At 72.3% G+C, this 113,150-nt stretch carries 107 protein-coding genes, 1 tRNA gene and 1 riboswitch (1 of these 109 running past the window's edge); of the genes, 64 read left to right on the plus strand and 44 right to left on the minus strand.

Annotated elements, in window-relative coordinates; genetic code table 11:
• Positions 1–279: 279 nt before the first annotated feature.
• Positions 280–1,191, minus strand: coding sequence for an A/G-specific adenine glycosylase (locus ABZ794_RS14870; protein ID WP_357515898.1), 912 nt, complete (start codon positions 1,189–1,191; stop codon positions 280–282).
• Between the two features lie 96 nt (positions 1,192–1,287).
• Here ABZ794_RS14870 and ABZ794_RS14875 point away from each other — a divergent pair, with 96 nt between their 5' ends.
• The 3 genes from ABZ794_RS14875 (at position 1,288) to ABZ794_RS14885 (ending at position 3,192) form a co-directional block, all read left to right on the plus strand.
• Entirely contained in the window at positions 1,288–1,800 is a 513-nt protein-coding gene (locus tag ABZ794_RS14875; RefSeq protein WP_210780831.1) for an ACT domain-containing protein, read from the plus strand.
• Positions 1,797–2,369 carry a peptide deformylase gene (locus tag ABZ794_RS14880; RefSeq protein WP_357515900.1) on the plus strand — a complete coding sequence of 191 codons (573 nt, stop codon included), beginning with the start codon at positions 1,797–1,799 and terminating at the stop codon, positions 2,367–2,369. Before ABZ794_RS14875 ends, ABZ794_RS14880 begins: the two co-directional genes overlap by 4 nt.
• A gap of 106 nt (positions 2,370–2,475) precedes the next feature.
• On the plus strand, positions 2,476–3,192 hold the full coding sequence (locus ABZ794_RS14885) for a hypothetical protein (RefSeq protein ID WP_357515902.1): 717 nt from the start codon (positions 2,476–2,478) through the stop codon (positions 3,190–3,192).
• Between the two features lie 6 nt (positions 3,193–3,198).
• Here ABZ794_RS14885 and disA read toward each other — a convergent pair whose 3' ends face one another.
• The 4 genes from disA to ABZ794_RS14905 form a co-directional block, all read right to left on the minus strand.
• Entirely contained in the window at positions 3,199–4,383 is a 1,185-nt protein-coding gene (disA, locus tag ABZ794_RS14890; RefSeq protein WP_030327921.1) for a DNA integrity scanning diadenylate cyclase DisA, read from the minus strand.
• 131 nt (positions 4,384–4,514) lie between these two features.
• A complete protein-coding gene (radA, locus tag ABZ794_RS14895) occupies positions 4,515–5,972 on the minus strand; it encodes a DNA repair protein RadA (protein ID WP_210780834.1) in 1,458 nt (485 codons plus the stop codon).
• An 85-nt stretch (positions 5,973–6,057) separates the two neighbouring features.
• A complete protein-coding gene (locus ABZ794_RS14900) occupies positions 6,058–6,837 on the minus strand; it encodes a hypothetical protein (protein WP_210780835.1) in 780 nt (259 codons plus the stop codon).
• Between the two features lie 139 nt (positions 6,838–6,976).
• Positions 6,977–7,864 carry a UbiA family prenyltransferase gene (locus ABZ794_RS14905; protein WP_357515904.1) on the minus strand — a complete coding sequence of 296 codons (888 nt, stop codon included), beginning with the start codon at positions 7,862–7,864 and terminating at the stop codon, positions 6,977–6,979.
• Here ABZ794_RS14905 and ABZ794_RS14910 point away from each other — a divergent pair.
• From ABZ794_RS14910 to ABZ794_RS14925, 4 genes are all read left to right on the plus strand, one after another.
• A complete protein-coding gene (locus tag ABZ794_RS14910) occupies positions 7,863–8,636 on the plus strand; it encodes a methyltransferase domain-containing protein (RefSeq protein ID WP_210780837.1) in 774 nt (257 codons plus the stop codon). The two genes, ABZ794_RS14905 and ABZ794_RS14910, sit on opposite strands and share 2 nt — an antisense overlap.
• Positions 8,637–8,676: 40 nt before the next feature.
• Positions 8,677–9,843 (plus strand): acyl-CoA dehydrogenase family protein, encoded by a 1,167-nt coding sequence (locus ABZ794_RS14915; protein ID WP_210780838.1) that lies wholly within the window; start codon positions 8,677–8,679, stop codon positions 9,841–9,843.
• 94 nt (positions 9,844–9,937) lie between these two features.
• Positions 9,938–10,987: a type III polyketide synthase gene (locus ABZ794_RS14920; protein ID WP_210780839.1), complete on the plus strand. Its 1,050-nt coding sequence runs from the start codon at positions 9,938–9,940 to the stop codon at positions 10,985–10,987.
• Positions 10,988–11,011: 24 nt separating this feature from the next.
• Positions 11,012–11,662, plus strand: coding sequence for a hypothetical protein (locus ABZ794_RS14925; RefSeq protein ID WP_210780840.1), 651 nt, complete (start codon positions 11,012–11,014; stop codon positions 11,660–11,662).
• A gap of 9 nt (positions 11,663–11,671) precedes the next feature.
• On the opposite strand, the gene ABZ794_RS14930 is transcribed toward ABZ794_RS14925, so the two are convergent.
• The gene (locus ABZ794_RS14930; protein ID WP_210780841.1) at positions 11,672–12,364 is read right to left on the minus strand and encodes a hypothetical protein; all 693 of its coding nucleotides are present in this window, start codon (positions 12,362–12,364) and stop codon (positions 11,672–11,674) included.
• 328 nt (positions 12,365–12,692) lie between these two features.
• On the opposite strand from ABZ794_RS14930, the gene ABZ794_RS14935 reads away from it, so the two are divergent.
• From ABZ794_RS14935 to ABZ794_RS14950, 4 genes are read left to right on the plus strand one after another with little or no spacing between them, the layout of a single operon-like run.
• A complete protein-coding gene (locus ABZ794_RS14935) occupies positions 12,693–13,178 on the plus strand; it encodes a CarD family transcriptional regulator (RefSeq protein ID WP_007073334.1) in 486 nt (161 codons plus the stop codon).
• A 56-nt stretch (positions 13,179–13,234) separates the two neighbouring features.
• Positions 13,235–13,930, plus strand: coding sequence for a 2-C-methyl-D-erythritol 4-phosphate cytidylyltransferase (ispD, locus tag ABZ794_RS14940; protein ID WP_210780842.1), 696 nt, complete (start codon positions 13,235–13,237; stop codon positions 13,928–13,930).
• 13 nt (positions 13,931–13,943) lie between these two features.
• On the plus strand, positions 13,944–14,429 hold the full coding sequence (gene ispF, locus ABZ794_RS14945; protein WP_210780926.1) for a 2-C-methyl-D-erythritol 2,4-cyclodiphosphate synthase: 486 nt from the start codon (positions 13,944–13,946) through the stop codon (positions 14,427–14,429).
• A gap of 10 nt (positions 14,430–14,439) precedes the next feature.
• Positions 14,440–15,468 (plus strand): tetratricopeptide repeat protein, encoded by a 1,029-nt coding sequence (locus ABZ794_RS14950; RefSeq protein WP_210780843.1) that lies wholly within the window; start codon positions 14,440–14,442, stop codon positions 15,466–15,468.
• Here ABZ794_RS14950 and ABZ794_RS14955 read toward each other — a convergent pair.
• Positions 15,465–16,631, minus strand: coding sequence for a cupin domain-containing protein (locus tag ABZ794_RS14955; protein ID WP_210780844.1), 1,167 nt, complete (start codon positions 16,629–16,631; stop codon positions 15,465–15,467). The genes ABZ794_RS14950 and ABZ794_RS14955 overlap by 4 nt on opposite strands.
• 94 nt (positions 16,632–16,725) lie before the next feature.
• Here ABZ794_RS14955 and ABZ794_RS14960 point away from each other — a divergent pair, with 94 nt between their 5' ends.
• The 6 genes from ABZ794_RS14960 (at position 16,726) to ABZ794_RS14985 (ending at position 21,596) form a co-directional block, all read left to right on the plus strand.
• The gene (locus ABZ794_RS14960; RefSeq protein ID WP_357515910.1) at positions 16,726–17,595 is read left to right on the plus strand and encodes a hypothetical protein; all 870 of its coding nucleotides are present in this window, start codon (positions 16,726–16,728) and stop codon (positions 17,593–17,595) included.
• The gene (fahA, locus tag ABZ794_RS14965) at positions 17,592–18,788 is read left to right on the plus strand and encodes a fumarylacetoacetase (RefSeq protein WP_238690445.1); all 1,197 of its coding nucleotides are present in this window, start codon (positions 17,592–17,594) and stop codon (positions 18,786–18,788) included. Before ABZ794_RS14960 ends, fahA begins: the two co-directional genes overlap by 4 nt.
• Positions 18,789–18,963: 175 nt before the next feature.
• Positions 18,964–19,173 (plus strand): DUF397 domain-containing protein, encoded by a 210-nt coding sequence (locus tag ABZ794_RS14970; RefSeq protein WP_030327888.1) that lies wholly within the window; start codon positions 18,964–18,966, stop codon positions 19,171–19,173.
• A 144-nt stretch (positions 19,174–19,317) separates the two neighbouring features.
• Positions 19,318–19,800 (plus strand): SRPBCC family protein, encoded by a 483-nt coding sequence (locus ABZ794_RS14975; RefSeq protein WP_210780847.1) that lies wholly within the window; start codon positions 19,318–19,320, stop codon positions 19,798–19,800.
• An 81-nt stretch (positions 19,801–19,881) separates the two neighbouring features.
• Positions 19,882–21,138: a PQQ-binding-like beta-propeller repeat protein gene (locus ABZ794_RS14980; RefSeq protein WP_357515912.1), complete on the plus strand. Its 1,257-nt coding sequence runs from the start codon at positions 19,882–19,884 to the stop codon at positions 21,136–21,138.
• A gap of 101 nt (positions 21,139–21,239) precedes the next feature.
• Positions 21,240–21,596, plus strand: a complete 357-nt coding sequence (locus ABZ794_RS14985) for an LPXTG cell wall anchor domain-containing protein (RefSeq protein WP_357515914.1) — start codon at positions 21,240–21,242, stop codon at positions 21,594–21,596.
• Between the two features lie 68 nt (positions 21,597–21,664).
• Here ABZ794_RS14985 and ABZ794_RS14990 read toward each other — a convergent pair whose 3' ends face one another.
• The 6 genes from ABZ794_RS14990 to hppD form a co-directional block, all read right to left on the minus strand.
• Entirely contained in the window at positions 21,665–22,588 is a 924-nt protein-coding gene (locus tag ABZ794_RS14990; protein WP_357515916.1) for a hypothetical protein, read from the minus strand.
• A 127-nt stretch (positions 22,589–22,715) separates the two neighbouring features.
• Positions 22,716–23,270 carry a hypothetical protein gene (locus tag ABZ794_RS14995; protein ID WP_238690449.1) on the minus strand — a complete coding sequence of 185 codons (555 nt, stop codon included), beginning with the start codon at positions 23,268–23,270 and terminating at the stop codon, positions 22,716–22,718.
• A 138-nt stretch (positions 23,271–23,408) separates the two neighbouring features.
• Positions 23,409–24,512 carry a histidinol-phosphate transaminase gene (gene hisC / locus ABZ794_RS15000; RefSeq protein WP_357515918.1) on the minus strand — a complete coding sequence of 368 codons (1,104 nt, stop codon included), beginning with the start codon at positions 24,510–24,512 and terminating at the stop codon, positions 23,409–23,411.
• Positions 24,509–25,501: an RDD family protein gene (locus ABZ794_RS15005; RefSeq protein WP_210780852.1), complete on the minus strand. Its 993-nt coding sequence runs from the start codon at positions 25,499–25,501 to the stop codon at positions 24,509–24,511. Before ABZ794_RS15005 ends, hisC begins: the two co-directional genes overlap by 4 nt.
• A complete protein-coding gene (locus ABZ794_RS15010) occupies positions 25,498–26,205 on the minus strand; it encodes an RDD family protein (protein WP_357515920.1) in 708 nt (235 codons plus the stop codon). The genes ABZ794_RS15005 and ABZ794_RS15010 overlap by 4 nt, the downstream gene beginning before the upstream one ends.
• An 11-nt stretch (positions 26,206–26,216) precedes the next feature.
• On the minus strand, positions 26,217–27,422 hold the full coding sequence (gene hppD, locus ABZ794_RS15015) for a 4-hydroxyphenylpyruvate dioxygenase (protein ID WP_357515922.1): 1,206 nt from the start codon (positions 27,420–27,422) through the stop codon (positions 26,217–26,219).
• 139 nt (positions 27,423–27,561) lie between these two features.
• Between hppD and ABZ794_RS15020 the strand changes: the two genes are divergently transcribed.
• From ABZ794_RS15020 to ABZ794_RS15040, 5 genes are all read left to right on the plus strand, one after another.
• Positions 27,562–28,065, plus strand: a complete 504-nt coding sequence (locus ABZ794_RS15020) for an Lrp/AsnC family transcriptional regulator (protein ID WP_091403110.1) — start codon at positions 27,562–27,564, stop codon at positions 28,063–28,065.
• Positions 28,066–28,170: 105 nt separating this feature from the next.
• Entirely contained in the window at positions 28,171–29,580 is a 1,410-nt protein-coding gene (locus ABZ794_RS15025) for a PQQ-binding-like beta-propeller repeat protein (RefSeq protein ID WP_210780928.1), read from the plus strand.
• Positions 29,581–29,705: 125 nt separating this feature from the next.
• Positions 29,706–31,373, plus strand: a complete 1,668-nt coding sequence (locus tag ABZ794_RS15030; RefSeq protein ID WP_091403108.1) for a fumarate hydratase — start codon at positions 29,706–29,708, stop codon at positions 31,371–31,373.
• 258 nt (positions 31,374–31,631) lie between these two features.
• Positions 31,632–34,610: an AfsR/SARP family transcriptional regulator gene (locus ABZ794_RS15035; protein WP_210780857.1), complete on the plus strand. Its 2,979-nt coding sequence runs from the start codon at positions 31,632–31,634 to the stop codon at positions 34,608–34,610.
• Between the two features lie 35 nt (positions 34,611–34,645).
• Positions 34,646–36,055, plus strand: coding sequence for a class II fumarate hydratase (locus ABZ794_RS15040; RefSeq protein ID WP_357515926.1), 1,410 nt, complete (start codon positions 34,646–34,648; stop codon positions 36,053–36,055).
• A gap of 60 nt (positions 36,056–36,115) precedes the next feature.
• On the opposite strand, the gene ABZ794_RS15045 is transcribed toward ABZ794_RS15040, so the two are convergent.
• The gene (locus ABZ794_RS15045; protein ID WP_357516016.1) at positions 36,116–36,370 is read right to left on the minus strand and encodes a hypothetical protein; all 255 of its coding nucleotides are present in this window, start codon (positions 36,368–36,370) and stop codon (positions 36,116–36,118) included.
• A gap of 591 nt (positions 36,371–36,961) precedes the next feature.
• Here ABZ794_RS15045 and ABZ794_RS15050 point away from each other — a divergent pair.
• From ABZ794_RS15050 to ABZ794_RS15060, 3 genes are all read left to right on the plus strand, one after another.
• On the plus strand, positions 36,962–37,774 hold the full coding sequence (locus ABZ794_RS15050) for a helix-turn-helix transcriptional regulator (protein WP_357516018.1): 813 nt from the start codon (positions 36,962–36,964) through the stop codon (positions 37,772–37,774).
• Complete coding sequence (locus ABZ794_RS15055) at positions 37,765–37,947, plus strand: DUF397 domain-containing protein (RefSeq protein ID WP_210780859.1); 183 nt, start codon at positions 37,765–37,767, stop codon at positions 37,945–37,947. Before ABZ794_RS15050 ends, ABZ794_RS15055 begins: the two co-directional genes overlap by 10 nt.
• 98 nt (positions 37,948–38,045) lie before the next feature.
• A complete protein-coding gene (locus ABZ794_RS15060; RefSeq protein WP_357515928.1) occupies positions 38,046–38,645 on the plus strand; it encodes a GNAT family N-acetyltransferase in 600 nt (199 codons plus the stop codon).
• Here the strand turns inward: ABZ794_RS15060 and ABZ794_RS15065 are convergent.
• Complete coding sequence (locus ABZ794_RS15065) at positions 38,612–39,157, minus strand: CGNR zinc finger domain-containing protein (protein WP_357515930.1); 546 nt, start codon at positions 39,155–39,157, stop codon at positions 38,612–38,614. The genes ABZ794_RS15060 and ABZ794_RS15065 overlap by 34 nt on opposite strands.
• A gap of 86 nt (positions 39,158–39,243) precedes the next feature.
• On the opposite strand from ABZ794_RS15065, the gene ABZ794_RS15070 reads away from it, so the two are divergent.
• Complete coding sequence (locus tag ABZ794_RS15070; protein WP_210780862.1) at positions 39,244–40,209, plus strand: DMT family transporter; 966 nt, start codon at positions 39,244–39,246, stop codon at positions 40,207–40,209.
• A gap of 175 nt (positions 40,210–40,384) precedes the next feature.
• Positions 40,385–42,079, plus strand: coding sequence for a S8 family serine peptidase (locus ABZ794_RS15075; protein WP_238690467.1), 1,695 nt, complete (start codon positions 40,385–40,387; stop codon positions 42,077–42,079).
• 199 nt (positions 42,080–42,278) lie between these two features.
• Here ABZ794_RS15075 and ABZ794_RS15080 read toward each other — a convergent pair whose 3' ends face one another.
• Positions 42,279–42,632 (minus strand): hypothetical protein, encoded by a 354-nt coding sequence (locus tag ABZ794_RS15080; RefSeq protein ID WP_357515933.1) that lies wholly within the window; start codon positions 42,630–42,632, stop codon positions 42,279–42,281.
• A 420-nt stretch (positions 42,633–43,052) separates the two neighbouring features.
• Here ABZ794_RS15080 and ABZ794_RS15085 point away from each other — a divergent pair, with 420 nt between their 5' ends.
• A complete protein-coding gene (locus ABZ794_RS15085) occupies positions 43,053–43,244 on the plus strand; it encodes a hypothetical protein (RefSeq protein ID WP_357515935.1) in 192 nt (63 codons plus the stop codon).
• Positions 43,245–43,526: 282 nt separating this feature from the next.
• On the opposite strand, the gene ABZ794_RS15090 is transcribed toward ABZ794_RS15085, so the two are convergent.
• Positions 43,527–44,135 carry a helix-turn-helix domain-containing protein gene (locus ABZ794_RS15090; RefSeq protein ID WP_238690468.1) on the minus strand — a complete coding sequence of 203 codons (609 nt, stop codon included), beginning with the start codon at positions 44,133–44,135 and terminating at the stop codon, positions 43,527–43,529.
• A gap of 141 nt (positions 44,136–44,276) precedes the next feature.
• Between ABZ794_RS15090 and cysS the strand changes: the two genes are divergently transcribed.
• Both cysS and rlmB read left to right on the plus strand, forming a co-directional pair.
• Positions 44,277–45,692: a cysteine--tRNA ligase gene (gene cysS, locus ABZ794_RS15095; RefSeq protein WP_238690459.1), complete on the plus strand. Its 1,416-nt coding sequence runs from the start codon at positions 44,277–44,279 to the stop codon at positions 45,690–45,692.
• Positions 45,692–46,825, plus strand: a complete 1,134-nt coding sequence (rlmB, locus tag ABZ794_RS15100; protein ID WP_196920053.1) for a 23S rRNA (guanosine(2251)-2'-O)-methyltransferase RlmB — start codon at positions 45,692–45,694, stop codon at positions 46,823–46,825. Before cysS ends, rlmB begins: the two co-directional genes overlap by 1 nt.
• A gap of 143 nt (positions 46,826–46,968) precedes the next feature.
• Here rlmB and ugpC read toward each other — a convergent pair whose 3' ends face one another.
• Positions 46,969–48,060 (minus strand): sn-glycerol-3-phosphate ABC transporter ATP-binding protein UgpC, encoded by a 1,092-nt coding sequence (ugpC, locus tag ABZ794_RS15105; protein WP_210780867.1) that lies wholly within the window; start codon positions 48,058–48,060, stop codon positions 46,969–46,971.
• A gap of 340 nt (positions 48,061–48,400) precedes the next feature.
• Here ugpC and ABZ794_RS15110 point away from each other — a divergent pair.
• The 5 genes from ABZ794_RS15110 (at position 48,401) to ABZ794_RS15130 (ending at position 50,916) form a co-directional block, all read left to right on the plus strand.
• Positions 48,401–48,477: transfer RNA gene (locus tag ABZ794_RS15110), tRNA-Thr, on the plus strand.
• 190 nt (positions 48,478–48,667) lie between these two features.
• Positions 48,668–49,069 (plus strand): AraC family transcriptional regulator, encoded by a 402-nt coding sequence (locus tag ABZ794_RS15115; RefSeq protein WP_357515938.1) that lies wholly within the window; start codon positions 48,668–48,670, stop codon positions 49,067–49,069.
• 35 nt (positions 49,070–49,104) lie between these two features.
• Positions 49,105–49,524 carry a VOC family protein gene (locus ABZ794_RS15120; protein WP_210780869.1) on the plus strand — a complete coding sequence of 140 codons (420 nt, stop codon included), beginning with the start codon at positions 49,105–49,107 and terminating at the stop codon, positions 49,522–49,524.
• 10 nt (positions 49,525–49,534) lie between these two features.
• The gene (locus tag ABZ794_RS15125; protein ID WP_210780870.1) at positions 49,535–50,206 is read left to right on the plus strand and encodes a DUF998 domain-containing protein; all 672 of its coding nucleotides are present in this window, start codon (positions 49,535–49,537) and stop codon (positions 50,204–50,206) included.
• A 65-nt stretch (positions 50,207–50,271) separates the two neighbouring features.
• A complete protein-coding gene (locus ABZ794_RS15130; RefSeq protein WP_357515941.1) occupies positions 50,272–50,916 on the plus strand; it encodes a histidine phosphatase family protein in 645 nt (214 codons plus the stop codon).
• On the opposite strand, the gene ABZ794_RS15135 is transcribed toward ABZ794_RS15130, so the two are convergent.
• Positions 50,904–51,446 carry a hypothetical protein gene (locus ABZ794_RS15135; protein WP_357515943.1) on the minus strand — a complete coding sequence of 181 codons (543 nt, stop codon included), beginning with the start codon at positions 51,444–51,446 and terminating at the stop codon, positions 50,904–50,906. The genes ABZ794_RS15130 and ABZ794_RS15135 overlap by 13 nt on opposite strands.
• A 233-nt stretch (positions 51,447–51,679) precedes the next feature.
• On the opposite strand from ABZ794_RS15135, the gene ABZ794_RS15140 reads away from it, so the two are divergent.
• Positions 51,680–52,447 carry an enoyl-CoA hydratase/isomerase family protein gene (locus ABZ794_RS15140; RefSeq protein WP_357515945.1) on the plus strand — a complete coding sequence of 256 codons (768 nt, stop codon included), beginning with the start codon at positions 51,680–51,682 and terminating at the stop codon, positions 52,445–52,447.
• Positions 52,448–52,632: 185 nt separating this feature from the next.
• Positions 52,633–54,162, plus strand: a complete 1,530-nt coding sequence (locus ABZ794_RS15145) for a serine/threonine-protein kinase (protein ID WP_307850427.1) — start codon at positions 52,633–52,635, stop codon at positions 54,160–54,162.
• 70 nt (positions 54,163–54,232) lie between these two features.
• On the opposite strand, the gene ABZ794_RS15150 is transcribed toward ABZ794_RS15145, so the two are convergent.
• From ABZ794_RS15150 to ABZ794_RS15165, 4 genes are all read right to left on the minus strand, one after another.
• Positions 54,233–54,676, minus strand: coding sequence for an HNH endonuclease (locus tag ABZ794_RS15150; RefSeq protein WP_238689002.1), 444 nt, complete (start codon positions 54,674–54,676; stop codon positions 54,233–54,235).
• A gap of 211 nt (positions 54,677–54,887) precedes the next feature.
• Positions 54,888–56,096: a hypothetical protein gene (locus ABZ794_RS15155; RefSeq protein WP_210780875.1), complete on the minus strand. Its 1,209-nt coding sequence runs from the start codon at positions 56,094–56,096 to the stop codon at positions 54,888–54,890.
• A 67-nt stretch (positions 56,097–56,163) separates the two neighbouring features.
• Positions 56,164–57,717, minus strand: a complete 1,554-nt coding sequence (locus ABZ794_RS15160) for an FAD-dependent oxidoreductase (protein WP_210780876.1) — start codon at positions 57,715–57,717, stop codon at positions 56,164–56,166.
• Between the two features lie 25 nt (positions 57,718–57,742).
• Positions 57,743–58,231: an MSMEG_6728 family protein gene (locus ABZ794_RS15165; RefSeq protein WP_210780877.1), complete on the minus strand. Its 489-nt coding sequence runs from the start codon at positions 58,229–58,231 to the stop codon at positions 57,743–57,745.
• A 95-nt stretch (positions 58,232–58,326) separates the two neighbouring features.
• Between ABZ794_RS15165 and ABZ794_RS15170 the strand changes: the two genes are divergently transcribed.
• Genes ABZ794_RS15170 through ABZ794_RS15185 form a run of 4 tightly spaced genes read left to right on the plus strand, consistent with a single transcriptional unit; the run spans position 58,327 to position 65,017 of the window.
• Positions 58,327–60,312 carry an NAD-binding protein gene (locus ABZ794_RS15170; protein ID WP_282102771.1) on the plus strand — a complete coding sequence of 662 codons (1,986 nt, stop codon included), beginning with the start codon at positions 58,327–58,329 and terminating at the stop codon, positions 60,310–60,312.
• 50 nt (positions 60,313–60,362) lie between these two features.
• Positions 60,363–63,215: a BTAD domain-containing putative transcriptional regulator gene (locus tag ABZ794_RS15175; protein ID WP_357515949.1), complete on the plus strand. Its 2,853-nt coding sequence runs from the start codon at positions 60,363–60,365 to the stop codon at positions 63,213–63,215.
• A 30-nt stretch (positions 63,216–63,245) separates the two neighbouring features.
• Positions 63,246–64,235, plus strand: a complete 990-nt coding sequence (locus ABZ794_RS15180) for an ATP-binding cassette domain-containing protein (RefSeq protein ID WP_357515951.1) — start codon at positions 63,246–63,248, stop codon at positions 64,233–64,235.
• Positions 64,232–65,017, plus strand: a complete 786-nt coding sequence (locus ABZ794_RS15185) for an ABC transporter permease (protein WP_238689007.1) — start codon at positions 64,232–64,234, stop codon at positions 65,015–65,017. The genes ABZ794_RS15180 and ABZ794_RS15185 overlap by 4 nt, the downstream gene beginning before the upstream one ends.
• A gap of 19 nt (positions 65,018–65,036) precedes the next feature.
• On the opposite strand, the gene ABZ794_RS15190 is transcribed toward ABZ794_RS15185, so the two are convergent.
• Positions 65,037–66,272 (minus strand): APC family permease, encoded by a 1,236-nt coding sequence (locus ABZ794_RS15190; protein ID WP_357515953.1) that lies wholly within the window; start codon positions 66,270–66,272, stop codon positions 65,037–65,039.
• 10 nt (positions 66,273–66,282) lie between these two features.
• Entirely contained in the window at positions 66,283–67,020 is a 738-nt protein-coding gene (locus tag ABZ794_RS15195) for a phosphatase PAP2 family protein (protein WP_210780932.1), read from the minus strand.
• Between the two features lie 120 nt (positions 67,021–67,140).
• Between ABZ794_RS15195 and ABZ794_RS15200 the strand changes: the two genes are divergently transcribed.
• Complete coding sequence (locus ABZ794_RS15200; RefSeq protein ID WP_210780882.1) at positions 67,141–68,364, plus strand: DUF4032 domain-containing protein; 1,224 nt, start codon at positions 67,141–67,143, stop codon at positions 68,362–68,364.
• A 44-nt stretch (positions 68,365–68,408) separates the two neighbouring features.
• Here ABZ794_RS15200 and nagA read toward each other — a convergent pair whose 3' ends face one another.
• From nagA to ABZ794_RS15215, 3 genes are read right to left on the minus strand one after another with little or no spacing between them, the layout of a single operon-like run.
• A complete protein-coding gene (gene nagA / locus ABZ794_RS15205; RefSeq protein WP_210780883.1) occupies positions 68,409–69,518 on the minus strand; it encodes an N-acetylglucosamine-6-phosphate deacetylase in 1,110 nt (369 codons plus the stop codon).
• Positions 69,515–70,465 (minus strand): ROK family protein, encoded by a 951-nt coding sequence (locus ABZ794_RS15210; protein WP_357515956.1) that lies wholly within the window; start codon positions 70,463–70,465, stop codon positions 69,515–69,517. The genes nagA and ABZ794_RS15210 overlap by 4 nt, the downstream gene beginning before the upstream one ends.
• Positions 70,462–71,391, minus strand: a complete 930-nt coding sequence (locus tag ABZ794_RS15215; RefSeq protein ID WP_210780885.1) for an SIS domain-containing protein — start codon at positions 71,389–71,391, stop codon at positions 70,462–70,464. Before ABZ794_RS15215 ends, ABZ794_RS15210 begins: the two co-directional genes overlap by 4 nt.
• Before the next feature lie 200 nt (positions 71,392–71,591).
• Between ABZ794_RS15215 and ABZ794_RS15220 the strand changes: the two genes are divergently transcribed.
• From ABZ794_RS15220 to ABZ794_RS15260, 9 genes are all read left to right on the plus strand, one after another.
• Complete coding sequence (locus ABZ794_RS15220) at positions 71,592–72,377, plus strand: DeoR/GlpR family DNA-binding transcription regulator (protein WP_210780886.1); 786 nt, start codon at positions 71,592–71,594, stop codon at positions 72,375–72,377.
• Between the two features lie 121 nt (positions 72,378–72,498).
• A complete protein-coding gene (locus ABZ794_RS15225) occupies positions 72,499–73,509 on the plus strand; it encodes an ATP-binding cassette domain-containing protein (RefSeq protein ID WP_091403013.1) in 1,011 nt (336 codons plus the stop codon).
• Positions 73,506–74,522 carry an ABC transporter permease subunit gene (locus tag ABZ794_RS15230; protein ID WP_357515959.1) on the plus strand — a complete coding sequence of 339 codons (1,017 nt, stop codon included), beginning with the start codon at positions 73,506–73,508 and terminating at the stop codon, positions 74,520–74,522. Before ABZ794_RS15225 ends, ABZ794_RS15230 begins: the two co-directional genes overlap by 4 nt.
• Before the next feature lie 110 nt (positions 74,523–74,632).
• Entirely contained in the window at positions 74,633–75,046 is a 414-nt protein-coding gene (locus tag ABZ794_RS15235) for a DUF3263 domain-containing protein (RefSeq protein WP_357515961.1), read from the plus strand.
• Positions 75,047–75,240: 194 nt separating this feature from the next.
• Positions 75,241–75,879 (plus strand): hypothetical protein, encoded by a 639-nt coding sequence (locus ABZ794_RS15240; RefSeq protein WP_357515963.1) that lies wholly within the window; start codon positions 75,241–75,243, stop codon positions 75,877–75,879.
• Positions 75,876–76,271 (plus strand): phage holin family protein, encoded by a 396-nt coding sequence (locus tag ABZ794_RS15245; RefSeq protein WP_357515965.1) that lies wholly within the window; start codon positions 75,876–75,878, stop codon positions 76,269–76,271. The genes ABZ794_RS15240 and ABZ794_RS15245 overlap by 4 nt, the downstream gene beginning before the upstream one ends.
• Before the next feature lie 22 nt (positions 76,272–76,293).
• A complete protein-coding gene (locus ABZ794_RS15250) occupies positions 76,294–76,893 on the plus strand; it encodes a DUF3618 domain-containing protein (RefSeq protein WP_210780891.1) in 600 nt (199 codons plus the stop codon).
• A complete protein-coding gene (locus ABZ794_RS15255; RefSeq protein ID WP_238689010.1) occupies positions 76,862–77,749 on the plus strand; it encodes a hypothetical protein in 888 nt (295 codons plus the stop codon). The genes ABZ794_RS15250 and ABZ794_RS15255 overlap by 32 nt, the downstream gene beginning before the upstream one ends.
• A gap of 149 nt (positions 77,750–77,898) precedes the next feature.
• Positions 77,899–78,408, plus strand: a complete 510-nt coding sequence (locus ABZ794_RS15260; protein ID WP_210780893.1) for a GNAT family N-acetyltransferase — start codon at positions 77,899–77,901, stop codon at positions 78,406–78,408.
• Positions 78,409–78,413: 5 nt separating this feature from the next.
• On the opposite strand, the gene ABZ794_RS15265 is transcribed toward ABZ794_RS15260, so the two are convergent.
• Genes ABZ794_RS15265 through ABZ794_RS15295 form a run of 7 tightly spaced genes read right to left on the minus strand, consistent with a single transcriptional unit; the run spans position 78,414 to position 86,677 of the window.
• Complete coding sequence (locus ABZ794_RS15265) at positions 78,414–80,627, minus strand: AAA family ATPase (RefSeq protein WP_357515968.1); 2,214 nt, start codon at positions 80,625–80,627, stop codon at positions 78,414–78,416.
• A gap of 36 nt (positions 80,628–80,663) precedes the next feature.
• Positions 80,664–81,164, minus strand: a complete 501-nt coding sequence (locus tag ABZ794_RS15270; protein WP_210780895.1) for a hypothetical protein — start codon at positions 81,162–81,164, stop codon at positions 80,664–80,666.
• 38 nt (positions 81,165–81,202) lie between these two features.
• A complete protein-coding gene (locus tag ABZ794_RS15275) occupies positions 81,203–81,961 on the minus strand; it encodes an ATP/GTP-binding protein (protein WP_210780896.1) in 759 nt (252 codons plus the stop codon).
• Entirely contained in the window at positions 81,939–82,427 is a 489-nt protein-coding gene (locus tag ABZ794_RS15280; protein ID WP_210780897.1) for a DUF742 domain-containing protein, read from the minus strand. The genes ABZ794_RS15275 and ABZ794_RS15280 overlap by 23 nt, the downstream gene beginning before the upstream one ends.
• Complete coding sequence (locus tag ABZ794_RS15285) at positions 82,424–82,897, minus strand: roadblock/LC7 domain-containing protein (protein WP_091402960.1); 474 nt, start codon at positions 82,895–82,897, stop codon at positions 82,424–82,426. Before ABZ794_RS15285 ends, ABZ794_RS15280 begins: the two co-directional genes overlap by 4 nt.
• Complete coding sequence (locus ABZ794_RS15290) at positions 82,894–85,512, minus strand: nitrate- and nitrite sensing domain-containing protein (protein WP_210780898.1); 2,619 nt, start codon at positions 85,510–85,512, stop codon at positions 82,894–82,896. The genes ABZ794_RS15285 and ABZ794_RS15290 overlap by 4 nt, the downstream gene beginning before the upstream one ends.
• A complete protein-coding gene (locus ABZ794_RS15295; protein ID WP_210780899.1) occupies positions 85,499–86,677 on the minus strand; it encodes a hypothetical protein in 1,179 nt (392 codons plus the stop codon). Before ABZ794_RS15295 ends, ABZ794_RS15290 begins: the two co-directional genes overlap by 14 nt.
• A 372-nt stretch (positions 86,678–87,049) precedes the next feature.
• On the opposite strand from ABZ794_RS15295, the gene ABZ794_RS15300 reads away from it, so the two are divergent.
• Both ABZ794_RS15300 and ABZ794_RS15305 read left to right on the plus strand, forming a co-directional pair.
• Positions 87,050–89,926 (plus strand): alpha/beta fold hydrolase, encoded by a 2,877-nt coding sequence (locus tag ABZ794_RS15300; RefSeq protein WP_357515972.1) that lies wholly within the window; start codon positions 87,050–87,052, stop codon positions 89,924–89,926.
• Positions 89,926–90,792: an ABC transporter permease subunit gene (locus ABZ794_RS15305; protein ID WP_210780901.1), complete on the plus strand. Its 867-nt coding sequence runs from the start codon at positions 89,926–89,928 to the stop codon at positions 90,790–90,792. Before ABZ794_RS15300 ends, ABZ794_RS15305 begins: the two co-directional genes overlap by 1 nt.
• On the opposite strand, the gene ABZ794_RS15310 is transcribed toward ABZ794_RS15305, so the two are convergent.
• Positions 90,782–91,405 (minus strand): DUF4232 domain-containing protein, encoded by a 624-nt coding sequence (locus ABZ794_RS15310; RefSeq protein WP_238689017.1) that lies wholly within the window; start codon positions 91,403–91,405, stop codon positions 90,782–90,784. The genes ABZ794_RS15305 and ABZ794_RS15310 overlap by 11 nt on opposite strands.
• 267 nt (positions 91,406–91,672) lie before the next feature.
• On the opposite strand from ABZ794_RS15310, the gene ABZ794_RS15315 reads away from it, so the two are divergent.
• Complete coding sequence (locus tag ABZ794_RS15315; RefSeq protein ID WP_238689018.1) at positions 91,673–92,128, plus strand: DoxX family protein; 456 nt, start codon at positions 91,673–91,675, stop codon at positions 92,126–92,128.
• Between the two features lie 206 nt (positions 92,129–92,334).
• Here ABZ794_RS15315 and ABZ794_RS15320 read toward each other — a convergent pair whose 3' ends face one another.
• Positions 92,335–92,640: a metalloregulator ArsR/SmtB family transcription factor gene (locus tag ABZ794_RS15320; RefSeq protein WP_210780904.1), complete on the minus strand. Its 306-nt coding sequence runs from the start codon at positions 92,638–92,640 to the stop codon at positions 92,335–92,337.
• A 91-nt stretch (positions 92,641–92,731) separates the two neighbouring features.
• Here ABZ794_RS15320 and ABZ794_RS15325 point away from each other — a divergent pair, with 91 nt between their 5' ends.
• The 3 genes from ABZ794_RS15325 (at position 92,732) to ABZ794_RS15335 (ending at position 96,328) form a co-directional block, all read left to right on the plus strand.
• Positions 92,732–93,541 carry a DMT family transporter gene (locus ABZ794_RS15325; protein WP_210780905.1) on the plus strand — a complete coding sequence of 270 codons (810 nt, stop codon included), beginning with the start codon at positions 92,732–92,734 and terminating at the stop codon, positions 93,539–93,541.
• 68 nt (positions 93,542–93,609) lie between these two features.
• A riboswitch (SAM riboswitch) is annotated at positions 93,610–93,745 on the plus strand.
• A gap of 10 nt (positions 93,746–93,755) precedes the next feature.
• On the plus strand, positions 93,756–95,042 hold the full coding sequence (gene thrC, locus ABZ794_RS15330) for a threonine synthase (protein ID WP_210780906.1): 1,287 nt from the start codon (positions 93,756–93,758) through the stop codon (positions 95,040–95,042).
• 266 nt (positions 95,043–95,308) lie between these two features.
• Entirely contained in the window at positions 95,309–96,328 is a 1,020-nt protein-coding gene (locus ABZ794_RS15335; protein WP_357515976.1) for a GNAT family N-acetyltransferase, read from the plus strand.
• A 9-nt stretch (positions 96,329–96,337) separates the two neighbouring features.
• On the opposite strand, the gene ABZ794_RS15340 is transcribed toward ABZ794_RS15335, so the two are convergent.
• Positions 96,338–98,530 (minus strand): hypothetical protein, encoded by a 2,193-nt coding sequence (locus tag ABZ794_RS15340; RefSeq protein ID WP_357515978.1) that lies wholly within the window; start codon positions 98,528–98,530, stop codon positions 96,338–96,340.
• Positions 98,531–98,694: 164 nt separating this feature from the next.
• Between ABZ794_RS15340 and paaN the strand changes: the two genes are divergently transcribed.
• Positions 98,695–100,368, plus strand: coding sequence for a phenylacetic acid degradation protein PaaN (paaN, locus tag ABZ794_RS15345; RefSeq protein WP_357515980.1), 1,674 nt, complete (start codon positions 98,695–98,697; stop codon positions 100,366–100,368).
• 169 nt (positions 100,369–100,537) lie between these two features.
• On the opposite strand, the gene ABZ794_RS15350 is transcribed toward paaN, so the two are convergent.
• The gene (locus ABZ794_RS15350; protein ID WP_210780910.1) at positions 100,538–101,068 is read right to left on the minus strand and encodes a GNAT family N-acetyltransferase; all 531 of its coding nucleotides are present in this window, start codon (positions 101,066–101,068) and stop codon (positions 100,538–100,540) included.
• A 327-nt stretch (positions 101,069–101,395) separates the two neighbouring features.
• On the opposite strand from ABZ794_RS15350, the gene ABZ794_RS15355 reads away from it, so the two are divergent.
• The 3 genes from ABZ794_RS15355 (at position 101,396) to groL (ending at position 104,760) form a co-directional block, all read left to right on the plus strand.
• Positions 101,396–101,599: a cold-shock protein gene (locus ABZ794_RS15355; RefSeq protein WP_091402914.1), complete on the plus strand. Its 204-nt coding sequence runs from the start codon at positions 101,396–101,398 to the stop codon at positions 101,597–101,599.
• 93 nt (positions 101,600–101,692) lie between these two features.
• Positions 101,693–102,865 carry a hypothetical protein gene (locus ABZ794_RS15360; protein ID WP_357515983.1) on the plus strand — a complete coding sequence of 391 codons (1,173 nt, stop codon included), beginning with the start codon at positions 101,693–101,695 and terminating at the stop codon, positions 102,863–102,865.
• A 272-nt stretch (positions 102,866–103,137) separates the two neighbouring features.
• Positions 103,138–104,760: a chaperonin GroEL gene (gene groL, locus ABZ794_RS15365; protein WP_210780912.1), complete on the plus strand. Its 1,623-nt coding sequence runs from the start codon at positions 103,138–103,140 to the stop codon at positions 104,758–104,760.
• Between the two features lie 56 nt (positions 104,761–104,816).
• Here groL and ABZ794_RS15370 read toward each other — a convergent pair whose 3' ends face one another.
• The 3 genes from ABZ794_RS15370 to ABZ794_RS15380 all read right to left on the minus strand — a co-directional run bounded on the left by ABZ794_RS15370 (position 104,817) and on the right by ABZ794_RS15380 (position 108,747).
• Positions 104,817–105,065, minus strand: coding sequence for a hypothetical protein (locus tag ABZ794_RS15370; protein WP_357515986.1), 249 nt, complete (start codon positions 105,063–105,065; stop codon positions 104,817–104,819).
• 79 nt (positions 105,066–105,144) lie between these two features.
• Positions 105,145–106,080 (minus strand): GNAT family N-acetyltransferase, encoded by a 936-nt coding sequence (locus tag ABZ794_RS15375; RefSeq protein WP_210780914.1) that lies wholly within the window; start codon positions 106,078–106,080, stop codon positions 105,145–105,147.
• Between the two features lie 69 nt (positions 106,081–106,149).
• Positions 106,150–108,747 (minus strand): S8 family serine peptidase, encoded by a 2,598-nt coding sequence (locus ABZ794_RS15380; protein WP_357515988.1) that lies wholly within the window; start codon positions 108,745–108,747, stop codon positions 106,150–106,152.
• A gap of 142 nt (positions 108,748–108,889) precedes the next feature.
• Here ABZ794_RS15380 and ABZ794_RS15385 point away from each other — a divergent pair, with 142 nt between their 5' ends.
• Complete coding sequence (locus tag ABZ794_RS15385; protein WP_357515990.1) at positions 108,890–110,755, plus strand: glycerol-3-phosphate dehydrogenase/oxidase; 1,866 nt, start codon at positions 108,890–108,892, stop codon at positions 110,753–110,755.
• An 88-nt stretch (positions 110,756–110,843) separates the two neighbouring features.
• Positions 110,844–111,380, plus strand: coding sequence for a hypothetical protein (locus ABZ794_RS15390; RefSeq protein ID WP_210782402.1), 537 nt, complete (start codon positions 110,844–110,846; stop codon positions 111,378–111,380).
• A gap of 10 nt (positions 111,381–111,390) precedes the next feature.
• On the opposite strand, the gene ABZ794_RS15395 is transcribed toward ABZ794_RS15390, so the two are convergent.
• Positions 111,391–112,791, minus strand: coding sequence for an FAD-linked oxidase C-terminal domain-containing protein (locus ABZ794_RS15395; protein WP_210782404.1), 1,401 nt, complete (start codon positions 112,789–112,791; stop codon positions 111,391–111,393).
• A 68-nt stretch (positions 112,792–112,859) separates the two neighbouring features.
• Here ABZ794_RS15395 and ABZ794_RS15400 point away from each other — a divergent pair, with 68 nt between their 5' ends.
• Complete coding sequence (locus ABZ794_RS15400) at positions 112,860–113,144, plus strand: DUF4031 domain-containing protein (RefSeq protein ID WP_210782406.1); 285 nt, start codon at positions 112,860–112,862, stop codon at positions 113,142–113,144.
• Here the strand turns inward: ABZ794_RS15400 and ABZ794_RS15405 are convergent.
• A protein-coding gene (locus tag ABZ794_RS15405; RefSeq protein ID WP_307850491.1) for a metal-dependent phosphohydrolase crosses the window boundary here: on the minus strand, positions 113,116–113,150 show its 3' portion. 622 nt of this gene lie beyond the right edge of the window; 35 of the gene's 657 nt are visible here — the last part of the coding sequence; the start codon falls outside the window, past its right edge; the stop codon is at positions 113,116–113,118. The two genes, ABZ794_RS15400 and ABZ794_RS15405, sit on opposite strands and share 29 nt — an antisense overlap.

Raw genomic sequence — 113,150 nt, forward strand, 5'->3', positions numbered from 1 at the left:
GCCCCGCGCCCGGGGGGTTGTCCTTTTAACCAACCCCGCTGGGGGGGGGCCCGCGGTGGCTCACCCCCCCGGGGCCCCGCCTTGTTGCGTCCCTCTCACATCACCCCGCCATCGCCGCCCGCGCTCGCCCGCCCACTCGCAAGATCGCGCAACATCCTGGTTGTAGTGGCATCCGGCGCGGCCGACACCACTACATCCAGGATCGAGCACGATCTTGAGGTGGAAGGCGCCGATTGCCGGCCCACGGGGCCGGCGCGCAGGATGCGCCGGGTGGGCGGGTCAGGTGGTGAGATCCGCGGTTGGCAGGGACGGGCCGTCACCGACCAGGCGGAACGATTCGTCGCCGGCGGGTTCGACCAGCCCGTCCTGCACCAGCCCGGCGAGAGCGCGGGCGCGCTGCACGTCGTCGGTCCAGACCTGGTCCAACCGCTGGTGTGGGACCGGGCCGGTGCTGTCCCGGAGCACTCCGAGCAACAGACCGCGGACCTGTCGGTCGGTGCCCGCGTACCGCTGGGGTCGGCGGGTCGGCCCGGCCGGCGCCTCCTGGCCGGACGCCCGCCAGGCGCAGACCGACTCGACGGGGCAGGCGGTGCAGCGCGGCGACCGGGCTGTGCAGATCACCGCGCCGAGTTCCATGAACGCGGCGCTGGCCAGTGCCGCTGCGGCCGGTTCGGTCGGAAGCAGTTCCTCGGTGGCGACCAGGTCCGCTGGTCGGGTGACGGGCCCGGCGTCCGGTTCGCCGGCCACCGCCCGGCACACGACTCTGCGTACGTTGGTGTCGACGACCGGGTGCCGCTGCCCGTACGCGAAGGCGGCAACCGCCCGCGCGGTGTACGTGCCGACGCCGGGCAGAGCGAGCAGTTGCTCCAGCCGGTCCGGCACCTGGCCGCCGTGCCGGTCCACGATCGCGACAGCGCACTCATGCAGGCGGACCGCCCGACGGGGGTAGCCGAGGCGTCCCCACATCCGGATCGCCTCGGCTGGCGTGTCCGCCGCCAAGGCGGCCGGCTCCGGCCAGCGGGCCAGCCACGCCTGCCAGGCCGGCACCACCCGGACCACTGGTGTCTGCTGGAGCATGACCTCACTGACCAGGATGGCCCACGGGGTGACGCCGGGCTCGCGCCACGGCAGGTCACGGGCGTGCTGCTGGAACCAGCGGCTGACCACTGTGGCGAAGTCGGGTTGAGTCATGGCGTCGTCGATGATGTCACGCCCGGCGTTCCCGTTGGGTGGGCGGCTCGGGCGGGGTGCCACGTCCTCGTTCGGTGGACGGGGGAGAATGCGCGGATGAACGAGCTCGCGATCACCGTCATCGGTCGGGACCGGCCGGGCATCGTTGCCGACGTCGCGGAGGTGCTGGCCCGACTGGGCGCGAACCTCACCGACAGCACGATGACGCGGCTGCGGGGGCATTTCGCGATGACCCTCATCTGCACCGGCCCGGCCGCCGCCGAGGTCGAGGCCGCACTGGCGTCGCTGGCCGCCGAGGGCCAGCTGCTGGCGACGGTACGCGCGGTCACCCCGGACGGTGATGTTCCTCCGGCTGGTGAGCCGTACGTGATGGCGGTGCACGGTTCGGACCGGATGGGCATCGTCGCGGCGATGACGCGGGTGCTGGTGGACGCCGGAGGGAATGTCACCGACCTGAGTACCCGGTTGACCGGTGCGCTCTACGTGGTCCTGGCGGAGGTCGAGTTGCCGGCCGGTGTTGCGGACGCTGTGCTCGACCGGCTGCACCGGACGGCTGCCGAGCTGGGCGTGGAGGTCACCCTCCGGCCGGCGGATCCGGATCTGTTGTGACCGGCGAGGAGCGCGAGCCGGACGTCGGCCTGGGTGACTGGACACCGGAGTCGCTGGACGTGCCGGGCGAGGTGCGGGCGGTGGTGTCCGCCCCGCATCCGGTGCTGAGTCGGGCTGCGGACGAGGTCGACCCCACGGCAAAGGAGACGGTCCAGCTCGCGGCCGACCTGATAGCCACGATGAAGGTCTCGCCGGGCTGCGTCGGGTTGGCCGCGCCGCAGGTCGGGGTGGGCGCCCGGGTCTTCGCCGTCGACGTGACCGGGCACCCGAAGGCGGTGACGACGCACGGCACCTTCGTGTTGTGCAACGCGCGCGTGGTGGAGGCGACGCGGTGGAAGCCGGGCCGGGAGGGCTGCATGTCGGTGCCGGACCTGACCGGGGACGTGAAGCGGGCCAGCCGGCTGGTGGTGGAGGGTGACCTGCCGGGCAGCGGCGTGCCGGTCCGGCTGGTGACCGACGGCTTCGAGGCTCGGGCGTTGCAGCACGAGATCGACCACTGTGCGGGGCTACTCTTCCTGGACCGGGTGGCCGGTGCGCACGCGGTCTATCAGCGCAAGGTCTACCTGTGATCGGGTGCCCGACCGTCCTTGATGGAGGGTCGTGCGGGCGCCCCGCAGTGGCTCCGGCGCGTCGCGCCGCACTGCCGGGTACGGCGCGGCTACGGTGGAGGGCATCATGCGTCTGACGGTCGGCCCCCTGCCACCCGCCGTGTACTGGCGGCGTCGCGCCGTCGTACTCGGAGCGGGGTTCCTGTTCCTGATTGTCCTGCTCTACTCCTGCACCGGTTCGGGTCGCTCCGGCGACAAGGAGCCCAAGGCGGGAGGTTCGCCGTCGGCGACGTCCGCTGCGACGTCCGGTCCCGCTGGGCCGGTGCTGACGCCGCAGACCGGCGGTCCGTCGTCGTCCGCGTCCGCTGATTCGGGTGCGACGAGTCCGAGCCCGGCGATCACCAGCAACACACCGCCGCTGGGCGCGGCGGCCGGTTCGGAGGACGACGGCACCTGCACCAACGAGGAGATCAGCGTGGTCTCGTCGGCGAGCCCGACCTCGGTGCAGCGGGGCGCGGTGGTCGAGCTGCAGCTGAGGATCAAGAACACGTCGGACCGGACGTGCAGCCGCAACGTCGGCGCCGACCTTCAGGAGATCTTCATCAAGTCCGGGGCCGAGAAGGTCTGGTCGTCGGACACCTGCGGCAAGGTCGAGGGCTCGGACGTGCAGTCATTCACGCCGAACTTCGAGCGCTCCTACCAGGTGCCGTGGAACGGGCGGGACACCAGCCGCTGTGACGGCGCGCTGGCCGCCGGGCCGTTCCCGCCGGTCGGGTCGTACCAGGTGTTCGCTCGGGTCGGCACGAAGCTCAGCGACCCGGTGAAGCTCACCGTCACCGGCTGAGCCGGATCAGACGTAGCGTTCCAGAATGGATGCCTCGGCGAGCCGGGACAGCCCCTCACGGACGCCACGGGCCCGGGCGTCGCCGACCCCTTCCACGGCTTGCAGGTCCTCCACTGTCGCGCCGAGCAGACGCTGGAGGCTGCCGAAGTGCAGCACCAGGCGATCGACCACCGCCACCGGCAGCCGGGGCACCTTGGCCAGCAGTCGGAAGCCGCGCGGGCTGACCGCGGCGTCGAGCGCGTCGGACGCGGCCGGGTAGCCGATCGCCTTGGCCACCGACACCAGGTCGATCAGCTCGGTGGCACCGAGCAGGTCCAGCTCGACGAGAGCCTCGTCCAGCGTGCGTGACTTACGGCCGACGGGGAGGTAGTCCCGGATGACCAGCGTGCGGTCGGCGTCCACGCCGGCCATCAGCTCGTCGAGTTGCAGGGCGAGCAGGCGGCCGTCGGTGCCAAGCTCCACCACGTAGCCGGCGATCTCGTCGGCGATCCGGCGAACCATCTCCAGTCGCTGCACCACGGCCACCGCGTCCCGCACGGTGACCAGATCCTCGATCTCCAGGGCGGAGAGCGTGCCGGAGACCTCGTCCAACCGGAGCTTGTAGCGCTCCAGGGTGGCGAGCGCCTGGTTGGCGCGGGAGAGGATGGCCGCCGAGTCGTCGAGCACGTGCCGTTGGCCGTTGACGTAGAGGCTGATGATCCGCATCGACTGGCTGACCGAGATGACCGGATAGCCGGTCTGGCGGGCCACCCGCTCGGCGGTGCGGTGCCGGGTGCCGGACTCTTCGGTCGGGATGGACGGGTCGGGCATCAGGTGCACTGCCGCCCGGACGATCCTGGTGCCGTCGCTGGAGAGCACGACAGCGCCGTCCATCTTGCACAGCTCGCGCACGCGCGTCGCGGAGAACTCCACGTCCAGCGGGAAGCCGCCGGTGCAGAGGCCCTCGACCACCTTGTCGTAGCCGAGCACGATGAGCGCGCCCGTGCGGCCCCGCAGGATGCGCTCCAGGCCGTCGCGCAAGGCGGTGCCCGGGGCCATCAGGGCGAGATTGGCCCGTAGCGGATCTCCGGCGCTCCCGGCGGCTCCCGCAGTCACGCTCACGCTGATCGGGCGGGCGGGCGAGCCCACGGCGCCGGTGCGGGCCTGGGGCGGCGCGCCGGCTGGCTTGGTGGTATCGCGGTCGATCGGCACGGGCACAGTCTACGGACTGCCGTGCGGTGGGTGCTGTCGTGGTTACTGTGATGTGTCACGATGCCGCCCTTTCCACCGTTTCCCGCTTGCGACGTGCTGTCCGGTTTCGCCGCCCTCGTCGGCACGGTGGGTCACTCGGCGGACGCGCGGGCCGCATGGTGCAGGGCCGAACGGACGTCGGTGACCTCGGTCACCCGCATCTGCTCGGGGCCTGCGCCGGTGCTGGCCGGGCCGCAGCCGGGCGGCACCAGGGCTACCTTGAACCCCAGCCGGGCGGCCTCGGCCAGCCGGCGCGGCACCGCCCCGACCCGGCGCACCTCGCCGGTCAGCCCCACCTCACCGATCGCCACCAGGTGCGGCGCGATCGCCAGGTTGAGCCCGCCGGAGGCGACCGCCAGGGCCACCGCCAGGTCGGCGGCCGGCTCCACCACCCGGATCCCGCCCACTGTGGCGGCGAAGACCTCCCGGTCGTGCAACGTCAGCCGCTCGGTGCGCCGTTGCAGCACCGCGAGCACCATCGCCAGTCGCGCCGAGTCGAGGCCGGAGACGGTGCGTCGGGGAGAACCCGCCACTGTCGCGCCGATCAGCGCCTGCACCTCGGTGACCAGGGCACGACGCCCCTCCATGGCCACCGTCACGCAGGTGCCCGGGACCGGTTCCGCGTAGCGGGTCAGGAACAGCCCGGACGGGTCCGCCAGGCTGCTGATGCCGCCCTCGTGCATCTCGAAGCAGCCGACCTCGTCGGCCGCGCCGAACCTGTTCTTCACGCCGCGCACCAGGCGCAGCGACGAGTGCTTGTCGCCCTCGAAGTGCAGCACCACGTCGACCAGGTGCTCCAGCACCCGAGGCCCGGCCACCTGGCCGTCCTTGGTGACGTGCCCGACCAGCACTGTGGCGATGCCCCGCTCCTTGGCCACCGAGACCAGCGCGGCGGTGACCGCGCGGACCTGGGTCACCCCACCGGGCACCCCCTCGGTGCCGGTGGTCGAGATGGTCTGTACCGAGTCGAGCACCAACAGGCCCGGCTTGACCGCGTCCAGGTGACCGAGCACCGAGGCGAGGTCGCTCTCCGCGGCGAGGTAGAGCTGCTCGTGCAGGGTGCCCATCCGCTCGGCGCGCAGGCGCACCTGACTGACCGACTCTTCGCCGCTGACCACCAGCGAGGGGGTGCCGGCGCCGACCGCCCACTGCTGCGCCACATCCAGCAGGAGGGTCGACTTGCCCACGCCGGGCTCGCCGGCGAGCAACACCACGCCACCCGGGACCAGGCCCCCGCCGAGCACCCGGTCGAGCTCGCTCACCCCGGTGGGCACGGCGCGGGCCGGAGCGGCGCTGATGGTGGCGATCGGTCGGGCCGGCTCGGACGGCATCCGGGAGCTGACCACCCGACCGGAGACGGTCGGGCCGGTCACCGTGTGCTCGACCACCGCCCCCCACTCGCCGCACTCCGGGCAGCGCCCCACCCACTTGGGCGGCTGGTGCCCGCAGGCGTCGCACTGGTAGGCCGGACGCGGCTCGCGGGCGGCGGACCGACCACGGGCGGCACCGGCCGTGCCGCCACGCGGAGGGGTCGATCGGGAGGTGGTCACATCAGGACGCTAGCCCTCGCGTACGACGAAAACACCCCGGCGTGGTGGTCACCACGCCGGGGCGTTTGTCGATGTGCGGGTCGGGTCACTCGTGGGTGGTGCCGCCCTCGTTGCCCTCGTAGCCACCCTCGCGCTCGATGATCGGCGACGGAGGGGCCGCCGGGGTGAGCGGAACCGCGACCGGCGCCTGCCCGGTGACCGTGTTGCCGTTGCCGAAGTCGAAGGTCACGACGACGTTCTGGCCGGAGCGCAGCGCCTCGGTCAGGCCGATCAGCCGGAGCTGCGTGGTGGCCTCGGAGTTGAACTGGATGTAGCTCAGCGGCGCCAGCTCGATCCGGGCCGGCTGGCCCGGGGCGGAGGGGCTGGCCGATCCGGACGCCCGCGCCGACTCCGGGGCGGACGGGGTGGCCGAGGACGATCCGGTCTCGGAGGGCGTCACCGACGGGCTCGGCGAGCCGGACGTCGAGTTCGACGGGCTGGCCGAACCGGACGGCGACGGGCTCATGGAGGCGGACTCCGAGGCGGACGGCGACGGGCTCGCCGAGCCGCCGCTGATCACCACCTCGCGGGCGCTCTCCGTGGTGACGGTGACAGTCACCGTCTCCTTGGAGTCGTTGTAGATCACGGCGCCGAGCCCCGCGTCCTGGCCGGCCTGGTAACCCTCGGTGCCCGGGAAGTCCACGAGCAGGCCCCGCACCGAGAAGGAACCGTTGCTGGTGGTGAGGCTGACGCCCTGGACCGACGGCTCCTTCAACGCGGTCTCGGCGATCTGACCGGTGCCGCATCCGGAAGCCAGCAGACTGGCCGCCGCAATCCCGGACAGCAACAGGGCCGCCCGCCCGGATCCCCTGATCGAGCGCGTCACGTCGGTCCTCCTCGTCACAATCCCACCCGGGCCGTACGCCGGGCACGGTGGCCATACCCGCGCAGACCGCGCTCCAGGGTAGTTGGGACTGATCGAGGCCCGCACGCGGACCCGGCAATGCCACCTGCCCGGGTGACGTTCACACCACCCGACCGCTTGCCACCAGCAGAACCACGTCGATGAGGGCCACCAGCATCACCGCCCGGAAGGCCGCCACCGGCCGCCGGCCGGCCCGGATCGCCGAGCGCCCGGCGTACCAGCTCAGCGGCGGCACCACGGCGGCCGTGCCGCCCGCCGCCCAGCCGATCGCCGACGGCGGCCCGGGTGGTCCGAGGGCCAGTGTCGCGGTCGCCGCGAGGAGGAGACCCGCCGCGGCCACCCGGCTGCCGGCGGCGCCCAGCCGGTGGGGCAGGCCGCGCACGCCGGTGCGGGCGTCGTCGGCCAGGTCGGGCAGCACGTTGGCGAAGTGCGCGCCGGCGCCCAGACAGGCTGCCGCCGCCACCAGCCAGACCGGCGGGGCCGGCTGACCGGGCAGCGCCAGCACCACGAAGGCGGGCAACGCGCCGAACGACACGGCGTAGGGCAGCACCGAGAACGCGGTGGCCTTGAGCGGCCAGTCGTAGAGCAGGGCGGAGACCAGGGCGAGCGTCAGCCAGAACGCCGCCACCGGGTTCGTGGTCAGCGCCAGCAGCGGGCAGGCCACCGCGGCCGCCGCGGCGGCCCAGGCCGTGACGCGTCGACCGACCGCGCCACTGGCGACCGGTTTGTCGGTACGCCCCACAGTGGCGTCCCGCTCGGCGTCCAGCGCGTCGTTGGTCCAGCCGACGGCGAGCTGGCTGGCCAGCACGGCGAGCACCACCGAGACGATTCCGGCCGGCCGGTGGCCCACTCCCCAGGCCAGCAGACCGGCCACCGTGGTCACCGCCGCGGCCGGTTCCGGATGGCTTGCTCTGACCAGCCCTAACACCCTCGACGACATAACGGAAGTCTGGTCGTTACCGAGCAGTCGTGCCACGCTCGGTTCCATGCGAGACGTGGCTGCGGCCGGGGCGCCCACCGGTCCGAGGGTGCTGCCGCGAAACGATCCGCGTCAGTACGACGATCTGGCCGGTGAGTGGTGGCGGCCGGATGGAGCGTTCGCGATGCTGCACTGGCTGGCCGAGGCCCGGGCCGCGCTGGTGCCGCCGGCCACCCGTCCGGGCGCGGTGCTTGTCGATCTGGGTTGCGGCGCCGGCCTGCTCGCGCCGCACCTCGCCGGCAAGGGCTACCGCCACGTCGGGGTGGATCTGACCCGCTCGGCGCTCGTCCAGGCGGCCGAGCACGGGGTGCGGGTGGTCCAGGGTGATGCCACAGCGGTGCCGCTGCCCGACGGCTGCGCCGACGTGGTCTCGGCGGGTGAGCTGCTGGAGCACGTGCCGGCCTGGCCGCGCGCCGTGGCCGAGGCGTGTCGGCTGCTGCGCCCCGGTGGCGTGCTGGTGCTGGACACCCTCAACGACACGGCGCTGGCCCGGCTCGTCGCGGTCCGGATCGCCGAGCGGCTGCCGACGGTGCCCCGAGGCATCCACGATCCGCGGTTGTTCGTGGACTCCCGGGCGCTGGTCGCCGAGTGCGCCCGACACGGTGTCGATCTGAGCCTGCGGGGCATCCGTCCGCAGTTCGGCGGCATGCTCGCCTGGCTGCTGCGCCGCGTCCGCGCGAGCCGAACGGCCGGTGCGGTGCCCGCCGGCCGCGCCCCGCGCATCGTGCCGACCCGGTCCACCGCCGTGCTGTACCAGGGCCGGGGGGTCCGCAAAGGATAGTCGGGCCGTGGCGGGGTATGGAACGCCGAGGAGGAACGAGATGACGGTGCACGCGCTTGAGGCAGCACGCCGGTTGGCGCCGCGGTTCGCCGCGCGGGCGGCCGAGCACGACCGGGACGGTTCCTTCCCCGTGGACGACTTCGCCGACCTGCGCGAGGCCGGCCTGTTCGGGCTGATGGTGCCCCGGGCGCTCGGCGGTCTGGGCGCCACCTTCGCCGAGTACGCAGCGGTGGCCACTGAGCTTGCCCGGGGCAACGGTGCGACAGCCCTGGTGTTCAACATGCACGCCTCGGTGACCGGCGCGCTGGGCGCGGTCACCGAGGAGTTGGCCGAGGCGCTTGGCGTACCCGACGAGGCGCTGGCCGCCCGCGACCGGCTGCTCAGCGCGGCGGCGCAGGGCTCCTGGTACGCGGTCGCGATGAGCGAGCGTGGCGCGGGCGCGCGGCTGTCCCAGCTGACCACGGCGTACGAGCCGACCGACGGGGGCTGGCATCTCAAGGGCAGCAAGACCTTCTGCTCCGGCGCCGGGCACGCGGACGGTTACCTGGTGGCGGCGCGCAGCTCGGCCGACCAGTCGGTGGTCTCACAGTTCCTGGTGCCGGCCGGCGACGGGCTGACAGTGGAGCCGACCTGGGACTCGCTCGGCATGCGCGCCACCTCCTCCCACGACCTGCACCTGGACGTCACAGTGCCCGCCGATCGGCTGCTCGGTGGGGTGGAGGGGCTCGCGCTGGTGGTCGCCCAGTTGATGCCGCACTGGTTGGTGGCCAGCTACGCGGCCGTCTACGTGGGGGTCGCCCGTGCGGCGATCGACGCGGCGGCCGAGCACCTCAACGCCCGCAACCTGTCCGGTCTGCCGGCGGTGCGGGCCCGGCTGGGTCGGGCGGACGCGGCGACGGCCGCCGCGCAGTTGGTGGTGGCCGAGGCGGCCCGCCGGGTGGACGAGGCGCCCGGTGACGAGGAGACCAACCGTTGGGTGTGGCGGGCGAAGCTGCTCGCCGGCACCACTGCCGCCGAGGTGGCGGCGTCGGTGCTGGAGGCGGCGGGCACCTCGGCGACCCGCCGTGGACATCCGCTGGAGCGGCTCTACCGCGACGCCCGCTGCGGCTCGCTGCACCCGGCCACGTCGGACGTCTGCGCCGACTGGCTCGGCATCGCCGCGCTGGGCGGCGACCCGGATCGTGACGGATCGGCACCGCGTTGGTGAGCCCGCCGCACCGGGCTCGCACGGAGGAACGACCAGCCGAGGTGGCTGGTGGGACGGCCAGGGGGAGGACAGCATCTGACGAGAGGTGGGGATCGTGTTCGTACCAGTGATCGCGGGGCTCGGGACAGCGCAGCCGCCGTCCGCTTCGCAGGACGAGTTGTGGGAGGGTTTCTTCTCCCGGCACTTCTCCGGCACCACCCGGTCGTTGGCCCAGCGAATCTTCGCCAACTCGGGGGTGACCCGGCGGCAGGCCGCTGTCAATCCGCTGCTGGAGGACGTCTCGGACTGGCCGACCGAGCGTCGGATGCGCCGCTACCAGGTGGAGGCGCTGCCGCTGGGCAAGGAGGCGGTGGGTAGGGCGTTGACTGCCGCCGGGCTGAGCGCCGGCGACATCGGGCTGTTCATCGTCTGCTCCTGCACCGGGTACGCCACCCCGGGGCTGGACATCCTGCTCGCCCGGGACCTGGGCATGGCCGCGGACACCCAGCGGATGTTCATCGGCCACATGGGCTGTTACGCGGCGTTGCCGGGGCTCGGCGCGGCGAGTGACTTCGTCACCGCGCGGGGGCGACCGGCGCTGCTGCTCTGCGCGGAGCTGACCAGCCTGCACATCCAGCCGTCCAGCGCCCGGGTGGACACCCAGCAGATCGTCTCCCACGCGCTCTTCTCGGACGCCGCGGTCGCCGCCGTGGTCGTGCCGGGCGGCTCGGGGTACGCGGTGCGCGAGGTCACCGCCGTCACCGACACCTCGACCGCCGACCACATGACCTGGGACGTCACCGACGCCGGGTTCCGGATGGGGTTGTCGCCCAAGGTGCCGCAGGTGCTGTCGAGGCACGTCCGGGGGCTGGTCGACGATCTGTTGGCCCGGCACGGCGTCACCAGCTCCGAGGTGGACGGTTGGGCGGTGCACCCGGGCGGGCCGCGGATCCTCAACGTGGTGGAGCGGGAGTTGGCGCTGCCCCCGCTGGGGCTGGCGGCGTCCCGGGCGACGCTGGACGAGCACGGCAACTGCTCGTCGCCGACCGTGTTGCTGATCCTGGACCGGTTGGGTCGGGCGACACCGGCGGCTCGGCGCATCGTCATGCTGGCCTTCGGCCCCGGCCTCACCCTGTACGCCGCCCTGCTCGATCGACAGGACTGAGGCTCCGGCCGGTACGCTCACGGGGTGGATGCGACGGCGGACGATCGGCTGCGCTCGGTGGTGCTGTTCGGCGCGGCGGTGGCCGTCCTGGTCGTCGGCGGCTGGTGGTGGCGTGCCGCCGCGCCCACGTCGACGGCAGGGACGGCTGTCCCTTCGGCGGCGGCGGTGCCATCCGTCGGGCCGAGCGTCAGCACCCCGCTGGAACGTCTCCTCGCGGCTGAGGAGCCCGATGAGCGGTTGACGGTGCGGATGGACCCGAACACCGGCGAGGTCCTCCGGGTGCGACGCGGCCCGCTGGCCGTGGTCGACCCGGCGACGGGCTCGATCACCGACATCGAGGGCGATCCCGGGGTGCTCTTCTCCGGGGGTGACCTGCCCCCGTTCCAGGAGACGATCTGGCGGGAGCAGCGGGACCTCGCCCCTGGCCAGGAAGTGACCCGGCAGGCCGGCAACCACGGTGCGCGCTACCTGCTCCAGTACCGGTGCACGCGCCCGGGCACGATGGTCGTGACGAGCACCGGGGCCGGAATCGTCGGCCGGCCGCGCATCGACTGCGACGGCATGATCGCCAATGCCGAGGTGCTGCCCGGTGGCGGGCCGTTCCAGGTGTCGCTGTCGGCCGTCGACCGGCCCATCGACATCGAGGCGCAGCTCGTCGCCCTGCCCCCTCGCTAGCAGGGCCGCTCAGGCGGCAAGGGCGCTCAGGTCGCTCCGGTAGGACTCGATCGTGCCCAGGTCGGGTAGCACCCGGGTCACCGTGCCGGCCCGGTCGACCAGCAGGGCTGTCGCGGTGCCGGGGCGGGCCGGCTGGCCCAGGAACGAACGCAGGCCTCCGGCGGGGTCGGCCAGGGCGCGAGGCTGCCGCTCGATGGTGGGCCCGGCTGGGGCCATCCGCCCGCCGGTGACGGTGACCACGGAGACGCCGGCGGGCGCGACCGCCAGGGCATCGGTGACCCGGTCCGGGCAGGGGCAGCCGTCCAACAGAATGATCATGGCGGGTAGCAGGCCGCGCAGTGGCACGGGTGCGTCGTCCGCGTCGACCAGGTCCAGTGCGGGCAGCGGCCGGCCGACGAGGGTCGCGGGTGGCGCGTAGGGGGCCGGGGTGGGCCGGTCGGCACCGCGGTTGGCGCGGGGCCAGGTGACCACCAGCAGGCCGGCCAGCGTGGTGAGGACCGCCACCAGCAGGACCGCCAGTGGCAGACCCAGGGCCCGGTGACCGCCCGGGAGGTCACTGGCCCGGCGCAGCTCACGGCGGACCTGAGCGGCCTCGGCGGCCAGCGCGGAGGCGTCGTCGGGAACCACCACGCGGCCCCATTCGGGCGGTAGGCCGGGCAGGCCGTCGGCTGGCCCGTGACCCTCTGCGTCCGGCTTGCCCATCGGACCTCCTGGAAGCGTCTCGAGAGCGGAGTGCGGCTCGGTCTCCAGGGTCCCGCACCAGGGGCTCCTCCCGCTACATCTGGGCGCGGTCCTGCTGGCCGGGCTACCATGGGAGGAGCGCATAGCCCTTGATCTCGACGTTCTGTTCACCCGTACCGGGCAGTCATTTGCGCGTTACGGAGCGTGTTCGAACCATCGGTTTGACCGCCTGTCAAGCTGAAGCAAGACCTCTCACAGGGCCCCTGAGCTGCGCCAACGGTCAGGACATCGGTGAGACATCGGTGCCTGAGCGTGTTACCCTAGACACAGCGAAAGGGGTTTCGAACCTATGGTTTTCAGTGTCGGCGAGACCGTTGTTTACCCCCACCACGGGGCCGCACTCATCGAGGCAATCGAGACTCGGGTCATCAAGGGCGAGCCTAAGCAATACCTCGTCCTGAGGGTCGCGCAGGGTGACCTGACGGTCCGGGTGCCGGCCGAGAACGCCGAGATCGTGGGCGTCCGCGAGGTGGTCGGCGAAGAGGGCCTCGGGAAGGTCTTCGACGTTCTGCGGGCTCCGCACACCGAGGAGCCGACCAACTGGTCGCGGCGTTACAAGGCCAATCTGGAAAAGCTGGCTTCCGGCAACCCGCTGAAGGTCGCCGAGGTCGTGCGTGACCTGTGGCGCCGGGAGCGGGAGCGGGGCCTCTCTGCGGGCGAGAAGCGGATGCTCGCCAAGGCCCGCGACATTCTCGTCGGCGAGGTCGCGCTGGCCGAGAAGAGCACCAAGGATGAGGCGGAGACGCTGCTCGACAAGGTCCTCACCGAGGCCTAGTCCGCACAGCATCGTCGTACCCACTTCGTAGTGAAGAAACCACCGAGGACCGCGACGTGACCGCGCAGCTCAATCCGCGCGGTGACGTCGCGGTCCTCGTGCCTGCGGCGGGTGCCGGCGTACGACTCGGCCCCGGCCGACCCAAGGCGCTGCGCCTGCTCGCCGGTGAGCCGCTGTTGGTGCACGCCGTGCGTCGACTGGCCGCCGCACCGTCGGTGCACACCATCGTGGTGGCCGCGCCGGCCACCGAGGTGCAGGCCGTCCGCGAGTTGTTGGCCCCGGTCGCCCCGGTGATCGTGGTGCCCGGCGGTGCCGAACGGCAGGCGTCGGTGGCCGCCGCGCTGGCCGCGGTGCCCGCCGGCCCGACGATCGTCCTGGTGCACGATGCCGCCCGAGCGCTCACCCCACCTGAGCTGGTCGAATCCGTTGCGGCGGCGGTGCGTGGCGGGCGTGACGCGGTGATCCCGGTCCTGCCGGTCGTCGACACGATCAAGGAAGTCGACGCCGACGAGGTGGTGCTCGGCACCGTCGACCGTTCCGCCCTGCGTGCGGTGCAGACCCCGCAGGGTTTCCGTCGGGCCGTGCTCAGCGCCGCCCACGCCGCCGCCGGTGACTCCCTCACCGACGACGCCGGGCTGGTCGAGAAGCAGGGCGTCGCGGTGAGCTGCGTGCCCGGCTCGGAGTACGCACTCAAAATCACCCGACCGTTCGACCTGGCTCTGGCCGAGCACCTGCTTGCCGCAGCCGGTTGACGCGTACCCTCTGATCATGATCGTTCCCCGGGTGGCCATCGGCACCGACGTGCACGCGTTCGAGCCGGGTCGGCCCTGCTGGGTGGCCGGGCTGCTCTGGCCCGACCAGGACGGCCTCGCCGGGCACTCGGACGCCGACGTGGCAGCGCACGCCGCCTGCAACGCGTTGCTCTCCGCCGCCGGTCTCGGTGATCTCGGTTCCGCCTTCGGGGTGGGCCAGCCGGAGTGGGCCGGCGCGTCCGGGGTGGCTCTGCTGACCGAGACCGCCCGTCGGGTGCGCGCCTCCGGCCTGGAGATCGGCAACGTGTCCGTGCAGGTCATCGGCAACCGCCCCAAGATCGGCCGCCGCCGCGCGGAGGCGCAGGAGGTCCTCTCCGCTGCTGTCGGCGCCCCGGTCACCGTCTCGGCGGCGACCACCGACGGGCTCGGCTTCGCCGGCCGTGAAGAAGGCTTGGCCGGGGTCGCTGTGGCCCTGGTGTACGACGCGCCGGCCGCCTAAGCTCGCCGCGATGTCCAGCGACCCCGCCCCCGACCAGTTCGCCGCCGACGGCTACGTCCAGCGGGCCCAACTCCTCGCCGAACTCGGCCGCTACGACGAGGCGGCCGGGGAGTTGGCCTACGGGTTGGCCCTCCAACCGGATGACGTCGACGCGCTCACCATGCTGGCCCGGGTGCACCTGGCCGCCGCCCGCCCGGCCGAGGCGCTCACCGCCGCCGACACGGCCGTGGCCGCCGCACCGGAGGCCCTGCCGCCGCTGGTCGCCAGGGGCATGGCCCTGGCCGACCTGGAGCGCTACGGCGAGTCGGCGGCCACCGCCGATCGGATCCTCACCCTCGGCCCGGCCGACGCGTACGCCCAGCGGAGCGCCGCGGCGATCCTGGCCGGCGCCCGCAACGGTCAGCCGGCGCTGAACGCGGCCTGGCGCGGTGTCGAGTTGGCCCCGCAGGAGCCCCAGGCGCACCTGGTGCTCAGCCTGGTCGCCGCCCGCCTGGACCTGTTCGACCTGGCCGAGCGGGCCTACCGGGAGGCGCTGCGGCTCGACCCGCGGATCGGCGAGGCCGGCCACGACGTGGGTGTCATGCGGCTGGAGGAGCGCCGCTGGTCGGAGGCGTTGGAGCACGTCGCCGAGGCGGTGACGGTCAGCCCGAGCCGGATCGACTCGCGCCGAACCCTCGCGTACGGGCTGCACCGCCTGGTGCTCTACGGCGCGGGCTGGTCGTTGGTGGCGGCGGTGCTTGTCGCGTTCGCGGCGTCGGCGGGTGACGGGTTCTCCCGCGTCCTGGCGGTGCTCGCCGCCCTGACCGGCGGGATCATCGTCTGGCAGCTCGCGGCCCGGCTGCCCGGGCTGACCCGAACCGTCCTGCCCGCCCTGCTGCACTCGGACCGGGCGATGGCCCTGGCCGTCTACGCTGTGGCCGCCGCGCCGCTGCTGCTGCTGGTGTACGCCATGGTCGGCTCCCCGTGGCCCCTGGTGCTGGCCATCGCCACCACGGCGGTAGCCGAGTTCGCGGTATTCACCAGAACCGCCATCCGCTAGCCGCGACGCGCCCAGGTCCAGGCGTACCCCTCGTCTTCGCAGGAGCTGGCGGCGTCGCAGAGATCCAGCGGGCGGAAGGTGTCGACCATGACGGCCAGCTCGTCGAAGTAGTCCGCGCCGATGGAACGCTCGGCGGCACCCGGCTGGGGGCCGTGGGTGAAACCGGACGGGTGCAGGGAGATCGAACCCTGCTCGATGCCGGAGCCGCGCCGCGCCTCGTAGTTGCCCCCGGTGTAGAAGAGCATCTCGTCGGAGTCGACGTTGTGGTGGTTGTACGGCACCGGGATCGACTGCGGGTGGTAGTCCACCTTGCGCGGCACGAACGAGCAGATGACGAAGTTGGGCCCCTGGAAGGTCTGGTGCACCGGCGGGGGCTGGTGGATGCGGCCGGTGATCGGCTCGAAGTCGTGGATGGAGAACGCCCACGGGTAGAGGTGCCCGTCCCAGCCGACCACGTCGAACGGGTGGTGGGCGTAGACGTAGCGCGTCCAGCCGCGCCGGTGCCGCACCAGCACCTCGACCTCCTCGCCGTCGACGAGCAGCGGGGCGTCGGGGCCGCGGACGTCCCGCTCGCAGTACGGCGAGTGCTCCAGGAACTGGCCGCGTACGGAGAGGTAGCGCTTGGGTGGGCCGATGTGCCCGGACGCCTCGACGGCGAGCAACCGGACGGGCTGGTCGCCGGTGGGCACCAGCCGGTGGATGGTCGAGGTGGGGATGACGACGTAGTCGCCGGCGACCGCGTCCAGCACCCCGAACGGGGACTCGACCCGCAGGGTGCCCGACTCGACGTAGAGGCAGTGGTCGCCGGTGGCGTCGCGGAACAGCGGTGAGGGTCGGTCGGCGAGGACGTAACCGATCCGTACGTCGTCGTTGGCGAGCAGGTACTGCCGGCCGAGGATGGGGTCGGAACCGCCGGTGCCCAGTTTGTGGGTGCGCAGGTGGCGGGGCTTGAGCGGCAGGTTCGGTGCCCGGGTGAACGCGGGCGGGGTGAACTCGTCGGCGGCCAGGATCGCGGTGGGCGCGTGCCGGTGGTAGAGCAGGGACGAGTCGGAGGAGAAGCCCTCCTGGCCCATCAGCTCCTCGGCGTAGAGACTGCCGTCGGGCTGCCGGAACTGGGTGTGGCGCTTGCGCGGCACCTCGCCGACGCTGCGGTAGTACGGCATCTCGCCTCCCGATATGTCCCGTTCACCGGCCGAAGGCGTCCGATAATCGGACGCTGTTGTCCGTTCCTCGTAGCGTCCCGTACATTCTTGTTCCGTGTCAACGCAGGTGCCAGCACTCCTCCACGGCCTGGTGGACGACGCCGCCGTCTTCCCGCCGGGCAGCGCAGTGCTGCACGACGCCCTGGTCGCCCACCGCCAACACCGTTCCGCCTGGTACGCCGACCTGGTCGGCCCGCTGCTGATCCCCGCCTCGGACGTGGCCGCCGGTGAGCTGAGCGGTCTCGTCGACCCGGGTGAGGGCCTGGTGGTCGGCGTGATCGGTGACACCGGGATCGGGAACCTGCCGTTCGCGCTGTCGTTTCTCGCCCCCGACGGCGTCACCGCGCGTCAGATAGAGGTGGCGGTCGCCAAACGCGGCGAGGACCCGCTGCCCGGCATCGCCGAGTTGCTGCGGCTGACCGACGCGCTACCGGGCGTGGAGGCCATCTACGCCGAGCTGCCGCTGACCTTCGGGCTGATGGGCGCACTGGACGCGCTCGTCGTCGCGCGGGCCGGCGGGGTGCCGATCGCTGCCAAGTTCCGCACCGGCGGCCTGGCCGCCGAACTCTTCCCCACCCCGACCGAACTGGCCACTGTGATCTGCGCCTGCCGGGACCGGGGCCTGCCGTTCAAGCTCACCGCCGGGCTGCACCAGGCGATCCGACACCTGGACCCGGAGACCGGGTTCACCCACCACGGCTACGCCAACGTGCTGGCCGCGACCCTGGCCGCCGCCGACGGTGACGGTGTGCGCTCCGTCGCCGAGCTGCTGACCGTGGTCGACCCGCGCCCCCTGGTGGAGCGCACGACTGCGCGGCTGGACGGGCCTCGTCCCCTGTGGGTGGGCTTCGGCTCGTGCAGCATCCTGGAACCACTGACCGATCTGATCCGGCTTGGGCTGGTGAACGGGGGCTACGACGCATGACCTGGGTGACCGGCGCCGACGGTTCGCCGTACGGGGTGACGAACCTGCCGTACGGGGTGTTCCGGCAGAACGGGGGTCCGTCGCGGATCGGCGTACGGATCGGGTCCTGGGTCTTCGACCTCGCGGCGGCCGAGGTCGCCGAGCTGGTGCTGGCCGCCGGCACGCTGTGCCGGCCCGTGCTCAACGACTTCATGGCCCTGGGTCGTCCGCAGTGGACGGCGGTACGGCAGCGGATCAGCGAGCTGCTCACCGACCCGGCGCACCGGGACGCGGTGGAGCCACTGCTGGTGCCCCTCGACGAGGTGGAGCTGCTGCTCCCCGTCGAGGTGGCCGACTACGTCGACTTCTACTCATCCGTTCACCATGCGTCGAACGTCGGGCAGATCTTCCGCCCCGGCCAGCCGCCGCTGCTGCCCAACTGGAAACACCTGCCGATCGGCTACCACGGGCGGGCCGGCACCGTGGTCGTCTCCGGCACGCCGGTGACCCGGCCGACCGGGCAGCGGGCCTCCGCCGAGGGCCCGGTCACCGGCCCATCGGTACGCCTCGACATCGAGGCCGAGGTGGGCTTCGTGGTGGGCGTACCCAGCGCGTTGGGCGATCGGGTGTCCGTGGACGACTTCGCCGAGCACGTCTTCGGGGTGGTGCTGGTCAACGACTGGTCGGCCCGGGACATCCAGGCCTGGGAGTATCAGCCGCTCGGCCCGTTCCTCGGCAAGTCGTTCGCCACCTCGGTCTCGGCCTGGGTGACGCCGCTGGACGCCCTCGCCGACGCCTTTGTGCCGGCCCCCGACCAGGACCCGCCGGTGGTGGACTACCTGCGGGACGTGCCGCACCTGGGCCTTGACCTGCGCCTGGCGGTCGAGTGGAACGGCGATCAGGTCAGCGAGCCTCCGTTCGCCACCATGTACTGGACCCCCGCCCAGCAGTTGGCGCACCTCACCGTGAACGGGGCTTCGCTGCGGACCGGTGACCTGTACGCCTCGGGCACCGTCTCCGGCCCGGACCGAGGACAGGTCGGCTCCTTCCTGGAACTGACCTGGGGCGGGGCCGAGCCGGTCACTGTGGGCGGCGAGAGCCGTACCTTCCTCAGCGACGGCGACACGGTGACCATCACGGCCACCGCGCCCGGCCCGGACGGCACCACCATCGCCCTCGGTGAGGTATCCGGCACGGTTCGTCCGGCCCGCTGAGCGGGCACCCGCCATCCGTCTCGTGCACGGGACCCGTGATCGCACCGGCTGTGCGATCACCGGCCCTGGTTGATCCGTTGATCGTCCGGATTCCGTTGCTACACCGCGCAATCCGAGCCGGGCTCTGCCCGGCCACAGCGGTGGGGCAATCCCGACGCACACGGAGGTAACGACGATGCACGATCTTGCGGGCGCGGTCTGGCGTACCAGCAGCCGCTCAAACGACCAGGGGCTCTGCGTGGAAGTGGCGGACAACCTGGTCGACGTCCATGGTCTGGTCGGAGTCCGCGACTCCAAGGACCAGGCCGGTCCCACACTCGCGGTCAGCCCGCCGGGGTGGACAGCGTTCATCGGCGCGATTCGGGCCGGCCGCTTCGAGCGCTGACCGGCGCTTCGGCGCCGGTCGACGACGACCGGTGCCGAAGCGACCGCCCAATCGGACAGCGTGGCCCCCGGGTGGCGGAAATTCCGCTCCGGGGGCCCCGTCCGGCCCTCACTCCGCGTACCGTCGGGGACACGGGAGGGTGGCATGTCGACGGTGGCGATTACCGGGATCATCGAGGCGCACGCTGTCGACGTCTGGCGTCTGCTGACAGACCTGCCGGGCCGCGCGGCCCGGATGACCGCAGCCGGCCCGATCGAGGTGCTCACCCCGGGTTCGTTCGGGCCGGGCACCTCCTGGCGCGAGGAACGGGTCCAGCCGGGCGGCGGCACGCTGACCGAGGAGTTCCTGGTGGTCGAGGTGCTCGCACCGCAGCGACTGGTGCTGTGTTCGTCCGGCACCGGCGCGGACTACCGGATCACCTGGAGCCTGCGGCCGGTCCGCCGCCGCCGTCGGGGTTGCACGGCGGTCACCGTCACTCACGAGGCGGTGCCGACCGCCCCGTACGGTCGGGTGGTGGCGCTGCTGCTCGGCGGGCTGGCCGCACGGGCGGTCGAGGCGGCGCTCTGGCGTGATCTCGCCGACCTCGCCGTCGCGGCCGGTGCCACCGGCTCCGTCGAAGCCGCCTGAGCGCCAAGCGGGCAGCCCTCGCCGTGACCTGAACGGGGTCCGGCCTCCTCCGCTGGGTAGGGTGCCGGGCGGAGGTGCGGCATGAGGTTCCCGAGAGGCCGGCGACGGCTCGCGATCGTGGTCGCGGCGCTGCTCGCGACGGCGGCCGTCGTGGTCATCGTCCACCGGGTCCTCGCACCGGCAGAGGTGAGCACTGTGGCGCGGGCAGATTATCCGGCCCGGGCCCGACCGGCTGCCGGAGTGATCGGTCGGTTGCCGGTCGCCCCGTTGATCGTCGACGGGAGACTGCGGGTGTACGCCGCACATCGCCAGGTCTATGCCGACCGGCCGGTCGACGGCCGGTACCGGACCAGCCCGTACTGGTCGTACCGGCGGTGGCCGGCGGAGCTGACCGGGGTGGTGGCCAGCGGCAGCACTGTCGTCAGCCGCTGGTCCGACGGGAAGCTCGTCGCGCTCGACGCCCGGACCGGCGCGGTGCTCTGGCGAACCGACGGCCCGGAGCCGGTCGAGAGCACGGCACCGGTGCGTCGTACCTGGGCGGCGACCGTCTGGGATGCGCCAGGGCTCCAGCTCACCGACCTTCCCGACGGGCGGATCGTGCTGGTGGTGACCGGGGATGCCCAGGCGCGCGGGGTCGAGCTGCCCGGCGGCCGGGAGTTGTGGCGGGTCGAGCTGCCCGGCAGGTGCCGCAGCGATGTCGGCACCAGCGCCACCGGGCAGTTGATCGGTCTGGACACCTGCGCCGGGCCGGCCACTGTCGAGTTCCGGGACGCGGCGACGGGCGAGGTACGGGAGCGTTGGCGACCGCCGGGCGGCCCTGACGGGTTTGTGGTGACGCCGCTCGGCTGTCGTACCGGCGGGTCGGGCTGTCTGGGGCTGCGGACCGCCGGGCCGGGTGACGAGGGCGGTCGGGGTTGGTTGTTGACTGCAGGCTCGCCGGTCGCCGCCCCCGCGTTGGACCCGGCCGGCGCGGCGCTGGTGGGTGAGCAGTCCGTCGCCGTGCTCGACGGCGTCGTGGTGGGTCGATCGGCGCGTACGGGCACCGAGTTGTGGCGGTCCACGGGCCTGGGCTCGGCCCGGGTGCTGGCCGGGCAACCTGGCCGGGTGCACCTGCTGACCGAGACGAACGACCTGGTGACGCTGGATCCGGTGACCGGGCGGCAGTTGTCCCGCTTCGCGCTCAACGTCGGCTCGGATGGGACCGGCTGGGCGCCGGGGGCGGTGACGGCCGAGGACGGGTTCGTCGCGGTCGAGCGGCTCCGCAAGCCGGTCGACCCGGCTGGCGACGACCGGCGCTATTACTACACCGGCGAGGCGGTGATCCTGGCCGCCACCTGATCGTGGCGTCTTCGCCCTCGGAACACCGGACCGTTCCATGCCCTTTGTCGCAAAAGGGTATGTTTTTCACGGTTCAGGTTTCCGGTGGAAGGGGTCGGCGCATGGCCAGGACAGCAGCCAACTACCTCGTGGGTGGCGCGCTCGCCGCCACCGCGAGCCTGGCGTTGGCGGCGTCGCCGGTGCTGGCCGCCGCGGACCCTGCCTCGGCGCGCGGGTTCGGCGCCGTCCGGGCCGAGCCGTCGGCGGGCGGCGTCACGTTCGAGATCCTCCCGGCGACGCCGACCCCGACTCAGCCGCCGCCCACGTCCACACCGACGGCACCGCCCCAACCCACACCCAGTCACGGCGGTGAGTTGCCGGTCACCGGCTCGGGCGGGTCGGCGCTGCTTCTCGCGATGCTGGGCGCAGCCCTGATCGTCGCCGGGTGGTTCGCCGCCCGCCGCCGCCGGCTGAGCTGACGGGCCGGCCAGAGTCGGCCGGACTGACGGGCCCGGCCCAAGCCGGCGGTCGGACTGCCCCGCCCGGATCAATGCCCGGCCGGGGTGCGCTCCCTCGGACGGTCGGCGGGAGGTCGACCGGACCGGCGGGAACGACGGGCCAGGATGGCGAGGCCGACCACCAGCAGCAGGCCCGCGACGGCCGCCGCCGCAGTCCACCCGGAGAAGATCCGGGAGACGACACTGCCCCGTTTCCCGACCTGACCAGCGTCGGGGAACGTGATCTGCGCGGTGATGCTCCGCTTCACCAGGCCGCTCTCCAGGTTCACCTCTGCCTTCCAGGGGCCGTTCGGCAGCGTGACCGGGAATCGGGCGATGACCTGCCCGGACGCGCCCGGCGCCAGTGTGACGCCCTGCCCGACCGGAAACGGGCCGGCCCGGCTGCCGGCCGGACCATCGCTCAGGCTGACCGCGCCGGTCAGGTCGATGGCACGGCCTCCGGTGTTGGTGACCTGGACGGTCAGCGACGGTTCGCCCTCGGGGCTGCGGGCCGGGCGTACCTCGCCGATCGAGAAGTCGGAGGCGGGTTCGCCGCCGGGCCCGATATCAAGGTACATCCGGACCCCGACCCGGTGGACCTGAGTGATCTCGCCGCCGGCCCGGGGAGTTGACGCGGTGGACGCCCAGACCACCCCGTACCGCTCGCCGCGGGAGGCGGGCGGCGGCACCGCGATGGTCGCCTGGACCCGAGTCTCGCCCCGCGGTCCCAGCTCCACGGAGCGCTCGTCGAGGCTGACCCAGGAGGTCAGCTCGTTCTCGGCGCGCCCCTCGCCGAAGCGGAACGCCCCACCCTCCAGGGTTGCGGCTGCCGGGTACACGTCGACCCGACGGGTCTGGTCGGTGCGGTTGACGATCAGCAGTTGTCGCTTGATGGTGGCGCCCGGCGGTAGGTGGTCGACGATGTAGCGCAGCGCCCTGGGGTCGGTGCGGCGCTCGGTCGGGGCTTCCAGCAACCGGATCCCGATGGTGCCGTCGTCCGATCCCGCCTCCGGTTCGACCGCGCCGGCCCGGGTCGACAGACCCGGACCGGCGAGGCAGAACAGGGCGAGCGCGACCGCGATGGTCGACCGCCCCCGGGGGCTACGCCACCGAATGTGTCACCGTGCCGGTGTAGACGCCCGCGATGCTGTCCAGCGGGACGTTGACGTCCAGGGTGGGGTTCCAGGCGGCGGTGTTGCCGCCGGTGCCGCCGGCGTGGGTGAACGCGGTGAGCGGGGTAACGCTGTCCAGCGGGTCGGCGTCGCCGGCGGTGGCCTGCCCCGGCGTGAAGGTGCCGTCACCGGTGGTCGCCGTCGCCGGGCCGGACCAGTAGTCGATCTCAGACGGAAGGACCGTCTCGGGTGGTGAGCCGCCGCCGGTCTGGAAGACGCTCGCGGTCACCGAGGCGACCCAGGAGGCGTCAGCGGAACCTCGGGAGTCGGTGACCGTCACGACGCCGAGTTGGCCGGTGATGACGCTACCGGGGGCACCGTCACCGAGGTCGGCGGTGGCCGGCGCGACGATGTCGAGGGTGCCGGCGAGCACCTCGAAGGTGGCCGTCGTGTCATCCGTGGGGGCGGCGGCGGCCGGTGCCGCGAGGAAGCCCACCATCGCCGCGGCGGCCGCCCCGGCAAGACAGATCTTGGCAGTACGCACTGTGTTTTACCCCGTTCTCGAAGTGAGCCGACGCGATCCTCGGCACGTCTGGCTACTTCGAAAGATAGGGCAAATCAGGCATAAAACCGGACAAAGGCCGCAGCCGTCACTACTTGGTCACAGGTGATCCATCAGTGCTCAGGTCAGCGCCGCCTCCGCAGCCGCCAGGAACGCGTCGTTCTCGGCCGGGGTGCCGATGGTGACCCGGACCCCGTCCCCGGCGAACGGCCGCACGATCACCCCGCGCGCCTCGCACGCCTTGCCGAACGCCACCGCCCGCTCGCGCAGCGGCAGCCAGACGAAGTTGGCCTGGCTCGTCGGCACCTCGGGCACGAACTTGCGCAGCGCCTCGGTGACCCGGTCCCGCTCGGCGACGACCAGGGCGCAGCGGCGCTCCATCTCCGCCACCTGGGTCAGCGCGGCGAGCGCCCCGGCCTGAGCTGCCGTGCTGCTGGAGAACGGGGTCGCCACCTTACGGATGGCGGCCGCCACCACCGGCTGGGCAACCAGCCAGCCCATCCGCAGCCCGGCGAGCCCCCACGCCTTCGACAGCGTGCGCAACACCGCGACGTTCGGCCGGTCCAGGTAGTCGAGACCGTCCGGCACCTCCGCGTCGGTGACGAACTCCCGGTACGCCTCGTCGATCACCACCAGCACGTCGTCCGGCACCGCGTCGAGGAACCGGTCCAGCTCGGCCCGGCGCACCGCCGTACCCGTGGGGTTGTTCGGGTTGCAGACGAAAATCACCCGGGTCCGGTCGGTCACCGCCGCGGCCATCGCCGCCAGGTCGTGCCCGTGCCCGGCGTCGTTGGGCACCCGCACGCTGGTCGCGCCGCTGGTCGCCACGATGATCGGGTACGCCTCGAAGGACCGCCACGAGTAGAGCACCTCGTCGCCGGGCAGGCAGGTGGCACGCACGAGGTGCTCGGCCAGCGCCACCGAACCGCAGCCGGTGGCGATCCGATCGGCGTCCACCCCGTACCGCTGGGCCAGCGCGTCCCGCAGCGCGACCACACCCATGTCCGGGTAGCGGTGCGAGGTGGTGATCGCCTCGGTGACCGCCTCCACAACGCCGGGCAGTGGCCCGTACGGCACCTCGTTGCTGGCCAGCTTGATGGCCTCCGGCAGGCCCAACTCCCGGGCCAGGTCGGCGGGGCTGCGCCCCGGCACGTAGCTGGGCAGTGCGTCCAGGTCGACGCGGGTCAGCCGCAGCGCCGGCTGGTGACGTCCGGAGTCGGTCATGGGGTGTCTCCCGGGGGCTGGTTACGGTCGTTCGAGGGGGCGGTTTCGGTCTGGTGGGGGACTTCGACGACCACCGTCTGCGCGCGCTTGTCGTGCAGCGCCTGGCGCAGGGGGTGGTCGAAGAGGGGGGAGAGAGCGTCGACGAGTTGCAGCACCAGGCCGAGCCCGGCGCAGTACCAGAGCAGAGTCGGCAGGCCCAGCGTGCTCCACCGGCTCAGCGCCCGGCGGACGCCCAGCGGCTGGTCGGCGGCCATCGGCACCGCCCGGATCCGCATCACCCGCTTGCCGACGGTCTGCCCGCCGGAGGCCATTGTCGGCACCTCGTACGCCAGCCAGAGCGCGGTGGCGATCAGCAGGATCGCCACCAGCAGAGAACCGGCCTGCTCACCGGGCATCGGCAGACCGTCGGCGGAGGTGTCGCCCCGCGCCGCGCGCCGGAAGACCTCCTGCCAGTACGGCGCCCACTCCTGCGCCCAGCGCCAGACGAACCAGCCGTTGACAACCACGTTCAGTGCGAAGACGAGGCCGAAGTCGATCAGCCGGGCGACCAACCTGCGGCCGTAGCCGGCCAGCCTGAGGCCGTGCGGTCGCGGCTCCAGCGGTCGTCCGGGCCAGCCGGGGTGACCGGCCGGTGGCGCCCAGCCGGGAGGGGCACCCGGCGGGGTCCAGCCCGGCGGACCGCCCTGCGGACCCCAGCCGGGAGGGCCGGCCTGTGGTCCCCAGCCCGGGCCGTGTCCCGGTTGCGGGCCGTACCCAGGGGGTGGGCCCTGCTGGGGCGACCAGCCCGGCGCGCCAGTCGCCGAGTCGGGGGTCGTCGACGCCGCGGGCGCGGCCGGGGTGACCGGCGCGGGCGGTGGCTCGGGCGGCGGTGGGCCGTCCGGAGGGGTGGCGTCGACAGGAATGGGCGCACCCAGCCAGCCCTCGCCGTCCCAGTACCGTCGGGTCTCAGTGTCGGCGGGGTCGACATACCAGCCAGGTTGAACGCTCACGAAGACACCTTAACGACGACCGTCGCAGCGAACTTGTCATGGAGGCACTGCTGCCACGGCTTGTCCCAGAGCTGCCAGAACCCGTCGGCGTAGCTGATCCCGGGTACCAGTGAAGCCGCCAGGTACTGCACGAGCCATCGCCGGCCAGCCATCCGCCGGTCCAGGGTGTGGGTCGGGTCGAACGGCACCACGCGCAGCTTCATCACCTTCTTGCCGAGCGTCTGACCGCCGCGCTTGAGGTACTCCACGTGGTAAAGCCAGTAGAACCCGAGCATCACGACGAGGAGCCCGAGCTGGAGCAGCAGGATCGGCAGGAAGAAATCGACGAAGAAGGTGCCCGGCTCGGGTTCCACGAAAGTCCCGTCGGGGTTGGTCTGCGTCATCTCGGTGAACATCCGCCACCAGAGGATGAGGAAGAACGGGCTGAACAACGCAAGCGACACCGCGCTCGCCAGCGCCGTGTCGATCAGCCAGGCCAGCAGCCGGTCGGTGAAGCTGGCCAGCGGCTGACCACTCGGGCTCAGCTGCGGGGGCAGCGGGCCGGGTGGGCCAGCATGCCACTGCGGTGGGGCGTACCCGGGTGGGGCGTACTGCGGCGGCGCGGCGTACCCGTGGGGGTGTGGGCCGGGCTGCGGCGCGAAGCCGCCGGCGGTGGGTCGGGGCCCACCGGCCGGCGGCGTCGGGTACGACGGAGGTTGCGTCACGCTCGCAAGTGTTACAGGTTGCCGCGGGCTTCCTGCTCCCGCTCGATAGCCTGGAAGAGCGCCTTGAAGTTGCCCTTGCCGAAGCCCAGCGAGCCGTGCCGCTCGATCAGCTCGAAGAAGACAGTGGGACGGTCCTGCACCGGCTTGGTGAAGATCTGCAGCAGGTAGCCGTCCTCGTCCCGGTCAACCAGGATCTTGCGGGCCTTCAGCTCCTCGATCGGCACCCGCACCTTGCCGATCCGCTCGCGCAGCTCCGGGTCGTCGTAGTACGAGTCCGGGGTGTCCAGGAACTCCAGACCGGCAGCGCGCATCGCGTCGACGCTGGCAAGGATGTCGTTGGTGGCGACGGCGATGTGCTGCGCGCCCGGGCCCTGATAGAACTCCAGGTACTCGTCGATCTGGGACTTCTTGCGGGCGATCGCCGGCTCGTTGAGCGGGAACTTCACCTTGCGGGTGCCGTTCGCCACGACCTTGCTCATCAGCGCCGAGTAGTCGGTGGCGATGTCGTCGCCGACGAACTCCGCCATGTTGGAGAAGCCCATGACCCGCTTGTAGAACTCGACCCACTCGTCCATCCGGCCCAGCTCCACGTTGCCGACCACATGGTCGACGGCCTGGAAGAAGCGCTTCGGCTGGATGCCGGCGTCGATCATCGGCTGCCGGTCCACGATCGGGCCCCGGGCCACGAAGCCGGGCAGGAACGGGCCGCTGTAGCGGGACCGGTCGACCAGCGTGTGCCGGGTGTCGCCGTACGCGGCGATGGCGGCCATCCGGACGGTGCCGTGCTCGTCGGTCACCTCGTGCGGCTCGACGACGCTGGCGGCGCCCTGCGCGACGGCGTGCGCGTACGCGGTGTCCACGTTCGGGACCTCCAGCGCGATGTCGCTGATCCCGTCGCTGTGCCGGGCCACGTGCTCGGCGCCGTCGGCGTCCGGGCGCACCGCGCCGGTCAGCACGAACCGGGCCGAGCCGCTGGTCAGCACGTACTGGGCGTGGTCCCGGTAGCCCTGCTCGGGGCCGCGGTACGCCACGCAGGTCATGCCGAAGGCGGTGGAGTAGTAGTGGGCGGCCTGCTTGGCGTTGCCGACCAGGAAGTGCACGTGGTCGAGGCCCCGGACCGGGAACGGGTCGTGGCTGATGTCGTGGTCGACAGCGCCGACGAGCCGGTCGACGTCGACGTCCTCGGTCGACTGGGGTCGGTCGATCGCCTGGGTCATGGTGGGCTCCCTCGCGTACCGGCCGGCCTTGTGGGCCGCCGTGGTCGGTTCTTGTGGCGAGGATCGCTGCCCCGGCATCGAGTGGGCAACTGTTGGCAGAAATGCTGGTCAGGTTGCGCATTCGGTATGGTGTTCACTCATGAATGGTGAGCAGAATGTACAGCTCGATGCGCTCGACGTGCGCTTGATCGAACTGCTCGCCGAGGAGCCGCGGATCGGGGTGCTGGAGTGCTCCCGGCGGCTCGGGGTGGCCCGGGGCACCGTGCAGGCGAGGCTGGACAAGCTCGTCGAGCGGCGGGTCATCGAGGGCTTCGGCCCCGAGATCGCGCCGGCCGCCATCGGGTTCGGGGTGACCAGCTTCGTCACCCTGGAGATCAGTCAGCGGCACGGCCACGACCCGGTCACCGCTCACCTCGCCGCCATCCCCGAGGTGTTGGAGGCGCACACCATCACCGGCTCCAGCGACCTGCTCTGCCGGATCGTGGCCCGTTCCAACACCGACCTGCAACGGGTCATCGACCAGATCGTCTCGTCCGCCGGCATCACCCGCGCCTCGACGATCATCGCGTTGGCCGAGCAGATTCCCTACCGCACGCTTCCGCTGGTGCGAAGCGCTGTTCGGGCCGAGGGAAGAGTGCTGTAACACCTCCGAGCGCAGAAAGCGCGGCGACACGGCGGCGCGGGCGTACGGAAGATCCGTGATCGTGGCTACGGTGTGCGGGTGGCGAAGGGGAGCGTGCGTGGTGGGCTGCTGCTCGGCCTCGCCGTGGTCGTCGCGCTCGCCGCCACCGGCGTGTGGAACCCGTTCCCCGGCCTGTGGGACTGGGTGGACCGCAGCGAACCCATCTCCGAGCCCGACGTGGTCTGGCAGCAACGGGTCGGCGGCACTCCGCGCAGCGTGACCATCGCCGGCGACGCCGTCGTGGTCGAGCAGCGCACCCGGGTCGAGGCTCGCAGCCTGGCCACCGGCGCCCAGCTCTGGGAGCGCAAGGCGGACTGGGCGGCGGTCGCCGGCGGCGACCGGGACCCGGTCGTGGCCGTGGGCAAGCTCCTGGTCAAGGGGTACGAACTGCTCGACCCGACGACCGGGGTGACCCGGCGGCGTGACGACGACGCGGTAGCCGTCTGGACGTACCGCAACCTGCTCCTCGACGCCAGGTGCACGGACGCCACCGACTGCACCCTGAGCGCCTGGGACCCGCGTGGCACGGCACCGCTCTGGACGGCCTTCCTGCCCGGGGTCCACAGCGGCCTGCTCGCCGACAATCCCGGCCTGCGCGGCACCCGCCGGCTCACCGCCACCCGGATCGACGACGGCGTGGTCGGGGCGGAGGCCGCGCCACCGCTGCTCGGCTTTCCGGTCGACGGTCGGGTCCACGTGGTCGACACCGCCACCGGCCGGGTGCTGCAGAACGTCGAGCCCGGCCGGGAGGAGCGGCTCTCCGTGGTGGGCGGTCGGCTGCTGCGGATCGCCGCCCGATCCCAGGACGGCACCTGTTACTTCGCCATCTCCGCCCGGGACTCGGCGACCGGGCAGGAGGCCTGGCAGCGGGCCGGCATCAACCTGCGTACCGCCGACTCCGCCGGCTGCGTGCAACGCGAGGACCCGCAGGGTGCGCGGAACGTGCTGATCGGCGTCGCCCCGGACGGCCGCGAGGCGGTCATCGACGGGTACGACGGCCGGCTGCTCTGGGTCGGTGAGCCGGGCACAAAGTTGATCGCGGTGGACGACCGTTCGGCGGTGTTCCGGGCCGCCGACAAACGCTCGGTCATCGCCCGTGAGCTGGGCACCGAGAAGGTGCTCTGGACGCGACAGGCCAGCGGCAAGGCCGGGGCCGCGCTCACCCCGTACGCGGCGGTGGTGGCCGACGAGAAGCCGTCCCGGCTGGCGGCGCTGGATCCGCGCACCGGCCGAGAGCTGGCCGTCCTGCGCACCTCGGCGAACGCCCTCGCCGTCGGGTCGCAGGGCATGATCATCGGTGAGGGGCGGGAGATCGGGTACGTCCGCTTCGGCGCGTCCGGAAGCTCGCCCACCCGACCCCCCAGCGACGGTGGGAATCCCGGGCCGGGCGGCCCCGGCCCCGGCGGGCCGAACGACGGCGACTGCGGGCCGAAGGGGGAACTCTGCCCCGACCCCGGCGGCGGCAAGGACGGCTGATCGCGCGGTTCGTCCGATGATCCGGACGGCGGCCGGGCCCGGCACGCCCGGTGGATGAGAGCGGCGTCCCAGGACCCGCCCGGCGGGTGGGAGTGATCGACCGGTCTGCCCTAGGCTTGCCGCTCATGAGCAGTGCCGCCGCATTCTCGTACGCCCCTCTGCTGCCGACCGGCCCCGACCAGACGGACTATCGCCTGGTCACCGACGAGGGCGTGGACGTCGTACACGGCCCGGGAGGCCGCCGGTTCCTCACCGTGGAGCCGGCCGCGCTCACCGCGCTGACCGCCGAGGCGATGCACGACATCGCGCACTTCCTGCGCCCCGCGCACCTGGCGCAGCTCCGGGCGATCATCGACGACCCGGCCGCCTCGCCGAACGACCGGTTCGTCGCGCTGGACCTGCTGCGCAACGCCAACATCGCCGCCGGCGGTGTCCTGCCCATGTGCCAGGACACCGGCACCGCCATCGTGATGGGCAAACGCGGTCGCCACGTGCTGACCGACGGTGCCGACGCGGAGGCCATCTCCCGGGGCGTCTACCAGGCGTACACCAAGCTCAATCTGCGCTACTCCCAGCTCGCCCCGTTGACCATGTGGGACGAGCGGAACACCGGCAGCAACCTGCCCGCCCAGGTGGACCTGTACGCCGAGGACCCCGACGGGCACCCCGACGCGTACAAGTTCCTGTTCATGGCCAAGGGCGGTGGCTCGGCAAACAAGTCGTACCTCTACCAGGAGACGAAGGCGCTGCTCAATCCAACCCGGATGATGCAGTTCCTGGAGGAGAAGCTGCGGCTGATCGGCACCGCCGCCTGCCCGCCGTACCACCTGGCCATCGTCATCGGCGGCACCTCCGCCGAGTATGCGCTGAAGACCGCGAAGTACGCCAGCGCCAAGTATCTTGACGCGCTGCCGACCGCCGGTTCGATGAGCGCGCACGGCTTCCGCGACCTGGAGCTGGAGGCGGAGGTGCTGGAGCTGACCCGCAACTTCGGCATCGGCGCGCAGTTCGGTGGGCGGTACTTCTGCCACGACGTACGGGTGGTGCGGTTGCCCCGGCACGGTGCGTCCTGCCCGGTGGCGATCGCCGTCTCCTGCTCTGCGGACCGCCAGGCCGTCGCGAAGATCACCCCGTCGGGCGTGTGGCTTGAGCGGCTCGAAACCGACCCGGCGCGGTTCCTGCCCGACGTCACCGACGATTCGCTCGACGCCGAGCTGGTGGTCCGGGTCGACCTGAACCGACCGATGGACGAGATCCGCGCCGAGCTGTCGAAGTACCCGGTGAAGACGCGTCTCTCGCTCTCCGGGCCGCTCGTGGTCGCCCGGGACATCGCGCACGCCAAGATCGCCGAGCGGTTGGACGCCGGTGAGCCGATGCCGCAGTACCTGCGTGACCACGCGGTCTACTACGCCGGCCCGGCGAAGACCCCCGAGGGTTACGCGTCCGGCTCGTTCGGCCCGACCACCGCCGGCCGGATGGACGCCTACGTGGAGAAGTTCCAGGCCGCCGGCGGCTCCCAGGTGATGCTGGCCAAGGGCAACCGGTCGGGTCAGGTGACCCGCTCCTGCCAGCAGCACGGCGGCTTCTACCTCGGCTCGATCGGCGGCCCCGCGGCCCGCCTCGCCCAGGACTGCATCAAGCACGTCGAGGTGCTCGAATACGCGGAGCTGGGCATGGAGGCGGTCTGGAAGATCGAGGTGGAGGACTTCCCCGCCTTCATCGTGGTCGACGACAAGGGCAACGACTTCTTCGCCGAGGTCACCAAGCCGGTGCTCACCGTCGGCCGCCGCTGACCCCACAGGTACGCCAACGGGCGCCGGGCGAACTCGCCCGGCGCCCGCTCTGTCGCCCGTGCTCTGCCGACATCGGTACGCCCGCCCCCTGGGGTGGGACGGGCGCACCGCCCCCGTCGGATGCCGTCACCGACAACTCGCAATGAGTGTGCTGCGCACCGCTGTCGATCCGCTCTCAGATCACTATCGCCTGGCCGAGGCGGTCTGTTACCGCCGGACTACTCTGCTGGAAGTTGCACCACTGATGCGGGAGAGCAGATGCGGTTCGGGATCCTGGGGCCCCTGCGGGTGGGCGGTGGCGAGTCCACTGTCACCGCCGGGCGCGACCGGATCGTGCTCGCCATGCTCTTGTTGCGGGCCGGCCGGCTCGTGCCGCTCGACGAACTGGTCGACGCGGTGTGGGAGGACCGCCCGCCGGCCACCGCCCGGGCGCAGTTGCAGACCTGCGTGTCGCGGTTGCGTCGCCGGTTCACCGAACTCGAGCTGGCACCGGACCTCATCGTCACCGACCCGGCGGGGTACGGGCTGCGTACCGCACCGACCGACCTGGACGCCGAGGTCTTCACCCGGGGCGTGGAGGCTGCGCGAGCCGCCGCCACGGCCGGTCGCCTGGTCGACGCGCGTGCCGAATTCCGCGCCGCCCTGGCGTTGTGGCGCGGGCCGGCGCTGGGTGGAATCCCGAGCCGGAGCGTCCGCCGCCGGGCACAGGCACTCGACGAGCAGCGTCTCACCGCCCTGGAGGAGTGCGTCGACGTCGAGCTGCGCCTCGGGCGGGCCGCCGAGCTGATCGGCGAACTCGCCGAAAGCGTCGACCAGCACCCGGTGCGGGAGCGGCTGCGCGGACAACTGATGCTGGCACTGTCCTCGGTCGGACGGCAGGCCGACGCGCTCGCGGTCTACCGGGAGGGCCGGCGGACCTACGCCGACGAGCTGGGCATCGAGCCGGGCGCCGAGTTGCAGGAGCTGCACCAGCGGGTGCTCGCCGGTGACCTGGCCCTGGCCGGTCGGGAAGCGCGGCCGATCGCTCCGGTCCGCTCGCTGCCCCGGGCGATCGGCGACTTCACCGGCCGGCAGCAGACGCTGGCCCGCCTGGTCAAGGAGGTGGAGGCCGGGGCCCGGATCCAGCTCATCGACGGCATGGCGGGCAGCGGCAAGACCACCCTCGCGGTGCATCTCGCCACCGCTCTCGCGGACGACTACCCGGACGCCCAGCTCTACATCGACCTGCACGGGCACAGTGAGCGCACCCCGTTGACGCCGGCCGCGGCGGTCGCCACGCTCCTGCGGCAGCTCGGTGTGCCCGCCGAGAGGGTGCCGACGAGCCAGGACGACCGGTTGGCGCTCTGGCGTAGCGAGCTTGCCGGTCGACGGGCCCTGCTGGTGCTCGACAACGCGGCGACCGCCGACCAGGTGACACCGCTGCTGCCCAACGGCTCGCACTGCCTGATCCTGATCACCAGCCGCCGCCGGCTGGTCGGGGTGGACGAGGGGCGGCCCTCGTCGCTGCCCGTGCTCGACAGCGACGAGGCGGTCGAGTTGCTCGGGCAGGTCGTCGGCGTGGCCCGGGTGGCGGCGGAGCCGGAGGCGGCCACCGAGGTCGTCCGACGCTGCGGACACCTGCCGCTGGCCATCCGGCTGGCCGGTGCCCGACTGGCGCACCGAACCCGTTGGCGCATCGCCGACCTGGCCGAGCGGCTGAGCAGCCGGCCGGATCCGTTGGCCGAGTTCGAAGCGGGGGAGCGGTCGGTCGGTCGGGCCTTCGCCCTGTCGTACGCCCAGGTGTCCCCGGTCGCGCAGCGTGCGTTCCGGTTGCTGGGCCTGCACCCGGGAGTACGGTTCGACAACTCGGTCACCGCAGTACTGGCCGAGCTGTCCCTACCCGAGGCCCAGGACCTGCTGGACGAGTTGGTCGACGCGCACCTGGTGGAGGAGGCGGAGGCGGGCCGGTACCGGTTGCACGACCTGGTCCGGGAGTACGCGCGGACGCTGGTGGCCGAGCCGGAGCGGACGGTCGAGCGACGGGGCGGCATCGAGCGTCTGCTCGATCACCACCTGCACGTCGCCACGGCGATCGCCCGCGAGAGGGAACTCTCCGCGCTCCGCTCGCTGATCGTGGTGGGGGAGCCGCTCCGTCCTGACCTGGTCATGCTCGTCGCCGAGCAGGGTCGGGCCTGGCTCGACGAGAACCTGGCCGCATGGACAGCCCTGGTCCGGTTGGCGGAGACCGAGGGGTTTCTCCGCTACTGCTGGCAGTTGGCGAGGGCCTGCTGGCACGCGCAGTTCGAGGGCGGTCGACTGGATGAACTGATTGAGACACACACCATCGGCCTGCGCGCCGCCGAGGAGTTGGGTGACGACAGGGCGGTGGGGATGATGCTCAACTATCTCGCCTCGGCCCATTACCGGCTGGGTGATTTCCCCACGGCGATCCGGGTGATGGAGAGATCACTCGACATCTTCCGCCGCCTGGGTCTGCGCTACGAATACCGCAACACCCTGGGCAACCTGGGCACCGCGTACGCGGCCAACTTTCAGTTCCGCCGGGCTCGCGAGTCCTACGACGCTGCTCGGGCGCTGGCGACGCGGATGCGCGACACGACGGCGCTGGCGAACGAACTCAACAACCTGACGATCACCCTGCTGCTCTGGGGACGGCACGACGAGGCGCTGCGCACCGCTCGGCGGCACCTGGGGATCGCCCGCGAGGTCGGCGACACACGGCGGCTCGGCAATGCCCTCGGGCACCTCGGGATGGTCCGGCATCGGATGGGCGACGTGGTGCCGGCCGCACGGTTGCTGCGGGTGGCGCTGCGCTTCAAGCGCCAGATGGGCGCCCGGTTCGGTGAGGGTGAGGTGCTCAACGAGATCGGGATGATGGAACGGGAGGCCGGCCGTCCGGAAGAGGCCGCTGACCTGCACCGTGCGGCGCTGGTCGCGATGACCGAGGCGGGAGATCGCATCGGCCAGTGCGGCTCGCGCAACCTGCTGGCCCGAGCCATCCTGGATCAGGGGGATGTGAGCAGCGCGCTCGACCTGCATCGTCGGGTGCTCGTCGACGCCACCGGGCTGGGTTCCCTACACGAGCAGGGTCGGGCGCTGGAGGGCATCGCCCGCTGTTTGCTGGCGACCGATCCGGCGGCGGCGCGGGCGCACCTGACCCGGGCGCTGGCCCTGTTCCGGCAGATCGAGTCGCCGGACCAGCACGAGGTGGAACGGCTGCTCACCGAGTTGGGCTGACGGATCATCTGCGAGTCGGCCACGGGCGCGGCAGGATGGTACGCGTGACGACTCCAGAGGCGACCGGTTACCGCATCGAACGCGACTCGATGGGCGAGGTGGAGGTGCCCGCCGAGGCGCTGTGGCGGGCGCAGACCCAGCGCGCGGTGCAGAACTTCCCGATTTCCGGCCGGGGCCTCGAACCGGCCCAGATCAAGGCCCTCGCCCAGATCAAGGGCGCGGCGGCCGAGGTCAACGGCGAGCTGGGCGTGATCGACGCCAACGTGGCCGCCGCGATAGCCGCCGCCGCCGCGCACGTTGCCGACGGTGGTTACGACGACCAGTTCCCGGTGGACGTGTTCCAGACCGGCTCCGGCACCTCGTCGAACATGAACACCAACGAGGTGATCGCGACCCTGGCCAGCCGGGAGCTTGGCTCGCCGGTGCACCCGAACGACCAGGTCAACGCCTCCCAGTCGAGCAACGACGTCTTCCCGTCCTCGATCCATCTGGCGGCCACCCAGTTCATCGTCGAAGACCTGCTGCCGTCGCTGGCCCACCTGGCGTCGGCGTTGGAGGCCAAGGCCGACGAGTTCGAGACGGTGGTCAAGGCCGGGCGTACCCACCTGATGGACGCCACCCCGGTGACCCTCGGCCAGGAGTTCGGCGGGTACGCCGCCCAGGTCCGCTACGGGGTCGAACGGCTGGAGGGCGCGCTGCCCCGACTGGCCGAGCTGCCGCTGGGCGGCACCGCCGTCGGCACCGGGATCAACACCCCGCTCGGTTTCGCCGCCGCCGTGATCGAGAAGCTGCGCGAGTCGACCGGGTTGCCGCTGAGCGAGGCGCGTAACCACTTCGAGGCGCAGGGCGCGCGGGACGCGCTGGTGGAGACCTCCGGGCAGCTGCGAACCGTGGCGATCGGCCTCTACAAAATCGCCAACGACATCCGCTGGATGGGCTCCGGCCCTCGCGCCGGCCTGCGCGAGCTGCGCATCCCGGACCTCCAGCCCGGCTCGTCGATCATGCCGGGCAAGGTCAACCCTGTGGTCGCCGAGGCGATGCGGCAGGTCTGCGCCCAGGTGATCGGCAACGACGCGACCGTCGGCTTCGCCGGCTCCCAGGGCGACTTCGAGCTGAACGTGATGCTCCCGGTGATGGGCCGCAACCTGCTGGAGTCGATCCGGCTGCTCTCCGCGGTGAGCCGGCTCTTCGCCGACCGGCTGGTGGTCGGCCTGGTCGCGGACGCCGAGGTCTGCCTGGCGTACGCCGAGGGCTCACCGTCGATCGTCACCCCACTCAACCGCTACCTGGGGTACGACGAGGCCGCGTCGATCGCCAAGGAGGCGCTGGCCAAGCAAGCCTCGATCCGCGAGGTGGTCATCTCCCGGGGCCACGTCGACTCCGGCAAGCTCACCGAGACCCAGCTGGACGAGACGTTGGACCTGCTCCGGATGACCCACCCCTGACCCGGCTCGCCCCGCCCTGCCCGGCGTTGCCCGGCCTCGCCTTGCCGTGGGTTGCCCTGGTCAGGGTAGGTGTCGTGGTCTCGCCCAGCCGAGGAAGCGGGCGAAGAGCGCGGCGGGGTCGGGGCCGTCGTGCGGGTTGAGTCGGTACAGGTCGGCAGCCGCCTCGTGCAGGACGGTGCACAGGTAGATGCTCAACCCGATCCGGTCGTGCGTGTACTCCTGGCGCAGGGTGAGTCGGGCGACCGGGCACGGCCAGGGCGCTGCGCCGACCTGCGCCAAGATCGCGCTCGATCCTGGACCGCGCCGATCTTGCAGTTTCTGCTGTTGACATGGGTGGATATGCCCCTTGCGTCGGGGCAGAAAATGCAAGATCGCGGAGCAGAGTCAGGTCGCAGCGGTTCCGCCCAACGCGGCGGCGTTGTCCTGGATGTAACGGCTTCCGCAGGTCAGGGCCCGACTGTTTCCACGATCGAGCACGACCTTGCCTCGGGTCTCTCCCTGGCGGTGGCGGAGGTCGCTGCCGGCAGCGCCTCGGTCGTCCGGGGAGGCTGGCGTGTTCCGGGTCGGGGTGGGCGTCTCGGGTCGGGGTGGTGGGCGTGGTCGGAGGATGTCTTGGGCGGATGCTTTGGAGCTGACTCGTTTGTGGCATCACCTCCGCTGTTCCGAGGTGCACTCCCGCCGGGCTGGCTGGGAGGTGGGACCGCCCGGCACGGGGGAGCGGGCGGTCCCGTGCGGCGCCGGCAGATCCCGGGGGACGGGGAGCGGCGCCGCGCTTCACAGTCTGGTGATCAGGCAACTACGGTCGGAAGGGTTTGGCCGCGTCGTCATAGTCGCCCTGTTCTGGGTGGCAGCGTCGCTGGCGGCCGGCTGGAGATGATCGTCGGCGGGGTGGAGGGCGGGCACGGCATGGCCGATGGACAGATGACGGCGGCGGCGTTCCTGATCGCGGAGCTGCGCCGGGCGCGGGTCCGGCGCGGCTGGAGTCAGGACGAGCTGGCCAAGGCGGTCAACTACTCGGCGTCGATGGTCAGCGCCGTCGAGCTGGGGCAGCAGCCGCCCACCGCCAAGTACCTGGAACTCGTCGACCGCGCCCTGGACACCGGCGGCCTCTTCGGTCGGATGTCCACCGAACTGGTCAGCCTGGACCGGGCGCAGCCCTGGCTACGCGGCTGGCAGGCGATCCTCGCGGAGGCGCGGGCGCTGCGATGGTTCGACCCGCTGCATGTCCCGGGGCTGCTGCAGACCGAAGGCTATGCCCGTGCCATCTTCGAGTCGGACCGACTGCTCGACGCCGATGAGGTCGAGCGTCGGCTAACGGACCGGATGGACAGTCAGCGGGTTCTCTACGGGGATCGCCCACCGCACGTAGTTGCGGTGCTCGACGAGTCGGTACTGAGGCGACGCGTCGGCGGCCGGAAGGTCATGTGCGAGCAGTCTCTGCAGCTAGCGCGCCTGGCGACCGAGCATCCGCGGGTTCAGCTCCATGTGGTGCCTCGCTCGGCCGAGGAGTATCCCGGCCTGAACGGGCCATTCATCCTTGCCACCGTGGCCGACCACAGCGATCTTGCCTACCTTGGTGGCCAGATCGGCGGCCAAGAACTCGATCGGCCTGCGGATCTGTTGCGTCTACAACGGACCTGGGAAGCTACCCTCGGGCAGGCGTTGCCACCGCAGGAGTCGATCGAGTTGCTGAGGGAAGTGGCAGAGTCGTGGAGTTGACCCGAGCCCGGTGGCGTAAGAGCAGCCGGAGTGGTTCCAACGACCAGTGCGTCGAGGTGGCGACGAATCTCGGTGAGGTGGTCGGGGTGCGAGACAGCAAGGACTCGGACGGGCCCGTGCTCGTTGTCGACGCGTACTCCTGGCGGCTCTTCGTGGGCGCGCCTCCGCGCTGACCCGACCGCCTCGCCCGCGACGGCGGTCGGGGTTTTCGGTGCACCCGGCCCTGGTAAACGGCTCGACGGGGTCTTCGGCGGCGCGGATGATCCGGGCCATGGGTGACGATGGCGCGGGTGTGCCGGCGGGGACCGAGCGGCTGCGGTTGCGGCGACTGACGATGGCCGACGTGGACGCGCTGGTCGAGTTGGACAGCGACCCCGAGGTGATGCGTTTCCTCACCGGGGGCGTCGCCACCCCGCTGGCCACCGTGCGCGACGAGCAGTTGCCGAGGCTGCTGGGCCAGTACGACAGGTGTCCCGGGCTGGGTCGGTGGGCGGCGCACGATCGGGAGTCCGGCGAGTTCCTGGGCTGGTTCGCGCTGGACCCGTCGGCGGACGGCACCGAGGCCGAGTTGGGCTATCGGCTGCGCCGCTCGACGTGGGGGCGCGGGCTGGCGACCGAGGGGTCGCGGGCGCTGGTCCGGTACGCCTTCGACACCGTCGGGGTGCGTCGGGTCTGGGCCGAGACGATGACTGTCAACGAGCGGTCCCGGCGGGTGATGGTGAAGGCCGGGCTGCACTACGTGCGGACCTTCCACCTCCAGTGGGACGACCCGATTCCGGGCACCGAGCAGGGCGAGGTGGAGTACGAGGTGCGGGCCGAGGAGTGGGCGAGCGTCGCTCAGGAGCGGCCGGCGGCCCGGCGGGCGCGGTAGGCGGTCACCGCGGCACGGTTGCCGCAGCCGGCCTCGCAGAACCGCCGGGACCGGTTGCGGGACAGGTCGACGACGACGTTGTCGCAGTCCGGGTATTCGCAGATCCGCAGTCGGCTCAGCTCGCCGGTACGGACGAGGTCGGCCATCGCCATGGCGGCCTCGACCGCGATCCGGGTGGCCAGCGGCGCGTCGCGGGGAACGGCGTGCAGGTGGAACGGCTCGTCGTCGTGCTCGATGAGCTGGGGCAGCGCCTTGTGTTCCAGCAGCAGGCCGTTTACCACCGCGACGATCTCGGGTGGTTCGGCGTACCAGATGCGGCGCAGTTGGGGCCGCAGCTCCCGTACGGCGCGCAGCTCGGCCTCGGTGTGCTCGTGCCGGCCGCTGTAGGAGTGGCGGACGTAGAACGCGTCCAGCGCAGCGATGTCGGGCAGCAACTCACCGTCTCGACCTGCGGTGTTGACCAGCGCCGCGGCGGCGATCAGCGAACACTCGGTGTCATGAGCGAATAGCAACTTGACTCCTGTCATGGCTTCCGCCTAGCGTCATCAGTACAAGGATAGTTTGCTCATGACACGGTGCCCATTGCGAGGAGCGCGACATGCACTCACGACCTGCTGCCGGCGTCGGACTTGCGCTGCTCTCCGCAGTCACCTTCGCCACCTCCGGCACCTTCGCGCGGTCGCTCATCGAGGCCGGCTGGTCAGCCGAGTCCGCGGTGATCGCCCGCGTCGGGGTCGCCGCCCTGGTGCTGGCGATCCCCGCCCTGCTGTCGCTGCGAGGCAAATGGGACGTGCTGCGAGGCAACGCCACCGCCATCGGGCTGTTCGGGCTCCTCGGGGTGGCGCTGGCCCAGGTGTGCTTCTTCAACGCCGTGCGCTACCTGCCCGTCGGTGTCGCGCTGCTGCTGGAATACCTGGGCATCATCCTCGTCGTGGTCTGGATGTGGCTGCGGCACGGGCAGCCGCCCCGCCGGCTCACCGTCGCCGGGTCGGTGGCCGCGCTGGCCGGGCTGGCGTTCGTGCTCGACCTCGCCGGCACCGCCGACTTCCACCCGGTGGGCGTGCTCTGGGGGCTGGGCGCGGCGTTCGGCTTGGCCGGATACTTCGTGCTCGCCGGCCGGGTCGACCCCCGGCTGCCCTCGGTCGCCATGGCCAGCGGTGGAATGGCCGTCGGTGCCGCCGTGCTGCTCCTCATCGGGCTGACCGGCCTGCTGCCGCTGCACGCCACCTTCGGTGAGGTCACCTTCGCCGGGCAGCCCACCAGCTGGTTGGTGCCCATCGCCGGGCTGTCGCTGGTGGCCGCCGTCATCGCGTACCTCACCGGCATCGCCGGCACCCGGATCCTCGGGCCCCGCCTGTCGTCGTTCGTCGGGCTGACCGAGGTGCTCTTCGCGGTGCTGATCGCCTGGCTGTTCCTGAACGAGCTGCCCACCGGCTGGCAGTTGTTCGGCGGTGCGCTGATCGTCGCCGGCGTCGCCCTGGTACGCCTCGACGAGCTGCGCGGGTCGCCCGCAACGCCCGCGCCGGCCATGCCCGAGCCCGAGCTGGCCCTTGACGGTCGGTGAGGGTTGGCGGTCGTGCGTGTGTCTGCGCGGCGTGTGTCTGTGCGGGGTGTCTGTGCGCGGCCGGGGTGCGGCTCGAACTGGCGGGATTCACGGCCATAACGGGCGCTCAACTGGCGTAATCCGGATCGTTGTTGTGTGATGACTGCCACGTCCCTCAACGAGAGGATCCGATGTGCTGAGCAAGCGCTTCACCGCCCGTACGGTCGCGACCGCGGCTGTGCTGGCACTTACGGCTACGGGGTTGGGTGTGCCGGCCAACGCCGGGCCGAGCAACTCCCGGACCTTCACCGTCGTCGCCGAGGATGGCGTCGCCACCGACACGGCTGTCGCCGCGATCCGGGCAGCCGGCGGCACTGTGGTGTCCCGGTCCGATGAGGTCGGCATGTTCCAGGTCAGCAGCGATCGGGCCGACTTCGCGGCCAGGGCGACCGCGGCCCCGACGCTGATCGGCGCCGCCGAGCAGAAGGCCATCGGTCGCAAGCCGAAGCTGGACCGGGTCGAGCAGGAGCACCTGCTGGCCGCCGCCGGTGCTCGTGCCGGTGCTGCCGGTGCTGCGAAGAAGGGTGCCAAGCTCGATCCGCTCGATGACAAGCTCTGGGGCCTGGAGATGATCCGGGCCGACAAGGCCCGCAAGATCGAGCCGGGCGACCGTCGGGTGACCGTCGGCGTACTGGACACCGGCGTCGACGCCAGCAACCCGGACATCGCGCCGAACTTCAACTGGTCGCTGTCGCGCAACTTCGCGCCCGACCTGGTCGATGTGGACGGCCCCTGCGAGGTGCCGAGCTGCCTCGACCCGGTCGGCACCGACGACGGCGGGCACGGCACCCACGTGGCCGGCACCATCGGCGCCGCAGCCAACGGCTTCGGTCTCTCCGGCGTCGCCCCGAACGTCTCGCTGGTCGAACTCAAGGGTGGCCAGGACTCCGGCTACTTCTTCCTCGACCCGGTCGTCAACGCCCTGGTCCACGCCGGCCGGTCCGGGATCGACGTGGTCAACATGTCGTTCTATGTCGACCCGTGGCTCTACAACTGCACCGCCAACCCGGCCGACTCCCCCGAGGACCAGGCCGAGCAGCGGGCCATCATCAAGGCGATGAAGCGGGCGCTGGTCTTCGCGCACAACAAGGGCGTGACCCTCGTCGGTGCGCTCGGCAACAACAACGAGGACCTGGGTGCACCGCGCACCGACGTCAGCAGCCCCGACTACGGTGCCGACCCGTACCCCCGACCGATCGACAACGAGAGCTGCTGGGACCTCCCCACCGAGGGCCCGCACGTGATCGGCGTGTCGTCGGTTGGCCCGTCCGGCAAGAAGTCGGACTTCTCCAACTACGGCACCGAGCAGATCTCGGTCGCCGCGCCGGGAGGCTGGTTCCGGGACGGCTTCGGCACCGACACCTTCCGTACCGACGCCAACATGATCCTTTCCACGTACCCGAAGCACGTGCTTCAGGAGGAAGAATCGGTCGATGCCGACGGCAACATCGTCCCCGGCTTCGAGAACTCGGTCTTCAAGCAGTGCAAGGCCAACGGTGAGTGCGGCTACTACACGTACCTCCAGGGCACTTCGATGGCGTCCCCGCACGCCGCCGGTGTCGCCGCGCTGATCGTCAGCCGGCACGGCAAGCCGCAGGGTCGGACTGGCTTCGGGATGTCGCCGGACCAGGTTGAGCAGCACCTCTACCGCACGGCCGCCGAGCACGCGTGCCCGGAGCCGCGCCTCCAGCAGTACCGCAACGAGGGCCGGGACGAGACCTACGACGCGTACTGCGCCGGTGGGGTCAACTTCAACGGCTTCTACGGCTACGGGATCGTCGACGCCTACGCGGCGGTGAAGACCCCGCTCAAGCCGAACGCCCGCCCGTAACGCACATCGCATTGCGGTGGCCCAACCGCCACCGTTCTCCGGGGCCCGGTCGACCTGTCGTCGACCGGGCCTCGGCTCGTCCAGGCATGTCGTCACCGGCCGTCGCCCGGCGCCAGTCATGATCGACTCGATTTCCTTGAATGCCCCGTGTTGGTGCCTGAACGATGGCGCGGTTTCCAGGAACCCGAGTTGATCCCGGTCATCTGGACGATCCCTGTCGCAAGCCGCGGCTGACCAGCGCCTCGCGTACCTCTCGAAGCACCGCCGGGAACTCGCCGTGCAGCCGGCGGCTGGTCACGTGCAGTACCAGCCAACCCGCGCCGACCAGCTGATTCAGCCGGCGGCGGTGTCGGTGCAGCTGCTCTACGTCGAGGTGCCACTTCCCGTCGTACTCCACCGCCACCCGATATTGCGGCCAGGCCAGATCGGGGTGCAGAACAACGCCGGTGGGCAGGCGTACCGGATGGTGAACCGCTGGGCAGGGCAGCCCACCCAGCACCAACCGCACGCGTAGGTGTGACTCCGGCGGAGACTCGGCTCCGCCGTCGGCCATATCGAACACCCAGCGCGCTCGTCGCGCACCCGGCCGGTCAGCATTGCGGGCAGCCACGGCAGCCAGTGTCTCGCGATCGACCAGCCCCTGCCCGAGCAGCGAATCGACGATCGCTACCGCCCGGACCGGTTCGAGCCAGACGGCCGTCTCCCAGGCGGCCCGTCCGGGGTCGGATCGGGGGATTGGGAGGTCTTGCCCACTGGACCTGGGCGGGACGGCCGCCGCCCACCGATCATCTCGACCGGCCACCACCATGCCCGCCGCTCCGACGGACACCGCGGCCGGGTGCCGTGCTGGGCGTTGGGACATTCCGCCGGCAGGTGGGCGGCCTACTCCAGTAGGTCGCGTTGCATCACGTGGACTTCCAGCGCTCGACTGTCGGCCTGCGTCCGGCGGTCGGAGCGGGGTGATGGCGTTGACGTGCACGCGGAGGCCGCGCTGTGGGCCGATCCGCAGCGGTCGCGGCACGAGGACGTGCACATCGTCGGTAAAGCTCGCGGCGTGCTGGACGCCGTGCAGGTAGGCGGCCGACGGGCCGCCGACCACCACGCCGGGTGGGAGCCGAAGGAGGGCGGCGCGACACGCGAGGCCGTGATCATGGCCCAGCCGTGAGTCGGCGTAGATGTCGTGGCGCAACCGCACCCAGGCGGAGTTGCGCAACTGATGTTCGGTGAGCAGGCCGTCCCGGACAGCGTCGGAGCCGCGGAAGACCTGCCAGGCCAGGGCATCGGGGCGATGCGGACGTGGGGGCATGCCGGCAGCCTGCCGACCACCGACTGGCCACCGGAACCCCTGTGGACAACCCGGCCCGCGCATGCCGCCGGACCTGTGGACAACCATGAATCCGCCGGCCGATCGTGCTATGGGGCGCGAGGCGGGGCGCGGCGGTCGGGGTCAGCTGAGGGCGGTGGAGATGGCTCGGGCGGCGGCCAGCACCTGGGGGCCGATGGTGTCGACGTCCAGCGGGGCGAGCGCGACCACGCCGACGCTGGCCTCCAGGCCGGGTACGCCGAGCACCGGTGCCGCCACCCCGTACGCCCCGGCCTGCAACTCCCCGCTGCTACTCACCGGCTCGGCCGCCCCGGCCCGACCGGCCAGGATCGCCCGGCCGGCCGCGCCCCGGTCCAGTGGATGCCGTGCCCCGGACCGGTAGGCGACGTGGAACGACGTCCAGCTCGGCTCGACCACGGCCAGGGCGACGCCCTCGCCACCTTCGACGACGGTCAGGTGTGCGGTCGCGCCGGCCTGCTCGGCGAGGCGGCGTAGCGCGGGCAGCGCACCCTCGGCGAGCAGCGGCTGGGCCCGCCGGGCCAGGTGCAGCAACCCGGCACCGAGGCGCAGCCGACCGTCTCCGTCCCGACGCAGCATGCCGTGCCCGGTCAGCGCACTGACCAGTCGGTAGACGGCGGCCCGGCCGACGCCGAGCCGATTCGCGGCCTCGGTGACGGTCAGACCGCCAGAGGCGTCGGCGACCAGGTGCAGCAGCCGCAACCCCCGGTCCAGCGTCTGCGACGTCTCGGCGGGGGTGGTGGGCTTGGCTGGCGGGTCACCGGAGCCACCGGAGCGTGCGGTCGCATCCACGCCTGGCAGCGTACGACCCGGCACCGGCGGACCCGGACAGGCACGGACAGCTACCCTTGTACGGTGACGCTACGCCTGTATGACACCGCCACCCGATCGGTGCGGGACTTCGTCCCGCGGGAAGCCGGCAAGGTGGGGGTCTACCTGTGTGGTCTCACCCTTCAGGCCCCGCCGCACATCGGTCACCTTCGCTCCGGCGTCAACTATGACGTCCTGCGTCGTTGGCTGTTGGCCGCCGGCTACGAGGTCACCTTCATTCGCAATCTGACCGACATCGACGACAAGATCCTGGTCAAGGCGGGCGAGCAGGGTCGTCCGTTCTGGTCGATCGCGTACGCCAACGAGTTGCTGCTCGCCGAGTCGTACCGGTCGTTGAACGTGCTGGCGCCCAGCTACGAGCCGCGCGCCACCGGGCACATCCCCGAGATGCATGAGCTGATCACGAAGTTGATCGCCGACGGGCACGCGTACCCGGCGAGTGACGGCTCCGGCGACGTCTACTTCGACGTGGCGTCCTGGCCGGCGTACGGGTCGCTGTCGGGCCAGTCTCCGGACGCCATGCAGTCCGCCGGGGACGCCCCGGACCGGGGCAAGCGGGATCCGCGCGACTTCGCGCTGTGGAAGGGTGCCAAACCGGACGAGCCGGCGGACGCCTACTGGCCTTCGCCGTGGGGGCTGGGCCGTCCGGGCTGGCACATCGAGTGCTCGGCGATGTGCTGGCGCTATCTCGGCCCGGAGTTCGACATCCACGGCGGTGGCCTGGATCTGACGTTCCCGCACCACGAGAACGAGATCGCCCAGTCCCAGGCGGCCGGGTTGCCGTTCGCCCGCTACTGGGTGCACCACGGCCTGCTGAGCATCGGCGGAGCCAAGATGGGCAAGTCCGCCGGCAACGCGCTGGGCCTGGCGTACGTGGACTCGCTCGGAGTGCGGCCGGTGGAGCTGCGCTACTACTACGCCGCCGCGCACTACCGCTCGGTGATCGACTACTCGGAGGATTCGCTGCGCGACGCGGCCACCGCGTACCGGCGGATCGAAGGTTTCGTGCAGCGGGCCGCCGAGCGGGTCGGCGCCGGGCAGCTCGGTGAGCTGCCCACCGGGTTCGTCGCGGCGATGGACGACGACCTCAACACGTCCGCCGCGCTGGCCGTGCTGCAACAGCACATTCGGGACGGCAACACCGCGCTGAGCGTCGGCGATGATGTGACCGTCCGCACCACGCTGGCCGTGGTGCGGGCAATGCTGGATATTCTCGGGATCGACCCCCTCGACCCGGCCTGGACCGGTGGCGGCCGATCGGACGACCTTCGTGCCGTGGTGGACTCCCTGATCGCGCTGGCCCTGGAGCAGCGCGCGCAGGCGCGGGGCCGCAAGGACTGGACCGCCGCGGACGCCGTGCGTGACCAGCTCAAGCTGGCCGGCGTGGTGGTCGAGGACACCCCCCAGGGCCCCCGTTGGACTATTGGAGAGCAGGACTGATGGCCGGCAACTCGCAGCGCCGTGGCCGGCGACTGACGTCGAAGGCAGGCGCCCCCAAGGGCACCGGCGGCAAGAACAAGGACTCGTTGGCCGGGCGGGGTCGCACCCTGCCCGCGGACGAGCGGCCGTGGCACAAGGGCTACTCGGGCACCGAGAAGCTGCCCCAGCGCACCGCCTGGAAGCAGGACAAGGAGCGCCGCGCCGCGGCCGAGGAGGGGCGCGCCCCCAAGATCGGTCAGCCCGGCAGCAAGGACACCACCTGGGGCCGGGGTGGCGGTCGGGGCGTACCGGTCGGCCGGGGTGCCGCCACCGGCGGACGGGGCGGCAAGCCCACCGGCCGGTCCGGCCCCCGGGTCACGCCGGGGCGTAAGTCCAACCCGTCCAAGGACACCCCGGAGCTGCTTGTCGGGCGTAACCCGGTGCTGGAGGCGTTGCGCGCCAACGTGCCGGCGACGGCGCTCTACACGGCCCAGGGCATCGACATGGACGACCGGATCAACGAGATCATCCGGACCGCCGCCGACCGGGGCATCGCCAACCTGGAGATCAGCCGCGCCGAGTTGGACCGGATGACCGGCGGGGTGCTGCACCAGGGCGTCGGCTTGCAGGTGCCGCCCTTCGCGTACCAGCCGTTCGAGGACATGGTCGCCGCTGCCCTGGAGCAGCAGGCCCCGCTGCTGGTCGCGCTGGACGGTGTCACCGACCCGCGTAACCTGGGCGCCGTGATCCGGTCGGCTGCCGCGTTCGGTGCGCAGGGTGTCTTCGTACCCGAGCGTCGTGCCGCCGGGATCACCGCGACCGCCTGGCGGACCAGTGCCGGCGCGGCCGCGCGGGTGCCGGTCGCACAGGTGACCAACCTGACCCGGTCGCTGAAGGCGTGCCGCGACGCCGGCTTCATGGTCGTCGGCCTGGATGCCGACGGCGACACCGACCTCTACAACCTGGAGGCCGCTGTCGGTCCGCTGGTGGTGGTGGTCGGTTCCGAGGGGCGCGGTCTTTCCCGCCTGGTCGGGGAGACCTGCGACCTGACCGTCAGCATCCCGATGATCTCCGAGGTCGAGTCGCTCAACGCCAGCGTGGCGGCGGCGGTCGCCCTGGCCGAGGTCGCCCGCCGGCGCTCCGTCGAGCTGTAGCGCACGTCGAACGAAGGCCCCCTCCCGCCGAGCGCGGGAGGGGGCCTTCGTCGTCAGGTGCCCAGGCAGGGTGAGAAGCCAGTTTCGGTACGACGAAGGGGCGGCCCGCCGAAGCGGACCGCCCCTGTCGGTACGGCGTTACGTCAGATCCGGCCGCCGGTGGAGGCGTGGAAGACGTGGCTGCGACCGGCAACCGGCCTGACGAACACGGTGTCACCCATGTTCGGCATGTTGCGCCGGTCGGTGCGGACGACGAAGCGCTCCGAGTTGCCACCCAGCGCGGCGTGGCCGTAGACGTTGGCGTCCGAGCCGAGGTCCTCGACCAGCTCGACCACGACCGGCATGCCGCCCTCGGTCGGGCTGACCAGCTCGCAGTCCTCCGGGCGGAAGCCCACGGTGACCTTGCCGTCGCCACCCTCGGCGCGGGCCGCCTCGACCTGCTCGCGGGTCAGCGGGATCTGCAGCTCGGCGAACTCGGCGCCCCGCTCGTTCAGCGGAACGGTCTTGATGTTCATGGCGGGCGAGCCCATGAAGCCGGCGACGAACACGTTGGCCGGGGTGTCGTAGAGCGCCCGCGGGGTGTCCACCTGCTGCAGGACACCGTCGAGCAGCACCGCGACCCGGTGACCCATGGTCATGGCCTCGACCTGGTCGTGCGTGACGTAGACCGTGGTGACGCCCAGCTTGGCCTGCAGGGACGCGATCTGGGTACGGGTCTGCACGCGGAGCTTGGCGTCGAGGTTCGACAGCGGCTCGTCCATGAGGAAGACCTGCGGCTCGCGGACGATCGCCCGACCCATAGCGACACGCTGACGCTGACCACCGGAGAGCGCCTTCGGCTTACGGCTGAGGTACTCCTCCAGCTGGAGCAGCCCGGCCGCCTCCTTGACCCGCCGGTCGATCTCCGACTTGGAGGTCTTGCGCAGCTTGAGGGCGAACGCCATGTTCTCGTACACCGTCATGTGCGGGTAGAGGGCGTAGTTCTGGAAGACCATCGCGATGTCGCGGGCCTTCGGGGGAAGGTGGGTGACGTCACGCTGGTCGATGTAGATCGAACCGGCGTCCACGTCCTCCAGGCCGGCGAGCATCCGCAGGCTGGTGGACTTACCGCAACCGGAGGGGCCGACCAGGACGAGGAACTCCCCGTCGCCGATCTCGAGGTCCAGCTCGTTGACGGCGGGACGCTCTTGGCCCGGGTAGACCCGGGACGCCTTGGAATAGGTGACAGTAGCCATGGTGAAGCGCTTCCTTTCACCGGCAGGAACGTGCCGGACGATCCGAGTGAAGGAGCAACCGGCACGTGTCCGTGCCGGTTCAGCGGACGGCGGCGCGGTCGCGGGGGCGCCCGGTCGTCGTCCGTGTCAGTGAACCGTAAACGCGTTTACCCGTGCTGCCAAGGCGGGGGCCGCCCAGCCCACCAGGCGGGCTACGCATTCCGGTCACTCGGGCACGGTCAGACATCAATCGACGCGGTGTCAAACGAGTCTGCGTCGGGTTGTTGACGATTCCCGTGCTCGGGAGGCATCGCGATCGGGATTACCGGACGTCAGTCGCTATGCTGACCTCGACGCACGCGCCCCTGTAGCTCAGCTGGCCAGAGCACTCGCCTTGTAAGCGAGATGTCGCCGGTTCGATCCCGGCCGGGGGCTCCAATTACATCAGACCTATCCGAGCGGCACCGCTCTGCCTCTGCCGCGCCGTCCCCGACGTCCGCGGTGAGCTGGTCGCGGCAGCAAACAGCCACCGCGGCTGCTCCGGATTGAGCGGCGCGCCACCCGACCGGACGACGCAGTTTCCGGCGCTAACCTGGGGCCGGAGCAGCGCGGAGCGGGACGGGGGCAGATGAGTCGGGCGGTGGAGGAGTCGAACCGGGCGATGCTGCGCGCCCGGGACGCGATGGACCGGGCGTACGCCGAGCCTCTGGACATTCCCGCGTTGGCCCGGATCGCGCACGTCTCGCAGGCGCACTTCATCCGTACCTTCCGGGCCACCTTCGGTGAGACCCCGCACCGCTATCTGCAACGCCGTCGGGTGGAGCGGGCGATGTCGTTGCTGGTGGAGACCAACCGGGACGTGACGGACATCTGCTACGCCGTCGGCTTCGGCAGCCTGGGCACGTTCAGTCGGACGTTCCGGCAGATCGTCGGGGAGTCCCCCTCGGATTTCCGGCGTCAGCGTGTGGCGCCGGCCAACGTGCCGTCGTGCTTCACCAAAGCCTGGACCCGACCCAGCAGTTTTGGATAAGCCGCAGGTCACGGCCTACCTCTAGCGTCATGGGCATGACGATGAACGCGATCAGCCGCTCCCAGATATACGTCCTCGACCAGGACGCCGCGCTTGACTTCTACGTCAACAAGCTCGGCATGGAGGTCAACACCGACCAGGACCTCGGCTTCATGCGGTGGCTCACTGTCAACCTGCCCGGCGACCCGGAGCGCGAGATCCTGTTGGAGAAGCCCGGCCCGCCGGCGCTGGACCCGGCCACCGCCGAGCAGGTCCGGGAGCTGCTCACCAAGGGTGCCCTCGGCGGGTACCTCTTCATGACCACTGACGACGCCCGCAAGACGCACGAGGATCTGGTGGCGAAGGGCGTCGAGATCACCGACGAGCCGACCGAGCGCCCGTACGGGATCGACTTCGGCATCCGGGACCCGTTCGGCAACCGGATCCGCATCGGCCAGATGTTCCCCGGGGCGTAGGGGGCGGGCGATGAGCCAGGCCGCGGCGTTTCCCGTGGTACGACCGACCGCCGTCGGTCGGGACCGCATGCTGTTGATCGGCGGGGTGTTCGCCGGTCCGATCTTCGTCGGCTCGGCGATCGCGCAGGCGGCGACCCGGGATGGCTTCGACTTCCGTCGCCACCCGGTCAGCGTCTTGAGCACCGGCGAGCTGGGTTGGATCCAGATCGTCACGTTCCTGGCCACCGGGGTGCTCTGCGTGCTGGCCGCCCAAGCATTGCGCCGTCGTACCAGCGAAGGCGGCGGATCGGTCCGGCTGCCCCGACTGCTCGCGCTGTACGGCCTGGGCCTGGTCGGGGCGGCGATCTTCAGCGCCGACCCGGCCGACGGGTTTCCGGCCGGTACGCCTCGGGGCGCCGGTGAGATCAGTTGGCACGGCGGCCTGCACTTCCTGGTGGCAGCGGTCGCTTTCGTGTCGCTGATCGTGGCGACAGTGGTGGCAGCCCGTCGGGCCGCACGGCAGGGGGCGCGCGGTCGAGCCGCGTACAGCCTGGTGACCGGGATGTTCTTCGCGGCGGCCTGGGTGACGCTGATCGTCCGGCCGGCACCGGCCGTGATGGTGGCGTTCGGCCTGGCGGTGACGGCCGGCTGGCTGTGGGTGTCGGTCACCTTCGCGCGGGCGGCGTCCGGTCGGGCCGACTGAGCCGACGGCCGCAGGACCGGGAGGTACGGGTCGAACTCGTACCTCCCGGTGTGTTGAGGTGGGGCATGGTGACCCGCTTGCTGTACCTGACCCGACACGCCGAGCAGGATCTCTCCGAGCCGAGTGGATCGGAGGCAGGCGAACCGGATACCGGCCTGTCGGAGCGCGGCCGGCGGCAGGCCACCCTGCTGGGCGAACGCCTGCGGGCCCGGCGGTTCGCCGCCGTCCACCACGGGCCGCTGCGCCGGGCCGCGCAGACCGCCGAGCTGGTCGCCAAGTCGCTTTCCGACGTTCCGGTGTACGAGACGGAGCTGGCCGGCGACCACCTCCCACACGACACGGATCCGGCTGGCCTGCCGTCCGCGTACGCCGAATTCCTGACGCAGTTCTCGGCGGCCGAGCGGGTCGACGGGCCGCGGGTGACGGCGGACGCGGTGCGGCGGTTCGCCGGCCCGGTCGCCGAGGGGCCCGCCGGCGGCGAACCGGTCCGCGAGCTGGTCGTGACGCACAGCTTCCTGATCGCCTGGCTGGTGCGGCACGCCCTCGACGCGCCGGAGTGGCGGTGGCTGGGCTTGAACACGCACAACGCGGGGCTGACAGTCATCCGGTACAGCGCGGCCGGCCCGGCGAATCTGGTCGCCGTCAACGACGTGGCCCACCTACCGCCGCAACTGCGGGGCACCGGCTTGCCCTCGGACTATCTGGTGTGAGTGCCGGTGGTCCGCAGAAGCAGCTTGACCACCGCCTGGGTGGCCGGCGGCGGGGTGCCGTCGGCCGGGCAGTCGGCGTACCCGGTGTCGTTGCTGGCCACGGTGAGGCGATAGTTCATCGCGTCCGAACAGTTGGTCGCGGTGGTCGGCCGCCGCGCCTCGGTGGCGAGCCGGGGGTCGGCGGCCAGCCCCGCCAGGATGCCCTGATCGGCAGGGGTGAGCCGGCCGAGGCTCCGGCTGCCGGCCCGGTCCGTCACGGTCCACTGGCCATCCGGCTCGACGACGATGGAGTCCCCGCGCCCGGCGAAGCCACCGGAGATTCGTAACGTCACTCGGGGGGCCACACCGCTGGCCCCGGCGCTGACAGTGGGGGCGGTCGTCGGCTGCGAGGTGCCGGTGGCCGGGGCGGTAGCGGTGGTGGCCGACGGCTGGGTCGGGGTGGTGGTGGGGGCTCGGTCGACGCTGGTGCAACCGGTCAGAAGCGCGGCCAGGAACGCGACCGTGACGGCGGTCGTCGATGCGAGTCTCATCTCCGTCGGACGCGCGACCCCAACCGATGGTTCCCCCCATCCGACCGGAAGCGGTCCGCGCCGTTCTGGCAATCTTGGACCCTCTGCGCTGACGGAAACTGTCCAAGATTGCTTCAGCAGTGCGCCTGCGCCGGGCCGGACTGATCGTCTTCGCTAGGGTCGCCGCACCCGACGCGCGACGTCGGCGACCAGATTGGCGGCGTCGCCCCTCGGGGGCGCGGGAAGGAGCGGACGTGTCGGACGCGGAGTTGACGGTCGAGGTGGCCGGGCCGGTCGCCACCGTGGTGATGCACAACCCGGCTCGGCGTAACGCGATGACCGCCGCCATGTGGCGTCAGCTCCCCGAACTGCTCGACCGGCTGGAGCCCGACCCCGACGTACGGGCGTTGGTGCTCACTGGCGCCGGCGACGCCTTCTGCGCGGGCGCCGACCTCGGTGACCTGGCCGAGCTGTTGGACGCCGGTGACGCCAGCATCGCGGTGGCCGCCGAGGAACGGCTGGCCCGGTTCGCCAAGCCGACCGTCGCGGCCATCCGGGGTGCCTGCGTCGGCGGTGGGGCTCAGCTCGCTGTCGCCTGCGATCTGCGGATCGCCGCCGACGACGCCCGGTTCGGCGTACCGCCGGCCCGGCTCGGGCTGGTCTATCCGGCGCCGACGACGCGCCGGCTGGTCCGGTTGGTCGGCCCGTCCGCCGCCAAGCTTTTGCTGTTCACCGCAGAGCTGATCGACGCCGAGCGCGCCCTGCGGATCGGCCTGGTCGACGAGGTGCTGCCGGCCGACCGGCTCGCCGTACGGGTGGACGAGCTGACCGCGACCATCGCCCAGCGTTCGCCGCTGAGCATCGCCGCCGCGAAGGAGATCATCGACGAGCGGGCCGAGCCCGCACGGATCGCCTGGTGGCACCGGAAGGTGACGACGACCGGCGAGGCCAGGGAGGGGGTAGCGGCGATGACCGAACGCCGACAGCCCCGCTTCGCCTGGCGGCCACCGACCGAACACTGACCGCGTCTGGTCGCACCGCCGGCGGTTGGTTCGTCAGGCTGCTGCTCCGAGAAGCCCGCCGGGGGCGAGGCATTGCTGCGGGACCACCCGGATCTGAGCGGACGCTAGCTGAAGCCGGTCCCACTCATTGCGAGATTTCGATCCCGGGTATCCGGTTCTCAGGCCGGTACGGCAGGCTGTCCGTCGTGCAGCGTGATCAGTTGCTCGCGGGCCGCTACCGGCTCCTGGAGCGCCTCGGCAGTGGCGGCATGTCGGAGGTGTATCGGGCGTACGACGAGGTGCTCGAGCGGGACGTGGCGGTGAAGGTGCTCGTCGCCTCGGACACCAACGCCCGACAGCGGATCCGAGGCGAGGCCAAGGCCGCGGCTCGGTTGTCGCATCCCCACGTCACAAGCGTCTACGACTACGGCGAGTCGGCGCTGGACGGAGCCCAGGTCCCGTTCGTGGTGATGGAGTTGCTCGGCGGTCACACCCTCGAACACCGGTTGGTGGCCGGGCCGTTGCCGCCGCGCGCCGGTCTGCGGGTGTGCGCCGAGGTGGCCTCGGCCCTCACCGTCGCGCACGGGCAGGGGTTGGTGCACCGCGACATCAAGCCGAGCAACGTGATGCTCACGCCGTCCGGCGCGAAGGTGCTCGACTTTGGCATCGCGGCAGCCGCCGGCGCGCCAGAGATCGACTTCGAGGGGCGGCTGCTGGGCACGCCGGCGTACCTGGCGCCGGAACGGCTGCAGGCCGGCGAGGTGCTGCCCGCCAGCGACGTGTACGCCCTCGGCCTGCTGCTGTACCGGGTGCTCACCGGCCGGTTGCCGTGGCCCGCCGAGGCGCAGACCGGGATGCTCCGCGCGCACACGCACGTCGAACCGGACCCGCTGCCCCCGATCGACGGTATACCGCCCGAGGTGCACCGGCTCTACCGCTGGTGCCTGGCCGGCGACCCTGCCGACCGGCCGTCGGCCGCCGACACGGCCCGCATATTGCTCGCCGTCGCCAGCGGGGCCGCCCCCGAGGCGGCTGCCGGTGCCGCTGCCTCGGCGGCAAACGTCGCCGAGCAGGCCGGCCCCGAGCCGACTGGCCCCAAGCCGGCCGGCACCGAGGAGGCCGGCACCGAGCCGACCGGCGATTCGGTGGCGCGGATGAGGCGCGGGCCGTGGCGTCGGGGGCGAGCCATCCTGACGGTCGGCGGAGCCGTGATCGCCGCGGTGGCGCTCGCCGGGTCGCTCGGTGACTTCAGCAATCGTCGACAGGGACAGAGCGCCGCGCCGACCGGCAGTGGCCCGGGCACCACCACGGTGGGGATGCCCGGCATCGAGGACCCGACCGACCCGGTTGATGCCGGTCCGTCCGCCGCACCGCCGACCAGGAACACCGCGCCCGCTACCCGGATCAACCCCCCGTCCGGTCCGGGCGGGCCAGTGGTCCCGGGCCCGACGCCCGCCACCTCTGGCCCGACCCCGACCAGGGCTGCGCCGACTCCCACCGCCGGCGCCGGTGTGCCCGTCGAGGCGCACGGCGGGACGGTCACCGCTCGCTGCGTGGGAAATTCGGTCGAGGTGCTCGCTGTGGTGCTCGCGCCCGATTTCCGGGTCGAGGGGTACGACCCGGGGCCGGCGAAGCAGATCCTGGTCGAGCTGACCTCCGCGGAGCACCGCAGCGAGATCCGGGTGCAGTGCCCCAACGGCCAACTGAAGTCGAAGGTCAAGGAACGCGCGGCCTGATCGGGGGCCGGCGGGTGCCGCGTCCGGGACGTACCCGAAACGCGGCCCCCCGTTCCCGCCGGCCGGTCCGTCACCGCCCGGCGAGCGCCGCCCAGCCCGGGTTCACCGGCTCACGGCGCAGCGGCATGCCCGCCTCCGCCGGCGTCCGGTCCCCCTTGCGCTGGTTGCAGGCGCAGCAGGCGGCGGTGGTGTTTCGCCAGGTGTTCCGACCGCCGCGCGAGCGGGGCAGGATGTGGTCGATGGTGGAGGCCGGGCCGCCGCAGTACGCGCAGCACCTGTTGTCGCGGCGCAGCACACCGGCGCGCGACCAGGCCGGCCCGGAGTTGAATCTCCACCGGGTGACCACGAAGCGGACCAGCCGTACCACCCGGGGCATCGGGAAGACCCCGATCACCCGGTCCGGCTCGGCCTCGTGGATCTCGGCCACCCGGCGGCAGAGCATGCGGACGGCGTGTTGGACGGTGACCCGGTGCAGCGGGCCGAGGTCGGCGTTGATGACGAGGACGGCGTCCACCGGGACTCCTTTCCAGAGGTGACGGACAGCAAGAAGCCGCCCGGTCCGGCTGTCGGACGGGGCGGCTCAGCGCGTACGGACACGCGTCAGTCGGGCCGGCCCGCCCGGGGACCTTCCGCTCGGTAACCGTCACCGGGCAGCGTCGACAGCACGGTGCTGACGTGCCACATCGTCATGAGCTGCTCCCGCGGTGGTGGTTGACCTTGCGCGCTCACGTTAGGTCGACGGGGGAGACAGGGGCAACGTATTTCGATCGGTCGGCCTCGTCGGGACGCCGCTGGCGGCGGGTGCGGGGAGCTGCCTTGGCCGAGACCTGGGCGGTGGTCAGCGGCCGGTTCAGCCGCAGGGCCATCCGTGCGGTGAGTTCGCTGTCCAGCAGCGGCCGGTTGACCTCACCGGCGACGGCCAGCGCGGGCCCGGAGACCGACCGCCAGATCGCGGCCAGCCCGGCGCCGAGGCCCACCAGCGCTACCGTGGCCCGGGTGGTCGGTGAGCCGGCGGCCGCGGCGGCACTCACCCCGACGACCGCGAAGAGCACCAACAGCAGGGGTACGAGCACCGGCCAGAAGATGCCTCGGGCCGCCTGCGCCACCAGTCGCCGGTCTCGGATGATCAGGTTCCGGGCGATCACCGCGTAGTCCTCCTCGTCGAGCAGGTCGCGCGGGTGCAGGCCACCGGTGAGCACGTCGCGCCAGAGGTCACCCTGGCCGCGCAGCGCCCGGCTCAGGGTGGCGGGCGTCGGCTCGGTCGGGTCCCCGTGGCCGGCGCTGTCGACAGCGCTCGCCCAGGCGGCCAGCGAGCGGCGCACCACCGCGGCCGAGTACGGCGGCAGCACACTGGCCAGCTCGTCCAACCACCTGCTGATCTGGACCTGCCGGCCGCCGAACTGGCGCAGCAACTGCGTGACGTCGCCGGCTCGGACGGTGTCGGCCACTGAACGGCCCAGTCGGTAGGCCAGCCCGACCCGGTGGTTGGCGGCCATCGCCCAGCGCAGCACCTCCACGTTGAGGTCGTCGAGGGCGAGCAGCAGCGGCACCGGGTCGGCGGGATCGGGCTGGCCCAGGTCGGGGAGCAGGGCTCGGGCGGCCGACGTGTCGGGCACCGGCCCGGTGTGCCGGGTGAGGTCGGCGATCTGGGCCAGGGCGACGTCCACCCCGTCGAGGTACATCCGCATTCGACGGTGGACGGACATCTCGGTGAGGTTGGAGAGTTTGGCCGGCGGTACGGCCGGGCGGGCCTCGACGAACGCGCGGGGCTCCGCGTGCTGCCCGTGGTGGTAGGCGTCCGCCATCCACCAACCCAGTCGGAGCGCGGTGACGATGCAGGCGCGCTCGTCACGGATCAGCGGGTACGCGTCGTCGCGGCCGATCTCGTCCATCGACGAACCGTTCTCCGCGCCGGCGCGGTGCAGTGGTGACATCTCCCGCTGCCCTCCCGCCCGGCCGATCGACGGTTGATCATTCGAGCGTACGGCAGCGTACGGTGGCTTATGTTGTGTTTTGTCGATTTGGCCCGATGCGACCGGCCAGCAGCCCACGCGGTCGGATCGAGCGCACCGGCTCGGCCGCGCCACCCTCGGCGCGCAGGATGTGGTTCGCGGCGATGATCCCGGTCGCGGCCGAGCGTTCCATCAACGCGCTCGGGAAGCCCGTGGCGATGCCGTCGCCGGCCAGGTAGAGGCCGTTCGCGTCGGTGCGTACCCCCGGTCGCCAGGCGTGGCTGCCCGGCGTGAACGCCGGAGCCTGCGCCTCCACCCGGGCCCGCAGCTCGCGGACCCGCAGGTCGCCGGCCTCCGGCCAGAGCGCCACCAGCTCGCGGCGCATCCGCTCGGCCAGTTCCTCGGCCGGCACGCCGGGCTCGCAGGCGTACGCGTGCAACTCGACGACCGAGCCGCCGGTCTGCTGCGCCCAGCGCCGCGGCTCGTTCTCCAGCCGGTGGTAGAGCGTCACCGAGTCCAGTGTGGGCTGGCGGGACACACCGCTGAACACCGCCCGCTCGGCGGCCACGTCCCCGTCACACCAGTACCGCGCCACCGCGTACGGCGGGCCGGGGGTGCCGAAGGCCGGCATCCTTCCCGCCAGGTCGGGAGCCTGCTCGGCCAGGTCCGGGGAGGCCGCCACCAGCGCGGCGAGCGCCGGCGGGTCGACGGCGAGCACGACGTGCCCGGCCGGATGGCTGCCGCCGTCGGTGGTCGTCACCCGCCACCCCTCGGCGTCGCGGTGCACCCCGGTGGCGGCGCAACTGGTGAGGACCCGGCCGCCGTGCTTCTCCACGTGTCGGGTCAGCGGCTCCCAGATCGCCGTGGCGTAGTCCTCGTCGGGGCAGTCGAAGGCCAGCCCTTCCGGGTTGCCGAGCAGATAGAAGTGGAACTGGGCGACCATCTCGGCGGCCGACATCTCCGCCTCGTGGTTGAAGAACGAGTGCGAGAAGACCTCGAACAGCATCGCCCGCGCCCGATCCGGCAGTCGCAGCGACGCCAGCAACTCGTCGGCTGTGGTGTCGTCCAGGTCGGCGTAGGTGCGCACCGGGTCGTAGCTGAGCAGCGGCAGCGCCGCGTCCCGGTCCATCAGTCGCAGGTCGGCCAGGCGCAGGCTGGGGCTGCGCAGCAGCAGCGCCAGCAGGTTTGCCGGCGGCGCGGGTGGCAACCTGCCGAACTCCTCGGTCGGCCACTGCCCGCTGAGAATCGGGTAGCCCGGAATCGGCTTGAGGAAGCCCAGGTCAGGATCGATCCGGCGGAGGATGGACCGCCAGTTGTAGTACTGCCGGAAGAACGCGTGGAAGCCGTGCTCGTTCTGCTGGCTGCCGTCGGCGAGCGCCTCCGGCCAGGCGCCCAGTCGACCGCCGAGCGTCGGTGCCGCTTCCAGCACGGTGACCGCCACACCCCGTTCGGCCAGCACCACCGCCGCCGACATGCCGGCGATGCCGCCACCCACCACGAGCGCCGTGGTCGGTCGTGGCACCCGGTCGGCGCCACCACCGCCCGGGTCCACCTGGTGCTGCCGTACGCCGATCAGCCGACCTACCACTTGCGACAGCGCCATGGGGCCCAGTCTGCCCCACCTCGGATCAGTCGGCTGGCAAGCAACGGCGGGGACGGTCGGAGGCCGGCCAGACGTACTCCAGGTCCTCCGGCACGTCGTCGCCGAACAGCGGGCGGTAGTGCGTCGGGTCCTTGCGCAGCAGCGACGAGCGGTGACTCAGGTGCAGATCGTCGCGGCCCAGCCATGGTGGCAGCTCACCGGCTCGGGCCAGCTCGTCCTGGGTCCGTACGACGCCCGCACCGCAGGCGGCGGCGAGGTCGACGGCCATCGTGGTGGCGCAGGTGTCGGCCCGCCCCGGCTCGGTCCAGACCGCGCACATGTCCAACCCGTAGCGGACGAGCGCCTCCTCGTACCCGGCCCACATCTTCACCGCCGGGTGGTTGCGCCAGCCGTACCCGGGTCGGGTGAGCCCGCGCAGCACCTGGATGGCCTCCACCCGCTGCTTGCCCAGCCGCTTCTGGTCCAGCGTGCGGGCGCTGGCCAGAAAGCCCGGGTACGGGAGGAACGTCTGCATGTCGCTGCTCTACCCGGCACCGGAGCGGACATACCTGGTCACGGGATGATCCGGACGGGGTCGCCCACCGTGGCCGTGCTGATTACGATCCGGGCATGGCGGAGCCGTGGCGGGACCGGGCGCGACGGGCGGTCGAGTGGAACTGGCGGCTACGGTCCGTCGGTGATCCGCGCCCGCACTACGTGATCTGTGGCAAGGACGCGCTCGCCTACTACGTGGCCCGGGCGATGCTCGAATCCGAGCTGCCGGCGGGAGGGGCCCGGGTGACAGTCGTGGTGCCGGAGCGTTACCGCAGCAACGGGCCGGACGTGGCCGGGCTGCGCGGGGTCCGGGTGGTCCGCTCGGACCGGCTGGACGTGGCCACCTTCGAGGCCGCCGGTCTGGCCGGCGCGACCGGGCTGGCCCTGTTGCACCAGGACGACGTGGGCAACCTGCACGCCGCGCTCTGCGCCCAGGCTGTCGACCAGCGGGTCCGCCAGGTGCTGCGGATGTTCAACGGCACCCTTGCCGACGGCGTACGCAAGCTGCTCAAGGCCCCGGTCGAGGTGCTCTCCGACGCCGAGATGGCCGCGCCGGCCTTCGTGGCCGCCGCGCTCAACGAGGTCGACCCGAGTTCCTTCCAACACCGGGACAAGACGCTGCGGGTGGCGCGTCGGGCCGACGTCCGACAGCAGGACGTGGTCTGCGCGTTGGCGCACCTCAGCGAGGCGCAGGGGGTGGAGTTGCTGCCGGCCGAGCAGGCCGGAGCCGACCTGGTGCTCGCCGAGGCGACCGGTCAGCCACCGGGCACCGAGGTCGCCGCCCGCCGGTTGGTCCGGGCACGTCAGCGTCGTCGTCCGGTCGCCGTGGTGCTGGGGGCGGTCCGCGGCTTCGCCACCCGCAAGATCGGCGTTGCGGTGATGGCGGTGCTCGCGCTGATCGCGGTGCTGGGGGCGCTGATCTCCCGGGCCGAGGACGTCTCCCCGCTGGAGGCGCTGTACCTGACCCTGGTCACCACCCTCAGCGGCGCCGACCCGGACACCACCAAGGCGGCGGACGCCCAGATCATGCAGGTGGTGCTCAACCTGGCCGGGTTGGCGCTGATCCCGCTGATCACCGCCGTCGTGGTGGACGGCATCGTCAACGCCCGGCTGGCCCTGCACACCGGCCGCCTGCAACCCGCGCGGGTCGGGCACGTGGTGGTGATCGGCCTGGGCAACGTCGGCACCCGGGTGATGGCGCAGCTACGCGAGTACGACGTCGAGGTGGTGGCGATCGACAAGGATCCGGAGCCGCGCGGTGCCGCCCTGGCCCGCCAACTGGAGGTGCCGCTGATCGTCGGCGACGCCGCGTTGCCGGAGACACTTGTCGCCGCCTCGGTGGCCGACTGCCAGGCGCTGGTGGTGGCGTCCACCGACGACGTGGCCAACCTGGAGGCGGCGCTCGCTGCCCGCGACCTCCGCGCCGACCTGCGGGTGGTGCTACGGCTCTTCGACGGTGACTTCGCCGAACGGGTGGAGGAGACATTCGCGCTCGGGGTGTCCCGCTCGGTCTCCTACCTGGCCGCCCCGGCCTTCATCGGGGCGCTCACCGAACGCGCCGTGATCACCACGATCCCGGTCGACCGGCACGCGTTGCCGGTCGCCGAGGTGCCGGTCGCCGCCGGCTCCGCGCTGGACGGCCGACCGCTGGGCGTGGTCAACCGGGACGGGCAGGTCCGGCTGATCGCCCGCACCCCGTCGGGCGGCGCCAAGACCATCTGGTGGAAGGACCTCGACCCCCGGCAGGTGATCTTCGCTGGTGACCGGCTGACGGTGGTCGCCCGGCGTCGCGGGTTGGACTGGCTGACGCGGCAGTGCGCCCCGCCGGCCCACCCCGTCCCGGTCCCCCGGCCGGCCGGGGCGGTCCACGGCGGGGTGCACACCCCGGCGGCGGCGTCTCCCTCGGTGCCCGGCCCGACGGACTCCGGGGTCGCCGCGTCCGCGCCCGGCGCGGCGCATCCCGTTCCCCCCGCCGAGGGTGCCTCTTCGACGACCAACGGCGGCCTAGCTGACGGATTCGAGCTGACCCGCCGGCATGACGGGACCGGCGAGGTGAGCTGACGCCACCCGGCGCGGCCAGAACCGGCCGGCGCTGAGCGACAATCCATGCCATGCGTTTCCGCATCCTGGGGCCGACCCAGGTGGTGCTGGCCGACGGGCGAGAGGTCCCCGTGGGCGGTCCGCGGCTGCGCGCCCTGCTGGCGCTCCTCCTGCTCGACGCCGGTCGGGTGGTCTCCGCGGAGCGCCTGATCGACGGCCTGTACGGGGAGCATCCGCCCCGGGGTGCTGCCAACGCGCTCCAGTCCCAGGTGTCGCGGCTGCGCCAGGCCCTGCCCGCCGGGCACGACCCGGTCGAGTTTCACCCGGCCGGTTACCGCCTGGCCGTGGACCCCGACGAAGTCGACGCGTACCGGTTCGAACGGCTCGCCGAGGCGGGGCACCGCGCGCTCGTCGACGGCGACTGGCCCCGGGCGGCGACGGTGTTGCGCGAGGCGCTGGAGCTGTGGCGTGGTCCCGCCCTGGCCGATGCCATCGGCGCCGCCGGCGCGTCCGCGCAGGCGGCTCGGCTGGACGAACTGCGGTTGGCCGCCATCGAGGATCGGGTCGAGGCGGACCTGGCGTTGGGCGCACAGAGCGCGCTGGTCGCGGAGTTGCGGGAGTTGGTCGTCACGCATCCCCTGCGGGAGCGTCCGCGGGGCCAGCTCATGCGTGCCCTGGCGACACTGGGTCGGCCGGCGGAGGCGCTGGCCGAGTTCGAGGACGTCCGGCACACGCTGGCCGAGCAGCTCGGCGTCGACCCGTCGGCGGAGTTGGCGGCGGTTCACCTGGCGGTGCTGCGCGGTGAGGAACGCGGGTCGGTCGAACCGGTGCTGCCGAGTCAACTCACCACCTTCGTCGGGCGCGAGGAGGAACTCAAGCGCGTCGGCGACCTGCTCGGCGAGCGCCGGCTCGTCACCCTCACCGGCCCCGGTGGGGCGGGCAAGACGCGACTGGCGATCGAGGCCGCGGGCGGGGTCGACGGCGAGGTCCGTTTCGTCGAGCTGGCCGGGCTGGCCGACGGGTCGGACGTTCCGCAGGCGGTGCTGAGCGCGCTCGGCCTGCGCGACGCGGGCCTGCGTGCCCCGGCCGAGCCGGGCTGGCAGACCACCGACCGGTTGGTCGAGGCGCTCGCCGAGCGGCGACTGCTGCTGGTGCTCGACAACTGCGAGCACGTCCTCGTCGACGCGGCCCGGCTGGCGGCCCGGCTGCTGAGCGCGTGCCCGGCGTTGCGCGTCCTGGCCACCAGTCGGGAGCCGCTGGGGCTGGCCGGTGAGGCGCTGTGCCCGCTGTCCGGGCTCACCCTGCCACCGCTCGGCGCGTCCGCGCTGGACGCCGACGACTACGCGGCAGTTGGTCTCTTCGCCCAACGGGCCGCCGACGTCGCGCCCGACTTCACCGTCACGCCGGCCAACGTCGAGATGGTGCTGCGGATCTGCCGCAGCCTGGACGGCCTGCCGCTGGCGATCGAGTTGGCCGCCGCGCGGCTGCGGGCGCTGTCCGTCGCCGAGGTGGCCGCCCGTCTCGACGACCGGTTCCGGCTGCTGTCGACGGGCAACCGGGCCGCGTCGCCGCGACACCGCACCCTCCGGGCCGTGGTCGAGTGGAGTTGGGATCTGCTCGACGACGCCGAACGGGAAGTGGCCCGGCGGCTGACCGTCTTCGCCGGTGGGGCCACGCTGGAAGCGGCCGAGCGGGTCTGCGGCCTGCCCACCGCCGACTTCGTCGACGCACTCACCGGCCTGGTCGACAAGTCCTTCGTGGAGATGACGGGTGGCCGGTACCGGATGCTCGAAACGGTGCGGGCCTTCTGCGCCGAGCGCCTCGCCGAGGCCGGCGAGGCCGACCAACTCCGTCGCGCGCACACCGCGTACTTCCTGGAGTTCGCCTGGACCGCCAGCGACCACCTCCGGCGTGCCGAACAACTGCACTGGCTGCGGCTGCTGGACGCGGAGCGGGACAACCTGCACGCGGCGTTGCGCCGGGCCACCGCGGCCGGTGACGCGTCCGACGCGGCCGGAATGGTCGCGGCCCTGTCGTTCTACTGGTGGCTGCGCGGCATGCGCGGGGAAGGGGCGCGGCTCGCCGCGGACGTCCTCGAACTGCTCGGCACCGAGGCGCCGCCGGGGCTGGGTGAGGAGTTCGCCCTCTGCGTCTACAACGCCTCGCTCGCCGGCTCCGGGCATCTGCCGTCCCTCGGGACGCAGCGGTCAGTGATCCGCAGCCTCGACCGGCCGCCCCGACAGCCCTTCCTGCTGTACCTGTCGGGGATCTCGACGGGACCGCCGTCCGGCGGCGCCGAGGATGTCGACGAGCTGATGGCGGAGCTGCGGCGGCTGGTCGGCCCGGACCCGTGGATCAACGCGCTCGGCGCGATGGGCAGCGGCTCGGCGCTGATGTGGAGCGACCAACGGGACCGGGCCAGGGCCGCGCTGGCCACTGCGCTCGACGGCTTCCGCGCCACCGGGGACCGGTGGGGCACCATGATCACGCTCGGTGCGCTCGGCGAACTGGCCGCCTGGCAGGGCGATCCGGAGACGGCGGGGGCCCACATGGATGAGGCCATGGGACTGGTCGAGGCGCTCGGGTCGGCCGTCGACCAGGCCGACATGCTGCGTACCCGGGGCGAGATAAGGCTGCGCGCCGGTGACCTCGCGGCGGCGCACGACGACTTCGCCGGTGCGCTGCTCCTCGCGCAGCGCAGCGGCGCGCCCGAGTTCGTGGCCAGCGCCCGGCTCGGCCTCGCCCAGGTGGCCCGGGTGCGCGGAGACCTGGCCGCCGCGAGGCGGTTCTGCGAGGAGGCGTTGGCCGGCGGGCTCACCGGCTGGTACGTCGGCGAGGCCGCCCGTGCCGAGATCATTCTCGCCCTTAAGGAGATCACCGAGGCGGAGAAGGCCGGTGCGCCGCCGTCAGCGGACGGTGCGTGACCGGTCAGCGCCCGGCAGCACCGTGGGGGCATGACGACATTCGAGGTGGTCGCCGAGGGTCTGGGCAAGCGGTACGGCCCGACCCGTGCGCTCGACACGTTCGACCTGACAGTGCCACCCGGCACGGTCCACGGACTGCTGGGACCGAACGGCGCGGGCAAGACGACTGCCGTACGGATCCTCACCACGCTGCTGCGTTTCGACACGGGACGGGCCACAGTGGCCGGGTACGACGTGCTGCGCCGGCCGGACGAGGTGCGCGCCCGGATCGGGCTGACCGGGCAGTACGCCGCGGTCGACGAGATCCTCAGCGGCCGGCAGAATCTGGAGCTGTTCGGCCGCCTGTTCCGGCTCGGCCGACGGGAGGCCCGCCGACGCGCCGGTGAGCTGCTGGAACGGTTCGGGCTCGACGAGGCGGCGAGCCGGTCCGCCGGTGAGTACTCGGGTGGGATGCGTCGCCGGTTGGACCTCGCCGCCAGCCTGATCCGTACGCCGCGGGTGCTGTTCCTGGACGAGCCGACGACCGGCCTGGACCCGCGCAGCCGCAACCAGGTGTGGGACCTGGTCCGCGGTCTCGTGGCGGACGGGACGACCGTGCTGCTCACCACGCAGTACCTGGAGGAGGCCGATCAGCTCGCCGACCGGATCTCGGTGATCGACGCCGGTCGGGTGGTGGCCGAGGGTTCACCGGACCAACTGAAGGCGATGACCGGTGGCGACCGGATCGAGGTGGTGGTCCGCGACGCGGCCGAGCTGAGCCGGGCGGCCCGCCTCGTCGCACCGATCTGCGGTGCGGAACCCGAACTCGACCCGGTGATCCGACGGCTCAGCGTGCCGGTGCTCGATCGCGTCGCCGGCCTGGTCGACGTGGTACGCGCGCTGGACGACGCCGGCATCGCGGTCGAGGACATCGGCCTGCGGCGCGCGACGTTGGACGAGGCATTCCTGCACCTGACCGGGCACCGGCCGGACGAGGCCCGCGAGCCCGTGGCGGCCGAACGAACTGTGGAGGTGGCATGACCACGGCGATCGCTGACGGTTGGACGATGACCAGGCGGAACATGACCCACGTGGTCCGCGCTCCGGAGGAGCTGATCCTCTACTTCTCGCTGCCGATCATGTTCGTGCTGGTCTTCGGGTACGTGTTCGGCAGCGGCATGCAGGTGGCGGGTGGCGGCAACTACCGCGAGTTCCTGCTGCCCGGGGTCTTCGTGATGACGATGCTCTACGGGTTGGGGGCCACCGCGACCGGCGTGGCGCTGGACCTCAGCCGGGGCGTGGTCGACCGGTTCCGGTCGATGCCGATGGCACGGTCCGCCCTGATGACCGGTCGCAGCGCCGCCGACCTGCTGCGCGCCCTGCTGGAGATGTCCACCCTCCTGGTGTGTGGCCTGCTCGTCGGGTGGCAGTGGCGACAGGGTGTCGGAAAGGCGATGCTCGCCGTCGCTCTCCTTCTGCTGCTGCGAATCGCTATCACCTGGGTCGGGATCTACCTGGCGCTGCTGGTCCGCAACCCGGACACGGTCGGCGTGATCGTCTTTCCGGCGGCGTTCCCGTTGAGCGCGATCTCCAACGTCTTCGTGTCGCCCGAGCTGATGCCTCCGGTCATCGGGACGATCTCGGAGTGGAACCCGTTGTCGGCCACCGTCGCGGCGATCCGCGAACTGTTCGGCAACCCGGGCCTGGGTGGCGACTCCTGGCCGGCGGAGCACGCGCTGCTGTTGGCGGTGCTGTGGCCGGTGCTGCTGATCGCGACGTTCGCCCCGCTGGCCGTGCGCCGCTACCAGCGGTTGAGCCGCTGACGCCGGCCGCCTGCCCGGGTCAGCGGTGGGCCAGCAGCGCGTAGCAGGCGGCACCGACGGCGAGCACGCCGAAGCCGGCGATCACGCTGCTCAGCGGCAGGTTGACCGCGAGCAGCAGACAACCGAAGAGCCCGAGAACGGCGAGCGCCCGGACCGGCAAGCGTCGGTCCGGGTCCCGGCCCAGGGTGATCGCCGCCGCGTTGGTGATCGCGTAGTAGACCAGCACCGTGCAGCTGGAGAAGCCGATCGCGTCGCGGACGTCGCCGAGCAGCACCACCACGATCACCACGGCGGCGACCGCCAGCTCGGCCCGGTGCGGCACCTGGTGCACAGGGTGCACGGCGGCCAGCGCACCGGGCAGGTCACGGCGGCGGGCCATCGCGAGGGTGGTCCGACCGACCCCGGCGACCAGGGACAGCAGCACCCCGACGACTGCGATGGTGGCACCGGCGCGGACCACCCACGCCAGGCCGGGCAGCCCGGCGGCGGTCACCACGTCGACAAGGGGCGCGGCGGAGTCGGCCAGCCGGTCGGCGCCGAGCACGCCGAGGGTGACCACGGCCAGCACCAGGTAGATCACGAGCACCACCCCGAGCGCCAGCGGCAGCGCGCGCGGGATGGTCCGTTGCGGGTCGCGGACCTCCTCGCCGAGCGTGGCGATCCTGGCGTACCCGGCGAACGCGAAGAACAGCAGCCCGGCGGCGGTGAGCACGCCCCGCGCCGAACCGCCGGGTTCGCCGAGCCGGTCCAGATGCACCGGCCCACCGACCAGGCCGACGACCGTGACCAGGGCGAGCACCGCCAGCACGAGCGCGACCAGCGCCCTGGTCACGGTGGCCGTCTTGCCGATGCCGCGCAGGTTCACGGCGGTCACCGCGAGCACCGCGCCGACGGCGACCAGCCGGGCCTGCCCCGGCCACAGGTACGCCCCGATGGTCAACGCCATCGCCGCGCAGCTTGCCGTCTTGCCGACCACGAACCCCCAGCCGGCCACGAAACCGGCGAACGGTCCGAGGCGCTCCCGGCCGTAGACGTAGGTGCCACCGGACTCCGGGTAACGGGCCGCCAGCCGCGCCGAGCTGGTCGCGTTGCAGAAGGCGACGAAGCCGGCCAACGCCAGCGCGGGCAGCAGGCCCGCGCCGCCGGCCGCCGCCACCGCCGGGCCGAAGACCACGAAGATGCCCGCGCCCAGCATCGAGCCCAACCCGATGACAACCGCATCGGGTACGCCCAACCGCCGCCTTAGTTGATCCACGAACCACAACCTAGGGGTACGAGGTGAACGGCCGATCCCACTCGCGTAACCGGCCGGGGAGCGGCACGCCGTCCCAGGGTGCCCGGTGCAGCAGCCGGTCCAGGAGCAGGCCCAGCAGCAGCCCGGCCACCGAGTCGGTCAGCCAGTGCCAGCCGAGGTAGGTGGTGGTGGTGAGGACGACCAGCGGCGGCACGACGCGGATCACTGTGACGAGCCGGGCTGGCAATTGGCGGCCGAAGCTGCGGGCCAGCGGGGCGAGCAGCAGCGCGATGACCCCGTACCAGACGATCGCGTTGGCGACGTGCCCCGACGGGTAGGACTGGGCGAACCGCACCGGCAGGTCGTCGTGGAACAGCGGCAGGGTCTGCTCGGGCGTCAGGAACGGCTCCTTGACGCTGGCGCTCGGTGCCGCCCGCGCGGTCCAGATCTTGAGTGGGCCGATCGTCAGGTTGGTCAGCGCGAACGCGACCACCGGAGGCAGAATCGGCCGCACCGACCGCAGCCGGACGGCCAGCAGCACGCCCAGCCCGACGGCGATCAACGTCAGCGGAGTGCCCTGGCCGAGGAAGTTCAGCACCCGGGCGACCCAGTAGGCGGCGGCCGGCCGGTGCCCGTCGGCCCAGTCGGCGATCGCCCGGTCCACTCCGAAGAGCTGGTCGGCGGCGAGCGCCACCGTCAACCCGACCAGACCGACCAGCAGGAGCGCGTCGAACCACCAGCCGGCCGGCCGGACGGACCGTAGCCGCAGGTCACGTCGTACCGCTGAGGGTTTGAGCACGCGACCACGCTACCGGCCCGGCGCGAGGGCGGGGTATGCGGCGCTGTGGGCCCAACCACGATCAGGAGCGGATGCGGGGGGCGACCAGTCATGCTTGTGCCCGTGCGGATCACGTCTGCCCTCGTGGACCCGGCGCTGCTCGACCTGCCATGGTCGACACCGCTGGAGGAGTGGCCTGCCCAACACCTGGTGGCGCTGCCGCAGGGCATCTCCCGGCACATCGTCCGTTTCGTCCGGTTGGGCGACTACGTGTACGCGTTCAAGGAGACCCGCGAGCGGATCGCCGAGCGGGAGTACGACCTGCTCCGGGCCCTGGAGCGGATCGACTTTCCCTCGGTCGAGGCCGTGGCGGTCGTCGCCGACCGGCAGACCGAGGACGGGGAGCCGCTCGAATCGGTGCTGATCACCCGGCACCTGCAGTTCTCGCTGCCGTACCGGGCGCTCTTCTCGCACACCCTTCGGCCGGAGACGATGAGCCGGCTGCTCGACGCGCTCGCCGCCCTGATCGTGCGGATGCACCTGACCGGCTTCTTCTGGGGCGACTGCTCGCTGTCGAACACGCTGTTCCGGCGGGACGCGGGCGCCTTCGCCGCCTACCTGGTGGACGCGGAGACGGGTGCCCTGCACAACACGCTCTCCAACGGTCAGCGTGGCGAGGACCTGGAGATCGCCCGGGTGAACATCTTCGGTGAGGCGCTGGACCTGCAGGCCGCCGGCCTGCTGCACGAGTCCATCGACCCGGAGGTGGTCTGCGAGGAGGTCGTGCAACGCTACGAGCGGCTCTGGCACGAGATCACCTATGAGCAGGCGATCGAGCGGGAGGCCCGGCACGACATCGAGGGCCGGATCCGCCGCCTCAACGAGCTGGGCTTCGACGTCGCCGAGGTGGCCATGTCATCAATCGACGACGGACGGTTCCTGGTCCGGCCGAAGGTCGTCGACGCCGGCTACCACACCCGGCGGCTGCTGCGGCTGACCGGGCTGGACGCCGAGGAGAACCAGGCCCGCAAGCTGCTCAACGACCTGGACGCCTACCGCGCGGAGAGCGACCTGATCGACGAGCAGCAGGCCGCCCACCGCTGGCTCACGGAGGTCTTCGAGCCGGTGGTCCGGGCCGTCCCCGCGCACCTGCGCCGCAAGCTGGAGCCGCAGGAGCTGTTCGCCCAGATCATCGAGCACAAGTGGCTGCTCTCCGAGCAGGCCGGCCGGGACGTCGGCATGCGCCACGCGGTCCAGTCGTACCTGACCGACGTGCTGGTGCACCGCCCCGACGAGCAGGCCGTCCTCGGCGTCGAGGTCCCCAGCCTCGGCTGAGGCCCAGCCGGGTCCGACCCCCAGGCGGGGCAACCGGACCGGCGTCACTCCACCCAGGAGCCTGCGCGCAGCACCCGCACCACGTTGAGGTCGTCGTCGAGCACCACCAGGTCGGCGCGGAGGCCCACCTGGAGGGACCCGACCCGATCACCCAGGCCGATGGCCCGCGCCGGGGTGGTGGCCACCATCCGTGCGGCGTCGGCGATCGGGATTCCGGCGTTCACGGCGTGCCGCAGCGCTGCGTCCATGGTCAGCGTGCTGCCGGCGATCGCGCCGTCGCGGGCGAGTCGAGCCACCCCGTCGGCGACGGTGACGGCCTGGCCGCCCAACTCGTACTCGCCGTCGGGCATGCCGGCGGCGGCCATCGCGTCGGTGATGAGCGCGGCGCGGTCCGGGCCGGCGGTCGCGGTGGCGAAGGTCAGCATGCCGTCGTGCAGGTGAATCCCGTCGGCGACCAGCTCGCAGATCACCGTGGGCGCGTCGAGCAGGGCCACCACCGGCCCCGGCTCACGGTGGTGCACCGGGCGCATGCCGTTGAACAGGTGGGTGCCGACGCTGGCGCCGGCGGCGACCGCGGCGCGGGTCTGCTCGTACGTGGCGTCGGTATGGCCCACCGCCGCCACCACCCGCTGCGCGGTGAGCAGCTTGATCGCCTCCAGCGCGCCGTCGCGCTCCGGGGCGAGGGTGACCATCCGGATCGCGCCCCGGCCCAGCTCGATCAGCTCGGTCAGCTCGTCGGTCGACGGGTCGCGCAGGTACTGCGGGTTCTGCGCGCCGCAGCGGGCGGCCGACAGGTACGGCCCCTCGAAGTGGATCCCCGCCAACACGCCCTCGTCGACCAACGGGGCGAACGCCTCGGTGGCCGTACGCATCAGCGGAAAGGGCGCGCTGACCAGGCTGGCCAGCAGTGTGGTGGTGCCGTGGGCGAGGTGGAAGTCGGCGGCCGCGCGGGCCTCGTCGGCGTCACCGGTGGTGAAGGTGTGCCCGCCACCGCCGTGCGTGTGCATGTCGACGAAGCCGGGCACGATCCAGTGCCCGTCGCGCACCGACGGATACTCGGCCACCGCTGTGATCCGATCACCGTCCCACTCGACGCAGCCCTGTCGGACGACTCCGGTCGGGGTCACCACTCGGCCGTTCACCCGTACGGTCATCGCTTCTCCTGATGGTCACGGACACCCACAGCGTCCAGGGCGAGCAGGGCGGCACCGAGGCAACCGGCCTCGTCGCCGAGGGCTGCCGCTACCAGCTGCGGCTCCCGGTGGAAGGTCATCCGTTCGTGCAGCGCTGCCCGCAGCGGGGTCAGCAGCAGGTCCCCGGCCTGGGCCAGGCCGCCGCCGAGCACTATCGTCGCCACGTCGAACAGCGCCTGTCCGCTGGCGAGGCCATCGGCGAGCGCCTCGACCGCCTCCTGCCAGACCTGGCCGGCGAGCTGTTCGCCGGCCGCGGCCCGTTCGGCCACCTCGGCCGCGGTCACCTGGGCGTCCGCGGTGTCGCCGGCGAGTTCGGCGTAGCGGCGGCCGATCGCGGCGGCCGACGCGACCGCCTCCAGGCAGCCGGGGCGGCCGCAGCCGCAGCGCGGACCGGCGGGCCGGACCAGGATGTGGCCGATCTCCCCGGCGGCGCCGTGGGCCCCCACGGCGGCCGTGCCGTCCACGACGTGCGCGGCGGCGATGCCGGTGCCGATCGCCACGAACAGCACGTGCCCGGTGCCTCGTCCGGCGCCGAGCCGGGCCTCGGCGAGACCACCGACACGCACGTCGTGGCCGAGCGCCGCCGGCAGGCCGAGCCGCCGCACCGTCAGGTCCCGCAGGGGTACGTCCCGGAAGCCCACGTTCGCCGACCACACCGCGACGCCGCGTGCCTCGTCCACCACCCCGGGCACGGCGATGCCGACCGCGATCGGGGTGAGACCGTCGGCGCGGGCCTTGTCGGCCAGCCCGCCGGCCACCTCCAGGATGGTGCCGACCACGGCGGCCGGGCCCCGTGCGGCGTCGGTGGGGTGCCGTTCGGTGCGCACCACGACGCCGTCCGGTCGGACCAGGGCGCACTTCATGCCGGTGCCGCCGACGTCCAGCGCAACGACCACGCGGTCGCTCACGCCAACACCACGGACCGGGTCAGGTGGCGGGGTGCGTCCGGGTCGAGGCCCCGGCTGGTGGCCAGCGCGACAGCGAAGCGCTGCGCCAGGATCAGGTCGGCCATCGGATCGACCGGGGTACGGCCGGCGGACCAGCTGCCCAGCACCGTGCGCCAGCCGTGCGTGCGGCTGTGCACGAAGGCCGCGCCGGTGGCCGCCACGTCCTCGGGCAGCCCGTCGGGCAGCTCACCGAACGCCCAGACCAACCGGCCCGGCGCGGCGACCGAGATGGGCCCGTGCCGGTAGTCCATAGCCGGGTACGCCTCGGCCCAGAAGGTGGCCGCCTCGCGGCACTTCAGCGCCGCCTCCTGGGCCAGCCCGATCGTCCACCCCCGACCGAGGAAGGTGACCTGCTCGATGGTGGCCGGGTCGATCGGCAGTGGGGATCGCACCGCCACCTCGGCGTCGGCGGCGAGCGCTGTCACCGGGTCGCCGAGCTGGGCCCGGAGCAGGGCCAGCGCGGTGGTCGCGAAGCGGGTCTGCACCACCGACCGTTCGTCGGCGAAGGGCAGGGCCACGGTGGCGGCGGCCAGCTCGACCGCCGGGGACGCGGGGTCACCGACGATGACTGTGGTGGGTGTCTGTCCGCGCAGCGCGGCGAGCAGCTCCAGCACCTCGGTGGTGGTGCCGGAACGGGTGATCGCGATCAGCCGGTCGTAGCGGCGGCCGGCGGGGAACTCGGACGCCTGGAACGCGTCGGTCTCACCCTGGCCGGCCTGCTCGCGGCGGGCCGCGTACGCCATCGCCATGAACCACGACGTGCCGCAACCGACGACGGCGACCCGCTCCCCGGGGCGCGGCAGGTCACCGCGTACGACCTCGGCCAGCCTGGCCGCCTCCCGCCAGCAGTCGGGTTGGCTCGCGATCTCCGCGTCCACGTGTGCCATGGGAAACTCCTCGCAGGGCCGATCGATGCGCAATACGGCTCGTTAGACCCGCATTTCGCGCGTTATTCTGCGCGAACGCGGGTGACCATGGCAACCGGTCGCCCGATCGCGCAGGTCAGTCTTTTGCGCAAGCCTAGTTTCGCGCACTAGTGTGCACGCAATCAATCACCGTCCGTGCAGTTGCTGGGAGGGCCCCCGCGGTGGACCGGTACGCCAGATGGAACGCCCTGCTCGAAATGCTGACCGACAACGGCCGGGTCAGCGTCGAGGCGGCAGCCGAACGGCTGGGCGTCTCCCAGGCCACCATCCGGCGTGACTTCGACCAGCTCGCACAGCAGCAAATGATCACGAGGACCCGCGGCGGCGCGGTCGCCAACGGCGTGTCGTACGACCTGCCTCTGCGCTACAAGACGGCCAAGCACTCGGCCGAGAAGCAGCGGATCGGGGCGGCCGCCGCCGCGCTCGTCACGCCGGGCACCGTGGTCGGTCTGAACGGCGGCACCACCAGTACCGAGGTGGCGAGGGCGCTCGCCGTGCGACCGGATCTGAACACCAGCGCCGAGGGTGCCCAGCTCACAGTGGTGACAAACGCGCTGAACATCGCCAACGAGCTGCTGGTCCGATCCCGGATGAAGGTAGTGGTGGCCGGCGGCGTGGTGCGCCCGAAGTCGTTCGAGCTGGTCGGCCCGCTGGGCGGGGCGCTGCTGCGCGAGGTCACCCTGGACGTCGCCCTGCTCGGCGTGGACGCGATCGACCCGCAGCTCGGCGCCGCAGCCCACCACGAGGGGGAGGCGGCGATGAACAACCTGATGGTGGCCCGCGCCAAGCGCGTGGTGATCATCGCGGACTCGTCCAAGCTGGGCGGTCACGCCTTCGCCCGGATCTGCCCGGTCGAGCGGGTGGAGACGCTGGTGACCGACTCCGGTGCCGCGCCGGAGGTGGTGGACGCGTTCCGCGCTGCCGGCGTACAGGTCATCTGCGCCTGAGAGGTCACGCTCCGTCGATGAACCAGCCTGTTCGGCGCGTCGATGCATACCGCGTATTGCGCGCATCTGCATACCGCGTATGGTGTCGGCTGTCACGCCCACCCATCGGGGGAGGTGCAGCTTGCCAGCTGTCCTGGAGATCGAAGGTCTACGTAAGACGTACAAGAGTCGTCGACGCGGCACCCGCAACGCGCTCGACGGCTTCGACATGCGGGTCGACGCGGGGCAGGTGCACGGCTTCCTGGGTCCCAACGGGTCCGGCAAGACCACCACGCTGCGTACGCTGCTCGGCCTGATCCGACCCGACGGTGGCCGGATGGCGCTGCTCGGGCACGAGGTCCCCGACGCGCTGCCCACTGTCGCCGGCCAGGTCGGCGCGATCGTGGAGAGCCCGCAGTTCTTCCCGCACTTCACGGCCCGGGACACGCTGTCCCTGCTCGCGGGGGCGGGCGAGGTGCCGGCCGTCCGGGTCGACGAGGTGCTGGAACTCGTCGGGCTACGCGACCGGTCCGGCGAGCGGGTCAAGACGTACTCGTTGGGCATGAAGCAGCGGCTCGCCGTGGCCTCGGCCCTGCTGAAGAACCCGAAGCTGCTCATCCTCGACGAGCCGGCCAACGGCCTCGACCCGGGCGGCATCCGGGAGATGCGCACGCTGATGCGCACCCTGGCCGAGTCCGGAATGACAGTGGTGCTGTCCAGCCACATCCTCGGTGAGATCCAGCTGATCTGCGACTCGGTCACCATCATCTCGCTGGGCCGGCGGGTCGCGTTCGGCCCGGTCGACGAGGTGCTCGCGCAGCACTCGTCCGGTGCGGTCCGGATCCGGCTGGAGGCGGTCAGCGACCTGCCGGTGGCCACCGAGGCGCTCACCCAGGCCGGGATCCGGGTCACCGGTCACCCGGACCACCTGATGCTGGCCGGCGTCGACAAGCCGGCGTCGGTGACCCGGCTGCTCGCCGAGAAGAACCTCTACGTCAGTGAGTTGGCGCCGATCGCCGTCGACCTGGAGAGCGTCTTCCTCGAACTGACCGCCACCGCGCCGGTACCCGGTCAGCACCGGCAGGTCGACGAGTCCATGAAGGTCGGTGGGACGGGTCAGCCCGGTCCCGCCGGGGGAGGGTGGGGCGCGTGAACCTCTTTCGTACCGAGCTGCGCCGGCTCAGCAAGCGGCGTTTCACCCGCTACATGACACTGCTCGGCCTGCTGGTGCTGGCCGCTGTGGTGGTCGGGGTGTTCTTCACCAACCAGAAGATCGACGCCGGTCAGCTCGCCCGGGCCGAGCGTCAGGCCGACCAGCAGTACCAGGAGCAGGTGCGCTGGAGCGAGCAGGAGCGCGTTGCGTGTGAGCAGGCCAAGACGGCCGGCACGGCGACAGACCGCCGCTACCCGGACGACTGCTCGGTGATCACTCCGCCGCCCCGGGAGGAGATCAAGGCCGAGTGGTTCCTGCCGTCGACGTTCGACTTCAAGGAGACGTTCGACGAGACGCTGATCCCGTTCGCGGCGATCCTCGCCCTGGTCGGGTTCGTCATCGGCGCGTCCTTCGTCGGTGCCGAGTGGAGCACCGGCGGCATGATGAACCTGTTGCTCTGGCGGCCGAAGCGGCTCACCGTGCTGCTCACCAAGCTGGCCGCGCTGCTCACCGGCATCCTGGCGGTGACGCTTCCTGCCGCGGTGCTGTGGTTTGCCGGGTTCTGGGCGGTCGCCAACTTCCGGGGCAGCACCGAGAAGATGACCTCGGGGGTCTGGCAGTCGTTCATGCTGACCGGTGTACGCGGCGTGGTGCTGGTGCTGGTGCTCACCACCATCGGCTTCGCCCTCGCCTCGCTCGGTCGGCACACCGCGATGGCCCTCGGTGGCGTGGTGGCGGTGATGGTGGTCGGCCAGTTCGGCCTCGGCATCCTGCTGTCCATGGCGAGCGTGCGGTTCGCCGAGGCCTGGCTGCTGCCCACGTACGCGCTGGCCTGGATGACGAAGACGGTCACGTTGCAGGACTGGAACTCCTGCAACGCGACCTACTACGGGGAGTGCAAGCCGGCCACGATGGACATCACCTGGCAGCAGTCCTCCGTCCTGCTCTCGGTCGGCGTGGTGGTGATCCTCGGGGCGGCGCTCTGGGCGATGCGTCGCCGCGACATCTCCTGACCTGACCGAAGTGACGCGGCGCGGCCGGCCCGGCCGTCGGGGTTCCCGGCGGTACGGACCGGCCGCGCCGCTTGCTGCGTCCCTGGTCGCCGCTGACTAGGCTGAAAGACATGTCCGCCGACACCACCCCGGCCGCCCCCGAGCCGTCCATCGACGCTCGTCCGGGTGAGGCCGTGGGTGCTGCCGGGCCGACCGTCCCGAATCCCCGACCGGCGCCGCCCATCGAGACCGCCGACGAGTTGGCGCCACCCGCCGACGAGGCGGCGCAGCCCACTGATCCCGCTGATCCGGCGGCGGGGCTGACCGAGCGGGAGCGGGCCATCCTCGCCTTCGAGCAGCAGTGGTGGCGGCACGCCGGCGCCAAGGAGCAGGCCGTCCGGGACACCTTCGGGATCTCGTCGACCCGGTACTACCAGCTGCTCAACGGCCTGCTGGACAATCCGGCAGCCCTCGCCGCCGACCCCGTGCTGATCAGCCGACTCCGCCGCTTGCGCTCGTCGCGCGCCCGTAACCGCCGCCGCTGACCACGCGCTCCGCGCGATCTTGCACTTACTGTCGCCGATTCACGTCTTTTGTGGGTCTTTGTCGGGACACAAAGTGCAAGATCGCCGCGTCGGCCGCCGGCCAGCCTGCTTAGCCGCATGCCGGCTGAGCAGGCGGGTAGGCGGGAGGCGCGCCGAGGTCGCTTGCGACCTCGGGCCCAGGAAGGGAGCGGGGTATGACGGCAACGAACCAGAGCGGCAGAGGTCAGCAGGCCCGCCAGGAAGCCTCGCGCGTCGGCCAGCAGGCCGCGCAGGCCGGGGGCCAGGTCGCCCACACCGCAGCTGAGCAGGGCGGGCAGGTGGCCGCAGAGGCGCGGCGACAGGCCCAGCAGTTGACCGGTGAGGCGACTGGGCAGCTCCGAGATCAGGCGCAGACGCAGCAGCGGCGGGCCGCTGCGGGCCTGCGCGACATGGGTCAGAACCTCAGTTCGATGGCCGAACGGGACGGCGATTCCGGGCTGGCCGGTCAAGTGGTGCGCAAGGCGGCCGACGCCGCCCAGCAGGCCGCCGGTTGGCTCGACGAGCGCGAACCCGGCGAGGTGCTCGACGAGGTCCGCACGTACGCGCGGCAGCACCCGGCGACGTTCCTCGCGGGCGCGGCGGTGGCCGGGCTGCTGGTCGGGCGGCTCACCCGTGGTCTGACCGCGCCGGCCTCGGGCAACGGTCAGGGTGCAAGCGCGTCCGGTGCTCCCTCACCCGTGCAGGGCGCACCGGCGGACGTCGGTCAGCAGCCGTACGTGGGGACGGCACGGGCGCAGAACGTCTCGCCCGCCGGTGACCAAGCGCGGGACCTGCCCGGCGGGGTGGCACCGTGAGTGCCCCCGAGAAGGAGCGGACCCAGGCATCGGTCGGCGAGCTGATCGGCGATGTGACCCGGGACATGTCCACTCTGGTGCGCAAGGAGGTCGAGCTGGCCAAGGCTGAGTTGCGCGAGGAGGTCAGCCAGGCGGGCAAGTTCGGCGGCATGTTCGGCGCTGCCGCGCTGGCCGGGTTCCTGGCGGTGCTCTTCGTGTCGTACGCCCTCTGGTGGGGGTTGTCCAACACGATGGACCAGGGGTGGGCGGCGTTGATCGTCGCGGTCCTCTGGGCAGCCGTGGCCGGTGGTCTCTTCATCAACGCCCGGACCCAGCTGAAGCGGGCACGCACGGTTCTGCCCCGGACGAAGCAGACTGCCCGGGAGCTGCCGGACGCCCTGCGGGGCCGGTGAACGAGTCGGGAGGGAACAGGTCATGTCCAGTGATCCGGATCGGATCCGGCGGGAGATCGAGACCACCCGCAACGAGTTGAGCAGTGACGTCGACGCGCTGACCGACAAGGTCAACCCGCGTCGGATCGCCGGTGACCGCGTCGGGCAGGCCCGCGGGGCGTTCACCCGAGCGAAGGAGAAGATGATGGGCAGCTCGAACCACCTGGGGCAGGAGGCTGGCCAACGGATGTCGCACGCGGCCGGTTCGGTACGCGACGAAACTCGTTCGCTCGGGCAGCACTCCCGCGAGCAGGCTCAGGGCAACCCGATGGCCGCCGGCCTGGTCGCCTTCGGAGTCGGCCTGTTGGCCGCCTCTCTGATCCCGCCGAGCGCACGTGAACGGCAACTCGCCGGACGCGCGCGGAGCATGGTGAGTGAGCACTCTGGTGAGCTGCGCGAGCAGGCGAGCCAGGTTGGCCACCAGATGCAGGACAACCTGCGGGAGCCTGCGCAGCAGGCGGCGCAGTCGGTCCGGTCCAACGCCCAGCAGGGCGTGTCCGCGGTACGCGACCAGGGCCGTTCGGCTGCCGGTCAGGTGCAGGGAGAGACGCATGCGGCCGTCGACGAACTTCGACAGCGCTGACCCGACCGGTGTGCCGGGGCCGGTGCCGGTGATGCGGGTGCGCTCCGCGTCCGCGCCGGCCCCGGGCCGGCCGGTCAACGAGGACCTGGTCTTCCGGTTCGGCCCGTTGGTCGGTGTCCTGGACGGCGCGACGGTGCCGGACGGCTTCGACACCGGCTGCGTGCACGGGCCCGAGTGGTACGTCCGGCACCTGGCGGCCCGGATCGGCGTCGCCGAGGCGGTACGCCCGGCCGCCCGGCTGACCAGCAACCTGGCCGCGGCCATCCTCGCGGTACGCGCCGACCACGGCGGGCAGTGCGACCTCGACCATCCGGGCACCCCGTCCAGCACTGTCTGCCTACTGCGGGACTGCGGCGACCAGGTGGACTATCTGGTGCTCTGCGACAGCCCGCTGGTCCTCGACGTCGGTGGGCAGGTCAGCGTGGTCACCGACAACCGGCTGGACGCGGCGATGGCGGAGCTGCGGGAGACGGTGGCCGTCGTGCCGGGCGGCGCGGCGGACCCGGTCACCCGGTTCCGGCACGCCGTGAGCGTCCAGCGGGAGCGGATGAACCGCACCCACGGCTACTGGGTGGCGGCCTCCGACCCGGACGCGGCCTTCCACGCGGTCACCGGGACCGCGCCCCGGCGCGGTCCGGGGGCGTTACGGCGGGCGGCGCTGCTCAGTGACGGCGCGTCCAGCGCGGTGGAGCAGTTCGCGCTGACCGACTGGGCCGGTCTGCTCGATCTACTGAGCGTCGACGGTCCGGGCGCGTTGATCGACCGGGTGCGGGACGCCGAGCGCGACCACCCCGACCGATTGCGCCGACACAAGTCCACCGACGACGCCTCGGTGGTGTTCTGCGAGTTCGGGTAGGCGTTTTGGTCCCCTGACACCCGGTCGGGTGACAACAGAGCGTGATGTGGAACATCCGGGCCGCCCGACCGGCCGGTACCGCTGTCCGGACCGCCAGTGGATGGCCAATGGGGTGGACTTCGGCCGATGAGGGCGGCAGACTGCGGCACGTGGCGGGTGCGGTCCGGTTGGAGCCGGTGGACGAACGGAACCTGGAGCCGTTGCTCTCCGTAGCGGCTGCGGAGGCGGAGCCGGGTGACGTGATGCCCCCGGTCGAGGCACCCGCCGGCTGGTCGCTCGCCCGTCGCGAGGCGTTCCGCGAATTCCACCGGGCAAGCTTCGGCGGGCTGGACGGCCCGACCGGTTCGCAGATGTACGCCATCCTCGTCGGCGGCGAGGTGATGGGCATGGTCCGGATGACGCGCTGTGACGAGCCGCGCACTGTGGAGACCGGGATGTGGCTCGGCCGGTCGGCGCGCGGGCAGGGAATCGGCGCGGCGGCCCTGCGGGAGCTGCTGAACGCCGCCGCTCGGGCGGGCATGCGGGCCGTGGTGGCCGAGACGACCCCGGACAACATCGGCGCGGTCGCGGTCCTGCGGAAGTGCGGCGCGAAACTGCGCGAGGACGACGGCAAGGTACGCGCCGAGATCTGCCTCGATTCGACGCCGCCCGCGTTCTAAAGGGCTCACTCCCGGTTGGCGGCGTACGCGGCCAGGCCGGCGACCTGGGCCGGATCCAGCGACGGTCGTACCCGGGCCCGTGCGGTCGACACGTGCTCGGCGGTGACAGTGGCGGCGGCGAGTGACTCCCGCATCGCGGCCAGCGCCGCCTCGCGGATCAGCGCCGCGCAGTCCGCGGCGGAGAAGCCGGTCAGCTCGTCACCGAGAGCCGGCAGGTCGACGTCAGGTGCCAGCGGCACCTGCCGGGACGCCGCCCGCAGGATCTCCGCGCGGGCGGGCCCGTCCGGCGGCGGCACGTAGACCAGCCGCTCCAACCGGCCCGGCCGCAGGAGCGCCGGGTCGACCAGGTCCGGCCGGTTCGTCGCACCGACCACCACCACGTTGCGCAGCGTCTCCACCCCGTCCAACTCGGTGAGCAGGGCGGCGACCACCCGGTCCGTGGTGCCCCCGTCGGTGGCCTGGCCGCGTACCGGCGCCAGCGCGTCCACCTCGTCCAGGAAGATCAGCGTGGGGGCCGCCTCCCGGGCCCGACGGAACAGCTCGCGGACCGCGCGTTCGCTCTCACCGACCCACTTGGAGAGCAGTTCAGCCCCCTTGACCGACAGCACGTTGGCCCGCCCCGACCCGGCCAGCGCGGTGACCAGGTAGGTCTTGCCGCAGCCCGGCGGCCCGTAGAGCAGCACGCCGCGCGGTGGCTGCACGCCGAGCCGGGCGAAGGTGTCCGGGTAGGTCAGCGGCCACAGCACCGACTCGGTCAGCGTCTGCTTGACCTCGTCCAGGCCACCCACGTCGTCCAGGGTCACCGAGGCCAGATCCAGCGTGGACGCCGCCATCGTGGTGGGCCGGACCACCTCCCGGGCGGCGGTGAAGTCGGCCATCGACACCGTCGGCGTCTCGGCGGACTTCTGCCGCAGCGCCGCGCGTACCCCGGCCTCCCGGACCAGTGCGGCCAGGTCCGCAGCGACGAACCCCGGGGTGCGCGCGGCCACCTCGTCCAGCCGGACGTCGTCGGCCAGCGGCACCTGCCGGGTCAGCACCGTGAGCTGTTCGCGGCGCAGCGCCTGATCCGGGAGCGGAACGCTGATCCGCAGCGACAGCAGGTCGGGCGCGCGCAGTGCGGGGTCGACCGCCTCCGGTCGGCCGGTGGTGCAGACCACTGCGACGCCCGCGCGGATGCTCTCCGCGAGCACCTGACGGAACACCGTCGCCACCGGACCGGGATCGTCAGCGGGTGCGAGCGCCTCGACGTCGGTGACCAGCAGTACCGCCGGCCCTTCGGCCCGTGCCGCCGATGCCGCGACGCGCAACCGCTCGGCGGCGGCCTGACCGGCCAACGCGGCCACCTCCGGCGCCCAGAGCGGGTGAACGCGGGCACCGACCCGGGCGGCCACGGCCCGGACCAGCGCCGACTTCCCGGAGCCCGCCGGACCGACGAGCAACACCCCCAACGAGATGGTGGTGCCCAGTCGACCCAGCACCTCCCGGTGGTGGAAGCCGAGGTCCAGCAGCTCGGTCAGCTCCTCGGCCTGGGCCCGCAACCCGGGCAGCTCGTCCACGTCGGGCGCGTCCTCCGCCGCAACGGCGTCGGCGCTCGTACCCGGCCGGGTCGACGCGGCGCCGACCGGGGCGGGCCCACCGTGGGTCGTCGCACCGTGCTCCCAGGCGACCGACGTGCCCATGGTGACCAGTGCGCCGGCCGCCGGCTCGACAGTGACCACGCTGAGCAGCGTGCTGGTCCAGGCGAAACCGACGGTGTTGGCGAGGCTGCGTCGCGCCGCCTCGACCAGGCTGCGGACCGAGGCGTCCGGCAGCACGTCCTGCGGCAGCAGCGACACGTCGTCCCCCGCGGTGAGCACCTTGCCCAGCAGGGCGAGCCGGAGCATCTCCGGGCTGACCGCCGCGACGACCCCCACCGGCCCGGCCAGGACGACCCGGCTCGCGGGGACCAACGGCACCGGGCTCACCCGCACCTGACCGCCGTCGCGCAGACCCAGGTTGCCCAACGTCAGGTCGTCGGCGTACAGCAGGGCGCTGGTCGCGCCCGGCCCGGCCGCCGCCGCGATCCCGGCCGTCTCCCGGCGGCCGACAAGGCGGACCGGGTCACCGGGGCGCAGCCCCAGCGCTGTCAGCGCCTCCGGGTGCAGGCGCACGATGCCCCGTCGGGCGTCCAGCGCCGCCGGCCGTAGGCTCGCCGTCAAGGTCAGGTCGGGTTGCGCCACTGCCCGACCGTAGCCGCCGGTAGCCAGCCCCGCCGGTCAGCGCCGCGGATCCAGTTCGTCCAACAGCGTCGGGTCGCTTCGGATCAGCTCGGCCAACCGGGCCGCCGGGTCCGGCGTCAACCCGTCCGGACCGGGTGCCCAGGCGGGCACCGTCCGGCCGGAGAGCGGCCAGGCCGGCGGGGGTTCCACAGGTGTCGGCGGCGGAACCGGCCCGACCGTGACGGCAGGACCGTCCCAGGAGACCCGCATCGGGTACGTCCGCCCGGCGTGCTCCACCTGCACTGTCACCGCCAGCCCGGGGTAGGCCCCGACGACCTGGCGGACCGCCTCGGCCACCTCCTCGACCGGCCCCCATCCGGCCACCTCGCTCGCAGTCTCCACCCCCGCGTGCCGGCCCGACCGGGCGTTGCGGGTGTCACCGCCGAGGCCGGGCGGGCTCGACGGCGCGGTGGTGTCGTCACGGTCGGCGGCCCGACGGCGCGACGCCTCCACACGTCGGGCCAGCCGGGCCAGCGTCTCGTCCAGGTCGCCCCTCACCAGATCACCTCTTCCCGCCACGGCCGGAGCTGGTCGGCTCAGGCCCTCCTGTCTCGGGTAGCGCGGTCCAGCGCGCGGTCCAGGACGACCAGTAGTGCGTCCCGCACCGAGAGCCGGTCGCGGGCATCGAACTGCACCAGGGGTACATGATCACCGATGGCCAGCGCCCAACGGATCTCGCCGAGTTCCAGGGCCAGTCGCCCGTCGAAGGCGTTGACCCCGACGACGAACGGCAGCCCGGCCCGCTCGAAGAAGTCGATGGCCGGGAAACAGTCGTCCAGCCGGGCGCTGTCCACCACCACCAGCGCGCCGAGCGCTCCCCGGGCCAGGTCGTCCCACATGAAGCCGAACCGGGTCTGCCCCGGCGTGCCGAACAGGTAGAGCTTCAGGCTGCGGTCGATCGTCACGCAGCCGAAATCCATCGCCACGGTGGTGGTGGTCTTTGTGGACCGGGCACCCGGGTCGTCCACGCCGATCCCGGCGGTGGTCATCTCGGCCTCGGTGGTCAGCGGCGCGATCTCGGAGATCGCACCCACTGTGGTGGTCTTGCCCACCCCGAACCCACCCGCCACCAGGATCTTGACCGGGATCGGCGGGGCGGCCGGCTTACCGGCCGGAGGCGACGCCGACCCCGCGGCGGCCGGGGGCCGGTACGGAGGCGGCGCGGTCGGCGGTGGGCCGGCCCGCCCGACTATCGGCCCGGTGCCCGGGGACATGCCGTAACGGGCGGCGGCGCTGTTCGCGGCGACCCCGCCGAGCGGGGCGACCGGCCATTCAGGAGATCGCACGGAGTCCATCAATCACTCGCAGGATGAGATCGGGGTCGACAGCGTCGTCGGTGTCGGTCACGTGCACGTCCAGGTGCCCGGCGGCGCGTAGATCGCCGACCAGGACCCGCGTCACGCCGAAGTGCAGTCGGGCGCGGGCCGAGATCTCGGCCACCGAGATCGGCTCGACGCAGAGCGCGATGATGGTCTGAAGTTCCGGTGCCAGCAGCGCGCCGGGTGGGCCGGCCCACCAGCCGCTGTCCATGCGGGCGGTCACCTGGGTCTCCAGCCCGATCGCCGGGTCGGCACCCGCGACCCGCCCGGAGGTGAGCACGAACGGACGGGGACCGGTGGGTTGGTCCCCGTCCGGCTCCGGCTCGGGCAGCGCCGGTGTCGCCGCCGCGCCCGCCCCGGTCGGGGGTGACGTGCGCAGGTACGGGCGGATCCGAACCCTCGGGTCCGGGTCCGGATCCTCGCCGGCGACGTCGGGGGTCACTGCTGAACGGCGTTCTTCAACTCGACGATCAGTCGCGGGGTCAGGGCGCCACCGGCCCGCCCGGCGAAGAGCGTCATCTCGTACGCGACGGTGCCCAGGTTCGCCGAACGGTCGGCGACCACACCGAGCACGGAACCGCTGCTGATCGCGCTGATCAGCAGGTAGCCGTCGGCCATGTCCACGATCACCCGGTTCAGGCCGCCGAGGGCGTACCAACTGGCGGCCCCACCGGCGAGGCTGGTCATCCCGGACACGACTGCGGCCAACCGCTCCGCGTTCGACCGATCCTTGATCGCCGACATGGCCATCAGCAGACCGTCCGAGGAGACCGCGATCGCCTCCAGGACCCCGGCGGTGCTGGAGGTGAAGGAGTCCAGCAGCCAGTTGAACGTACGGGCCTCCGGGCTGAGGTCCCCATTGGCGCTGGGCTGACTCTGGTCGACATTGTCGTGCAGGAAGGGGCTGGTCACCGTGATGATCCTTCTTCGTTCCGGTGGTCGGGGCTGACTTCGCGGAGAGCGCGGGCGACGCCCGCCTCGAACTCGCTGATGAGGTCGCGGACCTCGGCCGGGTCACCGAGGTGGGTGCTGGGCGGTTGGCAGACCGGGATGGCGGTGAGGTTCGCTCCCGGCACCCGTCGACTCAACCGGGGCCGCTCCGGTGCGGCATCGGTCGAGCCACCACCACGCGGCACCGTGGGGCCGGCGCCTCCCGGGGTGCTGGGCAGGTCGACGGTCGTGCCCAAGTCCACCACGGCCGCCCCGGCACCGGCCGTCGGGTCGGCGGCCGTCCGCGCCGAAGCGCCTTCGAGGCCCGGCGCCACGTGCAGCTCGGCCCGGCGTACACCAGCTTGGAATGCCTCGACCAGCGCGCGGGCGGCGGCGGGGTCCGCTCCGGTGGCGTCCACCGGCCGGGTCGTCGGGGCGGTGGCGTGCAGCGTGGCTCCGGGCACCCGCTGCCGCACCCGTGGCCCGCCCGGCTTGCCCACCGGTTCCGGGCTCTGGGGTTCGGGAGCGGCCTGCTCCGGCTGGCCCCGCCCGAACGCGTTCCAGGACGGGCCGGCGTCCAGGCTGAGGGTGGCCCGGCTCAGCAGGTCCGAGTCGAAGCGGGCCGGCACGGCGACGGCCACCGCGCTGGGCCGCGCCTCGCGCTCGGGGTTGGGCGTCGCCGTCGTACGCCGGTCCCGATCCGGCACCGCGGCGCGGGCCACCGTGGCCCCGGCGCGGTCGGCGCGGCGCAGCACCAGCGACGTCGACGGGATCTCCAGCTGTGCGGTCACCCCTCCGCCGCCGGTGGCGGCCAGGGCGACCTGCCAGCCGTGCCGACGGGCCAACCGGCCCACCACGAAGAGACCGAGCACCTCGGTCGGGGCGAGGTCGAGCCGTTCCCGGCGGGTGAGCCGGGCGTTCTCCTCGGCCAGGCGTTGCTCGCTCATGCCGATGCCGTGGTCCACCACCGTGAGCCGTGCGCCGAGGCCCGACGTCTCGGCGGCCACCAGCACACGGGTGTGCGGCGGGGAGAAGGCGGTGGCGTTCTCCATCAGCTCGGCCAGCGCCAGGACGAGGTCACCGACCACCGCCGGCGCGGCCGAGACGCCCGCCGGCACCTGCACCTCCACCCGGGTGTAGTCCTCGATCTCGCCGAGCGCCAACCGGACCACGTCGGCCAGCGGCACCGGCGCGGTGTGCGCGTCGGCCCCGGCCGAGCCGGAGAGCACCACGAGGCTGCCGGCGTTGCGCCGCAACCGGCTGGAGATGTGGTCGAGTCGGTACAGGTGCTCCAGGCGGCCCGGGTCGGCCTCCTGCTGCTCCAGCCGGTCGATCAGCGCGATCTGCCGACCCACCAGGTTCTGGGTACGCCGTCCGACGTGGCCGAACATCTGCGCCACGTTGCGTCGGCCGGCGACCTGCCGCTCGACGAGTTGCGCCGCGGTGTTCTGCACCCGGTCGAAGGCCCGCGCCAGGTCGCCGATCTCGTCGTTGGCGCGGATGTCCACCGGCTCCAGCCGGACCGCTTGAGGTGTCTCCGCCTCGTCGTCGGTGACCCGGACCAGCTCCGCCTCGGCGACCCGGGCGACCCGGTCGGCCGAGCGGGTGAGTCGGGTCAGCGGTCGGGCCACCGTCCGCGCCACCGCCACGCTGAGCAGCACCACCAGCGTCAGGATCAACGCCGCCGCGGCGCCGACCAGGTACGCGGCGCTCAGCGCGCGCCGCTGCTCGGCCGTCACCTCGGCGAGCACGTCGGCGATCAGCTTCTTCTCGACGAACTGACCGAGCCGGATCATCGTGCGGACGGCCGGGAAGAGCGCCTCGATCGTCACATCGCTGACCGCGGCCGCCGGATCGCGGGCGCTCCTGACCAGGAAGTCGGGTTGGGTACGCGCGGCCACGGCGGCGTCGTTGAGCTGGGCCACCTTGAGCTGCTCGGGCGTGATCAGGCTGCGGAAGCGCGAGTTGTCGACCATGAGCGCGGCGATGCACCCCACGTACCCGGCGGTGGTGTCCGGGGTGCCGATCGCCTTGACCAACAGGCTCAGGGTGGCGCAGGTGGCCAGGCCCTCGTCGGCGCGGAGCAGCCCGTCGAGGGCGAGCACCTGACGGCCCGGCAACGTGTCGGTGTCCACCCCGACCACCAGCCGCAGCGACTCGATGATGCCCTTGTTGACCGGGCCGAACGCGTCCATCACCTGACCCGGTTTGGCGGCCCGGGCCAGGATGGCCGTGCGCAGCTCGACGAGGCTGGACACGCCGTCGAGGGCGCTGTCGACCTCGTCGGTCAGCGCGTCGCTCCGCGCCGCCCGCAGGTCGGCCACCCGGTCGTCCACGTCGGCGGACTTACGGACCAGCTCACCGCGTTCGACCCGGCCGAGCAGGAAGCCGACGGAGAGGATGCGTTCCTGCTGGAGGTCCTGGACCAGGCTGCCGACCCGACTGGCGAGCCGGACCCGTTCGGCGGTGTCGCCGGCCCGCTGTGCCGCGGTGACCCGGTCGAGCATCACCGGCACGGCCAGGCCGACCATGCTGAGCAGCGGAATCACCACGAGCAGCGCGAGCTTGCCGCGGATCCGGAGCCTACCGAGCAGCATCGAACGCCCCCCACTGTGCGGTCTCCGGGTCACGGGCCGCGCCGACCGGTTGCAGCGCGCGCGGCTCGTCGGCCGGCGGTTGCCACGGGTCGCGCTGCGGCGGGGTGTCGGGACTCTCCGCGTGGGTCGCGGCCAGGGCGGCCCGCCGTTGTGCCCGGCGACCGGCGGCGACCAGCAACGCGGCGAGCCAGCCCAGCAGCAGGACGGCGACGACACCCGCCCCGGCGGTCAGCCAGCGGTCCCGGTCGAGCCGATCGATGCGCTCGGCCAGCAGGGAGTCCAGCTCGCCGAGGATGACCGGCTGGAGTTGGCGGGCGGAGCGGTGCGAGCTGAGCGCGGCGGCACTCAACTGGCCCGGGTCGACCACGCCGGTCTCCTTGTCCGGCAGGGAGTACCCGGCGAGCGCCTCCACCGAACGCTGGTAGGTGTCCAGCGGGGTCAGCACGTTGGCACCGAGGTCGGTGCTCTCCGAACCGTCCACGGCCGAGCGCAGGTTGTCGACGAGGTCCGCGGCGGGGGTCAGGGCGGACACCCGCAGGCCGGTCAGCTCGAGCAGGCCGCGCGGTTGCTCGGCGGCTGGCCGGCGGGAGACGAGCGTGGACAGGTCGGCCAGCCGACCGGCGCCGATCACCGCCTCGGGCAGCTCCTGGCCGGCGCTGTCCTGGAGGAAGAACGAGTCGGCCTCGGGGTCACGGACCAGCCCGGAACTCTCCCGGACCTTCCGGTGCAGGGCCAGCAGCAGGTCGGATACCTCGCCGTACGCGGTGTAGGCGGCCTCGGGGTCGGTGGCGGTGCGGCCGCGCAGCGCCTCCAGCTTGGCCCGTACGCCGGCCCAGCGTTCCTGGCTGAGCAGCTCCCCGCCGATGCGGGCGTCCACAGCGGCGGCCTTCTCGACCGCCCCGTTCAACGCCTCCCGGGCGACAGGGCGACCGTTCACCGCGTTGGACTGGGCCTCCACGAGGGCATCGGTGACCGCCGCCAGCGCGGTGAGGTACTGCACGCCGAGCCGTTCCCGGGCGGCGAGGTCCCGGTCGTCGGTCACCTGCCGCCAGTTCGACGTGACGAGCAGGCCCAACGGTGCCAGCAGTGCTGCGATGAGCAGCAGGGGCAGCAGCCGGCCCAGCGTGGACGGCCGTCGACGGGCCCGCGGCGCGGGGACTGTCATGTGTGTCTCCTCCGGCGTGGGGCGCTGATCGGCGCGGCGTCGGGCTGGCCGACAAGTCCCGTGCACCGGACCGGAAAACTAATCGAACCCCTGCCTGGTCAGACCTCACTCGGCGAGTCAGGTTCGCGTCACTTCGAGCCATGTCACCATTTGTCCGTGTTACCGGCACGCTCTGTGTCCGCTGTGGGTGTGACATGGAGGGATCGATGTGGATATCCGCGGAAGATCGGAATTCACGGGATCCGAACTCAACTCACTGTGCCGCGTCGGACGTTGCGCGCTCGCACCCCATCGCGCACCGATTGGGGCAACCGGACGGACGTACGGCGGATCTCAGCGAACGCTCAGGCTGTGGGCCGTACCGTGTGCCGCATGACATCGCCGTCGCCGGCCGCGTGGTTCCGGCGTGCCCTGCCCACCCGCCGCCGCGCGACCGCCGCCGCAGTGGTCGTCGTGCTGTTGGCCGCCGCCGTGACCTGGGCGGTGTGGCCACAGGGACCGGGCGTACGCACCGAGAGCGCGATGCTCACCGTCCGCTCCGGACCGTCCGGTGACCAGCCGGTGAACCTGGACACCACCCTGTACCTGCCGGATGACGCCTCGTCCGGTCGGAAGGTGCCGGCGGTGCTGCTGGCGCACGGGTTCGGCGGCACGAAGGAGTCGGTGCGCTCCGACGCGGAGGAGTTCGCCGGGCGCGGCTACGCGGTGCTCACCTGGACCGCGCGGGGGTTCGGTCGCAGCGGCGGGGAGATCCACCTGGACAACCCGGACTACGAGGTACGCGACGCCGAGCGGCTGCTGGACTGGCTGGCCGCGCGGCCGGAGGTGCGCACCGACGCCGCCGGCGACCCGAAGGTCGGTGTGGTCGGCGGCTCGTACGGCGGTGGGTTGGCGTTGCTGTTGGCCGCCCAGGACCGTCGGGTCGACGCGATCGTGCCCATGATCACTTGGAACGACCTGTCCCGCGCGTTCCTGCCGGAGAGCACCGGCGGAGCGCCGACCGAGGGCGTGTTCAAGAAGGGCTGGGCCGGTCTCTTCTTCGGCGGGGGCGGCAACGTGGGCTCCGGCCCGGCCGGGCTCTCCGGCGCGACCGCCGCCCAGCCGCAGGGCGCACCGGCGTCGGCCGGCCCGCCCAGCCCCGGGCCGGGCGCCGGCCCCGGCACCGGTCCCGGCACCGGTCCCGGTGGCGCCCCGACCGGTGCCGCCGACCCGTCCTGCGGTCGGTTCGCCGCCGACGTCTGCGCCGCGTACCTCCGGATCGCCACCACCGGCCGCGCCGACCAGGCCGCCGTGGACCTGCTGCGCCGCTCCAGCCCGGCCGGTGTGCTGGACCGGATCAAGGCCCCCACCCTGCTGGTGCAGGGCGAGGCGGACACCCTCTTCCCGCTCGGTGAGGCCGACGCGAACGCGCGCGGCATCGCCGCCACCGGCACCCCGGTACGGGTCGCCTGGTTCACCGGCGGGCACGACGGTGGCAGCGGGCCCCGCTCGGACTCCGACCGGGTGAAGTTCCTGACCGTCCAATGGCTCGACCACTACGTCAAGGGCGAGGGCGACGCGCCCGGCGACGACTTCACCTGGTCGCGGATCGCCGGCTTCGACGCGCTCGACCGGGGTCTCGTCGCCACCGGTTTCCGCCGCGCCGACTACCCGGGCCTCACCGGCAACGCCCGTCGGGAGGTGACTGTCGCCGGCCCGGCACAGCCGATCGCGAACCCGCCGAACGGCAACCCGGCCGCCATCTCCTCGATCCCGTTCGCCGGCGGGCTCGCCTCGCTGCTGGACGGCGTGGCCGGTGACGTGCCCGGCCAGCACGCCCAGTTCGAGTCGACCCCGCTGACCGAGGCGGTGGACGTGGCCGGTGCGCCGACCGTCACCCTGCGGGCCGCGTCGCCGACCGGCGAGGCGGTGCTCTTCGTCAAGCTCTACGACGTCGACCCGGACGGCGCGGCCACCCTGCCGAACGGCCTGGTCGCACCGATCCGGCTCACCGGCCTCCCGCAGCAGGTGCAGGACGCCCGCCCGGTCACAGTGACGCTGCCCGGGATCGTCCGCCGGGTGGAGGCCGGGCACCGGCTGCGGCTGGTGGTGGCCACCTCCGACCAGGCGTACACCACGCCGGCCGCGCCGACCGTCTACACGGTGGCCGCTGACGGCGCGGTCAGCCTGCCCACTGTCAGCGGTGAGCCGATCCCCACCGCGGCGACGATCTGGCGCTGGGTGCTCGCCGGCCTGCTCGCCGCCATCGTGATCGGGCTCGTCGTGGTCGTCGCCCTGGTTCGCCGCCGGCACCGCCGCCAGGACCGGTCGGTGCACCCGGAGTACGCGGACACCCCGCTGGCCGTGCGCGCGCTGCGCAAGGAGTACGCGGACGGCTTCGTCGCGGTGTCGAACGTGGACTTCGAGGTGCACCCCGGTCAGGTAGTGGGTCTGCTCGGGCCGAACGGCGCCGGCAAGACCACCACCCTGCGGGTGCTGATGGGGCTGACCCAGCCGACCGCCGGGGAGATCTACGTCTTCGGTCGTCGGCTGGTGCCCGGCTCGCCGGTGCTGTCCCGGATCGGGGCGCTGGTGGAGGGGCCGGGCTTCCTGCCGCACCTGTCGGGTCTGGACAATCTGAAGGCGTACTGGCGGGCCACCGGGCGGCCGTGGGAGGACGCACAGTTCGACGCGGCGCTGGAGATCGCCGGGCTTGGCGACTCCGTGCACCGGAGGATCAAGAACTACAGCCACGGGATGCGTCAGCGGCTCGCCATCGCCCAGGCCATGCTCGGCCTTCCCGAACTGCTGGTGTTGGACGAGCCGACCGACGGGCTGGACCCGCCGCAGATCGCCGAGATGCGCCGGGTGCTCCAGCGGTACGCCACGGACGGCCGGGCGGTGCTGGTCTCCAGTCACCTGCTGGCCGAGGTGGAGCAGACGTGCACGCACGCGGTGGTGGTGAACAAGGGCCGGATCGTCGCGTCCGGGCCGGTGGAGGAGATCGTGGGCGAGTCGCCGAGCGTGCTCTTCGACGTCACCGACCCGGTGGCGGCGCGGGCGGTGCTGGACCGGCTGCACGGGGTCCGCGTGTTGCCGGAGAGCGACGGCCAACTGGTGGTCGACACCAACGGCACGGCCCGCAGTGAGGTGGTGGCGGAGCTGGTGCGCGCCGGCATCGGGGTGGACCGGGTGGTGCCTCGGCGGCGCCTGGAGGACGCGTTCCTCGCCCTGGTGGGCGAGAACTCTCGGGGAAGCGGTGACCGGTGATGGCTGTTACTGACGCGGGTGAGGCCCGTGGCTACCGGCCGTCGGCCACCATGCCGTTCGTGGCGGAGTTCCGCCGGCAGGCGTCGCGGCGGCGGACCCAGTTGGCGCTCGGGTTCATGGTGCTGCTGCCGCTGATCATCCTGATCGCGTTCCAGTTCGACTCGGGCGGCGACGACGACAACGGTCGCAACGAGTTCGCCAGCCTGGTCGAACTGGCCACCTCGGGCGGGCTCAACTTCACCCTGTTCTCGATCTTCGTCTCGGCGTCGTTCCTGCTGGTGGTGGTCGTCGCGCTGTTCTGCGGCGACACGGTGGCCAGCGAGGCGAGCTGGGGCAGCCTGCGCTACCTGCTGGCGATCCCGGTGCCCCGGGCGCGGTTGTTGACTGTGAAGCTGGTGGTCGCGCTCGCGTACTCGGGACTGGCCCTGCTGCTGTTGGCCGGCACCGCGTTGCTGGCCGGCACCCTGCGCTACGGCTGGTCGCCGCTGCGCAGCACCGTCGCCGCCGAGTTGGAACCCACCGAGGGGTTGCTCCGGTTGCTGGCCGTGCTGGGCTACCTGGCTGTCGTACTGCTGGTGGTGGCCGGCCTGGCGTTCCTGCTGTCGGTGATCACGGACGCCGCGCTGGGTGCTGTGGGTGGTGCGGTTCTGCTCTGGATCCTGTCCAGCATCCTGGACCAGATCACCGCCCTGGGCGCGCTGCGCGACTTCCTGCCCACCCACTTCAGCACCGCCTGGCTGGGCCTGCTGTCGACTCCGGTGCAGACCGACGACGTGGTGCGCGGCTGCATCTCGGCGATCAGTTACGCGACGCTGTTCTGGGGGTTGGCGTTCTGGCGCTTCACCCGCAAGGACATCACGTCGTAGGTGGGCTGCTCGGGTCGGCCTTCTTCCAGGCGCTGACGCCGATCCGGCCGGTGTTGCCGAGGTCGATCGGCCCGTCCGGGTCGACCTCCTCGGCCGGCTGCCCGGCGGCGGGCGCCACAGTCAGGAACTCGCCGTTGGTGGCGACCACTGTCGAGTCGGTGACCAGGTTGCGCCAGAGCACCACGGCGGTGGCCCGCTCGCCGGCGGCGAGGGTGACCTGCCGGGGTGGTTGGTCGAAGCCGGAGGTGATCTCCTTGGCGCCGTTGACCACCCGCAGCATGATCGGCTCGCGCGCTTCGTCGAACACGTGCAGCACCGGGTACCCGTTGAGCTGGTAGGGGTGCTCGCCGCAGTTGACCAGTTCCAGGCCGAGTGCGCGCAGGCCCATGGCGGCGTCCCCGCCGGTCGACCGGATCCGGACGCCGGGGGCCGGGCACTCGGCCGGCGGCTCGCTGCTGGCGGTCGGGCCTGCTTCCGCCCTCGACCCGGGGGGCGGCCCGCTCGGGTCCCCGCCCTGACCCCGATGGTCGCCGGGAGTGCAGCCGCCGAGCGCGAGAGCTGTCGCGACCGTCGCGGTGATGCGTCGCCGTGCTGCCATGTCGCGGGAGATCATCCGTTGATCCTTGCCCACTTGCGCAGCACGCCGCCGCCCGGCCCCGGCCTCGCCGGCCCTCCCTGCGCCGCCACCTGAACTGGTGGGGAACCTCTCCTGGTGCGCCTTTGGAGCTGAATCGTCTGCGACATCACCGGGGGAGGGTGGGGGTGCCTCGTTCACACCGTTTTCACGAGGGATTATCCCACCAGCAAGGAAATTATGATATTCGATGTCTTGATGCCTCAGGATCGACGAGACCCATTCACTCTCCTCGATGGAGGTGCCATGAACGTCTCTCGGCTCGGCGGGCCGACCCTGTCCCTGTTCCGCATCGTGATCGGCCTGCTGTTCACGTTGCACGGCCTGTCCTCGGTGTTCGGGTTGTTCGGCGGCAACCCGATGACTGGCAAGGCGGTCCCGCTCGGCACCTGGCCGGGCTGGTGGGCTGCCTTGATCCAGTTGGTCTGCGGCGTACTGGTGCTGGTCGGGCTCTTCGCCCGGCCCGCCGCGCTGCTCGCCTCCGGCTCGATGGCGTACGCCTACTTCGTGGTGCACCAGCCGGATGCGCTGCTGCCGCTGCACAACGGAGGCGAGCGGGCAGCGCTCTTCTGCTGGGCATTCCTGCTGGTCGCGGCTCTCGGCCCGGGCGCCTGGGCACTCGACACGCTGCTCACCCGGCGTCGCACCCACACCCCCTCGGCACCGGCTTCGGCGGCCGAGCCCGACGCGGTGTCCGTCTGATCGCACCCGAACCACGCGTCGCCGAAGCCTCGACGAGGCGGCTTCGGCGGCGCGCCGGGTGAGGTGCCCCGTCGGGCCGCACCTCTTCGCTGATGTCGCAGACGACTCAGCTCCAAAGCGAGCGCCTGGGGCAGGTCCGACCCGCCCCCCGCCGCCGTGTCTGGCGGCGGCCGGACGGGCCGATGTGGGCCAGGGTGGGGGCGAGGTCAGGCCGGCGGGCGCTGGGTGAGGACCGCGTCCAGCAGGCCCGGGTAGAGCTTGTCCAGCTCGTCCCGGCGCAGCCGGACCAGTCGGCTGGTGCCGGCCGCCCGGGTCCGGGTCAGGCCCGCCTCGCGCAGCACCCTGAGGTGGTGGCTGCGGGTCGCCTTGGAGACGCCGAAGTCGAAACTGCCGCAGGCGGACTCGCCGCCCTCGGCGAGCGCCCGGACGATCTGTAGCCGCACGTCGTCGGCGAGTGCGGCCAACACGTTGGTGACCGGTACGGCGGTCAGGTCGGGCTCGTGCGGCTCCATGTGACCAGTGTAACCCTTGTTCGACAACTATCGAACGACGCCCTATGGTCGGTGTCGTTGGTTCGACGATACTCGAACATTGGAGTTGCCGATGCGATCCCGCGCCACCGCGTACCCACTGGTCGCCGTGCTCGGCTGGGGCGTGATGTTTCCGATCCTGGCCAGCGCGCTCGACCGGGTCGACCCGCTCAACCTGACCACCGCGCGCTACCTGCTGGCCGCCGTCGTCCTGGTCGCCATCCTGCTGCTCCGCGAGGGTGCCGGCGCGCTCCGGCACGGTGGCCGCGCGCTGGAGGTGGTGGTGCTCGGAGTGGTCGGCTTCGCGGGCTTCAACCTGCTCACCAACCTGGCGCTCGAACACGCCGCCCCGCAGCAGATCTCCCTATTCGTGGCCACCACTCCGGTGATCACCCAGTTGGTCCGCTGGGCCCGTGACGGCGTACGCCCGAAGCCGCTGCTGCTGGCCCTCTCCCTGGTGGCGCTCCTCGGCGTCGGTCTGGTGATCACGCGCGGCAGCCTGGCCGGGCTCGGCCAGTTCGGCCTCGGCGGGCTCATGATGATCGGCGCGGTGCTGGGCTGGGGCATCTACACCCACGGCGCCAGCCGGTTCGGCGAGTGGTCACCGCTGCGCTTCACCACACTGACCGCGCTCGCCGGCACGGCCGCCATGCTCGTCCTGAGCGTCGGGGCCGACGCCGTCGGCTGGCAGCACGCGCCGGCCGCCGCCGACCTCGTGGCGGTCGCCCCGCAACTGGCGTACGCCGTCCTGGTGGGTGCCGTGATCGCCGCCCTGATCGCCGCGAACCTCGCGGCCCGGCCCCGGACCGAGTCGCTGCCCCGACCGAGCGCGGTGACGGACCCGATCGCGGTGACCGACCCGCTGGCGGTGAGCGCCCGCTGACCCACTACCTGGGATCAGCGCTAGCAGCGACCGACAGCGTTGTCCTAGACTCGACGGCACAACTGAATACCTCATCCAGAGGGGCTGAGGGATACGGCCCGACGACGCCCCGGCAACCACCCTGCGCGCTCACCGCTGAGCGACCCGCGGGGCAGGTGCCAATTCCGTCCCCGCCGCACCGTGCGATGCGGGGAAAGATGAGAGGACTCTCGACATGACGTCGACGCTCGTCGCCTCCGGCATCGACACCTCCGCCAGCCCCGCCCGCGCCCTGGTCTGCCGTGCCTGCTCGGCCCGCTACCCGCTCGCCGCCCAGCACGCCTGTTACGAGTGTTTCGGCCCGCTGGAGGTCGACTACGACACCGCGGCACTGGCCGCCGTCACCCGCGAGCAGATCGAGGCCGGCCCGAACAACATCTGGCGGTACGCCGCCCTGCTCCCCGCCGGCCAGGACCCGGCCAGCCGGGTCACCCTCGACCCGGGGCTGACCCCGCTGGTGGCGGCCCCGCACCTCGCCGCCGAACTGGGCATCACCGCGCCGCTCTGGGTCAAGGACGACAGCGCCAACCCCACCCACTCGTTCAAGGACCGGGTCGTCTCGGTGGCGCTCACCGCCGCCAAGGCACTCGGCTTCAGCCGGTTCGCCTGCGCGTCGACCGGCAACCTGGCCAACTCGGTGGCCGCCCACGCGGCCCGCGCCGGGGCGCCCTCGGTGGTCTTCATCCCCAGCGACCTGGAGCAGGGCAAGGTCATCACCACCGCCGTCTACGGCGGCGAACTGGTCGCCATCGACGGCTCGTACGACGATGTCAACAGGCTCTGCGGCGAGCTGGTGGAGACCGACGAATTCGAGGACACCGCGTTCGTCAACGTGAACGTCCGGCCGTACTACGCGGAGGGCTCCAAGACCCTCGGCTACGAGGTGGCCGAGCAGCTCGGCTGGCGGATCCCGGCGCAGGTGGTCATCCCGATGGCCAGCGGCGAGCTGCTCACCAAGATTGACAAGGCGTTCTCCGAGCTGGTGGAGATCGGCCTGGTCGAGGCGCCCGCCGACGGCTGGAAGGTCTTCGGCGCGCAGTCCGCCGGCTGCAACCCGATCGCCGTCGCCCTGCACGCCGAGACCGACACGATCGTTCCGGTCAAGCCCACCGGCATCGCCAAATCGCTCAACATCGGCGACCCGGCGGCCGGCCTCTACGCCCTGGAGGCGGTCCGCCGCACCGGCGGCTGGATGGAGTACGCCGACGACGACGAGATCCGCGCGGGCATCCGCGATCTGGCCCGTACCACCGGGGTCTTCGCCGAAACCGCTGGTGGGGTCACAGTGGCCGTGCTGCGCAAGCTGGTCGAGTCCGGTCGGCTCGACCCGACGGCCGAGACCGTCGTGTTCAACACCGGCGAGGGTCTGAAGACCATCGATGCGGTGGCCGGCCAGGTCGGTCCGACCCACCACATCAAGCCCTCGCTGCGCGCCGCCCGCGACGCCGGCCTCCTGGGCTGACGGGCTCGCTCGGAGCCGTGGCCGAGTCGATCAGTCGGTAACTGGGTTTTCGCTGTGAGTGTGGAAAACCTGCCGCTACGGACTTGACGGCAGGAACCGGACGGCGCAAGATGCTCCGTGCGGGAGGGCATTTCGCCGAAGACTTTTGAAGTTCTTGCGACCCAACGCCGGAGGCGTTGTGCGAGTGTCCCTCCCGACCAACGTTCGATCGGGCCAGCGAGTAATTCGCTGGCCCGATCGCTTTTGTACGGTGCAGGCTCACCGGCATGAGCATCACCATCGCGTCGTTCGACGGCGCCGACCGCACGTCGGTCGACGAGGCGTACCGGATCGGGGCGGCGGCCAACGACGCCGATCTCCCGGACTTCCCGCCCTTCTGCCGGCGCCGCTTCGACGCGTTGTTCCACACGCCGATGCCCGGCACCCGGTCGCTCTGGGCGCTGGCCCGACTGGACGGCGTGCCGGCCGGCTACCTCCAACTGGACCTGCCGCAGCTCGACAACACCGACAACGCCACCGTCGAGCTGCTGGTGCATCCGCAGCAGCGGCGCCGGGGCGTTGGCCGGGCCCTGCACGAGTACGGGCTGCGCCTGCTCCGCGAGCACGGCCGCAAGCGGGTGGTGGCGATGGCCGTCTCCGCGCTGCCCGGCGGGCCGGCCCGAAGCGTGGCCGGTGACGCGTTCGCTGCCGCTTCCGGCGCTCAACCAGCCCTCACCGAGGTGCGTCGCCGGCTCGACGTCGGCGAGATCGACCGGGTCGCTCTGCGGGCCGCGCTCGCCGAGGCCCGACCGCGAGCCGAGGGCTATCACTCCGTCTGCTGGCAGGGCTCCACCCCGCAGGAGTACGTGGCGGACATCGCCTACCTCGACGGCCGGCTGCTGATGGACGCGCCCATGGGCGACGTGCAGTGGGAGCCGGAGCAGGTGGACGCCGAACGGATCCGCGGCAACGAGCGGGCGCTGGACGCCCGGGGCCGGCGGCGCTACCACCTCGGGATGCGGCACGAGGCGTCCGGTCGGCTGGTCGCCTGGACGCTGCTGGACGTGGGCGCCTCCGCCGACTGGCACGCGTTCCAGCAGATCACCATCGTCGACCCGGCCCACCGTGGGCACCGGCTCGGCCTCATCGCCAAGGCGGAGAACCTGCACCACCTGCTCACCCACGAGCCGGCGGTACAGGTGATCGACACCTTCAACGCGGCCAGCAACAGTTACATGGTGTCGATCAACGAACAGCTCGGCTTCCGCCCGGTGGACTGCTGGACCGACTGGCAGCTCACCCTCTGAGGCGACCGTTCACTCGGCCGTCCGTTCCAGGCGCTCGACCAGCTCGCCGATCGCGGCGTGGAAGTCGTCGTCGGGAGTGAACCGGTGGCCCCGCACCGGCGGGGGCACGGTGTCGGTCGGTGGGATGAGCAGTCCCTTCGGATCCCGTACCCGACGGTCGACCCGGGCGGCCGGGTCGTCGGGTCCGTCGACGAACGGACCGAACACCGCTCCGCCCACCGCGTCGGTGTACCGCCACAGGTTGATCCACCGCCAGGCCAACCGGCTGCCGACCTCGCGCAACATCTCGTCGCTGACGTACGCCGGGAAGATCCGCCGGTACCGGTTGCCGAGCGGGGCACCGTAGGTGAGCAGAGCCACCCGCCGGCGGCAGTGGTCGGGCAGTTGAAGGATCGTCGCCGCCGCGAGCACGCTGCCGTGACTCTGCCCGGACAGCAGCACCGCGTTCCCATTGGCGGTGAGCTGCCCGATCCGGCGGGTCAGCTCGGGGACCGCCCGCTCGACGTAGCACGGCGGGGCGAGTGGATGCGCGGCACGCGGCCAGAAGGTGGCCAGCTCCCAGAGCACCCCGACCAGCCTGATCGCGCCGGACCGGTAGGCGACCAGCCCCAGCACGGCGAGGATCGCGGCGAACAGCCCGATCAGCAAAGCGCCCAGGTCGGTCACGAAGATCACCGGACGGGCCAGCGGCTCGCCGCCGAGTCGCAGCGCGAGCGCACCCGGGCCGGGACCGACCACCGAGAGCCCGGCCGCCGCCAGGGTGAGCAGCGCCAACACCACGTACGCGGTGGCCAGCAGTGGCCCGAGCCGATCCGTCAGCCGGGCACGCACTATCACGTCGCGGACGGCCCGGACCCGTTCGGGGGCCGCCCGGGAGGCTTCCGGATAGTCCCGCCGAACCAGTTCCTCGGCCTCCCGACGGCGACGATCACGGCCGATCCGGGGTATGAGCAGTGCCGTCACGAGCACCAGGAGCACGGCGAGGGAGAAGCCGAGGGTGGCCCAGCGGAAGGCGATCGGCGGCGACAACGGTGGCGCCCCGGGCGGCAGCGGCCGGGCGGGCGTCGGGCTGGAGCCACGGTCCAGATACTCGGCGAGCCCGTAGGTCAGGCCCGAGTCGTAGGCGACGCCCAGCCCGATCGCGACGGTTGTCAGCACCGGCGCACCCAGCCCGGTCAGCAGGAAGAGGGGCCGAGGAAGGGAACGGCGCTGCACCACGACCACCAGGCCGAGCATCGCGAGCAGCACCACCTGCCCGGCGAACAGTCCGGCGGCCACCGTCCCGTACCCGGGCAAGGTTCCCTGGGCCGTCCACGGCGGCCGTGGCGCCAACGCGTAGCCCACTGTCAGTACGGTGAGCGCGATGGCCGCCCAGCGGATGGTCCGCGAGCTCCACTGGTCCCGCTCTCCGCGCCGCTCCATCGCCGGCCGGCAGAGCAGCACCAGCGCGGCGGCGAGCAGCGCCACGTCCGCGGCCAGCAGCAGCCAGCCGGGCACTGTGGCGTCGTGCGGTGCCAGAGCCAGCAGCAGAGTGATGTTGAGCGTGCCCAGCGCCACCGCGACGTGAACCGAGCGCAGGCGGCGCAGCAGCGAGCGGGTGTCCCAGAAGGCGGGCGCGTCGAGCCGGTCCGCACCTACCCCGGGCGCCTGGTCGCTGTCCTCGGGGAGCTGCCAGGTCCGGGCACCGAGGCGCCAGATCAGGACGATCGCGATGATCGGCGGTACGGCCAGCAGTGCGAGCCGCTGCCCTGGCGGCACGCCGCCCAGCCAGGAGATCTCCCGCCGCCCCTCCAGACACCTCGGGTAGGCCGCGCACTGCCAGGCGATCAGGTCGAGGGACACCCCGACGGCGGAGAGGACGTACATCGAGGTCATCGTCGCGGCGAGCAGTCGGCACAGCGCCCGCGCGGCGTGGCCGCCGCGTCCGGTGACCGGCAGCATCCAGAGCGCGATGTTGCTGAGCATGAACGGCAGGAGCAGGACCAGCGAGAACGTCCGGGTGGCGGTGCCGCCGGTCAGCCTGCTCCAGCGGTACGCCTCAAGCGTCACCCCGTTGCGGTCCGCGGCGGCACCGTAGCCGGGCCGCGGCCGGTAGAAGCCGGCGTTGTCGTCTCCCGCGACCCGCGCGACGATCGGTCGGTCGAGGATCGTCTCGGGCCCCTTGTCAGCGACCCCGTGCACCCGGATCTCGGTGATCCTCACCCGCCGTCCTCCCCTGGCCGAAGGCCCGCGGGTACCCGCTGCCGCCGCGAGCAACCCCGCGCCGTCGCCATTGGTGCTTCTGCTCGGGAACTCGACTGCGGCATGAGCCGCTGTCGGGCATTCGCGCTACTGCTCGCGGACTGGACTCAGGCATGATGGCGGGCATGACGGAGACCCCGCATCCCCTGTACGACAGGCACGCCGACACCCTCAACCGTGCGCTGACCGCGATCACGGAGCGGGGCTACTGGTCCGCCTATCCCGAATCCCCCAGCCCCCGGGTGTACGGCGAGACCGCCGCCGCCGACGGTAAGGCCGCCTTCGAGGCGTACCTCGGCGGGGACTTCCCGCTCGACCAGCCCGGCGCGGGCGTTCGGGTCGCCACCGAGACGAGCCCGTTCGGGGTGGAGTTGGCGGTGCGTTACCCGCACGCCGGCCCCGGTGAGCTGGTCGACGCCGCCTCCGCCGCGCTGCCGGCGTGGCGCGACGCCGGCCCGCAGGCCCGGGTGGGCGTCTGCCTGGAGATCCTCGACCGGCTGCACAAGAACATCTTCGAGCTGGCCAACGCTGTGCAGTTCACCAGCGGGCAGGCGTTCGTGATGGCCTTTCAGGCTGGTGGCGCGCACGCGCTGGACCGGGCGCTGGAAGCGCTGGCGTACGCGTACGCCGAGATGACCCGACACCCGGGCACGGCGGGCTGGGAGAAGGCCGCCGGCAAGGGTGACCCGCTGCGGATGACCAAGACGTTCCACGTGGTGCCGCGTGGGGTGGCGCTGGTGATCGGCTGCAACACCTTCCCGACCTGGAACTCGTACCCCGGGCTGTTCGCCTCGCTGGTCACCGGCAACCCGGTGATCGTCAAGCCGCACCCGCGCGCGGTGCTGCCGCTGGCCATCACCGTGAAGTACGCCCGGGAGGTGCTCGCCGAGGCCGGGTTCGACCCGAACCTGATCATGCTGGCGGCCGAGGCCCCCGGTGAGAAGCTCGCCAGCGACCTGGCCCTGCACCGCGCCATCCGGATCGTCGACTTCACCGGCTCCACCGAGTACGGCGACTGGCTGGAGACGCACGCGCGGCAGGCATCGGTCTACACCGAGAAGGCCGGCCTCAACACCGTCGTCATCGACTCCACCGACGACTTCGCCGGCATGTGCCGCAACCTCGGGTTCACGCTGACCCTCTACAGCGGGCAGATGTGCACCACCTCCCAGAACATCCTCATCCCGGCCGGGGGCATCGAGACCGACCAGGGGCACAAGAGCTTCGACGAGGTGGCCGGCGGGATCGCCGCAGCGGTCGGCAAGCTCACCGCCGACCCGGCCCGAGGTGTGGAGCTGACCGGCGCCATCGTCAACGACGGGGTGCTGGAGCGGCTGGCCGAGGTGACCAAGGTCGGCGAGCCGGTGCTGGAGTCGCGGGCCGTGGCCCACCCGTCGTACGCCGACGCGGTGGTGCGTACCCCGACGATCGTGAAGCTGACCGCCGACGACGCGGAGACGTACGGCCGGGAATGGTTCGGGCCTATCTCGTTCGCCATCGCCACCGACTCCACCACGCACAGCCTGGAGCTGCTGCGCCGGACGGTCGGCGAGAAGGGCGCGCTCACCGCCGGGGTCTACTCGACGGACGAGGCCGTGCTGGACGCGACCGAGGCGGTGGCGGTCGAGGTCGGGGTGCACCTGTCCTGCAACCTCACCGGCGGTGTCTTCGTCAACCAGTCGGCGGCGTTCTCCGACTTCCACGGCAGTGGGGCCAACGCGGCGGCGAACTCGGCGCTGACCGACGGGGCTTATGTGGCGAACCGGTTCCGGATCGTGCAGTCGCGGCGTCATCTTTGATCTTTAGTTGCGGTGGGGGTTTCCGGGGCAGCCCGCCCCGCTCCGGGCGGTCAGGCTTGATCCCTGCGCGGGTCGGGCTGCCCCGGAAACCCTTTGTGGGCACGGTGGGGGCATCGCTGCCGGCTTTTGGGGGCAGCTCAGTGGTTCTGCCGTGGGATGGTTCTTGGTTTTAGGCGGGTCTGCGCATTTGTAGCTCGGTTAGGGCTGGGATGTTCGGGTGGGGGACTCGTACCCCGGTGTCCTTGAAGCCCAGGCGCTGGTAGGCGCGGTAGGCGCGGTCGTTGCCGACCACCACCTCCAGCAGCAGTTCCGGTCGGCCACAGGCTCGCGACCAGGCGGCCACCCCGTCGATCAGCTCGCCGAGCAGGCCACTGCCGCGCCAGGTCGGCGTGACGTACACGGCGTAGATCACGGTCAGCCCCGGCTCGTTCGGGTGGGTCGTACCACCGGCGTGCCCGACCAACCGGCCGCCCGGATCGGCGACGAACTGCGCGTTACCGACACCGGCCGAGGTGTACGCGACCCGGGCGGCGAACTCGTTGTGCGGTCGGGCCGCAGCGTCCGCCAGGGTCTCCAGGAAGGCCAACGGCGCGTCGGCCAGCATCTCCAGGCGCAGCGCCCGCATCCGGGCGGCGTCCTCCGGCCGGACCCGGCGGATCTCCGCGAGCCGCAGGGCCGGCGAGCCCATGTCGGTGGTCATGTCCGCATGCCTACCACAGGGCGGGGATGGCGTTTCGCGAGCTGGGCCCGATCGCCGTCATCTCGGGGCCGGCCCTGCGGCCCTCCCCTCCATTCGCAAATGACGCTGGCGAATCCGGTGGCTCGGGAACCCGGCCGATCAGCGCGGTCGGGACGCCCCGATGTCTGTCGGATTTGTGGCCGTGCGCCTCCGTCACTCCTCGTGTAGCGTGCGATTTCGGTCACCTGCTTCAATGGCGGTCATCGATCGCTGAGTCGGTGGTCCGGGGCGTCCGGCCGTGCCGTGCGCCGAGTCAGGCAACGCCGCGCAGAGTGAGGGAAGTGCACCGTGGCACAGGGCTCCGTGAAGTGGTTCAACGCCGAAAAGGGCTACGGCTTCATCGCCGTCGACGGCGGTCAGGACGTGTTCGTCCACTTCTCCGCGATCGAGATGGACGGTTACAAGGCGCTGGACGACGGTCAGCGGGTCGAGTTCGAGATCACCCAGGGCCAGAAGGGCCCACAGGCGGAGCACGTACGCGTCATCGGCTGAACTCCTGGCCGATCGGCCCCGTGAGTCGGGGCTGCGGCAGGGGCGCACAGCCGGGAAGATCGTGAACCGTTCCAGCCGATTTGAGGAGCGTTCATGACCGACCAGCCACCCCCGCCCACTCCGTCCTCCGGGTCGGGGGAGCCGGACCCGTCCGATCCGTCCTCGCCCGCCGGCAGCCCCGGCCCGGCCGGTCCGCCGCCCGGCTGGGGGCCGGGCATGCCCCCGGCCGGCCCGTCCTCCGGCCCCGCCGGTCCGCCGCCCGGCTGGGATCCCGCGCAGGGTTCCTGGGGTGCGGCCCCGCCACCGCAGGGCTGGGCGTTCCCGCCCACCGGGGGCTACCCGCCCGGGTCGGGTCCCTACGGCGGGCAGCCGTGGTACCCGGGGCCGCCGGTCGGCTGGTACCCGCCGGGTCACGGGTTCGACCCGAACGACGCCCTGGTCACGCCGCCCGGCGCCGGTATCGGCGGCTGGTTCAACCGGTGCGGGGGAGCGCTGCGCCGGGGCTGGCGGCAGTTGGTGCCGATCATGCTGCTCACCCAGGTGCTGCCGGCGGCGGTGCTCTCGGTGGTCTCCCTCGGGCTGGACCCGTCGGCGAAGTGGGCCGCCCAGGCCGAATCGACGTCGACCCCCGCGCTGCCGGACAATTTCGCCGCCGAACTGCTGAGCCTCCTGGTCCTGCTGGTCGGCGGCAGCGTGGTGGTCGGGTTGGTGCAGGCCGTCGGCTGGGCCGCCGGCACCTGGGTGATCACCAAGCAGGCGGCCGGTCAGCCGGCCAGCCTGGAGGCCGCGCTGCGCTACGGCCTGCGTCGGGCACTCGGGCTGTGGGGCTGGACCCTGTTGGTCAGTCTGCTCATCGGCGTCGGTGTCTGTTTTTGCGTGCTGCCGGGCATCTACCTGGCCTTCGCGCTGAGCATGGCCGGTCCGGTCTATCTCTTCGAACGGCACAACCCGATCGGTCGATCGTTCCGGATGTTCCACGACCGGCTCGGCCTGCTGCTCGGACGGGTGGCCCTGGTGGCCGCGGCGGTGATCGTCGGCACCCTGATCCCCGGTGCCCTGGAAGGAATCGGCACCTCCCCGCTCGGAACGGACCCGTTCTCCTCGGCCGGCACCGCCGCCGGGGCGGTGGTGGTGATCGGGGTCACCGCCGTGCTGGCCCTGCCGGCCCACCTCGCGCAGATGATCGGTCTGCTGGTGACGTACGCCGAGCAGCGTGCCCATGAGGCGCCGGTGAACAGCGCTGGACTGGCTGCGGAACTCGGCTGAGCGGCGGCATCGTGCTTGCACTCGGCAGGTGAGAGTGCTAAACAAGTCATTGGCACTCGCATACCGTGAGTGCCAATGGTCGGGACGGTGGGGCCAGGTTGCACCGGCGTGGAGACGCCGGGGCGGCACATGGCCGGTCGTCGCGGGCTATCCGGCCCGGCCGAAGGACGTCGTCGTCGCCAGGTGGCGACGTCCCAAGGTGCGTACACCAGGCGGCCCATCCGGGGCACACATCTCGGGTGGCCCGTGAGTGTCCAGGAGGACAACGCCGTATGGCCAAGATGATCGCGTTCGACGAAGAGGCGCGCCGCGGCCTCGAGCGGGGCATGAACCAGCTCGCCGACGCCGTAAAGGTGACCCTCGGCCCCAAGGGCCGCAACGTCGTGCTCGAGAAGAAGTGGGGTGCCCCCACCATCACCAACGATGGTGTGAGCATCGCCAAGGAGATCGAGCTCGAGGACCCGTACGAGAAGATCGGCGCTGAGCTGGTCAAGGAGGTCGCCAAGAAGACCGACGACGTTGCCGGTGACGGCACGACGACGGCGACCGTCCTGGCCCAGGCCCTGGTTCGCGAGGGCCTGCGCAACGTGGCCGCTGGCGCCAACCCGATGGCCCTGAAGCGGGGCATCGAGGCCGCGGTCCTGAGCGTCTCGGAGGAGCTGTCCAAGCTCGCCAAGGACGTCGAGACCAAGGAGCAGATCGCCTCCACCGCCTCCATCTCCGCTGGCGACAGCACCGTCGGCGAGATCATCGCCGAGGCGATGGACAAGGTCGGCAAGGAAGGCGTCATCACCGTCGAGGAGAGCAACACCTTCGGGCTGGAGCTGGAGCTCACCGAGGGTATGCGCTTCGACAAGGGCTACATCTCGGCCTACTTCATGACCGACCCGGAGCGTATGGAGGCCGTCTTCGACGACCCGTACATCCTGATCGCCAACAGCAAGATCTCGTCGGTGAAGGACCTGCTCCCGATCCTGGAGAAGGTCATGCAGTCGGGCAAGCCGCTGCTGATCATCGCCGAGGACCTGGAGGGCGAGGCCCTCGCCACCCTGGTGGTCAACAAGGTCCGTGGCACCTTCAAGTCGGTCGCCGTCAAGGCGCCGGGCTTCGGTGACCGCCGCAAGGCCATGCTGACCGACATCGCCATCCTCGCCGGTGGTCAGGTCATCAGCGAGGAGGTCGGCCTCAAGCTCGACGCCGCCAGCCTCGACATGCTGGGCCGCGCCCGCAAGGTCGTGGTGACCAAGGACGAGACCACCATCGTCGACGGTGCCGGTGACGCCGAGCAGATCCAGGGCCGGGTCAACCAGATCCGGGCCGAGATCGACAAGAGCGACTCCGACTACGACCGGGAGAAGCTGCAGGAGCGGCTGGCCAAGCTGGCCGGCGGCGTTGCGGTGATCAAGGTCGGCGCGGCCACCGAGGTCGAGCTCAAGGAGCGCAAGCACCGCATCGAGGACGCCGTTCGCAACGCGAAGGCCGCCGTCGAGGAGGGCATCGTCCCGGGTGGTGGCGTCGCGCTGGTGCAGGCCGGCAAGACCGCCTTCGACAAGCTCGACCTGGTCGGCGACGAGGCGACCGGCGCGAACATCGTCAAGGTCGCGCTGGACGCCCCGCTGCGGCAGATCGCCGTCAACGCCGGCCTTGAGGGCGGCGTCGTGGTGGAGAAGGTCCGTAACCTCGAAGCGGGTCACGGTCTGAACGCCGCCAACGGCGAGTACGTCGACCTGCTGGCCGCGGGCATCATCGACCCGGCCAAGGTGACGCGCTCGGCGCTGCAGAACGCCGCTTCCATCGCGGCGCTCTTCCTCACCACTGAGGCCGTTGTCGCGGACAAGCCGGAGAAGAACCCGGCTGCCCCGGCTGGCCCGGGTGGCGGGGACATGGACTTCTGAGTCCAGTTTCGACACCGAACGGGGCGGGCCGCTGACGCGGTCCGCCCCGTTCGTCGTCAGGTCGGTAGTGGGCGCTGGTTGCGCCGCTTCTGCGCCCGGCTGTACGGCGGAGGCAGTTTGATCGGCGCGTCCACCATCTCCTGCGGTTCCTCGGCCACCGGCGGCTCGCCGTCGGTGGTCATCTCGGCCAGTTGCTCGGCGTCGCCGTAGTCGAGCCTGTCGAACGGCAGTTGGCCGGGGAGTTCACCTACCGGTTTCCAGGTGATCGGCGGGCCGTCCTCGGTCTGGTTGTCATCCGTGGTCATGGCTGCCTCCTCTACCGAAACGGTAGGGGGCGTCGATGGGCCGATGCGGGCGAATGGATCCATGTCCTGTTTGCCCTGTTTATCCCCTGGACAGGGTTCGCCGGTACAGGAAGAAGACCCGTTCGATCCACGCCCCCGCGCTGCCCGAATAGAACGGCACCGGTCCCACCCAGCCGATCTGTGCCCGGTCCAGCCCCGCCGCCCGCTGGTCGCGCAGGCAGCGTCGCAACAGCACCCCACCGATGCCCGAGCCCTCTGCGGCCGGCGCGGTGCCCATCGGCCCGAACCAACTCGGCCGCGACGACCCGTACGCGGCGAAGCCGAGCACCTCGCCGTCCCGCTCCGCCAGGTGGCAACCGGCGTCGGCGCGTCCCACCGACCCGGCCAGCTCGCCGTCCCACGTTCCGCCGAAGGTGGACCGGGCGAACGCGATCAGCGCCGGCAGGTCCGCCGGCTCCGCCCGGCGTACCGTGACGCCCTGATCGGCCAGTCGCCGCTCCGCCGCCTCGGTGGAGCGCAGTGCCGGCGACCCGTCGTACGACAGGTCCGCTGTCATGTTCCAGGCGGTCCGGTCCTGCTGGTAGCCGAGCGCGAGGGCGGCGCAGACCGCCGGCGTGTAGCGGACGTCGATTCCCGGCCACGCGTAGTACGGCGGGTTTCCGGCCAGCAGCACCTCGGTCGCCCCGCGCTCGGCGAGCACCCGTTCGGCCCGCTGGAGCAGCGCCCGGCCGACGCCCCGACGCCGCTGATCCGCAAGGACCGCGACCAGGTCCACGTGCCCGATCCCCGGCTCGGTCGACGACACCGAACAGATCAGCACCCCCACCAGGTCCGCACCTCGGTACGCGCCCAGCCCGACCACCGGCCGGTCGGCGGTGGCCCGGGTCCAGAGCACGTCCACGATGGCAGCCGCCTCGGCGGCGTCCTCGGGCAGGTCGAGAGCCTGCTGGCAGAGCTGTACGACGCTGGTGACCAGGTCGGCGGTCAGCTCGGTGACGGTGATCTCGGCGTCCATGGTCGCCGACCCTAGATCACCGGCTGTCGGGCCGCACCCTCGGCTCAGCACCTCAGGAAGGAAACCTGCCTATTGCTGGGCGGCGCGAACGGCGGCGTAGGCGTCGACCTGGCCGGCGCCGGTGACGTTCGACGGGGCACCGCAGGCGTCGGAGGGGCTGTCGGAGCGATAGGTGGGCGTCGCCGCCGTGGCGGTGTCCCGAAGGATCTGCCGGGTCCGGGTCACGTCACCGACCAGCGCCGGGTTCGCCGACCACATCAGCGCGACCACCCCGGCCACCTGTGGGGTTGCCATCGACGTGCCGTCCAGGGCGGCGTACGTGCCGCCCGGCATGGCCGACACCACCTTCACCCCCGGTGCCAGCACGTCCGGTTTACCCGAGCCGCCCGGCGCCGGCCCGCGCGAGGAGAACTCGGCGACCCGCCGCTGGGCGTCCACTGCGCCCACTGTCAGCACGTCCGGGTACGGGGCGGGCGGATCGTCGATCGACGCGCACCAGGGGCCGGTGTTGCCGGCCGCGGCGACCACGAAGATCCCGGCGGCGTCGAGGGCGGCGGTGGCCGGCCGCAGAACGCGCTGGTCGCAACCCTCGATGGGCGGGCAGCCCCACGAGTTGGTCAGCACCTGCGGGGCGCGCTCCGGACGGCCGTCGGTGAACGGGTCGCCGCCGGCCGGGAAGGGCGCCAACATGAACTGGAGACAGTCCAGGTAGTGCGCGGGGCTGCCCAGGTTGCGGTCCAGATTGACGCAGCCCACCCACTGCGCGTCCGGCGCCACCCCGATGCCGTCCCGCCCGACCGCGCTGCCCACCGTGTGGGTGCCGTGCCCGCCCTGGTCGGTCGGGCTCCGGGTGTCGTCCCACGGGTCGTACCAGGAGTCGTCCCCACCACGGAACCCGGCTCGTAGCGCCGGATGGGCGCCGTCCACCCCCGAGTCGGAGCTGCCGACCACGATGCCCGTGCCGGTGACCCGGAGTTGGGACCACACCCGGTCGGCGCCGATCTGGCGGATGTTCCACTCCGGGCCGGTGGGCTTGGGCAGGGTGCCCCGGTTCTGCCCGGCCGGTGCCGGCAGCGGTCGCAAGCGCTGGCTGACCAGCACCCGCGCCACCTCCGGTCGGCGGGCGAGCCAGGCCCGCACCGCCGGGCCGCCGTCCACCTCGACCGCGTTGACCAGGTAGTACGACACCGGGTCGAGGCGCAGCCGGTTCAACCCCCGCAGCAGGTCGCCCTGGCTCTGCTCGGCGGTCGTCACCAGCCGCCGGTAGACCTCGGCCGCGCGAGCGTCCCGCCCGGCCCGACCCGGCGCGGCGGCCGGAAGATCGCTCAGGTCGGCCTGCGTACGCAGCACCACGAACAGCCGCTCGCCGTGCAGGCCCGGCTGGCCGGGGCCGAGGTCGACCGCCCCGACCGCCACCAGCAGCACCACGGCCGCCACCGCGGCGACCCGCCTGCTCGGGGGGCGTGCCGTCGGCCGGGCGAGCAGCACCGCGTACCCGATGGCGACCAGTACCGCGACGGCGAGCCCGACGCCGGCGGCGGCCGCCACCCAGAACGGGATGTCCCGGGTGCCGACCAGCAGCAGGCTGATCTCTTCCGGGTCGGTGAAGGCCAGCGGGCCGAGCGCGGCCAGGCCCACGAGCCAGCCGGTCGCCGCTCGGCCGGCGCGGGTGGCGGCGGCCGGATCGGAGGTGGCCGGGTCGGAGCCGGCTGGGTCGGCAGCGGCCGGGTCGGAGCCGGCCGGGTCGGCAGCGGGCCGCCAGGTCGCGGCCCAGAGCGCGGCCAGCGCGAAACCCACCGGCGGCACTGTCAGCAGCGCGGGCAACTGCGCGCCGGACTGGCCGGTCCCGGCCGCGAGCAGCAGCAGCGTCACCCCGGCGACCAGGCCGCCGACCAGCACCAGCCGAGCCGGCCGAGGCGGTCGCCCTACCGCGAACTGGGCCCAGAAGGGGGTGTCCAGCAGAGTCGCGGCCAGCACCCCGAGCGCGGCGGCCGCCAGCACCGCGAGCGCGGTCTCCAGGAGGCCGCCGAGCGCGCCCAGCCAGGCCCACGGCAGCAGCAGCGCCAACCCGGCGGCGACCGCGAGCAGCGGCACCGGGCCGGGTCGGCGAACGCGCCGTCCGACCGGCTCCGCGCTCCCGGTGGCCTCGGGCCGCGCGGCGTCGCCGTTCCCGGTGGCCTCGGGCGGGGCGGCGTCGCCGTTTCCGGTGGGTGCCGGGCCGCCGACCGAGCCAACCAGCCCGGGGTACGCCCACCGGCGCGCCGACCAGCGCACGGCGAGGGCACCGAGCAACGCGGCGCCGGCCAGCGCGGCGAGGTAGGCCTCGTGGTGCACCGGCGGCACGGCCCGCAGCAGTGTGAGCACGCCGAGGGCGAGTGCCCCGATCAACCAGGCCCGCCCGGTGGCCCGGACCGCGCCCGACCGGGGCAGGAGGGCCAGCAGCAGGGCGGGCGTGCCGGCCAGTACGACGGTGGCCAGGCCGAGCACCGGCCAGAGCCAGCCGAGCCGGTCCCGCCCGAAGCCCAGCAGCACCTGATCGGTGAGCCAACCACCGGTCTGGGTGCCCACTGTGACCGCAAGCGTCCAGCAGCCCGCCAGCACGGCCGCGACCACCGGCCACGGGGAACCACGGTCGCTGAGGCCGGGGTGCACAGGTTGACCTTGCATCCGAGAACCTTACGACTACGACGAAGGGTTTCGACCCGACCGTCGGGTTCCGGGGAAGATCTCCTATCGGTTGGCCTGGATCGGGTAGCGAGACGTGTCGTGCGCTTCGGAGCAGGTGGGCGCGGTGCGGGGCGGGCGGCGAATGTCGACACGGTGGCTCGACGGTTACGGTGGACAGGTGCGCGACCCCAATGTCTCCCGATCCGTCGCCGGTCAGCTCTCACCGGTCCGCCGTGCGTCCGACCTGCGCCGACTGCGTGCCGAGCGCTTCGACGTGCTGGTCATCGGGGGCGGGGTGACCGGAGCCGGTGCCGCCCTGGACGCGGCGTCCCGTGGCCTGAAGGTGGCGCTGGTCGAGGCGCGTGATCTTGCCTCCGGGACCTCCAGCCGGTCCAGCAAACTCATCCACGGTGGCCTGCGCTACCTGGAGCAGTTGGAGTTCCACCTGGTCCACGAGGCGCTCACCGAGCGCGGCCTGTTGGCCACCCGGCTCGCGCCGCACCTGGTACGCCCGGTGCCGATCATGGTGCCGCTGCCGGCCGGGCGGGGCCTACGGGACCTGCCGGCCCGGGTCTTCCGCCGCTCGTACTATGGCGCCGGGGTGGCCGCGTACGACGCCTTCGCCGGAATCTTCGGCGGTGGCCGGGGCATGCCCCTGCACCGTCACCTGACCCGGGAGGGTGCCCGGCGGATCTTCCCGAGTCTGCGGGCCGACGCGCTGGCCGGGGCGATCCGCTACTACGACGGGCAGGTCGACGACGCCCGGCTGGTGGTCACCCTGGCCCGCACCGCGGCCAGCCTCGGCGCCACTGTGGTGAGCAGTGCCCGCGCCGTCGGGTTGATCCGGCAGGCGCGCGAGGTGACCGGCGTCCGCGTCCGGGACCTGGAGGCGCCGCCGGGCTCGCCGGACGCGGAGTTCGAGGTGCAGGCTCGCACCGTCATCGCCGCCACCGGCGTGTGGAGCGACGACATGTCCCGGATGCTCAACGACGTGGGCCTGCGGCCCGGCGTCCGGGTGCGCGCCTCCAAGGGGGTGCACCTGGTGGTGCCCCGCTCGGCGATCACCGGCGAGACGGGGCTCATCCTGCGTACGGCGAGTTCGGTGCTCTTCGTCATCCCGTGGGGCGGGCACTGGATCATCGGCACCACTGACACCGACTGGCGGCTGGACCGTTCCCACCCGGCCGCCTCGGCCCGCGACATCGCCTACCTCCTCCAGCAGGTCAACACAGTGCTGGACCGGCCGCTGACCACCGCCGACATCGAGGGGGTGTACGCCGGGCTGCGTCCGCTGCTGGCCGGCGAGGCCGACTCGACCTCGAAGCTCTCCCGCGAGCACGCGGTCTTCGAGCCGATGCTCGGGCTGTTGCTGGTGGCCGGCGGGAAGTACACGACGTACCGGGTGATGGCGTCCGACGTGGTCGACCGGGCCGCTCGCCGACTCGGTGGCGCTCGCTCGTCGCGTACCGCCGACCTGCCGCTGCTCGGCGCCGACGGGTACCCGGCGATGTGGCGGGACCGGGCCGACCTGGCACGCCGGCACGGTGTGCCGGTGGGCGTGGTGGAGCACCTGCTGGAGCGGTACGGCACCCTCACCCTGGACCTGCTGGCGCTGGTCGACGCCGATCCTCTGCTGGCGTCCCCGCTGGCTGGTGCTCCGGAGTATCTGGCGGCGGAGGTCGCCTACGCGGCGCGGGCCGAGGGCGCGCTGCACCTGGAGGACGTGCTGACCCGGCGGACCCGGATCTCGTTCGAGACCAGCCACCGGGGGTTGGAGTCGGCGGAGCACACCGCCGAGTTGATGGGCGCGGTGCTCGGTTGGGACGCGGCGACCCGGGCGCGCGAGGTCGAGCACTACCGGGCCCGGGTGGAGGCGGAGCGGCAGTCCCAGTTGATGCCGGACGACGCGGCGGCGGACGCGGCCCGCCTCGGTGCTCCGGACGTCCGGGGTTACGCGGCCGACCGGGGCGACGACGATCAGGCGGAGCTGCGCCCGTCCGCTCGATGACGAATTGCGACGTTACCGATGGGTAACCATCGATACCGGCCCGGATGGTGGTTTCGAACGCTACCTACGGTGGGGTAGGTTTCCGCGCGTGCTACCCCGCGCGCACCCTCGTCTGCTCGTACCCCTGCTCGCCGTCGCGCTCGTCGGCGCCCTGACCGGGTGCTCCCTCTTCGACGGAGACAAGCCGAGCACCCCGGTGGCGCAACCGACCGCCGGCACTGCGGGTGGCGGCTCGCAGCTGGAGATCCCCACCACTGTCGCCGCCGGTCAGGTCAGCCTGCTCCAGCGGCTCGGCGAGGACGGGCCGATGCGCACCCTGAGCGTCGAGCGGAACGGCGCGTGGCAGTGCGTCGACTGCGCCGGCGACGGCGTGACCTCCCGGGGCACCCTCGCACCGGAGCTGACCGAACGGCTCCAGGTGCTGCTCGCCAACCCGGCGCTGGCCGACGAGACCGACCAGGCCCGGCGGTACCGGACAACCTGCATCGACGCGCTGACGTCCAGCCTCATCACCTCGGCCGGGCTGATCACCTCGCAGGACTGCCCTGGTGAGGAGCTCACGCCGGTCGCCGGGGAGATCCTGCTGCTGCTCACCCAGGCGACCCCGGCCGAGGTCAAGGGCTGACCGCAGCCGGTCAGAGCACCTTGCCCGGGTTGAGCAGGCCGGCCGGGTCGAGCGCCGACTTGATCGCCTGGTGCACCCGGACACCGACCGGCCCGATCTCCCGGGCCAGCCAGTCCCGCTTGAGCAGCCCCACCCCGTGCTCGCCGGTGCACGTGCCGCCCAGGTCCAGGCCGAGCCGCATGATCTCGTCGAAGGCCCGCCGACCCCGCTCCACGCTCGCCGGGTCGGCCCGGTCGACAACGATGTTCGGGTGCATGTTGCCGTCCCCGGCGTGCCCCACCACGCCGATCGGCACCTCACACTCGGCCGCGATCCGGGCGACCCCGTCCAGGAGCGCGGCGAGCGCGCCGCGCGGCACCGCCACGTCGTCGATCACCAGACCGCCGTTGCCGCCCGGGTAGGCGTCCGCCGCGAACTTCTCCATGGCCGGGTGGGCCAGCCGGCGAGCCTGGAGCAGCGCCGCCGCCTCCACCGCGTCGGTGGCCGCGTAGACCTCGTCGGCGCCGACGGCCTCGCACACCTCGGCCAGCACGGCCAGGTCGTCCGCCGCCCGGGAGCCGGTGTCGGCGGCGGCCAGCAACAGGGCCTGCGCGTCGGTCCGCAACCCCATCGGCTGGTACGCCTCGATCGCCCGCAGGTGGGTCTGGTCCAGCAACTCCAGCAGGCTGGGGGTGAGCCCGCGAGCCGCGATCTCGGCCACCGCCGCGCCGGCCGTGGCGGTGGATCCGAAGACCGCCACCAGGGTCAGTGAGTCGGCCCGGGCGGGCCGCAGCGCCACTGTCACCTCGGTGATCACGCCGAGGGTGCCCTCCGAACCGACGAACAGTCGGGTCAGGTCGTAGCCGGCCACCCCCTTGGCCGTACGCCGGCCGGTGCGCAGCACCTCACCGGAGGCGAGCACCACCTCCAGGCCGAGCACGTACTCGGTGGTCACTCCGTACTTCACACAGCACATGCCGCCGGCGTTTGTGGCCACGTTCCCGCCGATGGTGGACGACTCCCAGGAGCCGGGATCCGGCGGGTACCAGAGGCCCTGTTTCGCCACCGCCCCGGCCAGGGCCGCGTTGACCACCCCCGGTTGGACCACCGCGATCCGGCTCACCGGGTCGATCTCCCGGATCTCGTTCATCGCGACGGTGCTGAGGACCACCGCGCCCTCCACAGCGTTCGCCGCGCCGGCCAGCCCGGTCCGCGCGCCCTGCGGCACCACCGGTACGCCGTGCCGCGCCGCCGCCTGGATCACGGCGACCACCTGCTCGGTGTCGCGCGGACGGGTCACCACCAGCGGGACGCCGGCGGCGCACAGGTCGGCCTCGTCCCGCTGGTGCATGCGCAGCAGGTCCGGGTCGGTGAGCACGGCGTCGTCACCGAGCGCGGCGCGCAGGTCGTCGAGGAGCGCGGTGGGGGCCATGCAGCCGAGGCTAGGTCGCCGACCGGCGATCATCAACATGATCGACTGGGCGGGATAACTTGGGCAGCATGCTCTACCTGGACCGGCCTGCCTGGCCGTGGCGCGGTCGGCTCTGGTCGCACCTGATCAGTGACGTCTCGTACGCCGAGCTGCACGCGTTCGCCGAGGCGCTCGGCGCGCCCCGGCGCGGATTCGACCGGGACCACTACGACATTCCGGCCGACCGGTTCGCGGCGGCGGTGTGGCTCGGCGCCCAGGTGGTGCCGAGCCGGGAACTGGTCCGGTTGCTCCGCGCCGCCGGTCTGCGTCGGCCGAAGCACCTGGTCAGTCCGCGGTCTCCGGTGCCCCGGTGAGGGTGG

It is taken from the genome of Micromonospora sp. NPDC047187, assembly GCF_040643355.1.
Classification (GTDB): domain Bacteria; phylum Actinomycetota; class Actinomycetes; order Mycobacteriales; family Micromonosporaceae; genus Micromonospora; species Micromonospora salmantinae.

Coding starts and splice junctions, on each gene's coding strand:
- ABZ794_RS14870 (WP_357515898.1), bottom strand. CDS start 1,191: ATGACTCAACCCGACTTCGCCACAGTGGTCAGCCGCTGGTTCCAGCAG.
- ABZ794_RS14875 (WP_210780831.1), top strand. CDS start 1,288: ATGAACGAGCTCGCGATCACCGTCATCGGTCGGGACCGGCCGGGCATC.
- ABZ794_RS14885 (WP_357515902.1), top strand. CDS start 2,476: ATGCGTCTGACGGTCGGCCCCCTGCCACCCGCCGTGTACTGGCGGCGT.
- ABZ794_RS14910 (WP_210780837.1), top strand. CDS start 7,863: ATGCGAGACGTGGCTGCGGCCGGGGCGCCCACCGGTCCGAGGGTGCTG.
- ABZ794_RS14905 (WP_357515904.1), bottom strand. CDS start 7,864: ATGGAACCGAGCGTGGCACGACTGCTCGGTAACGACCAGACTTCCGTT.
- ABZ794_RS14915 (WP_210780838.1), top strand. CDS start 8,677: ATGACGGTGCACGCGCTTGAGGCAGCACGCCGGTTGGCGCCGCGGTTC.
- ABZ794_RS14930 (WP_210780841.1), bottom strand. CDS start 12,364: ATGGGCAAGCCGGACGCAGAGGGTCACGGGCCAGCCGACGGCCTGCCC.
- ABZ794_RS14935 (WP_007073334.1), top strand. CDS start 12,693: ATGGTTTTCAGTGTCGGCGAGACCGTTGTTTACCCCCACCACGGGGCC.
- ABZ794_RS14950 (WP_210780843.1), top strand. CDS start 14,440: ATGTCCAGCGACCCCGCCCCCGACCAGTTCGCCGCCGACGGCTACGTC.
- ABZ794_RS14955 (WP_210780844.1), bottom strand. CDS start 16,631: ATGCCGTACTACCGCAGCGTCGGCGAGGTGCCGCGCAAGCGCCACACC.
- fahA (WP_238690445.1), top strand. CDS start 17,592: ATGACCTGGGTGACCGGCGCCGACGGTTCGCCGTACGGGGTGACGAAC.
- ABZ794_RS14970 (WP_030327888.1), top strand. CDS start 18,964: ATGCACGATCTTGCGGGCGCGGTCTGGCGTACCAGCAGCCGCTCAAAC.
- ABZ794_RS14975 (WP_210780847.1), top strand. CDS start 19,318: ATGTCGACGGTGGCGATTACCGGGATCATCGAGGCGCACGCTGTCGAC.
- ABZ794_RS14980 (WP_357515912.1), top strand. CDS start 19,882: ATGAGGTTCCCGAGAGGCCGGCGACGGCTCGCGATCGTGGTCGCGGCG.
- ABZ794_RS14985 (WP_357515914.1), top strand. CDS start 21,240: ATGGCCAGGACAGCAGCCAACTACCTCGTGGGTGGCGCGCTCGCCGCC.
- hisC (WP_357515918.1), bottom strand. CDS start 24,512: ATGACCGACTCCGGACGTCACCAGCCGGCGCTGCGGCTGACCCGCGTC.
- hppD (WP_357515922.1), bottom strand. CDS start 27,422: ATGACCCAGGCGATCGACCGACCCCAGTCGACCGAGGACGTCGACGTC.
- ABZ794_RS15020 (WP_091403110.1), top strand. CDS start 27,562: ATGAATGGTGAGCAGAATGTACAGCTCGATGCGCTCGACGTGCGCTTG.
- ABZ794_RS15030 (WP_091403108.1), top strand. CDS start 29,706: ATGAGCAGTGCCGCCGCATTCTCGTACGCCCCTCTGCTGCCGACCGGC.
- ABZ794_RS15035 (WP_210780857.1), top strand. CDS start 31,632: ATGCGGTTCGGGATCCTGGGGCCCCTGCGGGTGGGCGGTGGCGAGTCC.
- ABZ794_RS15040 (WP_357515926.1), top strand. CDS start 34,646: ATGGTACGCGTGACGACTCCAGAGGCGACCGGTTACCGCATCGAACGC.
- ABZ794_RS15050 (WP_357516018.1), top strand. CDS start 36,962: ATGGCCGATGGACAGATGACGGCGGCGGCGTTCCTGATCGCGGAGCTG.
- ABZ794_RS15060 (WP_357515928.1), top strand. CDS start 38,046: ATGGGTGACGATGGCGCGGGTGTGCCGGCGGGGACCGAGCGGCTGCGG.
- ABZ794_RS15070 (WP_210780862.1), top strand. CDS start 39,244: ATGCACTCACGACCTGCTGCCGGCGTCGGACTTGCGCTGCTCTCCGCA.
- ABZ794_RS15080 (WP_357515933.1), bottom strand. CDS start 42,632: ATGGCCGACGGCGGAGCCGAGTCTCCGCCGGAGTCACACCTACGCGTG.
- rlmB (WP_196920053.1), top strand. CDS start 45,692: ATGGCCGGCAACTCGCAGCGCCGTGGCCGGCGACTGACGTCGAAGGCA.
- ugpC (WP_210780867.1), bottom strand. CDS start 48,060: ATGGCTACTGTCACCTATTCCAAGGCGTCCCGGGTCTACCCGGGCCAA.
- ABZ794_RS15115 (WP_357515938.1), top strand. CDS start 48,668: ATGAGTCGGGCGGTGGAGGAGTCGAACCGGGCGATGCTGCGCGCCCGG.
- ABZ794_RS15120 (WP_210780869.1), top strand. CDS start 49,105: ATGACGATGAACGCGATCAGCCGCTCCCAGATATACGTCCTCGACCAG.
- ABZ794_RS15125 (WP_210780870.1), top strand. CDS start 49,535: ATGAGCCAGGCCGCGGCGTTTCCCGTGGTACGACCGACCGCCGTCGGT.
- ABZ794_RS15130 (WP_357515941.1), top strand. CDS start 50,272: ATGGTGACCCGCTTGCTGTACCTGACCCGACACGCCGAGCAGGATCTC.
- ABZ794_RS15135 (WP_357515943.1), bottom strand. CDS start 51,446: ATGAGACTCGCATCGACGACCGCCGTCACGGTCGCGTTCCTGGCCGCG.
- ABZ794_RS15155 (WP_210780875.1), bottom strand. CDS start 56,096: ATGTCACCACTGCACCGCGCCGGCGCGGAGAACGGTTCGTCGATGGAC.
- ABZ794_RS15160 (WP_210780876.1), bottom strand. CDS start 57,717: ATGGCGCTGTCGCAAGTGGTAGGTCGGCTGATCGGCGTACGGCAGCAC.
- ABZ794_RS15165 (WP_210780877.1), bottom strand. CDS start 58,231: ATGCAGACGTTCCTCCCGTACCCGGGCTTTCTGGCCAGCGCCCGCACG.
- ABZ794_RS15170 (WP_282102771.1), top strand. CDS start 58,327: ATGGCGGAGCCGTGGCGGGACCGGGCGCGACGGGCGGTCGAGTGGAAC.
- ABZ794_RS15175 (WP_357515949.1), top strand. CDS start 60,363: ATGCGTTTCCGCATCCTGGGGCCGACCCAGGTGGTGCTGGCCGACGGG.
- ABZ794_RS15180 (WP_357515951.1), top strand. CDS start 63,246: ATGACGACATTCGAGGTGGTCGCCGAGGGTCTGGGCAAGCGGTACGGC.
- ABZ794_RS15185 (WP_238689007.1), top strand. CDS start 64,232: ATGACCACGGCGATCGCTGACGGTTGGACGATGACCAGGCGGAACATG.
- ABZ794_RS15200 (WP_210780882.1), top strand. CDS start 67,141: ATGCTTGTGCCCGTGCGGATCACGTCTGCCCTCGTGGACCCGGCGCTG.
- nagA (WP_210780883.1), bottom strand. CDS start 69,518: ATGACCGTACGGGTGAACGGCCGAGTGGTGACCCCGACCGGAGTCGTC.
- ABZ794_RS15215 (WP_210780885.1), bottom strand. CDS start 71,391: ATGGCACACGTGGACGCGGAGATCGCGAGCCAACCCGACTGCTGGCGG.
- ABZ794_RS15235 (WP_357515961.1), top strand. CDS start 74,633: ATGTCCGCCGACACCACCCCGGCCGCCCCCGAGCCGTCCATCGACGCT.
- ABZ794_RS15240 (WP_357515963.1), top strand. CDS start 75,241: ATGACGGCAACGAACCAGAGCGGCAGAGGTCAGCAGGCCCGCCAGGAA.
- ABZ794_RS15250 (WP_210780891.1), top strand. CDS start 76,294: ATGTCCAGTGATCCGGATCGGATCCGGCGGGAGATCGAGACCACCCGC.
- ABZ794_RS15255 (WP_238689010.1), top strand. CDS start 76,862: ATGCGGCCGTCGACGAACTTCGACAGCGCTGACCCGACCGGTGTGCCG.
- ABZ794_RS15275 (WP_210780896.1), bottom strand. CDS start 81,961: ATGGACTCCGTGCGATCTCCTGAATGGCCGGTCGCCCCGCTCGGCGGG.
- ABZ794_RS15290 (WP_210780898.1), bottom strand. CDS start 85,512: ATGCTGCTCGGTAGGCTCCGGATCCGCGGCAAGCTCGCGCTGCTCGTG.
- ABZ794_RS15295 (WP_210780899.1), bottom strand. CDS start 86,677: ATGACAGTCCCCGCGCCGCGGGCCCGTCGACGGCCGTCCACGCTGGGC.
- ABZ794_RS15300 (WP_357515972.1), top strand. CDS start 87,050: ATGACATCGCCGTCGCCGGCCGCGTGGTTCCGGCGTGCCCTGCCCACC.
- ABZ794_RS15305 (WP_210780901.1), top strand. CDS start 89,926: ATGGCTGTTACTGACGCGGGTGAGGCCCGTGGCTACCGGCCGTCGGCC.
- ABZ794_RS15310 (WP_238689017.1), bottom strand. CDS start 91,405: ATGATCTCCCGCGACATGGCAGCACGGCGACGCATCACCGCGACGGTC.
- ABZ794_RS15315 (WP_238689018.1), top strand. CDS start 91,673: ATGAACGTCTCTCGGCTCGGCGGGCCGACCCTGTCCCTGTTCCGCATC.
- ABZ794_RS15320 (WP_210780904.1), bottom strand. CDS start 92,640: ATGGAGCCGCACGAGCCCGACCTGACCGCCGTACCGGTCACCAACGTG.
- ABZ794_RS15325 (WP_210780905.1), top strand. CDS start 92,732: ATGCGATCCCGCGCCACCGCGTACCCACTGGTCGCCGTGCTCGGCTGG.
- thrC (WP_210780906.1), top strand. CDS start 93,756: ATGACGTCGACGCTCGTCGCCTCCGGCATCGACACCTCCGCCAGCCCC.
- ABZ794_RS15335 (WP_357515976.1), top strand. CDS start 95,309: ATGAGCATCACCATCGCGTCGTTCGACGGCGCCGACCGCACGTCGGTC.
- paaN (WP_357515980.1), top strand. CDS start 98,695: ATGACGGAGACCCCGCATCCCCTGTACGACAGGCACGCCGACACCCTC.
- ABZ794_RS15350 (WP_210780910.1), bottom strand. CDS start 101,068: ATGACCACCGACATGGGCTCGCCGGCCCTGCGGCTCGCGGAGATCCGC.
- ABZ794_RS15360 (WP_357515983.1), top strand. CDS start 101,693: ATGACCGACCAGCCACCCCCGCCCACTCCGTCCTCCGGGTCGGGGGAG.
- groL (WP_210780912.1), top strand. CDS start 103,138: ATGGCCAAGATGATCGCGTTCGACGAAGAGGCGCGCCGCGGCCTCGAG.
- ABZ794_RS15370 (WP_357515986.1), bottom strand. CDS start 105,065: ATGACCACGGATGACAACCAGACCGAGGACGGCCCGCCGATCACCTGG.
- ABZ794_RS15375 (WP_210780914.1), bottom strand. CDS start 106,080: ATGGACGCCGAGATCACCGTCACCGAGCTGACCGCCGACCTGGTCACC.
- ABZ794_RS15380 (WP_357515988.1), bottom strand. CDS start 108,747: ATGCAAGGTCAACCTGTGCACCCCGGCCTCAGCGACCGTGGTTCCCCG.
- ABZ794_RS15385 (WP_357515990.1), top strand. CDS start 108,890: ATGTCGACACGGTGGCTCGACGGTTACGGTGGACAGGTGCGCGACCCC.
- ABZ794_RS15395 (WP_210782404.1), bottom strand. CDS start 112,791: ATGGCCCCCACCGCGCTCCTCGACGACCTGCGCGCCGCGCTCGGTGAC.
- ABZ794_RS15400 (WP_210782406.1), top strand. CDS start 112,860: ATGCTCTACCTGGACCGGCCTGCCTGGCCGTGGCGCGGTCGGCTCTGG.